This is a genomic window from Klebsiella sp. X1-16S-Nf21 (assembly GCF_002837615.1).
GTDB classification, from domain to species: domain Bacteria; phylum Pseudomonadota; class Gammaproteobacteria; order Enterobacterales; family Enterobacteriaceae; genus Klebsiella; species Klebsiella variicola.
On the sequence record NZ_PJDK01000004.1, the window covers coordinates 57,672 to 143,002 of the forward strand.

73 protein-coding genes (1 of these 73 only partly in view) are annotated in these 85,331 nt (G+C 57.6%); 31 read left to right on the top strand and 42 right to left on the bottom strand.

Features of this window, described 5'->3' with window-relative positions:
- From CW267_RS03380 to CW267_RS03425, 10 genes are all read right to left on the bottom strand, one after another.
- On the bottom strand, positions 1-681 hold the 5' portion of the coding sequence (locus CW267_RS03380) for a winged helix-turn-helix domain-containing protein (RefSeq protein ID WP_012968617.1). Its footprint begins 549 nt before the window's first position; 681 of the gene's 1,230 nt are visible here — the first part of the coding sequence; the start codon lies at positions 679-681; its stop codon lies off the left edge, out of view.
- A 54-nt stretch (positions 682-735) separates the two neighbouring features.
- Positions 736-1,716, bottom strand: a complete 981-nt coding sequence (gene lpxK / locus CW267_RS03385) for a tetraacyldisaccharide 4'-kinase (RefSeq protein WP_016160566.1) — start codon at positions 1,714-1,716, stop codon at positions 736-738.
- Positions 1,713-3,461: a lipid A ABC transporter ATP-binding protein/permease MsbA gene (gene msbA, locus CW267_RS03390; RefSeq protein ID WP_004201387.1), complete on the bottom strand. Its 1,749-nt coding sequence runs from the start codon at positions 3,459-3,461 to the stop codon at positions 1,713-1,715. Before msbA ends, lpxK begins: the two co-directional genes overlap by 4 nt.
- 36 nt (positions 3,462-3,497) lie before the next feature.
- Entirely contained in the window at positions 3,498-5,762 is a 2,265-nt protein-coding gene (locus CW267_RS03395; RefSeq protein WP_072125344.1) for a ComEC family protein, read from the bottom strand.
- 205 nt (positions 5,763-5,967) lie between these two features.
- Positions 5,968-6,255, bottom strand: a complete 288-nt coding sequence (ihfB, locus tag CW267_RS03400) for an integration host factor subunit beta (protein WP_004100704.1) — start codon at positions 6,253-6,255, stop codon at positions 5,968-5,970.
- A 151-nt stretch (positions 6,256-6,406) separates the two neighbouring features.
- Positions 6,407-8,080 (bottom strand): 30S ribosomal protein S1, encoded by a 1,674-nt coding sequence (gene rpsA / locus CW267_RS03405; protein ID WP_002898162.1) that lies wholly within the window; start codon positions 8,078-8,080, stop codon positions 6,407-6,409.
- Between the two features lie 133 nt (positions 8,081-8,213).
- Entirely contained in the window at positions 8,214-8,897 is a 684-nt protein-coding gene (gene cmk / locus CW267_RS03410) for a (d)CMP kinase (protein WP_012542319.1), read from the bottom strand.
- Positions 8,898-9,071: 174 nt separating this feature from the next.
- Positions 9,072-10,355: a 3-phosphoshikimate 1-carboxyvinyltransferase gene (gene aroA, locus CW267_RS03415; RefSeq protein ID WP_032735138.1), complete on the bottom strand. Its 1,284-nt coding sequence runs from the start codon at positions 10,353-10,355 to the stop codon at positions 9,072-9,074.
- Positions 10,356-10,428: 73 nt separating this feature from the next.
- Entirely contained in the window at positions 10,429-11,517 is a 1,089-nt protein-coding gene (serC, locus tag CW267_RS03420) for a 3-phosphoserine/phosphohydroxythreonine transaminase (RefSeq protein ID WP_008805856.1), read from the bottom strand.
- A gap of 188 nt (positions 11,518-11,705) precedes the next feature.
- Positions 11,706-12,398 (bottom strand): DUF421 domain-containing protein, encoded by a 693-nt coding sequence (locus CW267_RS03425; RefSeq protein WP_016831265.1) that lies wholly within the window; start codon positions 12,396-12,398, stop codon positions 11,706-11,708.
- Positions 12,399-12,514: 116 nt separating this feature from the next.
- On the opposite strand from CW267_RS03425, the gene ycaO reads away from it, so the two are divergent.
- The 4 genes from ycaO (at position 12,515) to pflA (ending at position 18,783) form a co-directional block, all read left to right on the top strand.
- Positions 12,515-14,275 (top strand): 30S ribosomal protein S12 methylthiotransferase accessory factor YcaO, encoded by a 1,761-nt coding sequence (gene ycaO, locus CW267_RS03430; protein ID WP_100781440.1) that lies wholly within the window; start codon positions 12,515-12,517, stop codon positions 14,273-14,275.
- A gap of 384 nt (positions 14,276-14,659) precedes the next feature.
- The gene (focA, locus tag CW267_RS03435; protein ID WP_008805853.1) at positions 14,660-15,517 is read left to right on the top strand and encodes a formate transporter FocA; all 858 of its coding nucleotides are present in this window, start codon (positions 14,660-14,662) and stop codon (positions 15,515-15,517) included.
- Between the two features lie 51 nt (positions 15,518-15,568).
- Positions 15,569-17,851 carry a formate C-acetyltransferase gene (pflB, locus tag CW267_RS03440; RefSeq protein ID WP_008805852.1) on the top strand — a complete coding sequence of 761 codons (2,283 nt, stop codon included), beginning with the start codon at positions 15,569-15,571 and terminating at the stop codon, positions 17,849-17,851.
- A 191-nt stretch (positions 17,852-18,042) separates the two neighbouring features.
- The gene (gene pflA, locus CW267_RS03445) at positions 18,043-18,783 is read left to right on the top strand and encodes a pyruvate formate lyase 1-activating protein (RefSeq protein ID WP_002898145.1); all 741 of its coding nucleotides are present in this window, start codon (positions 18,043-18,045) and stop codon (positions 18,781-18,783) included.
- Positions 18,784-18,948: 165 nt separating this feature from the next.
- Here pflA and CW267_RS03450 read toward each other — a convergent pair whose 3' ends face one another.
- From CW267_RS03450 to lrp, 9 genes are all read right to left on the bottom strand, one after another.
- Positions 18,949-20,097 (bottom strand): MFS transporter, encoded by a 1,149-nt coding sequence (locus CW267_RS03450; protein ID WP_008805851.1) that lies wholly within the window; start codon positions 20,095-20,097, stop codon positions 18,949-18,951.
- 275 nt (positions 20,098-20,372) lie between these two features.
- Positions 20,373-21,236, bottom strand: a complete 864-nt coding sequence (locus tag CW267_RS03460; RefSeq protein ID WP_012968620.1) for a dimethyl sulfoxide reductase anchor subunit family protein — start codon at positions 21,234-21,236, stop codon at positions 20,373-20,375.
- 1 nt (position 21,237) lies between these two features.
- Complete coding sequence (locus CW267_RS03465) at positions 21,238-21,855, bottom strand: DMSO/selenate family reductase complex B subunit (protein ID WP_004201375.1); 618 nt, start codon at positions 21,853-21,855, stop codon at positions 21,238-21,240.
- Positions 21,856-21,865: 10 nt separating this feature from the next.
- Positions 21,866-24,304, bottom strand: a complete 2,439-nt coding sequence (gene dmsA, locus CW267_RS03470) for a dimethylsulfoxide reductase subunit A (RefSeq protein WP_049009696.1) — start codon at positions 24,302-24,304, stop codon at positions 21,866-21,868.
- A gap of 200 nt (positions 24,305-24,504) precedes the next feature.
- A complete protein-coding gene (serS, locus tag CW267_RS03475; protein ID WP_008805848.1) occupies positions 24,505-25,797 on the bottom strand; it encodes a serine--tRNA ligase in 1,293 nt (430 codons plus the stop codon).
- A 91-nt stretch (positions 25,798-25,888) separates the two neighbouring features.
- Positions 25,889-27,232 (bottom strand): replication-associated recombination protein RarA, encoded by a 1,344-nt coding sequence (rarA, locus tag CW267_RS03480; RefSeq protein WP_012542326.1) that lies wholly within the window; start codon positions 27,230-27,232, stop codon positions 25,889-25,891.
- Between the two features lie 8 nt (positions 27,233-27,240).
- On the bottom strand, positions 27,241-27,852 hold the full coding sequence (gene lolA / locus CW267_RS03485) for an outer membrane lipoprotein chaperone LolA (protein WP_004201368.1): 612 nt from the start codon (positions 27,850-27,852) through the stop codon (positions 27,241-27,243).
- A gap of 122 nt (positions 27,853-27,974) precedes the next feature.
- Positions 27,975-32,165, bottom strand: a complete 4,191-nt coding sequence (gene ftsK, locus CW267_RS03490; protein WP_101148612.1) for a DNA translocase FtsK — start codon at positions 32,163-32,165, stop codon at positions 27,975-27,977.
- A gap of 135 nt (positions 32,166-32,300) precedes the next feature.
- A complete protein-coding gene (lrp, locus tag CW267_RS03495) occupies positions 32,301-32,795 on the bottom strand; it encodes a leucine-responsive transcriptional regulator Lrp (RefSeq protein WP_000228469.1) in 495 nt (164 codons plus the stop codon).
- Positions 32,796-33,327: 532 nt separating this feature from the next.
- Between lrp and trxB the strand changes: the two genes are divergently transcribed.
- The 5 genes from trxB (at position 33,328) to infA (ending at position 39,212) form a co-directional block, all read left to right on the top strand.
- The gene (gene trxB, locus CW267_RS03500) at positions 33,328-34,296 is read left to right on the top strand and encodes a thioredoxin-disulfide reductase (protein WP_012542328.1); all 969 of its coding nucleotides are present in this window, start codon (positions 33,328-33,330) and stop codon (positions 34,294-34,296) included.
- A 114-nt stretch (positions 34,297-34,410) separates the two neighbouring features.
- Positions 34,411-36,177, top strand: coding sequence for a heme ABC transporter permease/ATP-binding protein CydD (gene cydD / locus CW267_RS03505; RefSeq protein ID WP_022065907.1), 1,767 nt, complete (start codon positions 34,411-34,413; stop codon positions 36,175-36,177).
- Entirely contained in the window at positions 36,178-37,899 is a 1,722-nt protein-coding gene (gene cydC, locus CW267_RS03510) for a heme ABC transporter ATP-binding protein/permease CydC (protein WP_100781284.1), read from the top strand. It begins immediately after the preceding gene.
- A gap of 39 nt (positions 37,900-37,938) precedes the next feature.
- Positions 37,939-38,643 (top strand): leucyl/phenylalanyl-tRNA--protein transferase, encoded by a 705-nt coding sequence (gene aat, locus CW267_RS03515; RefSeq protein ID WP_047666244.1) that lies wholly within the window; start codon positions 37,939-37,941, stop codon positions 38,641-38,643.
- Positions 38,644-38,993: 350 nt separating this feature from the next.
- The gene (gene infA / locus CW267_RS03520; RefSeq protein WP_001040187.1) at positions 38,994-39,212 is read left to right on the top strand and encodes a translation initiation factor IF-1; all 219 of its coding nucleotides are present in this window, start codon (positions 38,994-38,996) and stop codon (positions 39,210-39,212) included.
- A gap of 118 nt (positions 39,213-39,330) precedes the next feature.
- On the opposite strand, the gene clpA is transcribed toward infA, so the two are convergent.
- Complete coding sequence (gene clpA / locus CW267_RS03525; protein ID WP_012542332.1) at positions 39,331-41,610, bottom strand: ATP-dependent Clp protease ATP-binding subunit ClpA; 2,280 nt, start codon at positions 41,608-41,610, stop codon at positions 39,331-39,333.
- 30 nt (positions 41,611-41,640) lie between these two features.
- Positions 41,641-41,958 (bottom strand): ATP-dependent Clp protease adapter ClpS, encoded by a 318-nt coding sequence (gene clpS, locus CW267_RS03530; RefSeq protein ID WP_002896520.1) that lies wholly within the window; start codon positions 41,956-41,958, stop codon positions 41,641-41,643.
- 325 nt (positions 41,959-42,283) lie between these two features.
- On the opposite strand from clpS, the gene cspD reads away from it, so the two are divergent.
- Entirely contained in the window at positions 42,284-42,505 is a 222-nt protein-coding gene (gene cspD / locus CW267_RS03535; protein WP_002896516.1) for a cold shock-like protein CspD, read from the top strand.
- 66 nt (positions 42,506-42,571) lie between these two features.
- Here cspD and macB read toward each other — a convergent pair whose 3' ends face one another.
- The 3 genes from macB to CW267_RS03550 form a co-directional block, all read right to left on the bottom strand.
- A complete protein-coding gene (gene macB / locus CW267_RS03540) occupies positions 42,572-44,512 on the bottom strand; it encodes a macrolide ABC transporter ATP-binding protein/permease MacB (RefSeq protein ID WP_008805839.1) in 1,941 nt (646 codons plus the stop codon).
- A complete protein-coding gene (gene macA, locus CW267_RS03545; protein WP_008805838.1) occupies positions 44,509-45,624 on the bottom strand; it encodes a macrolide transporter subunit MacA in 1,116 nt (371 codons plus the stop codon). Before macA ends, macB begins: the two co-directional genes overlap by 4 nt.
- A 137-nt stretch (positions 45,625-45,761) precedes the next feature.
- Entirely contained in the window at positions 45,762-47,420 is a 1,659-nt protein-coding gene (locus CW267_RS03550; protein ID WP_008805837.1) for an ATP-dependent endonuclease, read from the bottom strand.
- Between the two features lie 419 nt (positions 47,421-47,839).
- Between CW267_RS03550 and aqpZ the strand changes: the two genes are divergently transcribed.
- From aqpZ to hcr, 4 genes are all read left to right on the top strand, one after another.
- A complete protein-coding gene (gene aqpZ, locus CW267_RS03555; RefSeq protein WP_002896434.1) occupies positions 47,840-48,535 on the top strand; it encodes an aquaporin Z in 696 nt (231 codons plus the stop codon).
- A 115-nt stretch (positions 48,536-48,650) separates the two neighbouring features.
- Positions 48,651-49,550 carry a lysine exporter LysO family protein gene (locus CW267_RS03560; RefSeq protein ID WP_100781283.1) on the top strand — a complete coding sequence of 300 codons (900 nt, stop codon included), beginning with the start codon at positions 48,651-48,653 and terminating at the stop codon, positions 49,548-49,550.
- A 143-nt stretch (positions 49,551-49,693) separates the two neighbouring features.
- Entirely contained in the window at positions 49,694-51,346 is a 1,653-nt protein-coding gene (gene hcp / locus CW267_RS03565; RefSeq protein WP_100781286.1) for a hydroxylamine reductase, read from the top strand.
- 10 nt (positions 51,347-51,356) lie between these two features.
- A complete protein-coding gene (gene hcr / locus CW267_RS03570) occupies positions 51,357-52,325 on the top strand; it encodes an NADH oxidoreductase (protein WP_049010860.1) in 969 nt (322 codons plus the stop codon).
- Positions 52,326-52,532: 207 nt separating this feature from the next.
- On the opposite strand, the gene CW267_RS03575 is transcribed toward hcr, so the two are convergent.
- Positions 52,533-52,967: a DoxX family protein gene (locus CW267_RS03575; RefSeq protein WP_016160554.1), complete on the bottom strand. Its 435-nt coding sequence runs from the start codon at positions 52,965-52,967 to the stop codon at positions 52,533-52,535.
- A gap of 151 nt (positions 52,968-53,118) precedes the next feature.
- On the opposite strand from CW267_RS03575, the gene poxB reads away from it, so the two are divergent.
- The 4 genes from poxB (at position 53,119) to CW267_RS03595 (ending at position 58,431) form a co-directional block, all read left to right on the top strand.
- Entirely contained in the window at positions 53,119-54,837 is a 1,719-nt protein-coding gene (gene poxB, locus CW267_RS03580; protein WP_100781285.1) for a ubiquinone-dependent pyruvate dehydrogenase, read from the top strand.
- Positions 54,838-54,875: 38 nt separating this feature from the next.
- Positions 54,876-55,877, top strand: a complete 1,002-nt coding sequence (gene ltaE / locus CW267_RS03585) for a low-specificity L-threonine aldolase (protein WP_012542339.1) — start codon at positions 54,876-54,878, stop codon at positions 55,875-55,877.
- 10 nt (positions 55,878-55,887) lie between these two features.
- Positions 55,888-57,330: an SDR family oxidoreductase gene (locus CW267_RS03590; RefSeq protein ID WP_100781282.1), complete on the top strand. Its 1,443-nt coding sequence runs from the start codon at positions 55,888-55,890 to the stop codon at positions 57,328-57,330.
- A gap of 87 nt (positions 57,331-57,417) precedes the next feature.
- Complete coding sequence (locus tag CW267_RS03595; RefSeq protein ID WP_100781281.1) at positions 57,418-58,431, top strand: NAD-dependent epimerase/dehydratase family protein; 1,014 nt, start codon at positions 57,418-57,420, stop codon at positions 58,429-58,431.
- On the opposite strand, the gene CW267_RS03600 is transcribed toward CW267_RS03595, so the two are convergent.
- Both CW267_RS03600 and CW267_RS03605 read right to left on the bottom strand, forming a co-directional pair.
- A complete protein-coding gene (locus tag CW267_RS03600) occupies positions 58,428-59,258 on the bottom strand; it encodes an N-acetylmuramoyl-L-alanine amidase (RefSeq protein ID WP_008805827.1) in 831 nt (276 codons plus the stop codon). The genes CW267_RS03595 and CW267_RS03600 overlap by 4 nt on opposite strands.
- Positions 59,259-59,289: 31 nt before the next feature.
- Positions 59,290-60,429, bottom strand: a complete 1,140-nt coding sequence (locus tag CW267_RS03605; protein WP_016160551.1) for a GGDEF domain-containing protein — start codon at positions 60,427-60,429, stop codon at positions 59,290-59,292.
- 361 nt (positions 60,430-60,790) lie between these two features.
- Between CW267_RS03605 and yahO the strand changes: the two genes are divergently transcribed.
- The 7 genes from yahO to artJ all read left to right on the top strand — a co-directional run bounded on the left by yahO (position 60,791) and on the right by artJ (position 65,847).
- Positions 60,791-61,063, top strand: a complete 273-nt coding sequence (yahO, locus tag CW267_RS03610; protein WP_008805825.1) for a DUF1471 family periplasmic protein YahO — start codon at positions 60,791-60,793, stop codon at positions 61,061-61,063.
- Positions 61,064-61,317: 254 nt separating this feature from the next.
- On the top strand, positions 61,318-61,833 hold the full coding sequence (locus CW267_RS03615; RefSeq protein WP_012968629.1) for a lipoprotein: 516 nt from the start codon (positions 61,318-61,320) through the stop codon (positions 61,831-61,833).
- Between the two features lie 226 nt (positions 61,834-62,059).
- The gene (gene artP, locus CW267_RS03620; RefSeq protein ID WP_012542343.1) at positions 62,060-62,788 is read left to right on the top strand and encodes an arginine ABC transporter ATP-binding protein ArtP; all 729 of its coding nucleotides are present in this window, start codon (positions 62,060-62,062) and stop codon (positions 62,786-62,788) included.
- A 20-nt stretch (positions 62,789-62,808) separates the two neighbouring features.
- Positions 62,809-63,540 (top strand): arginine ABC transporter substrate-binding protein ArtI, encoded by a 732-nt coding sequence (gene artI / locus CW267_RS03625; protein ID WP_002896390.1) that lies wholly within the window; start codon positions 62,809-62,811, stop codon positions 63,538-63,540.
- A gap of 6 nt (positions 63,541-63,546) precedes the next feature.
- Positions 63,547-64,263 (top strand): arginine ABC transporter permease ArtQ, encoded by a 717-nt coding sequence (gene artQ, locus CW267_RS03630; RefSeq protein ID WP_002896386.1) that lies wholly within the window; start codon positions 63,547-63,549, stop codon positions 64,261-64,263.
- The gene (artM, locus tag CW267_RS03635; RefSeq protein ID WP_008805822.1) at positions 64,263-64,931 is read left to right on the top strand and encodes an arginine ABC transporter permease ArtM; all 669 of its coding nucleotides are present in this window, start codon (positions 64,263-64,265) and stop codon (positions 64,929-64,931) included. Before artQ ends, artM begins: the two co-directional genes overlap by 1 nt.
- 184 nt (positions 64,932-65,115) lie before the next feature.
- Positions 65,116-65,847: an arginine ABC transporter substrate-binding protein ArtJ gene (gene artJ, locus CW267_RS03640; RefSeq protein ID WP_008805821.1), complete on the top strand. Its 732-nt coding sequence runs from the start codon at positions 65,116-65,118 to the stop codon at positions 65,845-65,847.
- 83 nt (positions 65,848-65,930) lie between these two features.
- Here artJ and CW267_RS03645 read toward each other — a convergent pair whose 3' ends face one another.
- From CW267_RS03645 to CW267_RS03700, 12 genes are all read right to left on the bottom strand, one after another.
- Positions 65,931-67,403: an ATP-binding protein gene (locus CW267_RS03645; protein WP_100781280.1), complete on the bottom strand. Its 1,473-nt coding sequence runs from the start codon at positions 67,401-67,403 to the stop codon at positions 65,931-65,933.
- Positions 67,400-68,116: a response regulator transcription factor gene (locus CW267_RS03650; protein ID WP_012542345.1), complete on the bottom strand. Its 717-nt coding sequence runs from the start codon at positions 68,114-68,116 to the stop codon at positions 67,400-67,402. The genes CW267_RS03645 and CW267_RS03650 overlap by 4 nt, the downstream gene beginning before the upstream one ends.
- 78 nt (positions 68,117-68,194) lie before the next feature.
- Positions 68,195-69,322: a 23S rRNA (uracil(747)-C(5))-methyltransferase RlmC gene (gene rlmC / locus CW267_RS03655; RefSeq protein WP_100781279.1), complete on the bottom strand. Its 1,128-nt coding sequence runs from the start codon at positions 69,320-69,322 to the stop codon at positions 68,195-68,197.
- Between the two features lie 41 nt (positions 69,323-69,363).
- On the bottom strand, positions 69,364-69,852 hold the full coding sequence (locus CW267_RS03660; protein WP_100781278.1) for a YbjO family protein: 489 nt from the start codon (positions 69,850-69,852) through the stop codon (positions 69,364-69,366).
- Positions 69,853-69,909: 57 nt separating this feature from the next.
- Positions 69,910-70,755, bottom strand: a complete 846-nt coding sequence (potI, locus tag CW267_RS03665; protein WP_002896372.1) for a putrescine ABC transporter permease PotI — start codon at positions 70,753-70,755, stop codon at positions 69,910-69,912.
- The gene (potH, locus tag CW267_RS03670) at positions 70,752-71,705 is read right to left on the bottom strand and encodes a putrescine ABC transporter permease PotH (protein WP_008805816.1); all 954 of its coding nucleotides are present in this window, start codon (positions 71,703-71,705) and stop codon (positions 70,752-70,754) included. The genes potI and potH overlap by 4 nt, the downstream gene beginning before the upstream one ends.
- A gap of 10 nt (positions 71,706-71,715) precedes the next feature.
- Positions 71,716-72,849, bottom strand: coding sequence for a putrescine ABC transporter ATP-binding subunit PotG (gene potG / locus CW267_RS03675; RefSeq protein ID WP_012542348.1), 1,134 nt, complete (start codon positions 72,847-72,849; stop codon positions 71,716-71,718).
- Between the two features lie 163 nt (positions 72,850-73,012).
- Positions 73,013-74,125, bottom strand: a complete 1,113-nt coding sequence (gene potF, locus CW267_RS03680) for a spermidine/putrescine ABC transporter substrate-binding protein PotF (protein WP_002896368.1) — start codon at positions 74,123-74,125, stop codon at positions 73,013-73,015.
- 348 nt (positions 74,126-74,473) lie between these two features.
- The gene (locus CW267_RS03685; RefSeq protein ID WP_002896365.1) at positions 74,474-74,953 is read right to left on the bottom strand and encodes a YbjN domain-containing protein; all 480 of its coding nucleotides are present in this window, start codon (positions 74,951-74,953) and stop codon (positions 74,474-74,476) included.
- An 88-nt stretch (positions 74,954-75,041) separates the two neighbouring features.
- Positions 75,042-75,944, bottom strand: coding sequence for a 30S ribosomal protein S6--L-glutamate ligase (gene rimK / locus CW267_RS03690; RefSeq protein WP_012542349.1), 903 nt, complete (start codon positions 75,942-75,944; stop codon positions 75,042-75,044).
- 114 nt (positions 75,945-76,058) lie between these two features.
- On the bottom strand, positions 76,059-76,781 hold the full coding sequence (gene nfsA / locus CW267_RS03695) for a nitroreductase NfsA (RefSeq protein ID WP_012542350.1): 723 nt from the start codon (positions 76,779-76,781) through the stop codon (positions 76,059-76,061).
- Positions 76,765-77,052 carry a YbjC family protein gene (locus CW267_RS03700; protein WP_008805812.1) on the bottom strand — a complete coding sequence of 96 codons (288 nt, stop codon included), beginning with the start codon at positions 77,050-77,052 and terminating at the stop codon, positions 76,765-76,767. Before CW267_RS03700 ends, nfsA begins: the two co-directional genes overlap by 17 nt.
- A gap of 202 nt (positions 77,053-77,254) precedes the next feature.
- Here CW267_RS03700 and CW267_RS03705 point away from each other — a divergent pair, with 202 nt between their 5' ends.
- Complete coding sequence (locus CW267_RS03705) at positions 77,255-77,518, top strand: GrxA family glutaredoxin (RefSeq protein WP_002896352.1); 264 nt, start codon at positions 77,255-77,257, stop codon at positions 77,516-77,518.
- Between the two features lie 6 nt (positions 77,519-77,524).
- On the opposite strand, the gene ybjM is transcribed toward CW267_RS03705, so the two are convergent.
- Positions 77,525-77,908: an inner membrane protein YbjM gene (ybjM, locus tag CW267_RS03710; RefSeq protein ID WP_008805811.1), complete on the bottom strand. Its 384-nt coding sequence runs from the start codon at positions 77,906-77,908 to the stop codon at positions 77,525-77,527.
- A gap of 267 nt (positions 77,909-78,175) precedes the next feature.
- On the opposite strand from ybjM, the gene CW267_RS03715 reads away from it, so the two are divergent.
- A complete protein-coding gene (locus CW267_RS03715) occupies positions 78,176-79,861 on the top strand; it encodes an aspartate:alanine antiporter (RefSeq protein WP_008805810.1) in 1,686 nt (561 codons plus the stop codon).
- Between the two features lie 179 nt (positions 79,862-80,040).
- Here CW267_RS03715 and CW267_RS03720 read toward each other — a convergent pair whose 3' ends face one another.
- The gene (locus CW267_RS03720; protein WP_012542353.1) at positions 80,041-80,604 is read right to left on the bottom strand and encodes a TetR/AcrR family transcriptional regulator; all 564 of its coding nucleotides are present in this window, start codon (positions 80,602-80,604) and stop codon (positions 80,041-80,043) included.
- A gap of 82 nt (positions 80,605-80,686) precedes the next feature.
- Here CW267_RS03720 and CW267_RS03725 point away from each other — a divergent pair, with 82 nt between their 5' ends.
- Together CW267_RS03725 and CW267_RS03730 are read left to right on the top strand one after the other, a co-directional pair.
- The gene (locus tag CW267_RS03725; RefSeq protein ID WP_008805808.1) at positions 80,687-81,889 is read left to right on the top strand and encodes an MFS transporter; all 1,203 of its coding nucleotides are present in this window, start codon (positions 80,687-80,689) and stop codon (positions 81,887-81,889) included.
- Positions 81,889-82,701 carry a Cof-type HAD-IIB family hydrolase gene (locus tag CW267_RS03730; RefSeq protein ID WP_008805807.1) on the top strand — a complete coding sequence of 271 codons (813 nt, stop codon included), beginning with the start codon at positions 81,889-81,891 and terminating at the stop codon, positions 82,699-82,701. Before CW267_RS03725 ends, CW267_RS03730 begins: the two co-directional genes overlap by 1 nt.
- Before the next feature lie 41 nt (positions 82,702-82,742).
- On the opposite strand, the gene kdeA is transcribed toward CW267_RS03730, so the two are convergent.
- Positions 82,743-83,975 (bottom strand): multidrug efflux MFS transporter KdeA, encoded by a 1,233-nt coding sequence (kdeA, locus tag CW267_RS03735; RefSeq protein WP_032732730.1) that lies wholly within the window; start codon positions 83,973-83,975, stop codon positions 82,743-82,745.
- A gap of 326 nt (positions 83,976-84,301) precedes the next feature.
- Here kdeA and ybjG point away from each other — a divergent pair, with 326 nt between their 5' ends.
- Together ybjG and CW267_RS03750 are read left to right on the top strand one after the other, a co-directional pair.
- On the top strand, positions 84,302-84,895 hold the full coding sequence (gene ybjG, locus CW267_RS03745; RefSeq protein WP_012542354.1) for an undecaprenyl-diphosphate phosphatase: 594 nt from the start codon (positions 84,302-84,304) through the stop codon (positions 84,893-84,895).
- Positions 84,896-84,997: 102 nt separating this feature from the next.
- On the top strand, positions 84,998-85,331 hold a 334-nt coding region (locus CW267_RS03750; RefSeq protein WP_133124734.1), incomplete at its 3' end, for a DeoR family transcriptional regulator.

Below are 85,331 nucleotides of genomic sequence, written 5' to 3' on the forward strand. Positions count from 1 at the left end.
CAACCACTGGGGACGAAAGATACCGAGGCTGCGGGCGCTGTTGCGCAGCATGATGGCCTCTGCGTCTTCGCGGGACAGCGCGTCGCGTTCGTCATCCCAGTCCGGCATCACCCGCTGGGTTAAATCATACACACGGTGAAAATTGCGTCGTTCCACCACCATCACTTCGCCGGCGGTAAACAGCCCTTCCAGATGGCGCTTATGCGGTTTCCACTCCCACCAGCCGCTGGCGCCTTTGCGCGGGTGGATAAAATCCGCCGAGCGAACCGGGCCGTTTTGCCCGATATGCGCCAGCAGCTCTGCAATACTCCCGGCATGCTCCTCCATCCACGCGCGATGGTATTTCCAGCCCATATTGTCGGGATTCAACATGCGATGGCGCACCAGGGCGAAATCGCTGCGCGGTAGAAAGCAGGCTTCATGCGCCCAGTATTCCATTAGCTCGCCGCTGCGCAACGACTCATCCAGCCAGTGCTGCGGATAGCTGCCGAGGCGGCTGAACAGCACCAGATAGGGGCTGCGGGCCACCACGTTGATGGTATCGATTTGCAGCAGCGACATCTGCTGGATGGTGGAAAGAATGTCTTTCGGGCGAGCGCGACGTCGGGGCTTCTTTAACAACCCCTGCGCCGCGAGATGGAGGTGGCGCGCCTCATTAAGCGATAATTGCAATACCGACATGCAGGTTCTCCGTCAGGAATTCCAGCACAGCGGCGAGCAAAGCCGGCGCGTCAGTTAACGTTGCGCCAACGTCGCTAAGTCCGCAAGCAACCGCTGTGCGCGTTCATCGGCCATTATGGCGTCGACCGGTAAATACCACCAGTTTGCGGCGGCGAAATCGCGACATTTCACCGCGTCTTTCTCGGTCATCAGCAGCGTCTGCCCGGTGGTTACCAGGGCGGCGACATCGGCCTGGCTCAGCGCCTGATGGTCTGCCAGCGCCACGGTTTTGACCGGCTGGACGCCACAGCTTTCAAGGGTGGCGAAAAAGCGCGGCGGATGGCCGATGCCGGCCATCGCCACTACGTTCGTGAAAGTCGAGACATCGCGACGTTCGCCGGTAAGCAGGTTAACCGCCATCCCTGGACGCAGTTGCATCGGGATCTCCCCCGGACGCGCCACGCCACCGTTAACGATAACCGCATCAACGCTTTGCAAGCGCGACGCCCGCTCGCGCATCGGCCCGGCAGGCAGCCACCAACCGTTGCCAAAGCGGCGTACGCCGTCGATAACGACAATTTCTCTGTCCCGCGCCAGCTTATAGTGCTGCAACCCGTCGTCGGTCACGATAATCTGCAGATCGTGTGCGCTGAGCAGCGCTTTCACCGCGTCGCTGCGCAGCGGAGAAACCGCCACCGGCGCGCCGGTACGCTGATGAATTAACACCGGCTCATCACCCGCCTGCGCCGTACTGGTCCGGTCAGTTAATACCAGTGGGTAGCGGTCGGCTTTACCGCCGTAGCCGCGAGAGACCACCCCCACGCGAATACCGCGCTGCTGCAGCTGCTCCACCAGCCAGATCACCACCGGCGTTTTACCATTGCCGCCGGCGGTCAGGTTACCGACCACCACCACTGGCACCGGCGCGCGCCAGGCTTTTTGCCACCCCAGCTGATAGCTGAGGCGAATCACCGCGCTCACCAGGCCATACAGCCAGGAGAGCGGCAGCAGCAGGCGCCACAGCGGCGATTCCCCGGACCAAATGCGCGCGATCATTCGCCGAATTGCATCTTATGCAGCTGGGCGTACACGCCCTTATGCTCCAGCAGATCGTGGTGCGTTCCGCGTTCCACGATCCGCCCATCTTCAACCACCACAATTTCATCAGCCTGCTCAATGGTCGACAGACGGTGGGCGATAACCAGCGAGGTGCGGTTTTTCTGCAGCTCATCCAGCGCTGCCTGAATGGCTCGCTCGGACTCGGTATCCAGCGCCGAGGTGGCTTCATCAAGGATCAGGATCGGGCTGTTACGCAGCAGCGCACGGGCGATAGCAATACGCTGGCGCTGGCCACCGGACAGCATCACGCCATTTTCGCCGATGATCGTATCCAGACCATTGTCCATCTTGTTGATGAAGTCCATGGCATAGGCCATCCGCGCGGCCTCTTCAATCTGCTCGCGGCTGTACTCTTCGGTGCGGGCATAGGCGATGTTGTTGGCGACAGTATCGTTGAACAGATGCACGTTCTGTGAAACGAGTGCCACCTGGTCGCGCAGCGAGCTCAGCTTGTACTCGCGCAGGTCGTGACCATCCAGCAGGATCTGCCCGTCGTCAACATCGTAGAAGCGGGTGATCAGGCTGGCAATGGTCGATTTACCCGACCCTGAGCGCCCCACCAGCGCGACGGTTTTCCCTTCCGGGATATCGAGATTGATATTGCGCAGCGCGGCCACTTCGCGCCCCGGATAGGTGAACGTGACGTTCTCAAACTTGAGATTGCCTTTGGCCCGCTCAATGACCCGCGTACCTTCGTCTTTTTCCTGCTCGGAATCGAGGATCGCAAACAGCGTCTGGCACGCCGCCATCCCACGCTGGAACTGGGCATTGACGTTGGTCAGCGACTTCAGCGGGCGCATCAGCGCAATCATTGAGGAGAAGACCACGGTAATGGTCCCGGCGGTCAGGGTGTCCATTACGCTCGGGAAGCTGGCGGCATACAGGACAAAGGCCAGCGCCAGCGACGCGATAAGCTGAATGATCGGGTCGGAGATAGACGAGGCAGAAACCATCTTCATCCCCTGCAGACGCATTTTATTGCTGACCTTATCAAAACGTTTGGTTTCCACCTCCTGGCCACCAAACATCAGCACCTCTTTGTGCCCTTTCAGCATCTGCTCAGCGCTGGTGGTGACCTGCCCCATCGTGTTCTGCATATTCTTACTGATATTACGAAAACGCTTGGAGACCACGCGGATTGCTACCGACACGATCGGCGCCAGTACGATCAGGATCAGCGACAGCTGCCAGCTGTAATAGAACATCATCACGAACAGGCCGATAATCGATGCCCCTTCGCGGACCACGGTGATCAGCGCGCTGGAGGAAGATGAGGCGACCTGCTCAGAATCATAGGTAATGCGTGACAGCAGCGTCCCGGTAGACTGCTTGTCAAAGAAGGCCACCGGCATGCCCATCATGTGGCCGAACAGGCGACGACGCATGGTCATCACGACTTTGCCGGAAACCCAGGAGATACAATAGCTCGAGATGTAGCTGGTGATCCCACGCAGCACCATCAGCCCGATAACCACCAGCGGCATCCATAGCAGCACTGAGCGATCCGTTTTACCAAAACCATCATCCAATAACGGTTTAAGAAGCGATAACATGAAGGTGTCACTGCCCGCGTTAAGCACTAACGCCACCGCCGCGACGATTAGCCCGGCTTTAAACGGTGCAATAATCGGCCAAAGTCGGCGGAAGGTCTGCCACGTGGAGAGATCTTTATCGTTCTGCATTCAATAAACCAGCTTGTGTTGAAATAGCCGCATATTCTACCCGTTATCGGCGGGCGCGCCAAACCACTGATGATACCAACGTGGTAAAACTTGATCCCGTAAGCTATGGATTTGCCACCCTTCTGCGGAAAAAACCACCGTTATCTGTCCCTGCTGCGGCGTGGCGAACCAGCGATACCCCCGCTGGCGATAGCGCTGAACCACCTTGTACGAGGGCATCCGCCACGCATTGTAGCGCGAAGCGGATGCCAGCGCGGCCGCACCCTCTACCCGGCGGACCAGCAATTCGCTGGAGGAGGTGTTGCTACCGTGGTGGGGAACCTGGATAAGTGTAGACGTCAGATGCTGCCAGTAACGGCTGATCATCGCTTGCTCCGCCTGACGTTCTATATCGCCGGTGAGCAGGATGCTGGAGCGACCATCATCGATGCGCACCACGCAGGAGTGATTATTACCCTTTGCCGTGCTGCCCGGCAGCGGCCACAGGGCCTGGAAGTTGAGTCCCTGCCATTGCCAGCGCTCACCGCGATGGCACGGCAGATGACGCGTCCAGCCTAAAGGGCTGCGCACCCACGCCTGCGGCCATGCCTGCCGCACTGAATTAAGGCCGCCGCGATGATCCAGATGCTCGTGGCTTAGCACAATGCCCTGCAGCTGCAGATGATGCCAGCGCAGCCACGGGATAATCACCTGCTGACCGCTGTCGCCCTGCGGCCATGCTGGCCCGGTATCATAGAGGAGCGCCTTGCCGTGACGTTCGATAACCATCGCCAGCCCCTGCCCGACATCCAGCATCGTCACCCGCCATTCGTCCGCGGGAAACGGCCTCCAGAAGGGCCGCATCAGCAGGAGCAGTACGCTCAGACACAGGGCCGGGAAATGCCGCCAGCTCTGAAAACGCCAGCCCATCACCAGCAGCCAAGGCAGGCTACTGATCCAGAGCCAGCGGGCGTCCAGCGGTAGCCAGCCGTCCGGTAAATGTCGTAATCCCCAGAACAGCAGCGCCAGCACGCGATCGGCCGCCAGCCAGAGCAGCGACTCTACCATCCCCGGTCCCGTGAGATGCAGCAGCATCGCGCCGAGAATAAGCGGCACCGCCAGCAGGGTCACCAGAGGTACCGCCAGCAAATTGGCGGCCATGGACGTCAGGCTGACGCCATGGAAGAGCAGGAGCTGGAGAGGCACCAGCAGCAGCGTCACGCCAGCCTGCAAATGAACGAGGGCGAACAGTGCCTTCCATGGCCAGCGCCAGCGACCGGCAGGCAGCGGTACCCACTGAAACCAGAAGATCAGCCCCGCCACGGCGAAAGCGGATAGCCACAGGCTTTGCGACAGCACCGCCAGCGGGTCGGTAACGAGTATCGCCCCCAGACAGCAGAGCCACACCTGCCACGCCGTCCAGCGTTGGCCCGACAAGCGTAAGGCGCAGCACACGCCCAACCCTACGCAGGTGCGCAGCGCCGGCGGCTGCATGCCGGTCAGCCAGGCATAGCAGACGGCGCCGGCCAGCCCGGCCAGCAGCGGCAACCGCCAGCCGATCCAGCGGCCCGGGAGAATATACTGCACGCCGCGCAGCAGGAGCACGATAAGGGAAGCCGCGAGGGCGATATGAAGACCAGAGATGGCCATCAGATGGGAGGTGCCCGTGTTCTGCATCAGGACCTTAATCGCCGTCGGCAGGGTCAGTCGCTCCCCCATCCCTAATCCCAGCATCACCGCACGCCAGGGATAAGGCTCCAGACGCCGGGTCAACGACGCCAGGTAGCGGGCGCGCAGGCTGCAGCGGGGATCCAGCGCGGAAGCTGCAACAATCCCCCCGCTCAGCGGCCGGTGCTGCGCCAGCGCATAACGCTGGCTGTCGAAGCCCCCGTCGTTGAGCTGCCCGTGCACCGGGCGCAGGCGCAGCGTCATCAACCAGTGCTGACCCGCACAGGCGGGCGCAGGTGTAAGTTCCCCGTACAGCGTCACGCCCACCGGGGGAAACAGGTAGCGGCCCGCCAGGCGCACAATCTGACCACGGTGCAGGGCCTGGCCATCCGTCTCGCTGAGGATCACTTCCGCCTGCCGGATGGCGCCGGTAAGGTGCCGGGTCGGCCACAGCGCCTGATGCGCGCTCAATACTCCCCAGATCATCAGCAGAAGCGTCATCGCCACACAAGCCATGGCCGTTCCGCGCAGGCGGGTCAGCAACAGCGCCGCAAGGCACGCGCTCGCCAGAACGTGCGGGCCCGGCAAGACGGGTAGCCAGAGTAGCGGCAGCATCGCGATGCTGGCGCATCCGGCAAGCCATGGTAGACGCATAAACACCTCCCTGTGAGCAGGCAGTGTTACGCAAAGCGACGGTGGCGTCCCGCCGCTGAATTCAGGCGTGCGTAGCGCCTTCCAGACAATCGTATCTGTTGCAGTCAGGCACGGTTTTTTTGCGAAGCTGGAGGTAAATCGCGGACACGAAAAAAGCACCCGCAGGTGCTTTTTTTATCATCAGGCAGGTTGCACGTCGTGCAACTTACTCTTCATAAATATTGGCGCGGTCACGTAATTCTTTCCCGGGCTTAAAGTGCGGAACGTACTTACCTTCCAGTTCGACTTTATCACCAGTTTTCGGGTTACGTCCGGTGCGAGGTGCTCGATAGTGCAGAGAGAAGCTGCCGAAACCGCGGATTTCAATGCGCTCACCTTGAGCAAGCGTTGAGGCCATATGTTCCAGCATTTCTTTAACAGCATCTTCCACCGCTTTCGCCGGAATGTGAGATTGCTGGCTGGCAAGTCTTTCAATCAATTCTGACTTGGTCATTATTCCTCCGGTTTCCTTCAAGGCAAAAATTAGCTAACAGCTTAAACAAGGGCGGCCGTAGCCGCCCTTTGTGCTTGATTACAGGACGAATCCTGCAATCTGTCAAGTAAACTCGTCACTATTCAGGTTGTTATTGCCTGAATGACAAAGATTACTCGCCTTTCGCTGCTTTGAACGCTTCAGCCATAGCGTTGTTGGAGAAGTTCGCGTCTTCCTGCTTGTTCACGGTAGCGATAGCGTCTTTTTCTTCCGCTTCGTCTTTCGCACGTACAGACAGGCTCACTACGCGGTTCTTACGATCCACGCCGGTGAATTTCGCTTCAACTTCGTCGCCAACGCTCAGAACCAGAGTTGCGTCTTCAACGCGGTCACGGGATGCTTCAGAAGCACGCAGGTAACCTTCTACGCCGTCAGCCAGTTCTACGGTTGCGCCTTTAGCGTCAACTGCAGTGACTTTACCAACAACGATAGCGCCTTTCTTGTTCAGAGCAACGTAGTTGTTGAACGGATCTTCCGCGAGCTGTTTAACGCCCAGGGAGATACGCTCACGCTCTGCGTCAACCTGCAGAACAACTGCTGCGATTTCGTCGCCTTTTTTGTATTCACGAACTGCTTCTTCGCCTGCAACGTTCCAGGAGATGTCAGACAGGTGAACCAGGCCGTCGATGCCGCCGTCCAGGCCGATGAAGATACCGAAGTCAGTGATAGACTTGATTTTACCTTCAACACGGTCGCCCTTGTTGTGGGTTTCCGCGAACTGCTGCCATGGGTTAGATTTGCACTGCTTCAGACCCAGGGAGATACGACGACGCTCTTCGTCGATATCCAGAACCATCACTTCCACAACGTCGCCAACGTTAACAACTTTGGACGGGTGGATGTTTTTGTTGGTCCAATCCATTTCGGAAACGTGAACCAGGCCTTCAACGCCTTCTTCGATTTCAACGAAGCAGCCGTAGTCGGTCAGGTTGGTCACGCGACCGGTCAGTTTGGTACCTTCCGGATAACGTTTAGCGATAGCTACCCACGGATCTTCGCCCAGCTGTTTCAGGCCCAGGGATACACGGGTACGCTCGCGGTCGAACTTCAGCACTTTAACAGTGATTTCGTCGCCAACGTTTACGATTTCGCTCGGATGCTTAACGCGTTTCCAGGCCATATCGGTGATGTGCAGCAGGCCGTCAACGCCGCCCAGATCAACGAATGCACCGTAGTCAGTGAGGTTCTTAACGATACCTTTGACTTCCATGCCTTCCTGCAGGTTTTCCAGCAGCTGATCGCGCTCTGCGCTGTTTTCGGATTCGATAACGGCACGACGAGAAACAACAACGTTGTTACGCTTCTGGTCCAGCTTGATGACTTTGAACTCAAGCTCTTTGCCTTCCAGGTGCAGCGTGTCGCGCACCGGACGAACGTCTACCAGGGAACCCGGCAGGAACGCACGAATACCGTTCAGCTCAACAGTGAAGCCACCTTTAACTTTGCCGTTGATAACACCGGTAACAGTTTCAGCGTCTTCGTAAGCTTTTTCCAGCGTGATCCAAGCTTCGTGACGTTTAGCTTTCTCACGGGACAGCAGAGTTTCACCGAAGCCGTCTTCTACTGCATCCAGAGCAACGTCAACTTCGTCACCAACCTGGATTTCCAGCTCGCCCTGGGCGTTTTTGAACTGCTCAGCCGGGATGGCGGACTCAGATTTCAGACCAGCGTCAACCAGTACTACGTCTTTGTCGATAGCAACAACAACACCACGAACGATGGAACCCGGGCGGGTTTCGATTTCTTTTAAGGATTCTTCAAACAGTTGAGCAAAAGATTCAGTCATGTTTAATCTTCAGGTTAATATTAACGTCCACCTGGCTCCGTGCCGGATGGGGTTGTTTCACATACCCGCTGACCATCCATTGCCGCGGGGTACTGCTATAATTCGGAGGCTTCGGCGCGCTACCGGTTAAGGCTCACGCAACGGCCAATTTTTCGCGCGCATATTGTAGCGCTTTTTCAATCACTTGCTCAATGTTTAGTTCTGTTGAATCGAGAACTAATGCATCGGCAGCCGGGACAAGCGGCGCCACGGCGCGATTTCGGTCGCGATCGTCACGCTCTTTTATCTCGGACAAAAGACGTTCAAAGTTAACATCAAAGCCCTTTTCCTGCAACTGCCGCATGCGGCGATGCGCCCGCTCATCGGCCGAGGCATCGAGGAAAATTTTCACCGGCGCGTCCGGGAAAACCACCGTGCCCATATCGCGCCCGTCGGCGATGAGCCCCGGCAGTTCACGGAAAGCACGCTGGCGGCGCAGCAGCGCTTCGCGAACGCGGGGGAAAGCGGCCACTTTCGAGGCGGCATTGGCGACCTCCTGAGTGCGAATTTCGCCGCTGACATCTTCCCCTTCCAGCACCACTTCCAGGGTGCCGTCAGTAGAAATAAAGCGCACGTCAAGATGGGCCGCCAGGGGCACCAGCGCCTCTTCGGACTCTACGTCAACATGATGATGCAGCGCCGCCAGCGCCAGAACGCGGTAGATCGCGCCTGAATCTAACAGATGCCAGCCCAGCGCTTCCGCCATTGCCTTGCACAACGTACCTTTACCCGCACCGCCAGGCCCATCAATGGTGATTACCGGAATATTCGCCGTCATCTTTTTCTCCTTCAGCAAGGCGCATGGAATATAAACGCCGCGCATTATACGCATCAATACGCCGGAAAGTGAGCATTGCTTGTAAATTACGGACTACAGGAAATGAAAAGCAGAAGTTTTGCGCAATTATAGCGGGCTGACAGGACATCAGCCCGCGGGATGACAAAGTTTTACTCAGGCGAGGGTACTGATCCGCGCCAGTTGCTCAAAATAGTCCGGGAACGTTTTGGCCGTACATTTGGGATCAAGGATGGTCACCGGCGTATCAGACAGCGCCACCAGCGAGAAGCACATCGCCATCCGGTGGTCGTTATAGGTGCCGATTTCAGCATATTTCAACTTTGCCGGCGGGGTGATGCGAATATAATCTTCACCCTCTTCCACCTCGGCGCCTACTTTACGCAACTCGGTCGCCATGGCGAACAGACGGTCCGTCTCTTTGACCCGCCAGTTGTAGATATTGCGCAGCGTAGTGGTCCCTTGCGCGAACAGCGCGGCGGTGGCGATGGTCATCGCCGCGTCCGGGATATGGTTCATATCCATATCGATAGCCTTGAGCTCGCCGCGGGTGCAGGCGATAAAATCGTCGCCCCAGGTCACGGTAGCGCCCATTTTCTCCAGGACGTCGGCGAAACGGATATCGCCCTGCACACTGCCGCGGCCGATACCGGTGACTTTTACCGTGCCGCCCTTAATGGCGCCAGCGGCGAGGAAATACGAGGCCGAGGAAGCATCGCCTTCCACCAGGTAATCCCCTGGCGACTGATACTGCTGCTTGCCGCGCACCACAAAACGCCCATAAGACTGATTGTCCACCTCAACGCCGAAGGTTTTCATCAGGTGCAGCGTAATGTCGATATAGGGTTTCGACACCAGATCGCCCTTAATGGCGATCACGGTATCCTGCGGCGCCAGCGGCGCGGTCATCAGCAGCGCGGTCAGGAACTGACTGGAGACGCTGCCGTCAACCTCGACGTTCCCGCCCTGAAAACCGCCGCGCAGGCGCAGCGGTGGATAATTTTCCTGCTCAAGATAGTCGATCTGAGCGCCGCCCTGACGCAGGGCATCCACCAGATGGCCGATCGGGCGCTCTTTCATCCGCGGTTCGCCGGTCAGCACAATATCGTTGCTGCCAAGGCACAGGGCCGCCGCCAGCGGACGCATCGCGGTTCCGGCGTTGCCGAGGAACAGCTCCAGCGCCGCAGCAGCGCGCAGCGGGCCGCCGTTGCCGGTCACTTCGCAGCGGGTGCGGTCGGCAGACAGGGTATATTGAACCCCCAGCGCACTCAGGGCATTCAGCATATGGCGCACATCGTCGCTGTCCAGCAGGTTGGTCAGCACCGTCGTGCCGCGGGCCAGAGCGGCCAGCAGCAGCGCGCGGTTGGAGACGCTTTTCGAACCTGGCAGGTTCACGGTGCCCTCTACGCGTGCGATGGGTTGTAACGTCAGGGATTCCATCAAACTTCACTCTCAAACAAACAGAATAAAAACCCCGCAGACAGGCCGCGGGGAGGAAGAAAGAAACAGGCGATTAACCGTGGCGGCGTTCGAAGTCCAGCATAAAGTCGGTTAACGCCTTCACGCCGTCCAGCGGCATCGCATTGTAGATGGAGGCGCGCATGCCGCCCACCACGCGGTGGCCCTTCAGCGCGTGCAGCCCGGCGGCAAACGACTCTTCGAGGAACAGTTTGTCCAGTGCGCTGTCCGCCAGCTGGAACGGCACGTTCATGCGTGAGCGGTTGGCTTGCGCCACATCGTTACGGTAGAACCCGCTGTTATCGATAACGCCATAAAGCAGTTCGGCTTTCTGCTGGTTGATTTTATCCATCGCAGCGACGCCGCCCTGCTGTTTCAGCCACTTAAACACCAGACCAGCCAGATACCAGGCGAACGTCGGCGGCGTGTTAAACATCGAGTCGTTCTCGCTTAACACGGTATAGTCGAGGATCGACGGACAGGCCACGCTGGCTTTGCCCAGCAGATCTTCACGCACGATGACCAGCGTCAGCCCTGCCGGGCCAATATTTTTCTGCGCGCCGGCGTAGATTACACCGAAGCGGTTGACGTCAATTTCGCGGGACAGAATGGTGGAGGAGAAATCAGCAGCGACGATGACGTCGTCGCCGAAATTCGGCGTATCATCAATCGCGATACCGTCAATGGTTTCGTTCGGGCAGTAATGCAGATAGGCCGCGCCCGGCGTCAGCTGCCACTCGCTCATCGGCGTAACAGCTCGCTTGCCATCGACAGTGATTTTCGCGTCGATAACGTTCGGCGTGCAGTATTTCTTCGCCTCTTTGACCGCGCTGGCGGCCCAGTAGCCGGCGTCCACATAGTCAGCGACGTTTTTATCGCCGAGGATGTTCAGCGGGATCCCCGCGAACTGGCCGCGGCCGCCGCCGTGGCAGAACAAAACTTTATAGTTGGAAGGGATATTCAGCAGAGAGCGGAAGTCCTGTTCTGCCTCTTCTGCCACCTGGATAAACTCCTTACCACGGTGACTGATCTCCATGACCGACGTACCCAGACCGTGCCAGTCGCACAGTTCTTGCTGAGCCAGTTTGAGTACTTCCGCCGGCAGCATTGCCGGGCCCGAACTGAAGTTATAGACCTGAGCCATTTCCCCTCACCACGTTGCTATGTTGTTTTGCCCGCGAACCGCCGCGGGCATAAGTTATTCCTGTGGCTATCGGTTTTATCATTCAGTGACACGGTCCGCAATGGCTAAAACTCGCCGACGGTAAAACGCGGCCACCGTCACACAACAGAATCTATCGGCTTGACGTAATAAAACCGACATATTTGCTGTCAGGTGAGTCGTTTCGCCCGGCTGGCCTTCGACCATTCTGCATTTGCGCAGCGCGGACATATTCGCTTTTCTCCCGCCTGCATCGCCATCACGATGCTGCAGCGTACGCAGGCATAGATCCCCTCCTGCGGAATCGTGGTGTAACGCGCAGTACAGTGGGTAGGCAGGATAGACAACCCCGCTCTGACCTCTTCATCCGGATAATAAAACACGCTGATCTGCCCGTTGGTTTCAAGGATCGCCAGCCGGACCTGGCCAAGCTGCTCGACGCTGTTGACCCGCAGCTCCATAAAGAATTCGAATTCGGTCATGTTTTCCGCATGCAGCTTCTCCCACGCCAACTGCCCCTCCTCGACCACCACGATAGGTTTACCTTCCAGGAGATCCTCCAGCTTTTCGCTGTGCCCCATCAGCCACATGATGCCGCGATACAGCAGCGCCAGCGTGATGAAGACCACCAGCACCGGCAGTAGCGGTACATCGTCATAAAACGCCACGTCCCCTGCCGCCGAACCGAGGGTCAGAATAATCAACACCTCGAACAGCGACATCTGCCGCACGCCGCGCCGTCCGGTAATCTTGAGGAAAATAAAGACCAGAACGAAGGTATAGAGGCTGCGCAACGCCACCTCGGCAAGAAACTCCACCGGCACTTTATCGAGCGCCATCCGCTGCCAGTCAAAGGCTTTCATCTATCATCTCCCTGTGGGTCATAAGTTGCCTCTAAGCATAGCCAGATGATGGAGATAGCACCTGTCAGATAAAAGCCGTATCATTGCGCGCTTTCCGTACGACAAAAGTGATCGCCATGACCCAAACGTTTATTCCCGGCAAAGATGCCGCCCTGGAAGATTCCATCGCTCGCTTCCAGCAGAAATTGCTCGACCTCGGATTTGATATCGAAGAGGCCTCGTGGCTGAACCCGGTGCCGCACGTGTGGTCCGTTCACATTCGCGATAAAGAATGCGCGCTGTGCTTTACCAATGGTAAAGGCGCCACCAAAAAGGCAGCCCTGGCCTCCGCGCTGGGCGAATATTTCGAGCGCCTGTCCACCAACTATTTCTTCGCCGACTTCTGGTTAGGCGACACTATCGCTAATGGCCCGTTTGTTCACTACCCGAACGAAAAGTGGTTCCCGCTGACCGAAAACGACGATGTCCCGGAAGGTCTGCTGGATGCCCGTCTGCTCGCGTTCTACGATCCGGACGATCAGCTGACCGCCAGCATGCTGGTGGATCTGCAGTCGGGGAACGATGAGCGCGGCGTATGCGGCCTGCCCTTTACCCGCCAGTCCGACGGCGAAACCGTCTATATTCCGATGAATATCGTTGGCAACTTGTACGTATCCAACGGTATGTCTGCAGGGAATACCCCGAATGAAGCACGTGTGCAGGGCCTGTCAGAGGTCTTTGAACGTCACATAAAAAACCGCATCATCGCAGAGAGCATCAGCCTGCCGGAGATCCCGGCGGAAGTCATGGCGCGCTATCCTGGCGTCGTGGAGTCGATCGCAAAACTTGAAGCCGAAGGCTTCCCGATTTTCGCCTACGATGGTTCGCTGGGCGGCAAATACCCGGTTATCTGCGTCGTGCTGTTTAACCCGACTAACGGCACCTGCTTCGCTTCCTTTGGCGCCCACCCGGACTTCGGCGTGGCGCTGGAGCGTACGGTCACAGAACTGCTGCAGGGTCGCAGCCTGAAAGACCTTGATGTCTTTACGCCGCCGACCTTTGATGACGAAGAAGTCGCCGAGCACGCGAACCTCGAAACCCACTTCATCGACTCCAGCGGCCTGATCTCCTGGGATATGTTCAAGCAGGATGCCGACTATCCGTTCGTTGACTGGAGTTTCTCCGGCACCACCGAAGAAGAGTTCGCCACCCTGATGGCCATCTTCAAGGCCGAAGATAAAGAAGTGTACATTGCCGACTACGAGCATCTGGGCGTTTACGCCTGCCGTATCATCGTTCCGGGCATGTCGGATATTTATCCGGCAGAAGACCTGTGGCTGGCAAACAACAGCATGGGCGCCCATCTGCGGGACACCATTCTGTCTCTGCCGGGCAGCGAGTGGGAAAAAGAAGATTATCTGGCGCTCATCGAACAAATGGATGACGAAGGCCTGGATGATTTCACCCGCGTTCGCGAACTGCTGGGCCTTGCCACCGGGAAAGACAACGGCTGGTATACCCTGCGCGTCGGCGAGCTGAAAGCGATGCTGGCCCTGGCTGGCGGCGATCTGGAACAGGCGCTGATCTGGACCGAATGGACCATGGAATTCAATGCCTCTGTCTTCAGCCCTGAGCGCGCAAACTACTATCGCTGCCTGCAGACCCTGCTGCTGCTGAGCCAGGAAGAGGAGTGTCAGCCGCTGCAGTATCTGAACGCCTTCATCCGTATGTATGGCGCCGATGCGGTCGAAGCCGCCAGCGCTGCGCTAAGCGGCGAAGCCCCGTTCTATGGCCTTCAGGCTGTCGACAGCGATCTGCAAGCCTTCCCGGCTCATCAGTCGCTGCTGAAAGCGTATGAAAAGCTGCAGCGGGCGAAAGCGGCGTTCTGGGCAAAATAAGCCCCCATACGCCAACATGCTTGCCAACAACGGAGCCCGATGCGGCTCCGTTATTTTAACCTGGCGAGGGAGCCACTATAGTTTGTAGTTGTAAAGTTAATTAATAGTAAATATCGCACTTATATCATTTACCAATTGTTAATTTAAAATAAAATACTCCATTTTAATTAACTCAAATACTGGGGCAAAAACGAAAAAATTCAACATAACTTATAAACTTTAAAATTTATTTTCCATAAAAAATTCAAATAGTTAAGCATCAAACAAGCAAAAACCACACACTAAAAAGGCATATAGTCCCGGTGAGATATGATCTATATCAATTTCCCTTCTATAATGCTTTGTTAGTATCTCACCGCCAACTTATATAAAGAGAGAGTTAGTGTGAAAGCTGACAACCCTTTTGATCTTTTGCTCCCTGCCGCGATGGCGAAAGTCGCCGAAGAAGCAGGTGTCTATAAAGCAACGAAGCATCCGATGAAGACCTTTTATCTGGCGATCACCGCTGGCGTTTTCATCTCCATCGCTTTCGTATTCTATATCACCGCGACCACCGGCACTGCCGCGATGCCTTTTGGGATTGCCAAGCTTATCGGTGGGGTCTGTTTTTCCCTGGGTCTGATTCTGTGCGTTATCTGCGGCGCTGACCTCTTTACCTCTACTGTGCTGATCGTGGTGGCGAAAGCCAGCGGTCGAATCACCTGGGGGCAACTGGCAAAAAACTGGCTCAACGTCTATTTTGGTAACCTGGTGGGCGCACTGCTGTTTGTGCTGCTGATGTGGTTATCAGGCGAATATATGACTGCCAACGGCGGTTGGGGGCTAAACGTCCTGCAGACCGCCGACCACAAATTGCACCATACTTTTGTGGAGGCCGTGAGCCTGGGTATCCTCGCTAACCTGATGGTTTGTCTCGCCGTATGGATGAGCTATTCCGGTCGTAGCCTGATGGATAAAGCGATGATCATGGTCCTGCCGGTAGCGATGTTTGTTGCCAGCGGCTTTGAGCACAGCATCGCCAACATGTTTATGATCCCGATGGGTATCGTAATCCGCAATTTTGCGAGCCCGGAATTCTGGACCGCTATCGGTTCAACTCCGGAAAGTTTCTCACACTTGACCGTTATGAACTTCATCACTGATAACCTGATTCCGGTGACTATCGGGAACATTATCGGCGGAGGTTTGCTGGTCGGGTTGACATACTGGGTCATTTACCTGCGTGGCAACGACCATCACTAAGGGTTGTTTCAGGCAGTAAATAAAAAATCCACTTAAGAAGGTAGGTGTTACATGTCCGAGCTTAATGAAAAGTTAGCCACAGCCTGGGAAGGTTTTGCGAAAGGTGACTGGCAGAATGAAGTCAACGTCCGTGACTTTATTCAGAAAAACTACACCCCATATGAAGGCGACGAATCCTTCCTGGCTGGCGCAACTGAAGCGACCACCAAGCTGTGGGACACCGTAATGGAAGGTGTAAAACAGGAAAACCGCACTCACGCGCCTGTTGATTTTGACACTGCCCTGGCTTCCACCATCACCTCTCACGACGCTGGCTATATCGAGAAAGGTCTGGAAAAAATCGTTGGTCTGCAGACCGAAGCGCCGCTGAAACGTGCGATCATCCCGTTCGGTGGTATTAAAATGGTTGAAGGTTCCTGCAAAGCGTACAATCGCGAGCTGGATCCGATGCTGAAAAAAATCTTTACCGAGTATCGTAAAACCCACAACCAGGGCGTATTTGATGTTTACACCAAAGACATCCTGAACTGCCGTAAATCCGGCGTGCTGACCGGTCTGCCGGATGCTTACGGCCGTGGTCGTATCATCGGTGACTACCGTCGCGTTGCGCTGTACGGTATCGACTTCCTGATGAAAGACAAATACGCTCAGTTCCAGTCTCTGCAAGAAAAACTGGAAAGCGGCGAAGATCTGGAAGCGACCATCCGTCTGCGTGAAGAGATCTCTGAACAACACCGTGCACTGGGTCAGATCAAAGAGATGGCGGCTAAATATGGCTACGACATCTCCGGTCCGGCAACGACTGCTCAGGAAGCTATCCAGTGGACCTACTTCGGTTACCTGGCTGCCGTGAAATCTCAGAACGGCGCAGCAATGTCCTTCGGTCGTACCTCCAGCTTCCTGGATATCTACATCGAACGTGACCTGCAGGCCGGTAAAATCACCGAGCAAGACGCGCAGGAAATGGTTGACCACCTGGTCATGAAACTGCGTATGGTTCGCTTCCTGCGTACCCCGGAATATGATGAACTGTTCTCCGGCGACCCGATTTGGGCAACAGAATCCATCGGCGGTATGGGTGTTGACGGCCGTACTCTGGTCACCAAAAACAGCTTCCGCTTCCTGAACACCCTGTACACCATGGGGCCGTCTCCGGAGCCGAACATTACTATCCTGTGGTCTGAAAAACTGCCACTGAGCTTCAAGAAATTCGCGGCTAAAGTGTCCATCGATACCTCTTCTCTGCAGTATGAGAACGATGACCTGATGCGTCCGGACTTCAACAACGACGACTACGCTATCGCATGCTGCGTAAGCCCGATGGTTGTTGGTAAGCAAATGCAGTTCTTCGGTGCTCGTGCTAACCTCGCGAAAACCATGCTGTACGCTATCAACGGCGGCGTGGATGAAAAACTGAAAATGCAGGTAGGTCCGAAATCTGAACCGATCAAAGGCGACGTCCTGAACTTCGACGAAGTCATGGATCGCATGGATCACTTCATGGACTGGCTGGCGAAACAGTACGTCACCGCGCTGAACATCATCCACTACATGCACGACAAGTACAGCTACGAAGCCTCTCTGATGGCGCTGCACGACCGTGACGTTATCCGCACCATGGCGTGTGGTATCGCTGGTCTGTCCGTTGCTGCTGACTCCCTGTCTGCTATCAAATATGCGAAAGTTAAACCGATTCGTGACGAAGACGGTCTGGCTATCGACTTCGAAATCGAAGGCGAATACCCGCAGTTTGGTAACAACGATGCTCGCGTCGATGACATGGCCGTTGACCTGGTTGAACGTTTCATGAAGAAAATTCAGAAACTGCACACCTACCGCAACGCTATCCCGACTCAGTCTGTTCTGACCATCACCTCTAACGTGGTATATGGTAAGAAAACCGGTAACACCCCAGACGGTCGTCGCGCTGGCGCGCCGTTCGGACCAGGTGCTAACCCGATGCACGGTCGTGACCAGAAAGGTGCTGTTGCCTCACTGACTTCCGTTGCTAAACTGCCGTTTGCTTACGCGAAAGATGGTATCTCTTACACCTTCTCTATCGTGCCGAACGCGCTGGGTAAAGATGACGAAGTTCGTAAGACCAACCTGGCCGGTCTGATGGATGGTTACTTCCACCACGAAGCGTCCATCGAAGGTGGCCAGCACCTGAACGTGAACGTCATGAACCGCGAAATGCTGCTCGACGCGATGGAAAACCCGGAAAAATATCCGCAGCTGACCATCCGCGTATCTGGCTACGCCGTACGTTTTAACTCCCTGACCAAAGAACAGCAGCAGGACGTTATTACCCGTACCTTCACTCAGACCATGTAATTCCCAGTCTGACTGAAAAAGCGTACAATAAAGGCCCCACATCAGTGGGGCCTTTTTAACAAGTGATCCCCGCCCCAGCCTGCTTTGCCAGTTATCTATACTTTGGGTACCTGTCAAAACAGACTCGACGCAGCCGCTGAGCTGTGCACCAACACGGCCCCGGATGGGCCACATCTGGAGAAAACACCGCAATGTCAGTTATTGGTCGCATTCACTCCTTTGAATCCTGTGGCACCGTTGATGGCCCGGGCATCCGCTTTATTACCTTTTTCCAGGGCTGCCTGATGCGCTGCCTGTACTGCCATAACCGTGACACCTGGGATACCCACGGCGGCAAAGAAATCACCGTTGAAGAGTTAATGAAAGAGGTAGTGACCTATCGTCACTTTATGAATGCCTCCGGCGGCGGCGTCACGGCATCAGGCGGCGAAGCGATCCTGCAGGCGGAGTTTGTTCGCGACTGGTTCCGCGCCTGTAAAAAGGAAGGTATTCATACCTGTCTCGATACCAACGGCTTTGTCCGTCGCTACGATCCGGTTATCGACGAACTGCTGGAGGTGACTGACCTGGTCATGCTGGATCTTAAGCAGATGAACGATGAGATCCACCAGAACCTGGTCGGCGTTTCCAACCACCGCACCCTCGAGTTTGCCCAGTATCTGGCGAAAAAGAATATCAATGTCTGGATCCGCTACGTCGTGGTTCCGGGCTGGTCAGACGATGATGACTCCGCGCACCGCCTGGGCGAATTTACCCGCGATATGGGCAACGTCGAGAAAATTGAACTGCTGCCCTACCATGAGCTGGGCAAACACAAATGGGTAGCGATGGGCGAAGAGTACAAGCTGGACGGCGTTCATCCGCCGAAAAAAGAGACCATGGAGCGGGTGAAAGGCATTCTTGAGCAGTATGGTCACAAGGTGATGTACTAAGAGCCTCATCAGGGTCGGTGGTGCGCTTACGCCGGCCCGAAGCGACACTGGAAATCATTCCAGCCCCGCCGTTGATCCTCATGAAAAGCGCAATGCCGTCTCTCTGCAGTGGAAAACATGCGATAGAAACAGATGACGTGCAGCCTTCGCTGCACGTCAGAATGGTTATGCGTGCGCCACCGGCGTCGGATGATGCCCGGCTTTACGCAGCAGGGTCAGCAGATAGATAAACGACACGCTGGCGATCATGATAAACAGCAGATTGTCTGAGAAATTCTGCATCAGCATTGCTGTCAGGGTCGGGCCCAGCAGACTGCCGATGGTATAACTCATCAGCAGCGCCTGATTCATCGCCACCAGTTGGTGATGTTCGACTTTTTCGCAGGCCCAGGCCATCGCCACCGGATACAGCGTGAAACCGGATGCCCCAAGCACAAACAGCGCCGGGGCCATTGCCGCCTGACTCAGCATCGCCATACAGCCCAGAATGACCACAAAGACCTGCACCCGCAGCACCAGCAGACGGCCATAGCGGTCAGCCAGGCGCCCTACCGGCCACTGGCCGAGGATCCCCGCGCTCACCATCACCGCCATCCAGAAGCCTATGCCGGCGTCGCTCACACCCTGATGGTTCAGCCACAGCGGCATCAGGCCATACAGCGAACCGAGGACAATCCCCGAGATAATACAGCCATTGACCCCGTGGCGCGCCTGGCGCAGCTTCAGCATCGGCCAGATACGAACTGTTTCGTGCGGCTCTTCAGCCTGTCCCATAATACGGGTAAACAGCAGCGGCAGGATCGCCGCCAGCGCCAGGCCAGTCACCCACGGCAGGACGCTCATTAAATCGGTAGGTAACTTACTGACCATCAGCTGGCCCAGTACGGTACCGACATAATAGACCATCATGTACGCCGCCAGCAGACGGCCGCGGCTGCGGGAAGTCCCGCTGCAGACCAGCGCGCTTTCCACCACCACCCAAATCATCGCGCAGCCTACGCCGGCGATAAACCGCCAGCTCAGCCACGTCCAGAAGCCAACGGTGATCCCCAGCCCTACGCAGCCGACGGCGAAAATTAACGACGCGAGATAATAGCTGCGGTTAAACCCAAGGCGCTTAATCACCCAACCAGCCAGCAACGTACCGGCCAGGTTGCCGGTAAAATAGGATGACCCCACCATGCCGACCTGCCAGGTTGGCATATTTTCATGGGCGAGCCAGAGCGGGACGAGCGTATTCAGCACCGCTATCGCCAGGGTCAATAAAAGCAGGCCACAGAGCAGCATTTGCACTGGCCGGGTGTAGATGGTCATGGGTAAAAAACCGTGAGGAATGTTCAGATCGCGAGCGCATCATGCCACCGCTAAAAACATTGTCAATCCACCTGAAATCAGGCGTGATGCGGTTTTGCAGGCTACGATAGAAGTTTTTTATCCACAGAATGGGTAAAGGTGAGGCAACAGATAATACACTGTTGTTTTTCTTAATTTATTAATAAATGTCGACGTTGATTTCAGTTGAAAAATTTCATCTATCGACAGCACGTTTTCATCATGCCGGCGTATGACCGCCGGCATGATGACGCCGATTAACTGGCGATAGCCATCCCCACGGTCATATGCAGACCATAGAATACGCCGCGGCCAATCATCTCTCCCGCCAGCACCAGAACAAACGCCAGGCTAAGCAGCGAGACCGCCGGCTTGCGGCCGCGGATCTGCGGCACGCACCAGCAGGCCAGGGCCAGCGCCAGCAGCACCATACGCCAGGCCATAAGCAACCCGTAATCCGGCACCAGAGCGGAGGCCTGCTGGATTGAACTGTGAATAGTAGCGAGTTCACTCCCCTGCATCAGGACCACGACAATACTCGCCAGCAGCGCCAACAAAGTGACCACCGGCAGCAAGCGCAGCGCCCAGCCGTCAACGCCTGCCACGCGCAGCAGCAGGTAGCCCAGCAGCGGACCGCCGATAAACAGCGTCAGGAAGAAGCTCAGCGGCGTCCAGACGGTGTACCAGGTCGGCACCGTGTCGATGGTGTTGTATACCCTCACCATCATCCAGACGAAGATCACGCCCAGCACCATGGTGACTATCAGCCACAGGCTACGCAGGCCGGCAGGCAGTTTTTTACACACGGCCAGTAGCCAGCCAATCCCGCCGACGGCGAAGAAGATCGCCCCGCTGGCTATCTCATTACTCAGCGACGAGGCTCCCACGCGATTCAGCGAGTTAAAGGCCCGTAGCGGCGAACCGAGGTGCATTGTCGAGGCGATAAACCCGATCCCCATCAATACCCACAGGCCAAACATACTCCCAACCACGCGCTGCTCCTGCTCGCGAGAAAGATTGCCCGTCATCAGCGCCAGGGCCATGACGATAAACCCGCCCGCGACGCACTGGCCGAAGACAGTAAAGATCATCAGCGGCCATTCATGCCATCCGTTTCCCATCTCACACCTCCTTCGGATTTGCCAGGTAACCGGTGGTATCGCCACACGGCCGGGCATTGGCGTTAGGTTTAATAACGATACTCGGCCTGGTAAAGTGCGCCGACGGCAGCGGGGCTACCGCGGCCAGCTGGCCATGCTTAGCGCGCAGCTCGGCAATCGGCCCGAAATCAAGCGCCCGCAGCGGGCAGGACTCGACGCAGATTGGCTTTTTCCCCTCGGCGACGCGCTCATGGCAACCGTCGCACTTGGTCATGTGGCCCTTGTCGGCGTTGTACTGCGGGGCGCCGTACGGGCAGGCCATATGGCAGTAACGGCAGCCAATGCACACCTCTTCGTTGACCACGACAAAACCATCTTCACGCTTGTGCATTGCCCCGCTCGGACAGACCTTGGTGCAGGCCGGATCTTCGCAGTGGTTACAGGCGATGGAGAGGTAATAAGCAAAAACGTTCTGATTCCAGACACCGTTATCCTCCTGCCAGTCGCCACCGGCATACTCATAGATGCGGCGGAAGCTGACCTCCGGGGTCAGGTTCTTGTAATCCTTACAGGCCAGTTCGCAGGTCTTGCAACCGGTGCAACGGGCGGAATCAATAAAAAATCCATACTGAGTTGTCATCGGTTACTCCTTACAGCTTCTCAACCTGGACGAGGTTGGTATGCGACGGGTTCCCCTTCGCCAGCGGCGACGGACGCTGGGTGGTCAGCACGTTAATGCTGCCCGCCTGATCCACCCGTGAAGCGTCCGGGTTATACCAGGCCCCTTCCCCCAGCGCGACAACGCCCGGCATCATGCGCGGCGTCACCTTCGCTTCAATATGCACTTCTCCGCGGTCGTTGAAGATGCGAATGCGATCGCCGTTGGCAATGCCGCGTTGCTTCGCGTCGATCGGGTTAATCCACATCTCCTGCCGACAGGCGGCCTTCAGTACATCGACGTTGCCGTAAGTTGAGTGAACGCGCGATTTATAGTGGAAGCCGGTCAGCTGTAGCGGGTATTTCGCCGTCAATGGATCGTTGTAGTTTTCGAAGCCCGGGGTGTAGATCGGCAGTGGATCGATAACATCCCCTTCCGGGAGTTCCCAGGTAGCCGCGATTTTCGCCAGCGCCTGCGAGTAGATTTCGATCTTGCCCGACGGCGTGGTCAGCGGATTGGCCTGCGGATCCTCGCGGAAGGCTTTGTAGGCCACATGGTGTCCTTGCGGATCGCGCTGCTTATAAATGCCCTGCTGGCGGAAGGTGTCGAAATCTGGTAGGTCAGGAATCGCTTTCTGCGACTGTTCATACAGATGGCGCATCCAGCCTTCCTGGGTACGGCCTTCGGTAAACTGCTGCTCCACACCGAGGCGTTTTGCCAGCTCGGTGGTCATCTCATAGATGGTTTTGCATTCGAAACGCGGCTTGATGGCCTGATCGGCAAAGATGACGTAGGACATGTTGCCGCAGGAGGCATCCAGCGCGAAATCCATCTGCTCGGAGGCGGTGCAGTCCGGCAGCAGAATATCGGCGTATTTCGCGGACGAGGTCATATGGCAGTCGATGACTACGATCATCTCGCACTTCTTGTCGTCCTGCAGGATCTCATGGGTACGGTTGATCTCAGAATGCTGGTTAATCAGGCAATTGCCCGCATAGTTCCAGATCATTTTGATCGGCACGTCGAGCTTATCTTTGCCACGAACGCCGTCGCGCAGGGCGGTCATTTCCGGACCACGCTCGATAGCGTCGGTCCACATAAACATCGAGATACTGGTCTGAACCGGATTCTCCAGCGTCGGCATGCGCTCAAAGGGCAGGCTGTAAGAGCCCTCGCGCGCGCCGCTGTTGCCGCCGTTGATCCCGACGTTACCCGTCAGGATAGCGAGCATCGAGATAGCCCGGGTGGCGATTTCGCCGTTGGCGTGACGCTGCGGCCCCCAACCCTGGCTGATATAGGCCGGTTTGGCGGTGGCAATTTCGCGCGCCAGTTTAACAATGCGTTCGCGCGGAATACCGGTAATCGTCGAGGCCCACTCCGGCGTTTTGGCGATACCGTCCGTGCCCTGGCCAAGAATGTAAGCTTTGTAGTGACCATTGGCTGGCGCACCGGCGGGCAGCGTTTTCTCGTCGTATCCCACGCAGTATTTATCGAGGAACGGCTGATCGACCAGATTCTCGGTGATCATCACCCACGCCAGACCCGATACCAGCGCCGCATCGGTGCCGGGGCGAATCGGGATCCATTCATCTTCACGCCCGGCGCCGGTGTCGGTATAGCGCGGATCGATAATGATCATCCGGGCATTGGATTTCTGCCGCGCCTGCTCAAGGTAGTACGTCACCCCGCCGCCGCTCATCCGCGTTTCGCCGGGATTATTGCCGAACAGCACCACCAGCTGGCTGTTTTCAATATCCGATGGGCTATTGCCGTCGGCCCAGCCGCCGTAGGTATAATTGAGGCCCTCGGCAATCTGCGCCGAAGAGTAATCGCCATAGTGGTTCAGATAACCGCCGCAGCAGTTCATCAGACGGGCAATCAGCGTTTTTCCTGGCGGCCAGGAACGAGTCAGCGTGCCGCCGAGCGTACCGGTGCCGTAGTTCAGATAGATGGATTCGTTGCCGTATTCTTTAATCAGCCGCTGCATATTGCTGGCGATAGTATCGAACGCCTCTTCCCAGCTGATTTGCTCGAATTTCCCTTCCCCGCGTTTGCCAACGCGCTTCATCGGGTACTTCAGGCGATCCGGGTTATAGACGCGGCGGCGCATCGAACGCCCGCGCAGGCAGGCGCGGACCTGGTGCAAACCGTCATAGTTATCGTCACCGGTATTATCGGTTTCGACATATTTAATCGCGCCGTCCACCACGTGCATGCGCAGCGGGCAGCGGCTGCCGCAGTTGACGGTACAGGCACTCCAGACCACCTTCTCGTTGGCGGGTGCCGGCGTATCGGCGGCATGCGCCAGTCGGGTAAAGGGTAATGTTAGTGCGTTGCTGGCCAGCGCCAGGCCGCCTATTGCCGTGGTTTTCATCAGACCACGGCGGCTTACCTCAGCAGCCAGTAAAGCATCGGGGGCTTTAATTTTCATGGATACTCGCTTTGGTTGCTCACAATAAACTGACAAGCGCTATATAGTCATATATATATTGCTTTGAAATATTATTGGTTTTTTATGCTGATTTAATCCAAAGGGAGTATCACTGCATTCGTAGAATGGATTATTGCCCGGTATCAATAAGGGCGTAAAAAAAGCGCCCGCAGGCGCTTTTAAAAGAGAGGAAGAAAAAATTACCCGATATATTCGAGGCCACGCATATACGGGCGCAGAATTTCCGGGATCTCAATACGGCCATCGGCCTGCTGATAGTTTTCCATCAGCGCCACCAGGGTACGACCTACCGCCAGACCAGAACCATTCAGAGTATGAACGAGGCGAGTCTTCTTGTCGGACTTGCTGCGGCAGCGGGCCTGCATACGACGCGCCTGGAAATCCCAGACGTTAGAGCAGGAAGAGATTTCACGGTAGGTGTTCTGCGCCGGAACCCACACTTCCAGGTCGTAGGTTTTGCAGGCGCTGAAGCCCATATCGCCGGTGCACAGCGCGACCTTACGGTACGGCAGACCCAGCAGCTGCAGCACTTTCTCGGCGTGACCGGTCATCTCTTCCAGCGCGGCCATGGAGTCTTCCGGACGCACGATCTGCACCATTTCAACTTTGTCGAACTGGTGCATGCGGATCAGACCGCGGGTGTCGCGACCATAGGAACCGGCTTCAGAGCGGAAGCACGGCGTATGGGCGGTCATTTTGATCGGCAGGTCGTCTTCGTCGATGATTTCATCGCGTACCAGGTTGGTCAGCGGCACTTCCGCCGTCGGGATCAGCGCGTAGTTGCTGCTGTCGGCTTCTTCTTCCAGCGGACGAGTATGGAACAGGTCGCCAGCGAATTTCGGCAACTGGCCGGTGCCATACAGCGTGTCCTGGTTCACCAGGTACGGGACATAGTTTTCGCTATAGCCATGCTGTTCGGTGTGCAGATCCAGCATGAACTGCGCCAGGGCGCGGTGCAGACGGGCCAGCTGGCCTTTCATCACCACAAAACGCGAACCAGTCAGCTTAACGGCGGCGGCAAAATCCAGCCCCCCGTGCATTTCCCCCAGCGTCACGTGATCGCGCACTTCAAAATCGAACTGGCGCGGCGTGCCCCAGCGGCTGACTTCAACGTTGTCGTTTTCGTCACGGCCAACCGGCACATCATCATGAGGAATATTCGGGATCGCCAGCGCGATATCGCGAATTTCCGCCAGCAGCGTTTCCAGCTCGGACTTTGCAGCATCCAACTGTTCGCCGAGTTTGTTCACTTCCAGGCGTAATGGCTCGATGTCTTCCCCGCGCGCTTTCGCCTGGCCAATGGATTTCGATCGGGAGTTACGCTCCGCCTGCAGGTTTTCCGTTTGCACCTGCAGAACTTTACGACGCTCTTCAAGCGCGCGAAGTTTATCTACATCCAGCTTAAAGCCCCGGCGTGCCAGTTTTTCTGCGACTGCGTCTGGCTCGGTACGCAGCAGATTGGGATCGAGCATGCTTATCCTGTGCTTATCGAATTAAATAAAGAAAAGTGGCCGCAGACTACGACCACGGAAATAGAGTAATAACCTTACCGCAACGCCTCAATTAGCGGTAGCGTTTTATCGGGCTATTTTGATCCTGTTCAGCGAGCCAGGCGAGCTTTTCGCCAATTTTGCCCTCAAGCCCCCGGTTTGTCGGGTGATAATAGCGCGTTTGCGCCATTTCCTGCGGGAAGTACTGCTCGCCGGCGGCGTAGGCGTTGGGTTCGTCATGAGCGTAACGATACTCCTGTCCGTAACCCATCTCTTTCATCAGCTTCGTCGGCGCATTGCGCAGATGCACCGGAACGTCGTAGTCAGGACGATCCCGCGCGTCGGACAGCGCCGCTTTAAAGGCGGTGTAGACGGCGTTACTTTTCGGCGCGCAGGCCAGATAGACAATGGCCTGGGCAATCGCCCGTTCGCCTTCCGCCGGCCCGACGCGGGTAAAGCAATCCCACGCCGAAATGGCGACCTGCATCGCCCGTGGGTCGGCGTTGCCGACATCTTCCGAGGCTATCGCCAGACAGCGGCGGGCAACGTACAGCGGATCGCCGCCGGCGGTGATGATCCGCGCATACCAGTAAAGTGCCGCATCCGGCGCGCTACCGCGCACCGACTTATGCAGAGCAGAAATCAAATCGTAGAACCGGTCGCCTTTGTTATCAAAGCGCGCGCTGCGCTCGCCAGCGATCTCGGTCAGCAGTTCCGCCTTCAGCACCCGCTTGCCCGAGTCATCGCTCTCGGCCATATCAGCCATCATTTCCAGGGTATTCAGCGCCCGCCTCGCGTCGCCGTTCACCAGTTCGGCGATGGCCTTGCGGGTCTCTTCCGGCAGAATAATATCCTGCCCGCCGTAGCCGCGGGACTTATCGTTCATCGCCTGGTCAAGCACCCGCTCGATATCGTCGGTGGTCAGCGATTTCAGTAAGTAGACGCGGGCGCGGGAGAGCAGCGCTGAATTAAGCTCAAAGGAGGGGTTTTCGGTGGTCGCGCCAATAAAAGTGATGGTGCCGTCTTCAATATGGGGCAGAAAGGCATCCTGCTGGCTTTTATTAAAGCGATGCACTTCGTCAACAAACAGGATGGTCCGCCGGCCGGCGTTGCGATTTTGCCTCGCGCGCTCAATAGCCTCGCGAATCTCTTTCACCCCTGAGGTCACCGCCGAGATCCGTTCGACATCGGCGCTGGCGTAGCGGGCAATCACTTCCGCGAGGGTGGTCTTGCCGGTGCCCGGCGGCCCCCAGAGGATCATTGAATGCAGATGCCCGGCTTCAATCGCCCGCGGCAGGGGTTTACCCGGCGCCAGCAGATGCTGCTGGCCAATATACTGCGCTAAATTTTCTGGCCGCATGCGAGCGGCCAGAGGTTGAAACGCGTTGTCGGAAAAATCGAGCGACAGATTGCTCACTTTCGCCTCTACTTACGTTGATCGTCCACCGTCACCCCTTTCGGCGGCGTAAAGGTGAACTTAGATGCGTCGACGGCGCCGTTCTGCTGCGACTTCAGCTGATAGCTGCTGCGCTGGTCATCCTGCTCGACGGCGCTGAACTGATGGATGGTGCCGTCCCGACCGACGTTGATCGTGAACTGCTTCAGGTTACCGCTGCCGCTTTTCGGCGTCAGCACAAAATCATCGCCGTTTTGTTTGATATTGTACTGCTGCCAGTCACTGGACTGGTTGCGGGCAATCAGCATAAACGGCGTGTTGCTGGTAGCATCTTTCAGCCAGGTCGCCGTAGCCTGCTCAACGAACGGGTTGTAGAACCACAGCGTTTTGCCATCCGAGACAAGAACGCTTTCATCTGGCTGGGTCATATGCCAGTTAAACAGGTTCGGACGTTTTACCCACAGGTCGCCCTGTCCGTCCTGGACGGCGTTACCGCTGCCGTCGGTGACTTTCTGCGTGAAGCTGGCATGGAAACTGCTCACTTTATCAAGACGGCTTTTTAAGTCACTGGCCGCATCTGCCCAGACCTGGCTGACGACCATACCAGACAGTAATGCACAGGTGATTGCGAGTTTTTTCATTGTTATTCCTTAATGTGCGTCACTCCCGACGCGGGAGCCTCTTCTGTCCCTAATGTAGGACCGCCGACGGCGGCGGAACAGAAGAATTGGCTGATTTTGCGCTTATTTACCCAACTTTGCACTCATTCAAAGGGCGGCGGCGCCAGCACTTCGCGGTTACCGTTATGGCCCTGTTCGCTGACGATCCCCTGCGCTTCCATCTGTTCGATAATGCGTGCTGCACGGTTATAGCCAATGCGGAACTGACGCTGGACCCCGGAAATCGACGCTTTGCGCTTCTCAGTCACAAAACTGACCGCTTGATCGAACAGCGGGTCCAGCTCTTCACCACCGTCGAAACCACCGCCGCCGCCTTCGCTTTCGCTGTCGGAGGTAATACCATCGACGTACTGCGGACGGCCGCGGGCTTTCCAGTCCTGAACCACAGCGTGGACTTCCTGGTCGCGTACAAATGCCCCGTGGACGCGCACCGGCGTGGTAGAGTTCGGTCCGGAGTAAAGCATATCCCCCATACCCAGCAGCGATTCCGCGCCGCCCTGATCGAGAATGGTACGCGAGTCAATTTTACTCGACACGGTAAAGGCGATGCGCGTCGGAATGTTGGCCTTAATCAGGCCGGTAATAACATCTACCGACGGACGCTGCGTCGCCAGCACCAGGTGGATCCCCGCCGCACGCGCTTTTTGCGCCAGACGGGCAATCAGCTCTTCCACCTTCTTGCCGACGGTCATCATCAGGTCGGCGAACTCGTCCACCAGCACCACGATATACGGCAGTTTTTCCAGCACCGGATGTACGGCATCCATGCTGTCGCCCGGCTTCCAGTACGGATCCGGAATCGGACGCCCCATGCGCGCGGCCTCAGCGATCTTCTCGTTATAGCCCGCCAGGTTACGCACGCCCAGCGCTGACATCAGCTTGTAGCGGCGCTCCATCTCGTTGACGCTCCAGCGCAGCGCATTGGCGGCGTCTTTCATGTCGGTGACCACTTCCGTCAGCAGATGCGGAATACCTTCGTAGACCGACAGCTCGAGCATTTTCGGGTCGATCATGATGAAACGCACATCTTCCGGCTGCGCTTTGTAGAGCATGCTGAGGATCATGGCGTTCACACCGACTGACTTACCGGAACCGGTAGTACCGGCAACCAGCAGGTGCGGCATTTTCGCCAGGTCGGCTACCACCGGGTCGCCAGCGATATCTTTACCCAGCACCACGGTCAGCGGCGATGGGTTATCGCGGAACTTGGCGTTGTCGAGCACTTCACGCAGATAGACGGTCTGACGCTTTTTATTCGGCAGCTCAAGACCGACATACGGTTTACCCGGGATCACTTCCACCACGCGCACGGCAACCGTCGACAGCGAACGCGCCAGATCGCGTGACAGGTTAGAGATTCGCGCCGCTTTAACGCCAGGCGCCAGATTCAGTTCGAAGCGGGTGATCACCGGCCCCGGCGAGTAGTTCACCACATCCGCTTTAATGCGGAAATCGGCGAGTCGCGCTTCCACCAGTCGCGCCATCTGCTCGAGAGCAAAGGTATCCACCGGCTCGACTTCACTGGGCGGCGGCGTGAGCAGATCCAGCGACGGCAACGGCGTGGTCGGTCTTTGCAGCGGACGGCTATCGCCATTACGCATCAGCAGCGGGTGGATCAGGCTCTCCTGCGGCGCTGGCGCGGCAGGCTGATGCCCCTGCGGGGCAACCGGCTGTTGCTGCTGCACGGGCTGCGGTGCAGTCTGGTAAGGCTGCGGCGGCACTGGCTGAGGGTGTACCGGCTGGTGCTGCGCAGGTTGATAACCCTGCTGCGGAGCGGCGGCCGGTTGTTGATAGTGCAGGGCCGGTTGTTGCGGCTGGACTTCCGGCGTCGGCGTAAACAGCGGCTCGCTCGGCCCCTCATTGACCAGCGTTTTCATCGGCGAGAATTCATAATCCGCCGGCGAGAACGGATTAGCGCCCGGCGGCTGCTCAGCGGCGTAGCGCTGCTGCTGGGTGGCGGCAAACTGGCGCGCCAGCTCCGCTTCCGCCGCAGTGTCGGCGTCATCGTCATCAGTCGCGTTATCGTCTTCCCAGCGATGGCGATAGCGCTGCTGCTGGGTGGCGGCGAACTGGCGAGCCAGTTCATCCTGCTCCATAGCATCCGCTTCCTCATCCGAGAGCAGCTCATCGTCATAATGGGGGTCGCGCTCCGCCTGCCGCGCACGCTGTTCCGCCTCCCGTTGCGACGGTAGCTTGATGCCGTAAGAGGCCAGCTCCCGACGCGTCGGGACACGAACGCGGTTTGGTCGCGGTAGTTTTGGACCAATACCTTCTTTCACCTGGACCCGCGGTCCGCTGGATGCCGGGCTGAACAATGGCGCAGCCGCAGCGGATGCGGCTGTCGCCGAGGTTGCCGCCGCGCCGCCGCTGGCGGCCGTTGCCTGATGCACCCCTGCCGCGACCGCAGAGACCACGGTTGTCTCCACTGGCGGTTTGGACGAGGAGGCTGGCGGCGTCAGCGGTTTAGTGGCAATCGGACTTTCCGGCTCCGGAATTGGCTGATACCAGGAGGCCAGCAGCTCGCGTTCACGTGCCCGCTTCTCTTCGACTTCTTCGAAGTAATAGAGCGGTGGACGTTTCACCTCTTCCGGCGCAACCTCTGGTTCTGGCTCCGGTAACGGCACTGGCGCGCTTTGCGGCTGATACGCCTGCGGCGCAGGCTGAGCGGCATGCGGATCGTAAGTCGGCTGCTGATACGGCGCCGGCTCTGGCTGATACGCTTGCGGCGCAGGCTGAGCGGCATACGGATCGTAAGTCGGCTGCTGATATGGCGCCGGCTCTGGCTGATACCCTTGCGGCGCAGGCTGAGCGGCATACGGATCGTAAGTCGGCTGCTGATACGGCGCCGGCTCTGGCTGATACGCTTGCGGCGCAGGCTGAGCGGCATACGGATCGTAAGTCGGCTGCTGATACGGCGCCGGCTCTGGCTGATACGCCTGCGGCGCCGGCTGACCGGCATGCGGAGCATAAGCCGGCTGCTGATACGGCGCCGACTCTGGCTGGTACGCCTGCGGCGCCGGCTGAGCGGCATACGGATCGTAAGTCGGCTGCTGATACGGCGCCGGCTCTGGCTGATACGCCTGCGGCGCAGGCTGAGCAGCATGCGAAGCATAAGCCGGCTGCTGATACGGCGCCGGCTCTGGCTGGTACGCCTGCGGCGGGTAACCCGCTTCCGGCTGATAAGCAGGCGCAGCGCCCTGATGGCCAGCCGCGGATTCAGCCCACGCCTGTGGCGCGGCAGTGGCCGCCGCTGCTGCACCCACGGGCTCAGCGATACTATGACCATTCAGCAACGGATCGTAAGGGTCGAAATCGCCAGGGCGCGCGGCGCTGGCGCCGGAGAACAGCACATCATCCTCTGTGGGACGTGCCGCGCTGGCGCCGGAAAACAGGACATCGTCGGCGGCGACAGGCGCACCGCTGGCGCTGTATTGCACCGCCTCTTCACCGTCATCCATCCGTTTGCCGGAGAAAAGCGCCGCGTCGGTTTTACGCCCCATGGGGTTGGTAAACTTCTCGGCCAGACGCTTACGTCGCGCCAGCGCGCTGCGTAAAATACGGGCACGACGCGACTCCTGAGGGGTTGCCGCCTCTTCGTCGTCGTACTCTTCATCGTCGTCTTCGTATTCGCCTTCATCGACCCAGGTATCATCGCGACGGGTACGGTTGCTGGCAAAGGTGAGTACCGACAGGATCCCGCCGCCCAATTTTTCCGCAATGCTGACCCACGACCAACCGGTGAACAGCGTCAGGCCGGCCGCCCAGATGCATAACAGGGCGATGGTGCCGCCGCTGCTGTGCAGCAGCGGTTGCAGCGTGGTGCTCAGCAGGCTGCCGATCACTCCGCCCGAGGCAAAGTACCAGATATCATCGGCGTTAATGGCTGCCAGACCACAGGAGGTCAGGATCAGGGCTAACGCGCCAATGAGGCGCAGGGAAACGGCGAAATAATCAATGTATTCGTCGTTTTCCTGATGCCGCCAGGCAAACCAGCATCCGCCAATAATGATGACCGGGATGGTGTAGGCCATGACGCCAAAAATGAAAAAGAGGGTATCGGCAAGCCAGGCTCCAGGGGCGCCGCCTAAATTATGAATAGGCTCATGCCACGCCGTCTGCGACCAGCTTGGATCCGAGGGGTTAAAGCTCAGTAGTGCCGCCATCAGCCAGATGGCGAAGAGGGAGCAAAGGATGAGCATCGCCTCAAGGAGTCGGCGCCCGCTGCTGAGTTTGGTTAGTTTGACTTCTTTGTCTTCGGTGTATTCCTGGCTCAAGAAAGGCTCTCCAGGTATCAGGCTGTTTCCTGCCTGCTGCTAAAACGGACAACAGCGCCGGGTCTCCCCGGCACTGTTGCTGTATGGATTAACAGGAGTGTAATCAAACTACGTCGATTTTGCACCTGTTCCGTGTTAGCGCGTCTTAATAACCAGACGATTACTTTGCTTGACTTCTTCCATCACCACGTAGGTACGGGTGTCGTTTACGCCCGGCAGGCGCAGCAAGGTCTCGCCCAGTAATTTACGATACGCTGACATATCCGGTACGCGGGTTTTCAACAGGTAGTCGAAATCACCGGAAACCAGATGACACTCTTGAATTTCTTCAAGTTTTTGCACTGCGGCGTTAAATTGCTCAAACACATCCGGTGCGCCACGATTCAGAGTAATCTCAACAAATACCAGAAGTGATGCATCCAGATAATGCGGGTTGAGCAGCGCCGTATAGCCCTGAATAAAACCCTGTCTTTCAAGACGACGCACGCGCTCAAGGCAAGGCGTCGGAGAAAGTCCCACCCGTTTAGAAAGCTCGACGTTAGAAATTCGCCCATCTTTTTGCAATTCATTCAGGATGTTACGATCAATGCGGTCGAGATCTTTGCCAGGGCGCTTCTTGCTATCTACCATTATTATTGTCTCTCTGTATTCCTTCCCTACTCCTGTTCCGGCTCTGTGCCTTCACTGCCAGAGCCCATCCTGTTATTACCCGTACGACAATGGGTAACCCAGGGGTACGTGAGAAGCCCGTTGCCTGACGGCAGTCACCGACATCACGCATGGCGTCTGTCCACACCATGCGTAGATTTCGTTAACCCGGATAAAAATGGCATTTGCGTGCATGAAAATTCGCCGCACGCTAAATACTGCTTTTCTTCTTCCATGAATGTTTTCGCAAAAGCACAGGGGATTGTCAAAGCAAAACATCGATTTTTAGTACAAGATGCCAGATATTCATCATCCCCCCTGGTTGATTCTCATTTTTTCGTCTTATAATTGTCCCGCTGACAGTAGAAATAGTTATATTCTTTGCCGGTAAAATCACCAATTCATCGGTCGCTTCTATTGCACACATCGTTAACAAAATCGCTGCGCTCTTTTTTTACGACAACAAATTCCCTACAATCTCTGCCCAATGTATGCCAATTATTATGGGGATCTCATGGGCACAGCCAAACACAGTAAACTGCTTATCCTTGGTTCTGGACCTGCGGGATACACCGCGGCGGTCTATGCCGCACGCGCCAACCTGCAGCCGGTGCTGATCACCGGGATGGAAAAAGGCGGTCAGCTGACCACCACGACGGAAGTGGAAAACTGGCCGGGCGATCCTAACGATCTCACCGGCCCGCTGCTGATGGAGCGCATGCACGAACATGCCGCGAAATTTGAAACGGAAATTATTTTCGACCACATTAGCCGCGTCGATCTGCAAAACCGTCCGTTCCGTCTGACAGGCGATAGCGGTGAGTACACCTGTGATGCGCTGATCATTGCCACCGGCGCATCGGCGCGCTACCTCGGTCTGCCATCGGAAGAGGCGTTTAAAGGCCGTGGCGTTTCAGCTTGCGCCACCTGTGACGGATTCTTCTATCGCAATCAGAAAGTGGCGGTGATCGGCGGCGGTAACACCGCGGTTGAAGAGGCTCTGTATCTGTCCAATATTGCCTCTGAGGTGCATCTGATCCACCGCCGCGACGCCTTCCGCGCGGAAAAAATCCTCATCAAACGTCTGATGGATAAAGTGGCGAGCGGCAACATCGTGCTGCATACCGACCGCACCCTCGAAGAGGTGACCGGCGACCAGATGGGCGTCAGCGGCCTGCGCCTGCGCGATACCAAAAACAGCGACAACGTCGAGTCTCTGGAAGTGGCAGGCTTGTTCGTTGCCATTGGCCACAGCCCGAACACCGCCATCTTTGAAGGTCAGCTGGAACTGGAAAACGGCTATATCAAAGTGCAGTCCGGGATCCACGGCAACGCCACGCAAACCAGTATCCCGGGCGTATTTGCCGCTGGCGATGTCATGGACCATATCTATCGTCAGGCGATCACCTCCGCTGGCACCGGCTGCATGGCGGCGCTGGACGCCGAGCGTTACCTGGACGGTTTGGCCGACGCTTGCAAATAATCTTTACAAGTCAGTAACAAAGGTAAAGAAGGCGACGAAAAGTCGCCTTTATTTTTGCCGCGATGTAACATTGCCGTGCCCAATATTCCCATAACGATACCTGCAAAGCGCGCAATGAATAAAACCCGTCAACAAGAGTTAACCCGCTGGTTAAAACAGCAAAGTATTATCTCCCGTCGCTGGTTGATGATTTCCCGCCTGCTTGGCGTGGCAAGCGGTCTGCTGATCGTCGCGCAGGCCTGGTTCCTGGCGCGGATCCTGCACCGGATGGTGATGGAAAATATTCCGGCAACCGCCCTGCTGCTGCCGCTGACGCTGCTGGTACTGGTCTTTGTGCTGCGCGCCTGGGTGGTCTGGCTGCGTGAGCGGGTTGGTTTTCAGGCCGGGCAGCATATCCGCTATGAAATTCGCCGTCAGGTTCTCGACCGCCTCCAGCAGGCGGGCCCCGCCTGGATCCAGGGCAAACCGGCCGGCAGTTGGGCAACGCTTATCCTTGAGCAGATCGATGATATGCACGATTATTATGCGCGCTACCTGCCCCAGATGACGCTGGCGGCCTGCGTGCCGCTGCTGATCGTTATCACTATTTTCCCGATTAACTGGGCCGCCGCATTGATCCTCCTCGGCACCGCCCCGCTGATCCCGCTTTTCATGGCGCTGGTCGGGATGGGTGCCGCCGATGCCAACCGGCGTAACTTCCAGGCGCTGGCCCGCCTGAGCGGCCATTTCCTCGATCGCCTGCGCGGCATGGAAACCCTGCGTATTTTTCACCGCGGTCAGGCAGAAATCGATAATATTCGCGACGCCTCGCAGGATTTTCGCCAACGCACCATGGAAGTCCTGCGTCTGGCCTTCCTCTCCTCCGGGGTGCTGGAGTTTTTCACCTCCCTCTCCATTGCGCTGGTGGCGGTCTATTTTGGCTTCTCTTACCTTGGCGAGCTGAACTTCGGCCACTATGGCGCGGGCGTCACGCTGATGGCAGGCTTCCTGACGCTGATCCTCGCGCCGGAATTTTTCCAGCCGTTACGTGACCTGGGCACTTTCTACCATGCCAAAGCCCAGGCCGTGGGCGCCGCAGACAGCCTGAAAACGTTTATGGAAACCCCATTGACCCAGCTGGAGCGCGGCGAAAAAACCTTAAATGATAACGATCTGATTGGCGTGGAAGCGCGCGATCTGGTGATCAAATCTCCGGAAGGTAAAGTCCTGGCCGGGCCGCTTAACTTTTCACTGCCTGCTGGCGCACGCGTTGTGCTGGTGGGTCAGAGCGGCTCCGGGAAAAGTTCGCTGCTGAACACACTGCTCGGCTTTTTGCCCTACGAGGGCTCGCTGAAGGTGAACGGCGCAGAGCTGCGCGAACTGGATGCCGATCGCTGGCGCCGCCTGTTAAGCTGGGTGGGACAGAATCCTCAACTACCTGCCGCCACGCTGCGGGAAAATGTGCTGCTGGCATGGCCCGAAGCCAGCGATGCCCAGCTTCGACTGGCGCTGGACAAGGCCTGGGTCAGTGAGTTTATCGCCCTGTTGCCGGACGGGATCCATACCGCCGTGGGCGATCAGGCGGGTCGTCTGTCGGTAGGTCAGGCGCAGCGTATCGCGGTTGCTCGCGCGCTGTTGGTGCCCTGCCGCCTGCTGTTGCTGGATGAACCCGCCGCCAGCCTCGACGCCCATAGCGAACAGCGGGTGATGCAGGCCCTGACCCATGCCTCCACCGAGCAAACCACGCTGCTGGTCACCCACCAGCTCGAGGGACTGGCTGACTGGGATGCCGTCTGGGTCATGCAGGACGGACAGATTATCGAACAAGGCGACTACGCCACGCTGGCCCGTGCCGGTGGGGTCTTCTCGGCGCTGCTGGCCCATCGTCAGGAGGAGATTTAAATGCGCGCACTTTTACCCTATCTGGCGCTCTATAAACGCCATAAATGGATGCTGCTGCTCGGCGTCGTGCTGGCCATCGTGACTCTGCTGGCCAGCATCGGCCTGCTGACGCTCTCCGGCTGGTTCCTCTCCGCCTCAGCGGTGGTGGGTGTCGCCGGGATCTACAGTTTTAACTATATGCTGCCTGCCGCGGGCGTCCGCGGCGCGGCGATTATCCGTACCGCCGGGCGCTACTTCGAGCGTCTGGTCAGTCATGACGCGACCTTCCGCGTGCTGCAGCACCTGCGCGTCTTCACCTTCAGCAAACTACTCCCCCTCTCTCCCGCGGGGCTGGCGCGCTTTCGCCAGGGTGAACTGCTCAACCGGGTGGTGGCCGATGTCGATACCCTGGATCATCTCTACCTGCGGGTGATTTCACCGCTGGTCGGCGCGCTGGTGGTGATTGTAGTGGTCACCTGCGGATTAAGCCTGCTCGACGTTACCCTTGCGCTGACGCTCGGCGGCATCATGCTGGTCACCCTGCTGGTTATGCCGCCGCTGTTCTATCGCGCAGGTAAACCAGCCGGCGAAAGTATGACGCAGTTGCGCGGCCAGTATCGCCAACAGCTCACTGCCTGGCTGCAGGGCCAGGCAGAGCTGATGGTGTTTAACGCCAGCGACCGCTACCGCGCGCAAATGGAAAAGACCGAGCTCAGCTGGCAGGACGCACAGCGCCGTCAGGCCGAGCTGACCGCGCTTTCGCAGGCAGTAATGCTGTTAATCGGCGGCATCGCCGTGGTGGCCATGCTCTGGCTGGCGTCCGCCGGCATCGGGGGTAACAGCCAGCCAGGGGCGCTGATCGCGCTGTTTGTTTTCTGCGCCCTGGCGGCCTTCGAAGCCCTGGCGCCAGTCACTGGCGCTTTCCAGCATTTAGGTCAGGTGATCGCCTCCGCACGACGGATTTCGCAGATCACCGACCAGCAGCCGGAGGTCACTTTCGTCGAGGGTGAAGCCAGCGTGCCTGCGCAGGTGGCCTTAACCTTCAGGCAGGTTACCTTCCGCTATCCGCACCAGCCCTCCCCCGCCCTGGAGAATATCTCCCTGCAGATTGCCGCCGGAGAGCATATCGCCATTCTTGGCCGGACCGGCTGCGGAAAGTCGACGCTGTTGCAACTCCTCACCCGGGCCTGGGATCCAACGCAGGGAGAGATTTTGCTCAACGACCAGCCGCTGTCCCAGCTCAGCGAAGCCACCCTGCGCCAGACGATGAGCGTGGTGCCGCAGCGCGTGCACCTGTTCAGCGCTACGCTGCGCGACAACCTGCTGCTGGCGGCGCCAGACGCTGACGATACCGCGCTCTGCGCGATCCTCGAGAAAGTGGGGCTGGAAAAACTGCTGGAAGATGGCGGACTGAACAGCTGGCTGGGGGAAGGCGGGCGCCAGCTATCCGGCGGCGAACTGCGCCGGCTGGCGATTGCCCGCGCACTGCTCCACGATGCGCCGCTGATGCTGCTCGATGAGCCGACAGAAGGCCTGGATGCGGCCACCGAAAGCCAGATCCTGCATCTTCTGGCGGAAGTGATGCGCGAGAAAACCGTGCTGGTGGTGACTCACCGCCTGCGGGGCCTGGCGCGTTTTAATCAGATAATAGTCATGGACAACGGCCAGATAATTGAGCAAGGTAGTCACGCGGATCTGCTCGCTAAACAGGGCCGGTACTTCCAGTTTAAACAGCGTCTGTAGGCTATTATCTAATTTTTGCTGATGCGTATTGAGGTTAAAATGCGTCTGGTTCAGCTCTCCCGGCATTCTATCGCCTTCCCTTCCCCGGAAGGCGCCCTGCGTGAACCTAACGGCCTGCTGGCGCTCGGCGGCGATCTGAGCCCGGCACGTCTGCTGATGGCCTATCAGCGCGGTATTTTTCCATGGTTTTCTCCTGGCGACCCGATCCTCTGGTGGTCGCCCGATCCCCGGGCGGTGCTCTGGCCGGAACAGTTTCATCTCAGCCGCAGCATGAAGCGTTTTCATCAGAGTTCGCCTTATCGCGTCACGCTGAATCATGCCTTTGGTGAGGTCATTGAAGGCTGCGCCAGCGATCGTGACGAAGGCACCTGGATAACCAGCAGTATCGTTCGCGCCTATCACCAACTCCATGAGCTGGGCCATGCCCATTCCATTGAAGTCTGGCAAGAGAATACGCTGGTAGGTGGAATGTACGGCGTGGCGCAGGGGGCGCTGTTTTGCGGCGAATCGATGTTCAGCCGGGCTGAAAATGCCTCCAAAACCGCGCTGCTGGTATTCTGTCAGGCTTTTACGCAGAGTGGTGGTAAATTAATCGACTGCCAGGTACTGAACAACCATACCGCCTCATTAGGCGCGGTGGATATTCCCCGCCGCGATTATCTTGACTACCTGTCAGTATTACGCGGCTACCGCCTGCCCGAGCTATTTTGGGTGCCGCGGGTGCTATTTCCGGGCGCGCAATAAAATGTTTTCAGCACATTTTGCGTCAGGATGGTATAATTGCGCGGTAGAGTAGCTTCTGCCTGTTGCCCCGCCGCCGTTTGGGAATAATAAGAGTCAGATAACGCCCATCGTTCTGTCACTCCCCTTTACGTTTGCGCCTGTCACGCGGCATAGCCGTGTGTGTTCCGGGCAATGCGCCAAAACTACTTCGGCGATTCATACCCGTCATATATCCGTTGCCGGTGTGCTGACTGCGCACCTTGCGGCAAGGCGAATGATTCAGGGTAGATACGTAAAACTTTACTTACATGATGAACTTCGGCATTATCTTGCCGGTTCAAAACTACGGTAGTGATACCCCAGAGGACTAGATGGCCAAAGAAGACAATATTGAAATGCAGGGCACCGTACTTGAAACGTTGCCTAACACTATGTTCCGCGTAGAACTGGAAAACGGTCACGTGGTAACTGCGCATATTTCCGGTAAAATGCGTAAAAACTACATCCGCATTCTGACGGGCGACAAAGTGACTGTTGAGCTGACCCCGTACGACCTGAGCAAAGGCCGCATTGTCTTCCGTAGTCGCTGATTGTTTTCGCCCTTAAGGCGTCAGATGCTGAAGGCCGGGATAATTCCCGGTCTTTTCATATCTGCCGCCGGCAAAAAAAAACCGGCCCAGGGCCGGTTTTTACGTTGAAGACATCGCTTTAGTGGGCGGCTTCCGGTTTGTGCTTCTGCGCGCTCTGGAAATCGTAGGTCAGCGCATTCTTCGCGCTGTCCAGAGACACTGTCACCTGGCCACCATCGACCAGCGAGCCGAACAGCAGCTCGTTCGCCAGCGGCTTTTTCAGGTTGTCCTGAATGACGCGTCCCATTGGACGTGCACCCATCGCCCGGTCGTAACCTTTCTCCGCCAGCCAGTCGCGCGCTTCCTGACTGACTTCCAGGGAGACGCCTTTCTGGTCCAGCTGGACCTGCAGCTCGACGATAAACTTGTCGACAACCTGATGGATCACCGTGGTAGAGAGATGATCGAACCAGATAATGTTGTCGAGGCGGTTACGGAACTCCGGCGTAAAGATCTTCTTGATCTCATCCATTGCATCCGGACTGTTGTCCTGCTGAATAAGGCCAATCGATTTACGCTCAGTTTCCCGCACCCCGGCGTTAGTGGTCATCACCAGCACCACGTTGCGGAAGTCCGCTTTACGCCCGTTGTTATCGGTCAGCGTACCGTTATCCATCACCTGCAGCAGCAGGTTGAACACATCCGGATGCGCTTTTTCGATCTCATCAAGCAGCAGCACCGCGTGCGGATGTTTAATCACCGCATCGGTCAGCAGCCCGCCCTGATCGAAGCCAACGTAGCCCGGAGGCGCCCCGATTAAACGGCTGACGGTATGACGTTCCATATATTCGGACATGTCAAAACGCAGCAGCTCAATACCCAGCGCCTTCGCCAGCTGCACGGTCACTTCGGTTTTCCCGACCCCGGTAGGCCCGGCGAACAGGAATGACCCAACCGGCTTGTGCTCATGGCCCAGCCCGGCGCGCGCCATTTTGATGGCTTCGGTCAGCGCCTCAATGGCTTTATCCTGACCGAAGACCAGCATTTTCAGACGGTCGCCAAGGTTTTTCAGCGTATCGCGATCGCTCTGGGAGACGCTCTTCTCAGGGATCCGCGCAATCCGCGCCACCACTGACTCGATATCCGCCACATTGACCGTTTTCTTACGCTTGCTGACCGGCATTAAGCGCGCCCGCGCGCCCGCTTCGTCAATGACGTCAATTGCCTTATCCGGCAGATGACGATCGTTAATGTATTTTACCGCCAGCTCAACCGCCGCACGCACCGCCTTAGCGGTATAACGCACGTCATGGTGCGCTTCGTACTTCGGCTTCAGGCCGTTGATAATCTGCACCGTCTCTTCCACCGACGGTTCGGTGATATCGATCTTCTGGAAACGACGGGCCAGCGCACGATCTTTCTCAAAGATGTTGCTGAACTCCTGGTAGGTGGTGGAGCCGATCACCCGGATCTTGCCGCTGGAAAGCAGCGGTTTAATCAGGTTAGCCGCATCGACCTGGCCGCCAGAAGCCGCCCCCGCACCGATAATGGTGTGGATTTCATCAATAAACAGGATGCTGTTGGTATCCTGCTCCAGCTGTTTGAGCAACGCTTTGAAACGTTTTTCAAAATCGCCACGATATTTGGTCCCTGCCAGCAAAGAGCCAATGTCGAGCGAGTAGATGGTGCAGTCGGCCATCACTTCCGGCACATCGCCCTGCACAATGCGCCAGGCAAGGCCTTCGGCGATCGCAGTTTTACCGACGCCGGATTCACCCACCAGCAATGGGTTATTTTTACGGCGACGGCACAGGACCTGAATCGCACGCTCCAGCTCTTTTTCACGGCCGATCAGGGGATCAATGCCGCCGACGCGAGCAAGCTGATTGAGGTTGGTGGTGAAGTTTTCCATACGTTCCTCCCCGCCGGCTTGCTCTTCATTGCCAGGCTGGCTTCCGCTGTTATCGGAAGACTGGCTCGGCTCGTCTTTGCGTGTACCATGAGAAATGAAGTTCACCACATCGAGTCGGCTGACTTCATGTTTACGCAGCAGGTAAGCGGCCTGCGACTCCTGCTCGCTGAAAATGGCCACCAGTACGTTGGCGCCGGTCACTTCGCTGCGGCCAGAAGATTGCACGTGGAAGACGGCGCGCTGCAGCACACGCTGGAAGCTCAGCGTCGGCTGGGTGTCGCGCTCTTCTTCCGTGGCTGGCAGGACGGGTGTGGTTTGTTCGATGAAGGCTTCAAGTTCCTGACGCAATGCCACCAGGTCCACTGAACACGCTTCCAGGGCCTCACGGGCCGAGGGGTTGCTTAGCAGAGCCAGCAGCAAGTGCTCGACGGTCATAAACTCATGACGGTGCTCGCGCGCTCTGGCGAAAGCCATATTTAAACTGAGTTCCAGTTCTTGATTGAGCATAGGCACCTCCCCCAATTTTCATGCCTGTATTCAGGCTTTTTCCAGCGTACACAGCAATGGATGCTCGTTCTCCCTCGCGTACTGATTCACCATAGCGACTTTGGTCTCCGCCACTTCCGCGGTAAACACGCCACAAATCGCCTTACCTTCATAGTGAACCGTGAGCATCAGTTGCGTTGCACGTTCAACATCATAAGAAAAGAATTTTTGTAACACGTCAATAACAAACTCCATTGGAGTGTAGTCATCATTGACCAATATCACTTTATACATAGATGGCGGTTTAATCGCATCACGAACTTCGTCGTCAACCAGGTGCTCGAAGTCCAGCCAATCTCTCTTACTCATCGTCAGTGTTCATCATCGGTTGCTGTTGCCAACAGGCGGAGGCCTGTCGATGACCAGAGGTTATGCTCATCACAAATCTACAACAGATCATAGATAACTATCATCTATCGCTTCTATCCGCGACGGCTGTCACATTCCCCGGCAATAGCGTTAACTGCTTCAAATTTTGACGCATTTTTCGCCGTTCCCCCTCCTCAATCGCTTGACGCGTTTTCGTATTTCTCTAAATTGTAGTGGCGAGAGTTGGCGAGCAATTGAACAACTCGTCACTCCACCACCGGTTCATTCCATCTTACTTATAAAGATTTACGAAGGATGTCGAAGTATGGAAATGGGTACTGTTAAGTGGTTCAACAATGCCAAAGGGTTCGGTTTTATCTGCCCTGAGGGCGGCGGCGAAGACATTTTCGCCCATTACTCCACCATCCAGATGGATGGTTACAGAACGCTAAAAGCCGGACAAGCCGTTCGGTTTGATGTTCACCAGGGGCCAAAAGGCAACCACGCCAGCGTGATCGTCCCTGTGGAAGCGGAAACGGCTGCATAACTCTTTTGCTTCATTGTGTACATCCTGCTAATAAAATGCCAGTCCTTCTGACTGGCATTTTTATTTCTATTCGCGTGCCAGCGCATCCACCGGATCGAGCCGTGCCGCGTTGCGCGCTGGCAGCCAACCAAACAGCACCCCGGTCAACGTCGAACAGAGAAAAGCCGTTAGCAGAGCCAGCGGGGAAAAACCGATCTCCCAGCCGGGCAGAAACAGCTGCAGAATAAATGCGATCATCAGCGATAACGTGACCCCCAGCGCGCCACCGACCAGGCAAACCAGCACCGCTTCGATGAGAAACTGCTGCAGTACATCGCTGGCCCGCGCGCCAACCGCCATGCGGATGCCGATTTCGCGCGTCCGTTCGGTCACCGACACCAGCATAATATTCATTACACCAATACCGCCAACCACCAGGGCAATCACCGCCACCAATGTCAGGAACAGCTGTAAGGTATGTGTGGTCCTTTCTGCGGTTTTCAAGATGCTGTCCATATTCCAGGTGAATACATCTTTTTTACCATGCCGCAGCTCCAGTAGACGCAGCAGCTGTTTCTCCGCGGTTTCACTGTCATAACCTTCATGAACGCGTACCGTAATGGAGTTCAGCCACGACTGGCCCATCACTCTTCCCGCCATGGTGGTGTAAGGCAACCAGACGCGGAGAATTTTACTGCTGCCAAACATTGACTGTTTTTCATCCGCGACGCCGATCACCGTGGCCGGCATATTGCCCACCAGAATCACCTCGCCCACCACTTTCGCTTTATTGGGAAACAGCTGGCGACGGGTATTGCTGTCGAGCACTACCACCTGCGCCCGACTGTTGAGCTGCAGTTCATTAAAGGTATTGCCTTCGCTGAAGGTCATGCCGTAAACATTAAAGTACTGCGGCCCGACCCCCTCCGCGCTGGCGGCAACGTCAATATTGTTGGCGCGCAGGCGCAGGCTTTTCGATACCGCCGGCGTGGCGGAACGCACCCATGGCTGTTTCTGGATCGCCAGCAAATCGTCATACTTCAGCGCCTGCTGATAACGCGGGTCGTCATCGCCAAAATCCTTTCCGGGATAGACATCGATGGTATTGGTGCCGATGGCGCGAATATCCGCCAGCACCATCTGTTTGGCAGCATCACCGACCACCACGATCGATACCACCGACGCAATGCCGATAATAATGCCGAGCATAGTCAGCAGGGTACGCATTTTATTCGCCGCCATCGCCCGCCACGCCATAACCAGCGCTTCGCGAAAGCCACTGGTAAACTGACGCCACGCCGAGGGTTCCGGCTGCTGACGGGCGCGCAGCCCACCGCCCTGGCGGCTGCCGGGCGGATTGCGGACGATCTCGCCATCGCGGATCTCAATGATCCGTTCCGCCTGGGCCGCGACCTGCGGATCGTGGGTGACAATGATGACCGTATGGCCCTGAGCTTTGAGCTGATGCAGGATCGCCATCACCTCTTCGCCGGAATGGCTGTCCAGCGCGCCGGTCGGTTCATCCGCCAGAATCACTTCCCCGCCGTTCATCAGCGCACGGGCGATACTCACCCGCTGCTGCTGGCCGCCGGACAGTTGCGACGGCTGATAGTCAGCCCGATCGCCAAGCCCCAGACGCACCAGCAGATCATGGGCGCGCGCCAGGCGTGCCCGTCGCTCGCTGCCGGCATACACCGCAGGCACTTCAACGTTCTGCGCGGCGGTAAGATGTGACAGCAAGTGGTAGCGTTGAAAGATAAAACCAAAGTGTTCCCGCCGCAGCCGAGCCAGCGCATCGCCATTCAACTGCGCGATATCGGTTCCCGCCACCCGGTAGGTGCCGCTGGTCGGTTTGTCGAGACAGCCGAGAATATTCATCAGCGTCGATTTGCCCGAGCCGGAGGCACCCACGATCGCCACCATCTCCCCCGCATTGATGCTGAGGGTGATCCCCTTCAGTACCTCAACGCTGCCGTCGCCGGAAGGGTAGCTGCGACGAATATCACGCAGCTCAAGCAGCGCCGTCATTTTGCCGCCCCGCTCGCGCTCTCGCCGACGATCACTTCATCTCCCTCATCCAGCCCCTGCACCACCGCGACGTCGGTATCGTTGCGGGCGCCAATGGCAACCTCACGCTCTTTTACCTCGCCGGTGCGCAACAACCGGACGTGATAGCGGTTATCACCCACCGCGTCACCCAGGGCGCTCAGCGGGATGGTAATCACGTTTTTCACCTCGGCCAGCTGGATATGCACCTGCGCGGTCATGTCGAGACGCAGGATGCCCTGCGGATTCGGCACCTCGAAGCGGGCATAGTAGAAGATGGCGTCATTGACTTTTTCCGGCGTCGGCAAAATGTCTTTCAGCGTGCCTTCATAGCGAGTCAGCGGATCCCCCAGCACGGTAAACCACGCCTTTTGCCCCGGTCTGAGGTGGATGACATCCGCTTCAGAGACCTGCGCTTTGACCAGCATGGTGCTGAGATCCGCCAGCGTCAGAATGTTCGGCGCCTGCTGGGCGGCGATCACCGTCTGTCCCTGCAGGGTGGTAATTTGCGTCACTTCGCCAGCCATCGGCGCCAGGATCCGCGTGTAGTCGAGGTTGGTCTTCGCGGTGTCGAGCGTCGCCTGGTTACGCTTAATTTGCGCTTCAATAGTGCCGATCTGCGCTTGTTTCACCGCCAGATCGGTGGCCGCGGTATCAAGGTCCTGTCGCGAGACCAGCTGGCGCTGCGCCAGCTGCTGCTGACGGGCCAGAGTCACCTGCGCCAGTTTGCTCTCCGCGCGCGCCTGATTGAGCTGGGCACGCAGTTCCATCAGCGTCGCTTCAACCTCTTTAATTTGGTTTTGCGCCTGCTCCGGATCGATAACCCCCAGCAACTGGTCCTTTTTGACCTTATCGCCGATATTGACGTGCAGCGTTTTCAGCTGTCCGCTGACCTGGGCGCCGACGTCAACTTTCCGCAGGGCATCCAGCTTACCGGTGGCCAGCACGCTCTGCTGGAGGTCACCTTTGCGCACCACCAGCGTCTGGTAGTTCGGCAGCGGCGCATTCAGGATCCGCCATCCCCAGACGGCCAGACCCAGCACAACGATCGCTAACAACCACCAGATTGTCCTGCGTTTTCCCTTCACTTTCATTATCCGATTCCTGCTGTTTCCCTGCCGCTCCAGACGGTGATTCTATCCAAACCCGTCGACAACAGAACACCCATTTTTAACGTTGCTTACGTTTTGTTTAGCTACCGGAGAGCTTTGCGCCAGCCCTACGGCGCAGGTTAATCTGCACGACCACGAGCCAGCCACAGTACCCGCGAGAACATTTTCTTTAACAGCGTCGGCACCGCGTCCACCCCGCGTCGGCCGGCCTCCATCGCCACCTCAATCGCCAGGTCGGGCTTGGATGAACGATGGATGGCCTTAGTGATCACCCGCCGCATATTCATAGGGACATTATCCGGGATCTGCGCCACCCGGTGATAAACGTCATCAAATCCCTGGCGATACATAAAGTGCTCCATATCCATCGCGGGCAGGCTCGTCAAATGGTCACGCTCCAGCTCGCGATCGTTATTCAGCAGGCCGAGCACGGTGGCGGCATATTTTTTCCCCGCCTCATCGCCATCCACCAGCACGTGCCACTGGATCCCCATCCGGCGGGCAAATTTGATCAGTGGTTTAAGGCCTGACTGGGCGAACTCGATCACCTTCACGCCCTCGGCATCAAAATGATGGCCACACTGGCGGGCCAGTTCGTTGATAACCCAGGTCTCCGTCTCCCCTTCCACCAGCAGCCAACAGCGGGCGAAGAGCGATGAGGCGCGATTGAAGCGAATATGGAAGGCGATACGCCGGCTGTCTTCGGCATTCATTCCGCCGGGTCCCAGCCGCCATGCCGACACCCTCGACGACTCACGAACCAGTCGACAGACCTGCTCCACCGGCGTCAGGGACAACAGCTCCCCGGAGTTGGTGGTGGTCACGCGCTGCAGCGGCAATAAATTCAGCAGGTGCCAGGCGACAGAGAGCATAATCGGATGCAAACGCGTCTCCGGATCTTCAATCAGCAACAGCGGCCGCGCGTCGCGATCGAGGCGCACCGTCCCTTTTGCCTGCAGGAGGGTGGAAAACAGCCCCAGCAGAATCACCCGATGGCTGCGCCCGCCGGGTTTATCGATCATCCGGTTGATAATATCCAGATAGCGCCAGCTGCGCTGCTCATCATGGGAGCGCCGCCGCATCAGACGATGCCGCGTCTGGGCGCTGCTTTGCTCGGCAAAGTAATGCTCCAGCAGCTGCACCATGGCCGACAACCCCTCGCGGATCTGACCGTCCGATAAATTTTGCGGATGGCTGACCAGCTCCCGGGAGAGAAAATCGAGCTGGCGGGCGGTGATCTCTATCTGCGGCGAATGCGGTACCGTCCCGTTATGGATACGCCGCATAAAGCGCGCGTCGCGCAGGCGCAGCACCGGCATCAGACGCACCAGGTGTCTGGCCAGATCATCAATATCCTCAACCGCCAGCGCTTCGCCTTCGCCATCGATAAAGCTCCGCAGGGTCATCACGCTGTCGTCATCGGCGAGCTCGCCTTCCAGACGATAGAACACCCGATGATAACCATCGTCACAAGGTACCCAGCAGCGCTGAAGCGGACGAAAACGCCGGACCCGATGGCGCCCCGGTTCGGTTTCACGGAAGGTCAGGATAATATGCAAATGGTGCTCGCGCCCCTGGATGTCGCCCGGGGGAAACCAGAAGTCATCGCGTACAAAGTGATAAAGATCGAACTCAGGGGACAAAAGCAGGGTCAGCGCATCAAGCAGACTGGACTTCCCCCACGCGTTCTCCCCGATCAGGACGTTATTTTGCTCCAGCATCAACGACAAACGATTGATACCGCGAAAACCGACGATTTCTACGCGCTCAAGAAGCATATCCCCTCCGCTACACCACCACTCTCCTTCAGTAATCAACAGTATAGCGAGGGCGACGGCAAGATGACACTCTGCTTAATCGCATCCGTGGCTCATATTCAGCGGATTAAATATATTCATAAAATTACTCACTTATCGCCTATTACCGGCTGTTGATTATTCATCAAACAAAATAGTTTTATTTCAGGCGTTATGATCTACACTATTGATAATCTTCCACGGATAAAGGAAAGACTACACTGGCAAACGGAATCCCTTCACCTTGCCCTAAATCAAATAATATCAATATATTTAACTGGCTCTGGGATGGCGATTATCTCTAGAATAACGCCGCTTTATTTTTATCGTCATCCCTTATCACGATAAATAAAGACCGGCACGGTCCGCTCGTGCGCGTATACAATTTAATTGAGGTGGTTATGTTCAGAAAATTAGCAGCAGAATGCTTCGGCACTTTCTGGCTTGTATTTGGTGGCTGCGGTAGCGCCGTGCTTGCCGCAGCCTTCCCTGAGCTCGGTATTGGTTTTGCCGGCGTCGCGCTGGCATTTGGCTTAACGGTATTAACCATGGCATTTGCGGTCGGCCATATTTCCGGGGGGCATTTCAACCCGGCGGTGACCCTGGGCCTGTGGGCCGGCGGCCGTTTCCCGGCGAAAGAAGTCATTGGCTATATTATCGCTCAGGTGGTCGGCGGCATTATTGCCGCGGCGGTGCTTTACGTGGTGGCCAGCGGTAAAGCCGGCTTTGATGCCGCCGCCAGCGGATTTGCCTCCAATGGCTATGGCGAACACTCCCCGGGCGGCTTCTCCATGCTGTCGGCTATCGTCATTGAAATTGTCCTGACCTGTGGCTTCCTGCTGGTTATCCATGGCGCGACCGATAAACATGCCCCGGCGGGCTTTGCCCCCATCGCTATCGGCCTGGCGCTGACCCTCATCCATTTGATCAGCATTCCGGTTACCAACACCTCGGTCAACCCGGCGCGCAGCACCGCGGTAGCGATTTTCCAGGGCGGCTGGGCGCTGCAGCAGCTGTGGCTGTTCTGGGTCATGCCGATCGTCGGCGGGATCCTCGGCGGCGTGCTGTATCGCACCCTGCTGGAAAAACGTGATTAATCCTTTGTAAAGCCCGGGTTTCCGGGCTTTTTCTTTCTGGTGGCAGCTTTACTCGGCCCGGTGATTTGGGTAGTGTCATGGGCGCTATTCTCATTATGCAAGGGCTGCATCGTTCATGTTATCGGGACTCTTCATCATTCTGTTGCCGCTGGTTTTCGGCTATCTGGTGCCACTTCGTCAACCCTCCGCGCTAAAACTGATTAACCGGATGCTCAGCTGGATTGTCTATGTCATCCTTTTCTTTATGGGGATCAGCCTGGCATTCCTCGACAATCTGGCAAGCAACCTGCTGGCCATATTGCATTACGCTGCAGTGAGCGTGGTCATCATTTTACTGTGTAATATTGCCGCCCTGTTGTGGCTGGAAAGTAAAATGCCATGGCGCAGTCAGCATCGGCAGGAGAAATTACCTTCGCGCCTGGCCATGGCCCTGGAATCGCTGCAGCTGTGCGGCGTGGTCGTGCTCGGTTTTCTGCTCGGCCTGACCGGCCTGTCTTTTTTACAGCACGCGACCGAAGCCAGCGAATATACGCTGATCTTTCTCCTGTTCCTCGTCGGTATTCAATTACGCAATAATGGAATGAGTCTGCGACAAATAGTCCTTAACCGTCGGGGAATGATCGTCGCCATGGTGGTTATGGCCAGTTCATTACTTGGCGGGATACTTAACGCCTTTATTCTCGGTCTGCCGTTAAAGACCGGTCTGGCGATGGCGAGCGGTTTCGGCTGGTATTCGCTCTCCGGTATTTTACTCACTGAATCCTTTGGCCCGGTGATCGGCAGCGCGGCGTTCTTTAACGATCTGTGTCGCGAGCTGCTGGCTATCATGTTAATTCCGGGCCTTGTTCGCCGCAGCCGCTCCACAGCGCTGGGGCTGTGCGGCGCCACTTCGATGGACTTCACCTTACCGGTACTCCAGCGTTCCGGCGGCGTCGAGATTGTTCCTGCCGCTATCGTGCACGGTTTTCTGCTTAGCCTGCTGGTCCCGATCCTGATCGCCTTTTTTACCGCCTGAATACCCGCTGGCGGCAGACTTACTGCCGCCAAATTTGCGCTAAATCAATCTCCCTTTAAGTTGTATCAGAAATGCCTTTTCACCTTGTGCCATGCGGCATAACCTTAAACATGTATATTAAATATAACTTTAAAGGTGTGACCATGTTTTGTGTGCAATGTGAACAAACCATTCGTACCCCAGCCGGCAACGGCTGCTCTTACGCGCAGGGGATGTGCGGTAAAACAGCGGAAACCTCCGATCTGCAGGATCTGCTGATTGCATCACTGCAAGGCCTGTCCGCCTGGGCGCTCAAGGCCCGCGAATATGGCATTATCGATCATCAGGTCGACAGCTTTGCCCCCCGCGCCTTCTTCTCCACCCTGACCAACGTCAACTTCGATTCTCCGCGTATCGTCGGCTACGCCCGCCAGGCGATTGCCCTGCGTGAAGCGCTGAAAGCGCAGTGCCAGAACCTCGACGCCAGCGCCGCGGTTGATAACCCGGTAGCCGATTTACACCTGGTCAGCGACGATCTGGGTGACCTGCAGCGTCAGGCGGCAGACTATGCCCCAAATAAAGATAAAGCCGCCATCGGCGAGAATATTCTCGGTCTGCGTCTGCTGTGCCTGTACGGCCTGAAAGGCGCGGCGGCCTATATGGAGCACGCCCACGTACTCGGCCAGTACGACAACGCGATTTATGCCCAGTACCATAAAATCATGGCATGGCTGGGAACCTGGCCGGCGGATATGAACGCGCTGCTGGAATGTTCGATGGAAATCGGCCAGATGAACTTCCAGGTGATGAGTATCCTTGACGCTGGTGAAACCACTAAATATGGCCACCCGACGCCGACTCAGGTGAACGTTAAAGCCACCGAAGGGAAGTGCATCCTGATCTCCGGCCATGATCTGAAAGATCTGTATAACCTGCTTGAGCAGACGGAAGGCACCGGCGTTAACGTCTATACCCACGGCGAAATGCTGCCGGCTCACGGCTATCCGGAGCTGCGTAAATTCAAACATCTGATCGGCAACTACGGCAGCGGCTGGCAAAACCAGCAAGTGGAATTCGCCCGCTTCCCGGGCCCTATCGTGATGACCTCGAACTGCATCATCGACCCCACCGTCGGCGCCTACGACGACCGCATCTGGACCCGCAGCATCGTCGGCTGGCCGGGCGTGAACCATCTGGAAGGTGAAGACTTCGCCCCGGTTATCACCCAGGCGCAGCAGATGGCGGGCTTCCCGTACAGCGAAATCCCGCATCTGATCACCGTCGGCTTTGGCCGTCAGACCCTGCTTGGCGCGGCGGATACGCTGATCGATCTGGTCAGCCGTGAAAAACTGCGCCATATCTTCCTCGTCGGCGGCTGCGACGGCGCCCGCGGGGAGCGTAACTACTTCACCGATTTCGCCACCAGCGTGCCGGATGACTGTCTGATCCTGACCCTGGCCTGCGGTAAATACCGCTTCAACAAGCTGGACTTCGGCGATATCGAAGGTCTGCCGCGTCTGGTCGACGCCGGGCAGTGCAACGATGCCTACTCGGCAATTATTCTCGCGGTTACGCTGGCGGAAAAACTGGGCTGCGGTGTTAACGACCTACCGCTGTCGCTGGTGCTCTCCTGGTTCGAACAGAAAGCGATCGTCATCCTGCTGACGCTGCTGTCGCTGGGTGTGAAAAACATCGTCACCGGTCCGACGGCGCCTGGTTTCTTCACCCCGGATCTGCTGGCGGTCCTCAATGAGAAGTTTGGTCTGCGTTCCGTGACCACCGTGGAACAAGATATGCAGCAGCTGCTGAGCGCTTAAGGAGTCCCTGATGACTATGCCAACCTCCCAGTGCCCGTGGCGGATGCAGGTTCACCACATTCACCAGGAAACCCCGGACGTGTGGACCCTTTCGCTGCTGTGCCACGATTACTATCCGTACCGCGCTGGCCAGTACGCTCTGGTTAGCGTGCGTAACTCGGCGGAAACGCTGCGCGCCTATACCCTCTCCTCGACGCCGGGGGTCAGCGAGTACATTACGCTGACCGTTCGCCGTATTGACGAGGGCGCGGGTTCGCAGTGGTTGACCCGCGAGGTCAAACGCGGCGATTACCTTTGGCTGTCCGATGCGATGGGCGAGTTTACCTGCGACGATAAAGCGGAAGATAAATTCCTGCTGCTGGCCGCCGGCTGCGGCGTAACGCCGATAATGTCGATGCGTCGCTGGCTGGCGAAGTATCGACCGCAGGCCGACCTGCAGGTGATCTATAGCGTGCGTTCGCCGGAGGATGTGATCTTTGCCGAGGAGTGGCGCCAGTATCCGGTCACCTTGGTGGCGGAGCACCATGCCACTCATGGCTTTGTCGCCGGCCGTCTGACCCGGGAGCTGCTGCAGAGCGTGCCGGATTTAGCCAGCCGCACCGTGATGACCTGCGGCCCGGCGCCTTATATGGAGAAGGTCGAGCAGGATGTTGCCGCCCTGGGCGTCACCCGCTTCTTTAAGGAGAAGTTCTTCACCCCGGTGGCGGAAGCCGCGACCAGTGGACTGAAATTTACCAAACTGCAGCCGGCGCGCGAGTTTTACGCGCCGGTGGGCACCACACTGCTTGATGCGCTAGAGAGCAATAAAGTGCCGGTGACCGTCGCCTGCCGCGCCGGCGTCTGCGGCTGCTGTAAAACCAAAGTGGTTTCCGGGAAGTACAGCGTCACCAGCACCATGACGTTAACCGACGCCGAAATCGCCGACGGCTATGTGCTGGCCTGCTCCTGCCATCCGCAGAGCGATCTGGTTCTCGCCTGAGGTCAAAATCCCCGGTGGCGCTACCGCTTACCGGGGCTACAGCGCTGTGCGATTGAGTAGCCCGGAGAAGGCGCAATGCGCCGACTCCGGGAAAATCCCGGGCGACAATAAACGCTCTGGCGACATGAGATAAACATTTTCTCAGACTGAAAAAGTTGCAAACCGGCAACAGTATCGACTTTACGCCCCAGGACGAATGAGGCATTTTTACCGCCAGGCCGACTGGCCGGCCAGCGAATAACGCCCTGCGCCGAGTAGCGCAATCGCCAGCGCGCCAACAAAGAAATAGACCAGGTTCTCGATCGCCCACGCCCCCACCGCATCAAGCGCAAACGTCTTGCCGAGACCGACCATCAGCCACGCCACCACCATGGTGAACGCCAGCACCAGCGCCGCCGGACGGGTCAGGACGCCGAGAATTAACAAGCAGGGAGCGACCACTTCCCCCACCAGCACACCGTAGGCTATAAACCCCGGCAACCCCTTCGCCACCAGCATGCCGCTGATCCCGCCCACGCCGTCCAGCAGCTTGTGCAGACCGTGAAACAGCATTAACCCGCCGACGGCGAGTCGTAACAAGAGTTTACCGGCGTCGTCATGCGACAGCGTTTTATTTACTGCGTTTAACATTCCCTTAACCATCTGATGTGCTTCCTGTTTTACAACCTGTGAGGTCCCTGAGTATGCACAATTTTTCAGCAATAAAACCAGCAAAAAATAAGGGACAATCAGCAACGTAACCTGCAGTTTCATCTAAGCTTGAAGGCGTTATCACAAAAAGGAGATGGAGATCATGAAACAAACCGTGGCCGCATACATTGCCAAAACGCTGGAACAGGCCGGCGTGAAACGTATCTGGGGCGTCACCGGAGATTCCCTCAATGGATTGAGCGATAGTCTGAACCGCATGGGCACCATCGACTGGATGCCCACCCGGCACGAAGAGGTCGCTGCTTTCGCCGCCGGCGCCGAGGCGCAACTGACCGGCGAGCTGGCGGTCTGCGCCGGCTCCTGCGGACCGGGTAACCTGCATTTGATCAACGGTCTGTTTGACTGTCATCGTAACCATGTACCGGTATTGGCCATTGCCGCCCACATCCCCTCCAGCGAAATCGGCAGCGGCTACTTTCAGGAGACCCATCCTCAGGAGCTGTTCCGAGAATGCAGCCACTACTGCGAGCTGGTCTCCACCCCGGAACAGATTCCGCAGGTGCTGGCCATCGCCATGCGTAAAGCGGTGATTAACCGCGGCGTCTCGGTAGTGGTGCTGCCCGGCGACGTGGCGCTGAAGGCCGCCCCGGAGAGCGCCAGCAGCCACTGGTATCATGCGCCGTTGCCGACGATCACTCCGGCGGAAGAAGAGCTGCGTAAGCTGGCGCAGCTTATTCGCTACTCCAGCAATATCGCGCTCATGTGCGGCAGCGGCTGCGCCGGCGCTCATCAGGAGCTGGTGGAGTTCGCGGCCAAAATTAAAGCCCCCATCGTCCACGCCCTGCGCGGCAAAGAGCACGTGGAGTACGACAATCCGTACGATGTCGGCATGACCGGGCTGATTGGCTTCTCCTCTGGCTTCCACACCATGATGAACGCCGATACCCTGATCCTGCTGGGCACCCAGTTCCCCTATCGCGCCTTCTATCCAACCGACGCCAAAATTATTCAGATCGACATTAACCCCGGCAGCATCGGCGCCCACAGTAAGGTCGATATGGCGCTGGTGGGCGATATTAAATCGACGCTAAAAGCGCTGCTGCCGCTGCTGGAAGAGAAAACCGATCGCCACTTCCTCGATAAGGCGCTGGAGCACTATCGCGACGCGCGAAAAGGGCTCGACGATCTGGCAAAACCCAGCAATAAAGCCATTCACCCGCAGTATCTGGCGCAGCAGATCAGTCATTTTGCCGATGAAGACGCCATTTTCACCTGCGATGTCGGCACCCCCACCGTCTGGGCGGCACGCTATCTCAAAATGAACGGCAAACGCCGCCTGCTGGGCTCGTTCAACCACGGCTCAATGGCCAACGCCATGCCGCAGGCCATCGGCGCCCAGGCCACCGCTCCGGAACGGCAGGTAGTGGCCATGTGCGGCGACGGCGGCTTCAGCATGCTGATGGGCGATTTTCTGTCGCTGGCGCAGATGAAGCTGCCGGTGAAAATTGTCATCTTTAACAACAGCGTGCTGGGCTTCGTGGCGATGGAGATGAAGGCCGGGGGCTATCTCACCGACGGTACGGAGCTCCACGATACCAACTTCGCCCGCATCGCCGAGGCCTGCGGTATCAAAGGTATACGCGTTGAAAAAGCCTCCGAGGTGGATGAAGCGCTGCAGACCGCCTTCCGCACCGACGGTCCGGTGCTGGTCGACGTCGTCGTCGCCAAAGAGGAGCTGGCTATCCCGCCGCAGATCAAGCTGGAGCAGGCGAAAGGCTTTAGCCTGTATATGCTGCGGGCGATCATCAGCGGGCGCGGCGATGAGGTCATCGAACTGGCGAAAACCAACTGGCTCAGGTAAAACAGAAGCAATACGTTGAACCAGACCAAGGAAAAGCCGTGATCGATTTACGCAGTGATACCGTTACCCGTCCCGGGCGCGCCATGCTGGAGGCCATGATGGCCGCCCCGGTCGGGGACGATGTGTATGGCGACGACCCTACCGTCAATGAACTGCAGCGCTATGCCGCCGACCTCGCCGGCAAAGAGGCGGCGCTTTTTCTGCCCACCGGCACCCAGGCCAACCTCGTTGGCCTGCTCAGCCACTGTCAGCGCGGCGAAGAGTATATCGTCGGCCAGGGGGCGCACAACTATCTGTACGAAGCCGGCGGCGCGGCAGTACTCGGCAGTATTCAGCCACAGCCGATTGACGCCGCAGCCGATGGTTCGCTGCCGCTGGATAAAGTGGCGGCGAAAATCAAACCCGACGATATCCATTTTGCCCCCACCCGCCTGCTGAGCCTGGAAAACACCCACAACGGTAAGGTGCTGCCGCGCGACTATCTGCAGGAAGCCTGGGCGTTTACCCGCCAGCGCGACCTGGCGCTGCACGTCGACGGCGCGCGTATCTTTAACGCCGTAGTGGCCTACGGCTGCGAACTGCGTGATATTGCCCAATACTGCGACTCCTTCACCATCTGCCTGTCAAAGGGGCTTGGCGCCCCGGTAGGCTCGCTATTGCTGGGCAGCGAGGCATACATTCGCCGTGCTATCCGCTGGCGGAAAATGGTTGGCGGCGGCATGCGCCAGGCGGGCATACTGGCCGCTGCCGGGCTGTACGCGCTGAAAAATAACGTACAGCGCCTGCAGGAGGATCATGACAACGCCGCGTGGATGGCGGAGCAGCTTCGCGCCATCGGCGCCGACGTCACCCGCCATGATACCAACATGCTGTTTGTGCGCGTTGGCGAAGCGCAGGCCCCGGCGCTCGGCGAGTTTATGCAGGCGCGCGGCGTGTTGATTAACGCCTCGCCTGTTGTCCGTCTGGTCACTCACCTGGATGTCAACCGTCAGCAGCTGAGCGAGGTGGTCGCTCACTGGCAGGCTTTTTTACAGCGCTAAGGAGTCAGGCGTGTCGCAATCGGTTCTGGTGCTCGGCGCCAGCGGCTATATTGGCCAGCATTTGGTGCACGAGTTAAGCGCGCGGGGTTATCCAGTGCTGGCGGCGGCACGCCACATCGACCGACTGCAAAAGCTCGATTTGCCCGGCGTCACCTGCCGGTCAGTCGATCTTAATCAGCCGCAGGCTCTGCCTGCACTGCTCGCCGGCATCGATACCCTTTATTATCTGGTCCACGGCATGGGCGAAGGCGGCGATTTTATCGCCCATGAGCGCCGGGTAGCCACGCATGTGCGCGATGCTCTGCGTCAGTCGTCAGTGCGCCAGGTGATATTTCTCAGTTCGCTACAGGCCCCGGCGCAGGAGCAATCTGACCATTTGCGCGCCCGCCAGGTGACCGGTGAGGTCCTGCGTGAGTCGGGCGTGCCGGTGACCGAACTGCGGGCCGGGATTATCGTCGGCGCCGGTTCCGCCGCCTTCGAGGTGATGCGCGATATGGTTTATAACCTGCCAGTGCTCACTCCCCCGCGCTGGGTACGCTCGCGTACCACCCCTGTCGCCCTGGAAAATCTGCTCGTTGACCTGGTTGAGCTGCTGAATCATCCGTCCAACGCGCATCGCGTCTTCGAAGCCGCCGGTCCGGAGGTGTTAAGCTATCAGCAGCAGTTTATCCACTTTATGGCCGTCAGCGGTAAACATCGCCCGCTCATTCCCATTCCCCTGCCGACGCGCTGGATCTCAGTGTGGTTTCTTAACGTTATCACCTCGGTGCCGCCTACCATCGCCAGGGCGCTGATTCAGGGGCTGAAGCACGATCTGATCGCCAACGACCGGGCGCTGCGAGCGCTGATCCCGCAAACGCTGATCCCCTTCGATCAGGCGGTTCGCCGCACGCTGAAAGAAGAAGAGCAGCTGGTAAACTCCAGCGACTGGGGCTACGACGCCCAGGCTTTCGCCCGCTGGCGACCGGAGTACGGCTACTTTCCGAAACAGGCTGGCTGCACCGTCACCACCCAGGCGAGCCGCCAGGCCCTGTGGCAGGTCGTTAACCAAATCGGTGGTAAAGAGGGGTATTTTTTCGGCAATCTGCTGTGGAAAACCCGTGGTGCGATGGACCTGCTGGTCGGCCATCGGTTAGCCAAAGGACGGCCGCAGCGCGACTATCTGCAAACCGGCGATACGGTCGACAGCTGGAAGGTAATTATCGTGGAGGAAGAAAAACAGCTCACCCTGCTGTTCGGTATGAAAGCGCCGGGGCTGGGCCGGTTAAGCTTTACGATAAACGATAAAGGCGACCATCGCGAACTGGACGTGCGCGCCTGGTGGCACCCGCACGGTATGCCCGGACTGATCTACTGGCTGCTGATGATCCCGGCGCACCTGTTTATTTTCCGCGGTATGGCGCAACGCATCGCCCGGCTGGCCGAACAAATCTCAGGCAGAGACCAAGGATAAGCATTATTCTTTCATGATTCTCATTGCATAGTCGGGAGAATCACGGAAAAATGCGCACGAAATTCTTTTCTGGGACAGTAGAGTGATATGAAGGTACTGGTTACCGGTGCGACCAGCGGATTAGGCCGCAACGCAGTGGAATATCTGCGCAATAAGGGCATCAGCGTGAGAGCCACCGGGCGCAACGAAGCGATGGGTAAGCTTCTGAGCAAAATGGGGGCAGAATTCATCCCGGCCGATTTAACCGAGCTGGTCTCTTCGCAGGCTAAAGTGATGCTCGCCGGTATCGATACCCTGTGGCACTGCTCCAGCTTTACCTCGCCCTGGGGCACCCAGCAGGCTTTCGATCTCGCTAACGTCCGCGCCACCCGCCGTCTGGGCGAATGGTCTGTGGCATGGGGGGTGCGCAATTTCGTCCATATCTCTTCGCCATCGCTCTATTTCGATTATCACCACCATCGCGATATCCAGGAAGATTTCCGCCCGCACCGCTTCGCCAACGAGTTTGCCCGCAGCAAGGCGGCCAGCGAGGAGGTGATCAACCTGCTGGCGCAGGCCAACCCGCACACCCGTTTTACCATTCTGCGTCCGCAGAGCTTGTTCGGGCCGCACGATAAAGTCTTTATTCCCCGGCTGGCGCAAATGATGCAGCATTATGGCAGCGTCCTGTTGCCGCGGGGCGGCAGCGCGCTGGTCGACATGACCTATTATGAAAACGCCGTGCATGCGATGTGGCTGGCGAGCCAGTCGGCCTGCGATCATCTTCCTTCCGCCCGCGCGTGGAATATCAGCAACGGCGAACCGCGCACCTTGCGAAGCATCGTGCAGAAACTGATCGACGAGCTGGGCATCAAGTGCCGGATCCGCTCAGTTCCCTACCCGATGCTGGATATTATTGCCCGCAGCATGGAACGTTTTGGCGATAAAACAGCCAAAGAGCCCGCCTTTACCCACTACGGCGTTTCCAAACTTAACTTTGATTTTACGCTCGACATCACCCGCGCGCAGGATGAACTGGGCTATCAGCCGGTGGTGACGCTTGACGACGGCATTGTGCGTACCGCCGTCTGGCTACGCGACCACGGCAAACTTCACCGCTAACCCTGGCCATATTTTTCTAACAGCGCCTCGGCTATCGCTTCAGTTTGCGCATCCGCTACGCCATCCCAGCGCTGCGGACGGAAGTGCATCTGGAAGGCGATAATCACCCGCTTCTTCTGCGCGGGGGTCATCTCCGGCGTCACCTGATAGCCGTAGCGCGCCAGTAAATCCAGCACCACCTCTGGGTCAACGGGATCGCTGGCCGGCCGTCCGTTCAGATAAAAGGCCACTCGCTGCTCGTCAGGCCAGGCGCCAATCCCCTGCTGCGCCAGCTGTTGCCAGGGAAACAGCGGCCCCGGATCGTCTTTACGCTGCGGCGCGATATCGGCATGGGCCACCACGTTCTGCGGCGCGATGTGGTAGCGGGTGATAATATCGCGCGCCAGCGGGATCAGGGCCGCTATCTGTTCCGGATGGAAGGGGGTAAAGCTTTTGACGCCCGCCGTCTTCTGCCAGCCGCGGTTCTCCAGCTCAATGCCGATGGACGTATCATTGATACGCGTACTGCCGCGCCAGTAGCTCACCCCGGCGTGCCAGGCTAAATCCTCTTCCGGCACCAGCTGCCAGATCCGCGGTTTATGCTGATAACGCGGCGGCTGCTCGGGGATTAAATAGTGGGAGCTGACCTCTTTATCGGTCAACGTCGCCAGAGAAACATCAAAATTGTCTGCCGTATAGTGGATCACCAGCACTTTTATTCGCGGATAGGCCGCCTGCGCCGGATGGCGAGTGTCCAGCTGGTATCCATCGCGATCGATAATTCCCTTTTCCCCGGCACAGCCGGTTAACAGCAGCGCCAGCAGGGCGACCTGCGCAATCCGTTTCATCCCCTTTCCCTCGCCCGGCAGTGGAGCCGGGTTAATAAGACCATTGATTACGTCCTTTATTTTTAGCCTGGTACAACGCACTGTCCGCCCGGGCGATCAGCGTCTCCATCGGGACCGTGCCGTCGGAAGCCACCACGCCCATGCTGACGGTCACTACCGCCGCCACTGCAGAGGCTTCATGCGGCAAGGCCGCGTCGTGGATTTTCTGCTGAATGCGCTCGGCAATGACGGTGGCGTGCGCTAAGGAAACCCCCGGCAGCGACACGACAAACTCCTCGCCGCCGTAGCGGGCCACCAAATCGTCCTCAGCCCGCACCGCCATTTTAAGCACCTGCGCGACAGACGATAAGCAGTCATCGCCGGCCTGATGGCCGTAATGGTCGTTATAACGCTTAAAGTAATCGACATCGATCATGATCAGCGCTAACGGCGCTTTTTGCTCCCAGAGCTGCGCCAGAAAAGCATTCAGTGCCCGGCGATTGGCCGTTCCGGTTAAGGCATCCCGGTTAGCGATACTTTCCAGCCGCTGGATAAGCTGCATATTTTCCTGATGCGTATCCCAGGCTTCATCATACCAGCGCTGCAGAATACGCCGTCCATAAAGCAAAATCGCGGTGAAAATAGCCCATAAGGTCAAAAAACGAAATTCACCGTCATAGTGAATCTGCACCCCTGCCAGCAAGGCGGTCACCCACATTGGGAGCATAAAGGCGATAATGCCGGGCCAGTGGTGATAGAGCGCGGTGAGCCCGGTGGTCATTAAAATCACCAGCAGCGGCCAGGCGAAGGGCAAGGTCCAGAAAAAGATAAAACAGTAATTACTCAGGGACCAGCACAGGCTGAGCGCCAGCAGCAGCCCGGTGATGATATTCAGCGTATATCGCCCCTGCGCCAGCCGCGGCGTGACGGCAATAATCACTAAAATGGCCGAAATAATAATAACCGCGATCAGCGCCACTTCGATATAAGGAATAACCGCCCGGTGCGTCAGTAACTTCTTATCAAAATAGGTAAAGATAAAATTGCGGAAGAAAATCATTAACGCAAAAGCGATATTGACAAAGGCCAGCCAGGGCATACTCATGGACAGCGCATGGCGCTGAACATTATCTTTGGTGGCCCACAACGCGGCTCGCTGCTGCCGGGCCTGCTCTCGCTTATTTGTTAACATCTTATCTCCCTGGTGACCTGCATGACCATGGGTGCAGCCCCTGCTGTTCTATATGATAAACCATGTTACCGGGAATGTCTGTCAGCGTCCCGGCCCCTTCTCCTGCGTGCGCCTCAGCTAATTTTCAGCTAACCACAGTAAAAAAAGGTCTTGTGTCGCTTCAATGTTCATTCCGCAAAAAAAAGCAAGCATTATCAATGAGAACCTCGTCATCTTTTCTTTAAAAAAGCGTTAACTAATCGTCATAAAATTGCAGTATTTTGCTTGAAAAAAAAGCGGCGTTAGTACAATCTGAAATCGCTCATTGGTGAGTTAAAACAAGAGCATGATGATAGCAAAATAAACAATGGAGTCTAAAAATATGAAATATGCAGCTTTAGTGGCAGGTGCAGCATTGTTTTTAACGGCGAACGCCTTCTCCGCTGAGATTTTAACGAAAGAAGCCTTTAATAAGGTCCATACGCAATATACCAAAATCGGCACCATTTCCTCTACCGGCCAGACTGCGCCGAGCGATGCCCGTGAAGAGCTGATTAAAAAGGCCGATGAAAAAGGCGCGGACGTTATCGTGCTCTCTTCCGGTAATACCGATAAAAAACTGCACGTCTCCGCTAACATCTATAAGAAGAAGTAATTAATCTTATATCTCAAGAAACATTATCCTATTGTCCGGGTAATGTTTCTTGTTTGCCCAAAAAGTCTGTTTATTTTTAAACGGCGCCTGGTTTTTCCTGCCTGAATATCATTCGGTGATGCTCATTGTCGATTTCCTGCCATAAGGCCGTTGTCACATCAAGGTCTTAGCTCTTTGCGTCAAGTACAATCCGCACGCTATACGCTATGCTTTAACGGAAACTGAAAACGTAGTTCGCTTATAAGGAAATCATCATGCGCTACAAACTTCTTGCTGTACTTCTCCCTTGCGCGCTGGCGCTCAGCGCCTGTACGACCGTCACCCCGGCCTATAAAGATAATGGTACCCGCAGCGGCCCCTGTGTCGAAGGCGGCCCTGACGACGTAGCGCAAAAATTCTATGACACTCAGATCCAGAACCGCACTCAGGATCCGGCGGCGCTGCGCCCCTATCTGAGCGACGGACTGGCGCAGTTACTCAATGACGCCCGCCAGGATCCGGCCAACAGCAAACTGCTGCAGGCTAACCCGTTCTCCAGCAGCAGCACCCCAGCAGACAGCGCCGTGGTCGCCAGCGCCTCCACCATCCCGAACCGTGATGCGCGCAATATTCCGCTGCGCGTCGAACTGAAACAGGGCACCCAGAGCTGGAAAGATGAAGTGCTGATGATCCAGGAAGGCCAGTGCTGGGCTGTCGATGACGTCCGCTATCTCGGCAACAACAGCCATGCGCCAGCCGGGACGCTGCGACAGAGTCTGGAGAAACGCTGATTCCGGAGTTGAAGCCACCCCGCTGAAACGATAACCCCGGTAAAATGTCGGTATTCGCCCCAGGAATGCCGACATTTGCGCCCCCCTCACCCACCAGGCCATATTTTGTGCTAACTTTAAAGCTAAACGTGGTTTAGATTTAACTTTTAACGCATAAATATTGCATAACTATTCTGCCAAAGGTAGTATTTGCGGCCTCAATAGCTATTCGTATCAGACTGCCCAGATGAGTATTAAACTAAACGGCATTAATTGCTTCTACGGCGCACACCAGGCGCTGTTCGACATCACGCTGGATTGCCCGCAGGGGGAAACGCTGGTGCTGCTCGGCCCCAGCGGTGCCGGGAAGAGCTCGCTGCTGCGCGTACTCAACCTGCTGGAGATGCCGCGGTCCGGTTCGTTATCCATCGCCGGCAACCAATTCGACTTCACCAAAGCGCCGTCCGATAAAGCGATTCGCGAGCTGCGTCAGAACGTCGGCATGGTCTTCCAGCAATACAACCTGTGGCCGCACCTGACGGTACAGCAGAACCTGATCGAAGCCCCCTGCCGCGTACTGGGGTTAAGCAAGGATCAGGCGCTGTCTCGCGCAGAGAAACTGCTGGAGCGTCTGCGTCTGAAGCCTTACAGCGATCGCTACCCGCTGCATTTATCCGGCGGCCAGCAGCAGCGTGTGGCTATCGCCCGCGCGCTAATGATGGAGCCCCAGGTCCTGCTGTTCGATGAGCCTACCGCGGCGCTTGACCCGGAAATCACGGCTCAGATCGTCAGCATCATTCGCGAGCTGGCTGAAACCGGCATCACCCAGGTTATCGTCACCCACGAAGTTGAAGTGGCGCGCAAGACGGCCAGCCGGGTGGTGTATATGGAAAATGGCCATATCGTCGAGCAAGGGGATGCCTCCTGCTTCACGCATCCGCAAACTGACGCGTTTAAAAACTATCTTTCACATTGATGTTCTTCGGGGAAATGACGATGAAAAAAGTACTGATAGCCGCCCTGCTCGCAGGCATGAGCCTCTCCGCTTCCGCCGCGCAGACCATTCGTTTCGCCACCGAGGCCTCCTACCCTCCGTTTGAGCTGGTGGACGCCAACAACCAGATCGTCGGTTTCGATGTCGATCTGGCGAACGCGCTGTGTAAAGAGATCGATGCCACTTGTACCTTTACCAACCAGGCCTTTGACAGCCTGATCCCGGGACTGAAATTCCGCCGTTTCGACGCGGTCATGGCCGGGATGGACATCACGCCGGAGCGTGAAAAGCAGGTGCTGTTCTCTACCCCGTATTATGACAACTCGGCGCTGTTCGTCGGTCAGCAGGGTAAGTTCACCAGCATTGACCAGCTGAAGGGCAAAAAAGTGGGCGTGCAGAATGGTACCACCCACCAGAAATTCATCACCGATAAACATCCGGAAATTACTACCGTTCCTTACGACAGCTACCAGAATGCGAAGCTCGATCTGCAGAACGGTCGTATTGACGCGGTCTTTGGCGATACCGCCGTGGTCACCGAATGGCTGAAGAGCAATCCGAAGCTGGCGGCCGTGGGCGACAAAGTGACCGACAAAGCCTATTTCGGCACCGGGCTGGGCATTGCCGTGCGTCAGGGCAACACCGATCTGCAGCAGAAATTTAACGCTGCGCTGGAAAAAGTGAAGAAAGACGGCACTTACCAGACCATCTATAACAAATGGTTCCAGAAGTAAGACTGAATGAACGAAATTTTTCCATTAGCAAGCGCCGCCGGGATGACCGTCGGCCTTGCCGTTTGCGCGCTCGTCATCGGCCTGGTCCTGGCGATGCTCTTTGCGGTACTGGAGTCAGTGAAATGGCGCCCGGTAGCCTGGCTTGCAACCGGCATTGTGACCATCCTGCGCGGACTACCGGAAATTCTGGTGGTGCTGTTTATCTATTTCGGCTCTTCCCAGCTGCTGCTGACGCTCTCTGACGGTTTCACCATCCCGCTCGGGTTCACGCAGATCCCGGTGCAGATGCAGATTGAGAACTTTGACGTCAGTCCGTTCCTCTGCGGGGCGATCGCCCTGTCGCTGCTGTATGCCGCCTACGCCTCGCAAACGCTGCGCGGCGCGCTGAAAGCCGTTCCGCAGGGCCAGTGGGAGTCCGGCCAGGCGCTGGGGCTGTCGAAAGCGGCCATATTCTTCCGTCTGGTGATGCCGCAGATGTGGCGCCATGCTCTGCCTGGCCTCGGTAACCAGTGGCTGGTGCTGCTGAAGGACACCGCGCTGGTGAGCCTGATCAGCGTCAACGATCTGATGTTGCAGACCAAAAGCATCGCCACCCGCACTCAGGAACCCTTTAACTGGTATATCATTGCGGCGGCAATCTATCTCGTCATCACCCTGTTGAGTCAATACATCCTTAAGCGGATTGACCAGCGTGCGACGCGCTTCGAACGGAGACCAGGCTGATGCTCGACTACTTACCCGAACTGCTGAAAGGGCTTCATACCAGCCTGACGCTGACCGTGGCGTCGATTATCGTGGCGCTGATCCTGTCGCTGATTTTTACCATTATCCTGACGCTGAAGACGCCGGGGCTGGTGTGGATAGTCCGCGGCTATATCACCCTGTTTACCGGTACGCCGCTGCTGGTGCAGATCTTCCTGATTTACTACGGCCCCGGACAGTTTCCTTCGCTGCAGGATTATCCGTGGCTGTGGCATCTTATCTCTGAACCGTGGCTGTGCGCTCTGATCGCCCTGTCGCTCAACAGCGCCGCCTACACCACTCAGTTGTTTTATGGCGCCATCCGGGCGATCCCCGACGGGCAATGGCAGTCGTGCAGCGCGCTGGGGATGAGTAAAAAGGATACCCTGGCGATCCTGCTGCCGTATGCCTTTAAGCGTGCGCTGTCGTCCTATTCCAACGAAGTGGTGCTGGTTTTCAAGAGTACCTCTCTGGCCTACACCATCACCCTGATGGAAGTAATGGGCCACGGCCAGCTGCTGTACGGACGCACCTACGACGTGATGGTGTTCGGCGCCGCCGGGATTATCTATCTCATCGTCAACGGACTGCTGACGCTGCTGATGCGCCTGGTGGAACGTAAAGCGCTGGCCTTCGAGCGACGTAACTAGCGCCTGAGCCTTATTGCATAAAAAGCAGACAACAAGACGGACAAGTCTAACACCTGTCCGTCTTTTTTTATGCCATTAAAAATATTTAATCATATTTATTGCATATAAATTCATTTAATGGCATTGTCACTCTATGCCGCAGACACGGCGAATAATCATAAGATTGACAGACGGGAGTTCCACGATGAAAAAGTTAGTTCTGGCTGCACTGCTCACCACGTTCACCTTCGGCGCTGCCGCCGCAGAGAAAATCAGCTTCGGCGTGTCCGCAACCTATCCGCCGTTTGAATCGATGGATGCCAATAATCAGATTGTTGGTTTCGATCTCGACCTGGCCAAAGCGCTGTGCAAACAAATGCAGGCAGAATGTACCTTTACCAACCACGCTTTTGACAGCCTGATCCCGGCACTGAAGTTCAAGAAATATGATGCGGTGATTTCCGGAATGGATATTACGCCGGAACGCAGCAAGCAGGTGGCCTTCACCGACCCGTACTACGCCAACTCGGCGCTGGTGATCGCCAAAAAAGACGCGTTCCATTCCTTCGATGACCTGAAAGGCAAACGGATCGGCATGGAAAACGGCACCACCCATCAGAAATATCTGCAGGATAAACATCCTGAGGTGAAGACCGTCGCCTATGACAGCTACCAGAATGCGATTATCGATCTGAAAAATGGCCGTATCGACGGCGTGTTCGGCGATACCGCAGTGGTCAACGAGTGGCTGAAAACCAACCCGCAGTTGGGCGCAGCCACGCCGAAAGTGACGGATCCGCAATACTTCGGCACCGGACTCGGCATTGCCGTGCGCCCGGATAACAAGGCGCTGCTGGAGAAACTGAACGCCGCGCTGAAAGCGATTAAGGCCGACGGTACCTACCAGAAAATCAGCAACCAATGGTTCCCGGAGTAAATTTTTTGCCGGGTGGCACTGCGCTTACCCGGCCTACTCTTCCCCCGTAGCCGGGTAAGGCGTATCCGCCATCCGGCAATGTCTTAAAGTGGCACGAAGAACCTGAACCGCGCCCCGCTTACCGACTCCACCAGTCTGATACCGCCCCCGTGCAACTCCAGCATTCGTTTCACAATCAGTAGCCCTAACCCGCCGCGATCCTCCCGCGATGCCTGGGTAGACAACGCCGACGGCCGCTGGAACAGATCGTCGCGCAGCGCGGCATCGACGCCCGTTCCGTTGTCGGCCACTTCCACCTGGAGCTGTTGATCCTCCTGCCAGACCGCCAGACGGATCTCCCCGCCGACGGGCGTATGCCGCATCGCGTTATCGAGCAGGTTGGTCACCACCCTCTCAATCATCGACACATCGGCGTTAATCAGCGGCAGCGGTCCCGGCACATCAATACGCAGGTTCACCTCGCGCGTGCGGGCAGTTAATTCAAACTTCTGCGCGACATCGGAGATCAGCTCCCCCATCGCAAAACGCTCGCGCTGCGGCTTAATGCTCCCGTGCTCCAGTCGCGCCAGCTCAAACAGCTGCTGCGAGAGATGGCGCACTTTGTTGCCCTGACGCAGGGCGATGGTGAGATATTGCCTGCGCTCCTCGGCGGTCAGCCGTTCATCCTTCAGCGTCAGCGTTTCCAGATACCCCAGCAGCGAGGTGAGCGGCGTACGCAAATCATGGGAGATATTGGCCACAAATTCGCGGCGCTGGCGGTCGCTGTCGGCCAGCCGATCCCACTGGCCGGCTATCTGCTGCGCAAGGTCAATAAAGCGATTCTCGAGCACCGCCACCTCGTTACCAGGCAGGGGCTCCGGCGTGCGGGCCGCCAGAGTTTTGATGGCGCTGATGCTGTCCTGGCCGCTCGCCGCGACCTGGGCGGTGAGCTGGCGGACCGGCCGGGTGACCCAGAACCATGCCAGCCCCCCTGTCAGAAGGCCAAACAGGGCCACCAGCAGCAGCGTCCACAGAACAATGCTCCACAGCGTTTTTTGCCAGGCGTCGGCCGCCAGCTGATTAAAGGTCTCTCCCTGCAAAATGATATACAGGTAGCCGCGCAGCTGCCCGTCGACGCGCAGCGGAGCGGTGCTGAAGACTTTTCGTCCGTCGAGACTACGTGGATCGTCGCCATACACCGGCGACGCACTGCCGGTGAGAAAAGCCTGCACTGGCGCCATATCGATACGCTGGCGCTGGATATGTCCCGGCGGCGCCGCATCGGCCAGCAGGTCGCCATCCGGCGACAGCAGATAGAGCTCCACGCTGGGGTTAAAGGTCATCAGGCGGTCGAACAACGACTTCAGGGTTTGCCGGTTGACCCCGCCGTGGGCGTCCAGCAGCGGCTCGCGGGCGACAATCTGCTGAGCCAGCCCGGCGGAGAGGCGCTGCACCATGGCGTTGCCATACTGCGCGCTGCTGTGTAACTGAACGGCGCATACCGCCGCCGCGCACAGCATCAGCAGGGAGACCACCACCAGCGCCAACCGCTGGCTGAGGCTCAGGCGGCGGATCACGGGGCGACCTCTTGCGACATCGGGGCGAATTTATAGCCTTTACCCCAGACGGTAAGAATAATGTCCGGCTCCGCCGGGTCACGTTCGATTTTGCTGCGCAGGCGGTTGATATGGGTATTAACCGTGTGCTCATAGCCCTCGTGCTGATATCCCCAGACCTGCTCCAGCAGCGCCAGCCGCGAAAACACCTCACCGGGATGGCGGGCGAAGTAATAGAGCAGATCGAATTCGCGCGGCGTCAGGTCCACCACCTCGCCGCGCAGCTTCACTTCGCGCGACAGCGGATCGATGCTCAGGCCATGGCAGGACAGGCGCCCGGCGTCCATCAGCAGGTTCTGCCCCATCGCCTCCTGGCGACGAAACAGCGCTTTGACGCGGGCGATAAGCTCCAGCAGTGAAAAGGGCTTCGCCAGATAATCATCGGCGCCCATCTCCAGGCCCAGCACGCGGTGCATTTCGCTGGTGCGAGCGCTGATGATAATTACTGGCAGGTAGCGGGTCATCTGACGGATACGCCGGCAGATCTCCAGGCCATCGACGCCAGGCAGCATCAAATCAAGGATCACCGCATCCCAGACCTGCTTTTCCAGCTGGACAAGGGCCTGGTCGCCGTCGGCTTCATGCACAATCTGATAGCCCTCATCCTGAAGATTGAGCCGCAGCAGCGTGGCAATATCCTCGTCATCTTCCACCAGCAGAATGGTTTTGGCCATTAGATTCCCCCCACCAATAACAAAACATGCAGCGCCAAGCTTACCTGATTTCAGCGACGCAAAGCCTTCACATTTTGTTTAAACTTCGCGGACCAGCAGGGTCAGCACTTCGTAGTGCGCGGTGTGAGGGAACATATCAAACAGCTGGACCCGCTCGACACGATAGCCGCGAAGACGGGCAATATCGGTCGCCATGGTGCGAGCGTTACAGCTGGAATAGATGATATAGGGCGGCGCCATGCGGCTTAAATAGTCGCACAGTTCGGCGCCAATGCCGCGACGCGGCGGGTTGACCAACACCAGCTGCGGGATATCGTCTTCATGAGTGGCGAACTGCGTCGAGTCCAGCGCCTGAAAATGCAGATTGCTGAGCCCCAGCTGCGCGGCTGACTGTCTGGCGCAGGCGATCGCTTCCGGGGCAATCTCGATACCGGTCAGGCGCATCGCCGGCGTCGCGCAGTGCAGGCCAAATCCCCCGACGCCGCAAAACAGATCCCACATATGCTGGACCGGCAGCGCGCGCACCCAGTCGCGGGCGGTGGCATACAGCCAACTGGCTACCGCCGGGTTGGTCTGAAAGAAACTTTGCGGGCGGATCCACAGCGGCACCTCATTAAAGACCTCCCCCAGCGCCTGCTGTTCGGTGAAGAAGATCTCCTGCTCGCCTTCCATGATTGCCATATGCACCGGCTGGATATTCGCCGTGATCACCTTGAGCTGCGGGAGCTGCGCCTGCAGCCACGGCAGCGCGGCGCGCAGCTGAGCCAGCTTGGCCTCTGAGCGCAGTACGAAGCGCAGCATCATCTCCCCCTGCTGGCTGGCGGTTAGCAGCAGATATTTCAGCTCCCCGCGCTTGCGCGCGACGTTATAGGGGGTTAACCCGGCGCGGGCGATAAAGGGCTTCAGGGCGGCAAACACCGGCGCAAACGATGAAGGATAGAGCGGGCAGTCGGTGAGATCCACCGGGGTGCCATCGCGATGCAGCATCCCCAGCAGCGGACGCTCAACGCTGCCGCTGACCACCATCTTGGCCTTGTTACGAAAGGCCGTCTCTGGCCCGCTGACCGGCTCGCCCCAGGCAGCGACCGGGATCGCCGCCAGCAGCGTGCGCAGATCGGCCATTTTATCGGCGAGCTGTTGCGGGACCGGCCGCTCCAGCCATTGACAGGAGCGGCAGCGGCCGGCGTCGTAGAGTGCGCAATGCATAATTGACCTTCAAAAATCCAGGGGCGGGGATTGTATCACCGTTATTGCAGGCGGAAAAACCGACGGCAGTTCGCCGGCACAAACAGCAGCGTCAGAACCAGCAGATCCGGCAGTTTTTGCATCACCAGCGAGTGGAAGATCTCCCGTTTGGATTCGCCGGGAATGCTGAACAGTTCCGGATACCCGTAGCCCAGCGACGCCGCCCACAGGTAGCCGGCGGCGATAATCTGCGTCAGCAGATAGACCCAGCGCGCCCAGTTGCGCCCTTTCACCAGCGAGAAGGCACACCAGATTTCGACAAATACCAGCGCCAGGCTGCCGAGGAAGACCAGCGTCAGGTTCCAGGTCTGGACGCTGCGGTGTATGAATTCGTTCAGCCCCTGCAGACCCAACAGATTTAGGATCATCAGCAGGTCCAGAGCGCGGATCAAAATAATAGCAAAGGCCGCCACCTGCACCAGCGCAGGGACGTTAAGGCGGGCATGCGATGAGCAAGTTTTCGTAAACAATCCCAACGTAATGTCTTCCATGAAAACGGCGCCACAGGGTGGCGCCGACCGGAGGCTGCTGTACCGATTTTAGGTGGTTCAGCCTTGTCTTGCACGCTGGATATCGCGCACTCGCTGCTTTTCTGCGCGGGCCATCAAATACCAGGCGATAAAACCAACAATACCGACCACGCCAAGGATGAGCGTCGCCAGGGCGTTAATCTCCGGGTTGACCCCCATGCGCACGCTGGAGAAGACCAGCATCGGTAACGTCGTGGCCCCGGGACCGGAGACAAAGCTGGCGATCACCAGGTCATCCAGCGACAGCGTGAACGCCAGCAGCCAGCCGGAGATCACCGCTGGCATAATCATCGGCAGCGTGATGACGAAAAAGACCTTCAGCGGCGCGGCGCCCAGATCCATCGCCGCCTCTTCAATCGAGTGGTCCAGCTCACGCAGCCGCGAGGAGATCACCACCGCCACATAGGCGGTACAGAAGGTGACGTGCGCCAGCCAGATGGTCAACATCCCGCGATCCGACGGCCAGCCAATGGCATGTCCCAGCGCCACGAACAGCAGCAGCAGCGAGAGACCGGTGATCACGTCCGGCATAACCAGCGGCGCGGTGATCATAAATGCGAAGCCATTAGACCCGCGAAAGCGTCCAAAACGCACCATCACCACCGCGGCGATGGTACCGAGGATCGCCGCCGCCGTCGCCGCGCAGGCGGCGATGGTCAGGCTCAACCCTACCGCGCTCATCATCGCATCATCGTGGAACAGTTCGCTATACCAGCGCGTCGACCACCCGGCCCAGACCGTTACCAGCTTCGAGCTGTTGAACGAGTAGATCACCAGCATCAGCATCGGGGCATAGAGGAAGGTGAACCCAAGCACGAGGATCAGAATGCGCCACGGCGAGCGTACTACCGGCAAGTCGTTCATCCCTGCTCTCCCATCTGTTTTTGCTGGTGCTTGTGGAACCACATGATCGGCACGATCAGCAGCAGCAGCATGACAATCGCCACCGCCGAGGCGACCGGCCAGTCGCGGTTGTTAAAGAACTCCTGCCACAGCACGCGGCCAATCATGATGCTGTCCGGCCCGCCCAGCAGTTCCGGGATCACGAACTCCCCCACCGCCGGGATAAACACCAGCATCGAACCGGCGATAATGCCGCCTTTGGTGAGCGGGACGATCACCTGGAAGAAGGTCTTCAGCGGCCGGGCGCCGAGATCCAGCGAGGCCTCCACCAGCGAATAGTCGATGCGGGTCAGCGCGGTGTAGATCGGCAGCACCATAAACGGCAGATAGGCATACACAATACCGATATACACCGCCAGGTTGGTGTGCAGGATCTCCAGCGGCTGATCGATAACCCCTAACCACAGCAGGAAGTTATTCAACACGCCGTTGCTTTTCAGCAGCCCCATCCAGGCATAAACGCGGATTAAGAATGACGTCCACGACGGCAGGATCACCAGCAGCAGAAGAATATTGCGCGTCGACGGCTTGCTGTGCGCCACCGCCCAGGCCAGCGGATAGCCCAGCAGCAGGCAGCAGATCGTCGATATGCCCGCCACCTGCAGCGACTGGAGATAAGCTTCGAAATAGAGCGGATCGTCAGTCAACTGCAGGAAGTTGGCAAAGTTGAGGGTCAGCGTCAGCTGGCCATCCGCCCACTCCATCAGCTCGGTGTAGGGAGGGATCGCCCGCGCCATCTCGGCAAGACTTATCTTGAACACGATCAGGAACGGCAGCATGAACAACAGGATCAGCCACAGATAGGGCAGCGCAATCACCAGCTTGCGGCCATGCGCCATCTGCAGGCGCGCCGCCCACAGCCCGAAGCCGCCCGGTTTTTTCGCCCCTGACGGGGATTCAACGGTACTCATCGCCCTCTCCTTACACCGTCAGCACTACGCAGCTATCCGCATCCCAGCATAAACGCACCTCGTCACCCCAGGTGGGCGTTCCTTTCCGATGGCGGTGTTCATTCTGCAACTGGGCGCTGATCATCTGCCCGCTTTGCAGGCGCACATGATAGATAGAGAGATCCCCGAGATAGGCGATATGAATCACCTCGCCGACGGCAAAATTGTAGCCGTCCGCCGGTGGTTCATCGCACAGCATGATCTTCTCCGGGCGCAGCGCCACCCAGACCGGCACGTTGTCCACCACCGACGCGTCGGGGTCGACCTTCAGCGGGTGCACCAGTCCTGGCGAACTCAACACCAGGCCATCCTCCAGACGCTCCTTCACCAGCCCTTCAAAGACGTTCACCGAGCCGATGAACTCGGCGCTATAGCGGGTGGTCGGGTGCTCGTAAATCTCTTCCGGTTCGCCAATCTGCACAAACTTGCCGCGGTTCATGATGGCGATACGGCCCGCCATGGTCATCGCCTCTTCCTGGTCGTGGGTCACCATTACGCAGGTCACGCCAACGCGTTCAAGGATATCCACTACCTCCAGCTGCATGCGATCGCGCAGCTTTTTGTCCAGCGCGCCCATCGGCTCATCGAGTAGCAGCAGCTTCGGCCGTTTCGCCAGGCTACGCGCCAGCGCGACGCGCTGGCGCTGGCCGCCAGAGAGCTGGTGCGGCTTGCGTTTGGCATATTCCTGCATATGCACCAGAGCCAGCATCTCCTGCACCCGGGCGGTGATTTCCGCCTTAGGCAGACGATCCTGCTTCAGACCGAAGGCGATATTCTGCTCAACGGTCATATGGGGAAACAGGGCGTAGGACTGGAACATCATATTGATAGGCCGCTGATAGGGCGGCACGCGCGCCAGATCCACGCCGTCGAGCATAATCTGCCCGGCGGTCGGTTGTTCAAAGCCCGCCAGCATGCGCAGCAGGGTCGATTTCCCGCAGCCTGATGCGCCCAGCAGAGCAAAAATTTCGCCTTTATAGATAGTGAGACTGACGTCGTCGACCGCGTGCTGGCCATCGAACGACTTGGTTAAGTTACGGATTTCCAGTAGCGGGGTCAGCGCTTTGGGGGCTTTCGCCTGTGGGCGGGGCATTACATCGTTCAATCGGGTGCTCTCCGGCAAAAAAACGATCACCATATGGTCCGGTGCCATACTTCGTGCTTAACAGTGCAATTGCACCATCCTGGTGCTTCTGCTCGCCGGGCGCGCTGCCATTTCCCGGCGAGTGCAGATCTGATTCGGCCCGTGTTCTACGGGCCGTCAGAGATTATTTGCCGCTCTTCACTTTGGTCCACGCGCGAGTGCGCACGCGGTCAATCTTCGGATCCTGCACCTTCAGCGTGAACAGTTTGGCGAACACATCCGCTGGCGGATAAATCGCCGGGTTGTTACGGATCGTCTCGCTGACCAGCGGTGTGGAGGCCTTGTTGCCGTTGGCGTAGAACACCTGGTCGCTGATTTTAGCGATCACATCCGGGCGCATCAGATAGTTAAGGAACTGATAGGCTTCATCTTTATTCTTGGCGTCGGCCGGCATGGCAAAGACATCAAAGAACGCCAACGCGCCTTCTTTCGGAATAAAGTAGGAGACGTTAACGCCGTTCTTCGCCTCTTTCGCGCGGTTGGCCGCCTGCCAGACATCCCCTGCCCAGCCGATCGCCACGCAGATGTCGCCGTTGGCAAGGTCATTAATATATTGCGAAGAGTGGAAGTAGCGAATGTTCGGCCGCAGCTTCAGCAGCAGATCGGTCGCCGGGCCGGTGTAATCATCCGCTTTGCTGCTGTTCGGATCCTTGCCGAGGTAGTTCAGCACGGTGGCGAAAATCTCTTCCGGCGCGTCGAGGAAGGAGACGCCGCAGCTTTTCAGTTTTTCAAGGTTCTCCGGCTTCAGCACCAGATCCCAGCTGTCCACCGGCGCATCTTTACCGAGGACGGCTTTCACCTTATCCACGTTGTAGCCAATGCCCGTCGTCGCCCACAGGTAAGGCATGGCGTATTTATTCTCAGGGTCATGCTTGGCGACCAGCTTCAACACTTCGGGATCAAGGTTCTTCCAGTTGGGCAGCTTGCTCTTGTCCAGCGGCTGGAACACGCCCGCCGCCAGCTGGCGCTCAAGGAAGCTTGCCGACGGTACCACCAGGTCGAAACCGGTGCTGCCGGCCATTAATTTGCCTTCCAGTACTTCGTTGGAATCAAAAACGTCATACACGACTTTAATCCCGGTCTCTTTTTCAAAATTCGCTACCGTGTCCGGCGCAATATAATCAGACCAGTTATAAACATGCAGGGTTTTTTGTTCGGCGGCGAGCGAACCGGCAGAGACGGCCATCAGCGCACCCGTAACCAGACCTGTTAACCATTTTTTACCAAAGGCGGTCATATCTCTTATCCTTCTCAACGCCCGTTAATTTACGGGCTCAAATATACGCATTTCAACGCATGCAAGAATCATGCATATTTTTTCATTGCCTGAGAAAAGGAGAGCGGATCTCTCCCGGAGTGGTTGCTCGCAACTGGAAGCATCGCCAGAATAACTGTAGCCAGAATAAGAGGCTATAGCCCAGGTAAAAAAACGCCTTTTATCAAATTTTTATGCAATAACGGTCTACGTGATAAGCCAAAACGGCCTGAATGGCGGTGAATAATGCTTTAAGAGAAGGATAAACGCAGAATAAAAGCGGGTAATACGCAGCCGCTGCGGTAGTGGCTGCGCTAATTTTAGGCAGGTTTAGTGAAGAAAATGGTATTGCACGTTTTCCGCCGCGGGCTCTTCTTCTTCGCCTTTGTACAGCAGCTGGTTGGCGCCGGCTTCGAGGATCACCATTGAGATCTGCTCTTCGCTTTGGCGGAAGAACCAGGCGAACTGCTCCATGGTCACCCCCGGGCCGATAGACAACGACTGACAGACCACCAGCTTGGGCAAGTTATCGTCCTGAATATCGATAAACGCCTTCACAGTTAACGAACTGGCGTTGATAGCCGAGAGATCCGCCGACAGCGCCAGCAGAGCGGACGGCTTCACCTCCGCGAGGGCGGAAAAGAGCACCACGTTGTCTACCAGGTCAATTTTGGCATCAAAAATACCGTCGAAATTCTGCATATGCGGCAGATGCAATGCCTGGCAGGAATCGCACTCAAAAAAGCTGATGCCGATCTCATCCAGCCAGCGGCGTAGCGTATCCAGACCTGGAACGACCAGTGAATCCATAGTGCCTGTGACCCCTTACAATGAAAAAACGACGCCATAGCTTACGCAAAAAAAGCGCCGCATACCATGACAGACTTGCATCCAGCGGCTAGCCGCCTATTTTCAAACAGAATTCCGGCGTCGCCTGGCGCTCGATCCAGGCGATCATCCGGCTGGCGATGTCCACGCCGGTGGTGGTTTCCACCCCTTCCAGCCCCGGCGAGGCATTCACCTCCATCACCAGCGGCCCGCGGGTGGCGCGTAAAATATCGACACCGGCGACATCGAGCCCAAGGGTTTGCGTCGCCTTGATGGCAATCGCCCGCTCCTCGTCGCTAATCTGCGCCACCGTGGCCATGCCGCCGCGGTGCAGGTTAGAACGAAAGTCGCCCTCTTTAGCCCGCCGTTCGATCGCCGCCACCACCTCATTGCCGACCACCAGGCAGCGAATATCGCAGCCTTTCGCCTCGGCAATATATTCCTGCACCAGAATATGCGCATTCAGCCCGCGAAAGGCGTCGATCACGCTCTCCGCCGCCTGACGGGTCTCCGCCAGCACCACGCCGATCCCCTGGGTGCCTTCCACCAGCTTCACCACCAGCGGTGCCCCGCCCACCATGGCGATCAGGTCGCTGGTGTCATCGGGGGAGTGAGCGATGCCGGTCAGCGGCAAATCGATGCCCTGGCGCGCCAGCAGCTGCAGCGAGCGCAGCTTATCGCGAGCGCGGGTGATGGCGACCGACTCATTCAGCGGATAGCTTCCCAATAGTTCAAACTGACGCAAAGCCGCGGTGCCATAGTAGGTGATCGCCGAGCCAATCCGCGGGATCACCGCATCAAAATGCGGTAGCTGACGCCCTTTGTAGTGGATGGACGATGCCACCGGACTGACATTCATATAACAGGAAAGCGGATCGAGGATCTCGACCTGATGCCCGCGCTGTTGCGCCGCTTCGCGCAGGCGTCGACATGAATAAAGCGTTCCATCCCGGGATAATATGGCAATTTTCATCCTGCACCTCTGCAAAAAGACCCGCTCTGGCGGGCCTCAGCTATCGAACACACTTTCACCTTTCCTGCGGCCGGCGGCGGAGATCACCTGGCCGGAGCAGCAGTGTACACGTAATCAGCGTGTTGCCCACCCCTGCTTATGCAGATAGTCGAGAATAAACGGACGACTCTCTTTCACGATAGTGCGACGGATATGATCGCTCCAGGTATCGCGGCGGGCGTTGCTGCCGCGCGACAGATAATAGTGCGCCAGCTGGTCGTCATAGTCCGCCAGCAGCGCGTTATCCAGCGGCTGATAGTGGTTCTCATGCACCAGCATGGCGGCCGGCATCCGCGGCTTGATGTCCGGGTTATCCGCCGGCCAGCCAAGGCAAAGACCGAACAGCGGCAGGACGTGCTGCGGCAGCGCCAGCAGCTCGGTCACCGCCTCGATGCTATTACGCAACCCGCCGATATAGACGCCGCCCAGCCCGAGGGACTCGGCGGCAATCAGCGCGTTTTGCGCCAGCAGCGCCGTATCGACGACGCCGATCAGCAGCTGTTCAGCCAGCCCCAGCTGCGCCTGTGGGCAAATCTGCAGGTGGCGGTTAAAGTCGGCGCAGAAAACCCAAAACTCCGCCGCCTGGGCGACGTGCTGCTGGCCGCCGGTCAGCGGGACCAGTTGCTCACGCAGCGCGGGGTCGGTAATACGGATGATGGAGGTGCACTGTAAAAAACTCGAGGTAGATGCCGCTTGCGCGCTGGCGATAATCTCTGCGCGCTGTTCGTCGCTCACGGGGGCATCGGTGAAGTGGCGGATGGAACGATGGCTGCGCAGCAGCTCAATGGTCGGCGTCATTACGTTTTTCTCTGTCAGACAAGGATTCAGGCTTTGGAGAGTGCGTTAACTGCGGGGCCACGATCTGCGCCATCCGCCACATAACGACGATGGCGGCGGGGATCATCAGCACGATCCCGGCAAAGAGCATCACCAGCGCCGCGGTCGGGCTGGCAATGGGCGCAGGCAGCTGGACATACTGGTTAAGCGAGAGCCAGGCGAGGGTTAACAGCCCCATCCCGAGGATCTCAACCAGCAGAATGCTTTTCGGCAACGGGGCAAATTTTCGCATCACGCCTCTCCGGTTGATAAGCGCGGCGCATCAGACAATCTCACTACGCCGCCGGGTCAGTATACGGGTTTTGATAGTACGACATTTATCAAACATAGCCGTAAACCATCGAAGCAAAAGGCAGAACCTTCTTTCCCTCACCGGTCAATGCAGGCATCATAAGCGCCATTCGCCATCCGGCTGAGGTTTAAGGAGAGAAGCAATGTTTACCGTTATTTTTGGTCGTCCAGGCTGCCCTTACTGCGTTCGCGCCAAAGAGCTGGCAGAAAAACTGACCAACGAGCGTGATGATTTTAACTACCGTTACGTGGATATTCACGCCGAAGGCATCAGCAAAGCTGACCTGGAAAAGACCGTCGGCAAACCGGTTGAAACCGTGCCGCAGATCTTCGTCGACCAGAAACACATCGGCGGTTGCACCGATTTCGAAGCCTGGGCGAAAGAGAACCTTGGCCTGTTTGCCTGAGTCAATTTATTTGCTCGATGAGTGACTGCGCCAGGTATCAAGCCAGGCGCAGATAAACAAAAAGCACAACGCCCCGAGTGCGCACCAGAACACCGCGCTCAGTACCCACGCCATCTCCTGCCAGAACGTTCTGTGCGTCACGAAGAACAGCCGCATCGTCACCATACAGACCGGCGCCGCCAGCATCGCACCCAGCAAAGGACGCAGTACCCGCTGTCCGGGAGAGAGGCAGCTCGCCGCCGCCCCTGGCAACAAAAAGAAGAGCAGGCCCAGCTCCGGGTTGCCGCTGGCGCGAAAGGCCCCTTTCATATGTAATAGCAGCGATAAGCACACCACAATGAACAGAACGAAGCCGCAGATAATACCGGCCCAACTACGCTCAGACTTCACCGTATCCTCCTGATGTTGCCTCTAACTCACGTCCACGTCGCCCAGTCAGATAAAGCATTTCGGCAATCCATGCCAATAACTCCCCAACCAGCCTAAAAACGATTGTCACTAGCCGCCGCATCCAGGAAGGATTAAACTAGCGGGTATATTTTTGCTGGTTATAACAGGGTGCCAGAATAGGTTCGCCACAACGCGAACGCCTGAGCAACCTTAGACCAAATAACCATTTCCTTCAACAACTTACTAGTAAATGAGAAGTTGGCTTTCGTGAATATAAACGTCGCAGATTTGTTAAACGGGAATTACATCCTGTTATTATTCGTTGTACTTGCATTAGGACTATGCCTGGGAAAACTGCGTCTCGGCTCAGTACAACTTGGTAATTCCATTGGCGTTTTAGTCGTTTCTCTCTTATTAGGTCAACAGCATTTCGCGATTAACACTGATGCCCTTAATCTCGGCTTTATGCTGTTTATTTTTTGCGTCGGCGTGGAAGCCGGGCCCAACTTTTTTTCCATTTTTTTCCGCGACGGCAAAAACTACCTGATGCTGGCGCTGGTGATGGTCGGCAGCGCGATGCTGATCGCCACCGTGCTGGGCAAAGTGTTCGGCTGGGATATTGGTCTTACCGCCGGTATGCTGGCGGGCGCCATGACCTCCACCCCGGTGCTGGTGGGCGCGGGCGACACCCTGCGCCATTTCGGCCTGCCCAGCGATCAGCTGGCGCAGTCGCTTGACCATCTGAGCCTCGGCTATGCCCTGACCTACCTGGTCGGCCTGGTGAGTCTGATCGTCGGCGCCCGCTATATGCCCAAGCTGCAGCATCAGGATCTGCAGACCAGCGCCCAACAAATCGCCCGCGAGCGCGGCCTCGATACCGATTCAAAACGTAAAGTGTACCTGCCGGTGATCCGCGCCTACCGCGTTGGCCCGGAGCTGGTGGCCTGGGCGGATGGCAAAAATCTGCGCGAACTGGGGATTTATCGCCAGACCGGCTGCTATATCGAACGCATCCGCCGCAACGGCATTCTGGCCAACCCGGACGGCGACGCGGTGCTGCAGATGGGCGACGATATTGCGCTGGTGGGCTATCCGGACGCGCACGCCCGCCTCGACCCGAGCTTCCGTAACGGCAAAGAGGTATTCGACCGCGATCTGCTCGACATGCGCATCGTCACCGAAGAGATTGTGGTCAAAAATCACAACGCCGTCGGCCGCCGCCTGGCGCAGCTGAAACTCACCGACCACGGCTGCTTCTTAAACCGGGTGATCCGCAGCCAGATTGAAATGCCTATCGACGATAACGTGGTGCTGAACAAAGGCGACGTGCTGCAGGTCAGCGGCGACGCCCGCCGCGTAAAAACCGTGGCCGACCGCATCGGCTTCATCTCCATTCACAGCCAGGTGACCGACCTGCTGGCCTTCTGCGCCTTCTTTATCGTCGGCCTGATGATCGGCATGATCACCTTCCAGTTCAGCTCTTTTAGCTTCGGCATCGGCAACGCCGCCGGCCTGCTGTTCGCCGGCATTATGCTTGGCTTCCTGCGCGCCAACCACCCAACCTTCGGCTATATCCCGCAGGGAGCGCTGAACATGGTGAAAGAGTTTGGCCTGATGGTGTTTATGGCCGGGGTCGGACTCAGCGCCGGGGCCGGGATCAATAACGGTCTGGGCGCCGTCGGCGGTCAGATGCTGGCGGCAGGGCTTATTGTCAGCCTGTTGCCGGTGGTGATCTGCTTCCTGTTCGGCGCCTATGTGCTGCGCATGAACCGGGCGATGCTGTTTGGCGCCATGATGGGCGCCCGCACCTGCGCCCCGGCAATGGAGATCATCAGCGATACCGCGCGCAGCAACATTCCGGCGCTCGGCTACGCAGGCACCTACGCCATCGCCAACGTGCTGCTTACCCTTGCCGGGACGCTCATCGTGATCATCTGGCCAGGGCTACAATAAATTTTTGAGAAAAAAGCCGTCACAGGCAGAACTTTTTCTCAGGGCATCAGTCATAAGTAATGCCACTGCTTTTCTTTGATGTCCCCATTTTGTGGAGCCCATCAACCCCGCCACTTCGGTTCAAGGTTGATGGGTTTTTTGTTGCCTGCATTTAGCCCTTACGCATGTCTCGCACCGCCTCAGCGCCCCTCTTCCTGCGCCCTCTCCCCCGCCAGCTGCCCAACCAGCAGCCGGATTGCCGCCTTCGACAGCGGCGCGCGGTCGGTGACAAAGTGCAAGGTCATTCCTTCAATAAAGGCGTCGAGGCCGCGGGCGGTATCGGGGGCGAACCATTGCTCCAGCGTCTGCTGGCTGCGCCGCATCCAGTTCTGCATCACCCCCTTTAGCGCCGGCTGACTGCTGCAGAACGCGTACAGCTGATACATCAGCTCCATATTGCGCGCCGTGGTCACCTGGGCGCTGAAGATCAGCTCCGCGATGGCATCGCAGGCTTGTTCCCGGTTCGTTACCCCGGCAAAGCATTGCTGATACTGCGCCGACATCTCGGCGGTAAACAGGCTGAACGCCTCCTCAACCAGCGCCTCGATACCGCTGAAATAATAGGTCAACGACCCCAGCGGCACATTCGCGCAGAGGGCGATTTTGCGGTGCGTCACCGCCTGGACGCCGTGCGCCGCGATGGTGTCCAGCGTCGCCTGCAGGATGCGCTCGCGGCGCTGCGGATCGTTCGGTCTACGGGCCATGATTTTCCTCTTCCGGTTTATGTACAAATGTACACATGCTTGCTACTGTTGTCTTCACTCTTCTCCTTTAAGGCGTTTACGGATGACGACGCAAACCTCGCGCAGAGCGCTCCAGCTTCGGCTGTGGGCGCTGTTTATGTTCTTTTTCATCCCCGGCTTATTAATGGCCTCCTGGGCTACCCGCACGCCGGCGATCCGCGATCAGTTGATGCTTTCTACGGCAGAAATGGGCGTGGTGCTGTTTGGTCTGTCGGTGGGGTCAATGAGCGGTATTCTCTGCTCAGCGTGGCTGGTGAAGCGCTTTGGTACCCGCAAGGTCATCCGCACCACCATGTCCTTCGCCGTACTCGGCATGCTGGTGCTCAGCCTGGCCCTGTGGGTCTCTTCCGCCCCGCTGTTCGCCTTCGGCCTGGCCATCTTTGGCGCCAGCTTTGGCTCTGCAGAAGTCGCTATTAACGTCGAAGGCGCGGCCATCGAGCGAGAGATGAATAAAACGGTGCTGCCGATGATGCATGGCTTTTACAGTTTCGGCACCCTGTTCGGCGCCGGGGTGGGCATGGCAGTGACCGGATTCGGCCTGCCTGCCGCCCCGCATATCCTGGCGGCCGCGCTGGTGGCTATTCTGCCCATCGCCATTGCCATCCGCGCCATTCCCGATGGCACCGGTAAAAATGCCGCCGAAGCCGCCCACGGAGAGGCGAAAGGTCTGCCGGTATGGCGCGACGCGCAGTTGCTGCTGATCGGGGTCATCGTCCTGGCGATGGCCTTTGCCGAAGGCTCGGCCAACGACTGGCTGCCGCTGCTGATGGTGGACGGCCACGGCTTTAGCCCCACCTCCGGCTCGCTGATCTATGCCGGCTTCACCCTCGGCATGACGCTGGGCCGCTTTACCGGCGGCTGGTTTATCGATCGCTACAGCCGGGTGACGGTGGTCCGCGGCAGCGCGGTGATGGGCGCCCTGGGTATTGGCCTGATCATCTTCGTCGATAACCCCTGGGTGGCGGGCATCTCGGTACTGCTGTGGGGCATCGGCGCCTCGCTCGGCTTCCCGCTGACCATCTCAGCCGCCAGCGATACCGGGCCGGACGCGCCCAAGCGCGTCAGCGTGGTGGCGATCACCGGTTATCTTGCTTTCCTCGTCGGGCCGCCGCTGCTGGGCTTCCTCGGCGAACACTTCGGCCTGCGCAGCGCCATGATGGTGGTGCTGGGTCTGGTGATGGTGGCGGCACTGGTCGCCCGCGCGGTGGCTAAGCCACAATCTGAACCCGTTATGGAGAACAGCTAATGAGCATCAAACTGATTGCGGTGGATATGGACGGCACCTTTTTAAGCGATGCCAAAACTTACAACCGGCCGCGCTTCCTCGCCCAGTACCAGCGAATGCGTGAACAGAATATTCGCTTCGTGGTCGCCAGCGGCAACCAGTATTATCAGCTGATCTCCTTTTTCCCGGAGATCGCCCATCAGATCGCCTTTGTGGCGGAAAACGGCGGCTGGGTGGTGAGCGGCAATGAAGACGTCTTCAACTGCCAGCTGCCGCTCCACCATTTCAACGCCGTGGTCGATCATCTGCAGACCCTGCCGAATATCGAAATCATCGCCTGCGGGAAGCGCAGCGCCTACACTCTCAACCGCTATAACGACGCGCTGAAGACGGTGGCGGCGAAGTATTATCACCGCCTCGAACTGGTGGATGATTTTAACCACCTTGATGATGCGATCCTCAAATTTGGTCTCAACGTACCGGACAGCCTGATCCCGGAAATTCAGCCGAAGCTGCACGCGGCGCTGGGGGATATGGTCACCGCGGTGGCCACCGGCTACGGCAGTATTGACTTAATTATGCCTGGGGTGCACAAAGCCAACGGCTTGCGCATTTTGCAGCAGCGCTGGGGCATTGAGGATCATGAGGTGGTGGCGTTCGGCGATAGCGGCAATGATATCGAGATGCTGCAGCACGCCGGATTTGGCTTTGCCATGGCCAACGCCCGGGAAGACGTCAAAGCTGTCGCCAGCCATCACGCGCCGCACAACAACGAAGAAGGCGTGCTGCAGATTATTGATAAGGTGTTAAATCGCGAAGCGCCGTTCGCCTGATAAGACCCCGGATGCCTTTGTGCATCCGGGTTTGCCACCGGTTACGCCTGCTGCGAATTGCCGACGCTTTTATCTTTCAGGAAGTAGATCATCAGCCCCAGCCACAGTACCCCGCCCAGCAGGTTAAACAGGCTGAACAAGCCGTTGCCCCCCAGTTCATAAGCATGTTTGCTGAGCTCGATGCCGACGGTGAAGATCAGCATCTGCAGCATTCCCATCGCCGCCGAGACCGTGCCTTTGCTCATCTCGCTGGCGAACAGCGTTAAGCGCACCAGACCGGCATTCGCGAGGCCAATTCCGAAGGCGTAGAAGCTCAGGCCGGCGGTCATCCACAAATAAGCGTGGGAAGAGACCACGGTCGCCGCCGCGGAGAGGATCAGACCAAACATGATCGGCCAGCCGCCCATGATAATCAGCGAGCGCACGGTACGGCGCGAAGTCAGGCGCGCCAGCACCAGGTTACCGGCAATCAGCGCGCCGAAAATCGGCACCTGCAGCATGCCATACTCATAGCTGGTGGCCTGTTCGCCGCTGATAATAATCACCGGCGACTGGGCAATCCACGCCAGCAACGGCAGGCTGACAAAGCCTGTCGCCAGCGCGCCGGCGACGAAGCGCAGGTTTTTCAGCACCAGACGATAGTCACGACCCAGCTCTTTGACCGACAGCTTTTCGCCCAACCGCGTCGCGGTTTCCGGCATCGCCCGCTGCAGCCCGACGAACGAGATGCCCGCCAGCACGGCGAACAGGACGAACATCATCTCCCACGGCAGCACGTGCACCCAGGCGGCGCCCACCAGCGGCCCCAGCAGCGGAGCAATCAGCGCCACGTTGGCCATCAGGGCGGTGATTTTGATACACACCGCCTCCTCAAAAGACTCCTGGATCGCCGCATAGCCTACCGCGCCGATAAAGCACAGGCTGATCCCCTGCAGGAAGCGCAGCAGGGTAAACTGCTCAATGGTCTGCGCCAGCAGCGTCGCCAGACAGGTGACGATAAACCACACCACCCCGGTCAACATCACCGGGCGGCGGCCAATACGGTCCGACAGCGGCCCCAGCAGCCACTGTAAAAACATGCCGCCAGCCAGATAGGCGGTCATCGAGGTAGGTACCCATTCGTTGCCCACCTGAAACTCCTGAACCACGGCCAGCATACCCGGCTGGATCATATCGTTGCCGATATAGGTGGAAAACTCGTACAGCACCAGACATAACGGGAACAGCAACGCCTGCCTTCCGAGGCGGCGGCCTGAAAGCGAATAATTTTGCATGAAATCTCTTATCTATCAAAAATCGCGCAAAGTGTAATGAAACTCCCGGCGCGGAGATAGTGAATTGTGGGTGACACCGCACAATATTGCGAATTGCGCGCCGCCGTCCGCACTCTCCCCCTGCTATTCAGCCTGCGTATATATTCCGTTTATGTTTCAGCAATGTGACAAACGATATACTGGCGCTTTTCAGGCGGTTAGCATTGAAATCCATTTGCAAGATTTCTTAACAACCTGATCTTTAAGACAATGCTGCTTTATCTCCACACCGCTTTTTTTTAGGGTAGGCGGCTTATTTGCTATCGGACCAACGAGCCTGGAAGTCTATGCTGGAAAATATTAACTACGCGCTGTTCGCCCTGATCAACGCGACGCCGGCCTCGCCGCAGTGGGCCATTGAGGTGGCGATCCTGATCGCCAAAGATCTGATTCTGATCGTGCCCTTGCTGGTAGTGACATTATGGCTGTGGGGGCCTGCCCAGCGGCAGATGGTGTTTAAGCTGATGCTGGCGCTGATGATTAGCCTAACCGTGTCGTGGGCGATCGGCCACCTCTATCCGCACGATCGGCCGTTTGTCGCCGGCGTAGGCTATAACTTCCTGCATCACGCGGCGGACGACTCCTTCCCCAGCGATCATGGCACCGTCAGCTTTACCTTTGCCCTGGCTTTTCTGTTCTGGCACCGCCTGTGGTCCGGCGCGCTGCTGATGGCCATCGCCGCCGCCATCGCCTGGTCCCGCGTCTATCTCGGCGTGCACTGGCCTCTGGATATGGTCGGCGGTCTGCTGGCCGGAATGTGCGGCTGCCTCGGTGCGGCGCTGATCTGGCATACGTTCGGACCGGCGCTGTATCGCCAGCTGCAGCGACTGTATCGTCTCTGCTTCTCCCTGCCGATCCGCAAAGGCTGGGTACGCGGCTAAACGCCAGCCGTCGCTGCGGCCACCGCGTGACTAACCCGTAAGCGACAGGTAAAATCCCGCTAACGCCCTGCCCCCGCAGGGCGATTTTAGCGCAGAGGGAATATGGAAACTCGCCGTGACGAACGTATCAGTCAGCTCATTCAGGCACTCAAACGCAGCGATAAGCTACATCTGAAAGAAGCCGCCTCCCTGCTTGGGGTGTCGGAAATGACCATTCGTCGCGACCTCAATGGCCACAGCGGCCCGGTTGTGCTGCTCGGCGGATACATTGTGCTGGAGCCGCGCAGCGCCACCCATTACCTGCTAAGCGATCAAAAAACCCGGCTGGTCGAGGAAAAGCGCCGCGCCGCTCGCCATGCGGCCGCGCTGCTAGAGGCCCATCAGATGGCTTTCTTCGACTGCGGGACCACCACGCCGTGGATCATTGACGCCATCG

Excerpts from the sequence above, each read along its gene's own strand:
- lpxK (WP_016160566.1), bottom strand. The coding sequence starts at position 1,716 with ATGATCGCGCGCATTTGGTCCGGGGAATCGCCGCTGTGGCGCCTGCTG.
- msbA (WP_004201387.1), bottom strand. The coding sequence starts at position 3,461 with ATGCAGAACGATAAAGATCTCTCCACGTGGCAGACCTTCCGCCGACTT.
- CW267_RS03395 (WP_072125344.1), bottom strand. The coding sequence starts at position 5,762 with ATGCGTCTACCATGGCTTGCCGGATGCGCCAGCATCGCGATGCTGCCG.
- ihfB (WP_004100704.1), bottom strand. The coding sequence starts at position 6,255 with ATGACCAAGTCAGAATTGATTGAAAGACTTGCCAGCCAGCAATCTCAC.
- rpsA (WP_002898162.1), bottom strand. The coding sequence starts at position 8,080 with ATGACTGAATCTTTTGCTCAACTGTTTGAAGAATCCTTAAAAGAAATC.
- cmk (WP_012542319.1), bottom strand. The coding sequence starts at position 8,897 with ATGACGGCGAATATTCCGGTAATCACCATTGATGGGCCTGGCGGTGCG.
- aroA (WP_032735138.1), bottom strand. The coding sequence starts at position 10,355 with ATGGAATCCCTGACGTTACAACCCATCGCACGCGTAGAGGGCACCGTG.
- serC (WP_008805856.1), bottom strand. The coding sequence starts at position 11,517 with ATGGCTCAGGTCTATAACTTCAGTTCGGGCCCGGCAATGCTGCCGGCG.
- CW267_RS03425 (WP_016831265.1), bottom strand. The coding sequence starts at position 12,398 with ATGAAAGCCTTTGACTGGCAGCGGATGGCGCTCGATAAAGTGCCGGTG.
- ycaO (WP_100781440.1), top strand. The coding sequence starts at position 12,515 with ATGACCCAAACGTTTATTCCCGGCAAAGATGCCGCCCTGGAAGATTCC.
- pflB (WP_008805852.1), top strand. The coding sequence starts at position 15,569 with ATGTCCGAGCTTAATGAAAAGTTAGCCACAGCCTGGGAAGGTTTTGCG.
- pflA (WP_002898145.1), top strand. The coding sequence starts at position 18,043 with ATGTCAGTTATTGGTCGCATTCACTCCTTTGAATCCTGTGGCACCGTT.
- CW267_RS03450 (WP_008805851.1), bottom strand. The coding sequence starts at position 20,097 with ATGACCATCTACACCCGGCCAGTGCAAATGCTGCTCTGTGGCCTGCTT.
- CW267_RS03460 (WP_012968620.1), bottom strand. The coding sequence starts at position 21,236 with ATGGGAAACGGATGGCATGAATGGCCGCTGATGATCTTTACTGTCTTC.
- CW267_RS03465 (WP_004201375.1), bottom strand. The coding sequence starts at position 21,855 with ATGACAACTCAGTATGGATTTTTTATTGATTCCGCCCGTTGCACCGGT.
- dmsA (WP_049009696.1), bottom strand. The coding sequence starts at position 24,304 with ATGAAAATTAAAGCCCCCGATGCTTTACTGGCTGCTGAGGTAAGCCGC.
- serS (WP_008805848.1), bottom strand. The coding sequence starts at position 25,797 with ATGCTCGATCCCAATCTGCTGCGTACCGAGCCAGACGCAGTCGCAGAA.
- lolA (WP_004201368.1), bottom strand. The coding sequence starts at position 27,852 with ATGAAAAAACTCGCAATCACCTGTGCATTACTGTCTGGTATGGTCGTC.
- lrp (WP_000228469.1), bottom strand. The coding sequence starts at position 32,795 with ATGGTAGATAGCAAGAAGCGCCCTGGCAAAGATCTCGACCGCATTGAT.
- trxB (WP_012542328.1), top strand. The coding sequence starts at position 33,328 with ATGGGCACAGCCAAACACAGTAAACTGCTTATCCTTGGTTCTGGACCT.
- cydD (WP_022065907.1), top strand. The coding sequence starts at position 34,411 with ATGAATAAAACCCGTCAACAAGAGTTAACCCGCTGGTTAAAACAGCAA.
- cydC (WP_100781284.1), top strand. The coding sequence starts at position 36,178 with ATGCGCGCACTTTTACCCTATCTGGCGCTCTATAAACGCCATAAATGG.
- aat (WP_047666244.1), top strand. The coding sequence starts at position 37,939 with ATGCGTCTGGTTCAGCTCTCCCGGCATTCTATCGCCTTCCCTTCCCCG.
- infA (WP_001040187.1), top strand. The coding sequence starts at position 38,994 with ATGGCCAAAGAAGACAATATTGAAATGCAGGGCACCGTACTTGAAACG.
- clpA (WP_012542332.1), bottom strand. The coding sequence starts at position 41,610 with ATGCTCAATCAAGAACTGGAACTCAGTTTAAATATGGCTTTCGCCAGA.
- clpS (WP_002896520.1), bottom strand. The coding sequence starts at position 41,958 with ATGAGTAAGAGAGATTGGCTGGACTTCGAGCACCTGGTTGACGACGAA.
- cspD (WP_002896516.1), top strand. The coding sequence starts at position 42,284 with ATGGAAATGGGTACTGTTAAGTGGTTCAACAATGCCAAAGGGTTCGGT.
- macB (WP_008805839.1), bottom strand. The coding sequence starts at position 44,512 with ATGACGGCGCTGCTTGAGCTGCGTGATATTCGTCGCAGCTACCCTTCC.
- macA (WP_008805838.1), bottom strand. The coding sequence starts at position 45,624 with ATGAAAGTGAAGGGAAAACGCAGGACAATCTGGTGGTTGTTAGCGATC.
- CW267_RS03550 (WP_008805837.1), bottom strand. The coding sequence starts at position 47,420 with ATGCTTCTTGAGCGCGTAGAAATCGTCGGTTTTCGCGGTATCAATCGT.
- aqpZ (WP_002896434.1), top strand. The coding sequence starts at position 47,840 with ATGTTCAGAAAATTAGCAGCAGAATGCTTCGGCACTTTCTGGCTTGTA.
- CW267_RS03560 (WP_100781283.1), top strand. The coding sequence starts at position 48,651 with ATGTTATCGGGACTCTTCATCATTCTGTTGCCGCTGGTTTTCGGCTAT.
- hcp (WP_100781286.1), top strand. The coding sequence starts at position 49,694 with ATGTTTTGTGTGCAATGTGAACAAACCATTCGTACCCCAGCCGGCAAC.
- hcr (WP_049010860.1), top strand. The coding sequence starts at position 51,357 with ATGACTATGCCAACCTCCCAGTGCCCGTGGCGGATGCAGGTTCACCAC.
- CW267_RS03575 (WP_016160554.1), bottom strand. The coding sequence starts at position 52,967 with ATGGTTAAGGGAATGTTAAACGCAGTAAATAAAACGCTGTCGCATGAC.
- poxB (WP_100781285.1), top strand. The coding sequence starts at position 53,119 with ATGAAACAAACCGTGGCCGCATACATTGCCAAAACGCTGGAACAGGCC.
- CW267_RS03595 (WP_100781281.1), top strand. The coding sequence starts at position 57,418 with ATGAAGGTACTGGTTACCGGTGCGACCAGCGGATTAGGCCGCAACGCA.
- CW267_RS03600 (WP_008805827.1), bottom strand. The coding sequence starts at position 59,258 with ATGAAACGGATTGCGCAGGTCGCCCTGCTGGCGCTGCTGTTAACCGGC.
- CW267_RS03605 (WP_016160551.1), bottom strand. The coding sequence starts at position 60,429 with ATGTTAACAAATAAGCGAGAGCAGGCCCGGCAGCAGCGAGCCGCGTTG.
- yahO (WP_008805825.1), top strand. The coding sequence starts at position 60,791 with ATGAAATATGCAGCTTTAGTGGCAGGTGCAGCATTGTTTTTAACGGCG.
- CW267_RS03615 (WP_012968629.1), top strand. The coding sequence starts at position 61,318 with ATGCGCTACAAACTTCTTGCTGTACTTCTCCCTTGCGCGCTGGCGCTC.
- artP (WP_012542343.1), top strand. The coding sequence starts at position 62,060 with ATGAGTATTAAACTAAACGGCATTAATTGCTTCTACGGCGCACACCAG.
- artI (WP_002896390.1), top strand. The coding sequence starts at position 62,809 with ATGAAAAAAGTACTGATAGCCGCCCTGCTCGCAGGCATGAGCCTCTCC.
- artQ (WP_002896386.1), top strand. The coding sequence starts at position 63,547 with ATGAACGAAATTTTTCCATTAGCAAGCGCCGCCGGGATGACCGTCGGC.
- artM (WP_008805822.1), top strand. The coding sequence starts at position 64,263 with ATGCTCGACTACTTACCCGAACTGCTGAAAGGGCTTCATACCAGCCTG.
- artJ (WP_008805821.1), top strand. The coding sequence starts at position 65,116 with ATGAAAAAGTTAGTTCTGGCTGCACTGCTCACCACGTTCACCTTCGGC.
- CW267_RS03650 (WP_012542345.1), bottom strand. The coding sequence starts at position 68,116 with ATGGCCAAAACCATTCTGCTGGTGGAAGATGACGAGGATATTGCCACG.
- rlmC (WP_100781279.1), bottom strand. The coding sequence starts at position 69,322 with ATGCATTGCGCACTCTACGACGCCGGCCGCTGCCGCTCCTGTCAATGG.
- CW267_RS03660 (WP_100781278.1), bottom strand. The coding sequence starts at position 69,852 with ATGGAAGACATTACGTTGGGATTGTTTACGAAAACTTGCTCATCGCAT.
- potI (WP_002896372.1), bottom strand. The coding sequence starts at position 70,755 with ATGAACGACTTGCCGGTAGTACGCTCGCCGTGGCGCATTCTGATCCTC.
- potH (WP_008805816.1), bottom strand. The coding sequence starts at position 71,705 with ATGAGTACCGTTGAATCCCCGTCAGGGGCGAAAAAACCGGGCGGCTTC.
- potF (WP_002896368.1), bottom strand. The coding sequence starts at position 74,125 with ATGACCGCCTTTGGTAAAAAATGGTTAACAGGTCTGGTTACGGGTGCG.
- CW267_RS03685 (WP_002896365.1), bottom strand. The coding sequence starts at position 74,953 with ATGGATTCACTGGTCGTTCCAGGTCTGGATACGCTACGCCGCTGGCTG.
- rimK (WP_012542349.1), bottom strand. The coding sequence starts at position 75,944 with ATGAAAATTGCCATATTATCCCGGGATGGAACGCTTTATTCATGTCGA.
- nfsA (WP_012542350.1), bottom strand. The coding sequence starts at position 76,781 with ATGACGCCGACCATTGAGCTGCTGCGCAGCCATCGTTCCATCCGCCAC.
- CW267_RS03700 (WP_008805812.1), bottom strand. The coding sequence starts at position 77,052 with ATGCGAAAATTTGCCCCGTTGCCGAAAAGCATTCTGCTGGTTGAGATC.
- CW267_RS03705 (WP_002896352.1), top strand. The coding sequence starts at position 77,255 with ATGTTTACCGTTATTTTTGGTCGTCCAGGCTGCCCTTACTGCGTTCGC.
- CW267_RS03720 (WP_012542353.1), bottom strand. The coding sequence starts at position 80,604 with ATGGCCCGTAGACCGAACGATCCGCAGCGCCGCGAGCGCATCCTGCAG.
- CW267_RS03725 (WP_008805808.1), top strand. The coding sequence starts at position 80,687 with ATGACGACGCAAACCTCGCGCAGAGCGCTCCAGCTTCGGCTGTGGGCG.
- CW267_RS03730 (WP_008805807.1), top strand. The coding sequence starts at position 81,889 with ATGAGCATCAAACTGATTGCGGTGGATATGGACGGCACCTTTTTAAGC.
- kdeA (WP_032732730.1), bottom strand. The coding sequence starts at position 83,975 with ATGCAAAATTATTCGCTTTCAGGCCGCCGCCTCGGAAGGCAGGCGTTG.
- ybjG (WP_012542354.1), top strand. The coding sequence starts at position 84,302 with ATGCTGGAAAATATTAACTACGCGCTGTTCGCCCTGATCAACGCGACG.